This window comes from Ancylomarina sp. YFZ004 (assembly GCF_054254355.1).
This window is the reverse complement of record NZ_JBTCHQ010000005.1, coordinates 171,217-286,559: the sequence shown is the minus strand read 5'-3', so window position 1 is coordinate 286,559 and position 115,343 is coordinate 171,217. Positions and strand designations below refer to the sequence as shown.

The following is a 115,343-nucleotide window of genomic DNA, read 5'->3' as shown; positions in this document are numbered from 1 at the left end:
ACACGTCCCAATTCCTATTTTTTCGAATTTAGAACGAATACAGGGAAGCTTTCTTAAATTATTAACTACGGCTAAAAATTCTTTGTAGAATTCAGCGTTTTAAATCCAATCAGGCGATCGTAGTTTTTCTCAATATCATGATAATAGACATATATAAAGTAGTTATTCTCAGTTTGCCAATGACTACCTTCTATGTAATTTATATTTGGAGAATCTTTCCCATTTTCTAACAAGCCATACACATAGTTATAATACCCTTGTTTTAAATAAATGCTTTTCTGATATACACCTAAATCGTAGTCGTAAACCATTCGATTATTCTCATTGCATTCCCAATTATTAAAAGCACCATAAACATACATTTGACCATGTTTCAACTCATTATCAAAAGGGAGTGTAAAAACAACATGAGCATAGTCAGCTTCAGTCGTTGGTTCTTTCCTCTCGTCAACAGAAACAACGGAGATTCCATTATTATCTCTTCTGAATATATAAGGATCAAATTGTCGGATTTTACCTGGACTTAAAGTCACTACAGTTTCTTCTTCTACATTTTCAATGGAATGAATATAAATGGACTGATAGCGAAAACTCTTCAAATCAAAATAATGAAACTCATTATTACCAGGAAACACATATTCCTGATTGTTATCGAAAACTAACTCATCTTTACGAATAAACACAGGCTTCACTTTCATCTGACTACCATCAGATCGATCATTTTGACGTAAAATAACGGTGAGATCAGAATGTGGGTTATCAATTAAAAAACTAGGATGAAAGATACTAAACATGACTTCCTGATGGGTTTTTCTTCTCTCCATATCGATAGGATGCTTCACTTTTCCTTTAAGCTCAACTTTCGAATCCAAAACCATAAACCGTTGACTTAGCACAATATTTTCGACATCAAAATCCTGATATACCTCAAGAATATAATTACCTGAGAGCTTCAACTTTACATCCTCATTAGGTAATAAGAGTGAATAATGCACATAGTCGACATTTGTATTGAAAGAGAATTCATAATCTTGAATCTGGTTCTCCGAAAAACCATCTAAATAATCGAACTCACTTAATTCAGACGATTCCCAATCAGCATCACAGTGAATGAGTCGGTATGAATAATCCTGTATCTCTTTCCCCAATTCGTCAAATGAGAATTGAAGTTGGTTTTGACTATTCAATTCGACAATGGGTGGGGACAACTCCCATCCTCTGGGATGACACTGAACAGTATGAATGCTAACTTTGGTGATTTCATTTTTATAAACATCTGTCTCTTCTGAGCCAAAAGCGCTTAGACAATAAGAGATACAGAAGTATGAAATAAATAAAAGGGTACGATGGAACCTATACATTTGGATATCTATATATGAAGTTTATAAATTGCAAAATTTTCTACAAATATATAAAATTGCTTTATATCTTTGTTTTCGATTTTCCAAGACAATCTATATGGTTTCTTAAAGTTCTAAAACGACATTAAGATACCATTATCAAAATAGAAACGTGCTTGGACTTAGTTAATTTTGAAACAAATTAATCATATCAAATAGTTTAACATGTCTGAAGTTAAAAAGATCAAAAAAGGCTTAGATATTAAGCTGATAGGAAAGGCTGACAAAGTACTTGAAAAGGCTGATCGTTCTGAGACATTTGCAATTAAACCTACCGATTTCCCTGGACTTACACCAAAATTAAAAGTAAAGGTTGATGCTGAAGTAAAAGCAGGTTCTGCTTTGTTCTTCGACAAGTATCATCCTGAAATTAATTTTACGTCTCCAGTTAGTGGTAAGGTTGTTGCCGTGAATCGTGGCGAAAGAAGAAAAATTCTTGAAGTCATTATTCAGGCTGACAATGAATTGCAATACAAGGAATTCAAAAAAGCTAATCCTACTGACTTATCTCGCGAGGAAGTTAAAGAGGAATTATTAAAATCAGGTTTATGGGCTTTCCTTCGTCAGCGTCCTTACGACGTTATCGCAAATCCTGCTGATGCGCCAAAAGCAATTCACATTTCTGCTTTCGATTCTGCGCCTCTAGCTGCCGATTTCGATTATTTAGTTGAAGGTGAAGCTGAGGCTTTTCAAATGGGCCTTGATGCTTTAACTAAGCTTACCGATGGTAAAGTTCACTTAAACATCGATGCAAAGAACACTCAGTCTAAGGTTTTCACTGAAGCAAAAAATGTTGTTATTAACAAATTTGCAGGTGTTCACCCAGCGGGTAATGTTGGTGTTCAAATCCACAAACTTGATCCTATTAATAAGGGTGATGTTGTTTGGGTTGTTCGTCCACAAGAAATACTTTTCATCGGTAGACTATTCCAAAAAGGAATTTACGACGTTAGCCGTAAAGTTGCTCTTACAGGATCGGAAGTGAAAAATCCAGCTTATTACACGACAACTCTAGGTGCTTCAGTTCGGAATATTCTTAAAGCACAGCTTAAAGATGACGATAAGATTCGAATCATTTCGGGTAATGTTCTAACAGGAACTCAAATTCCTGAAGATGGTTACCTTTCTTTCTATGATTCACAAATCACTGTTATTCCAGAAGGTGACGAGTATGAGTTCTTGGGTTGGGCACTACCTGGCTTAAAGAAGTTCTCTATGTCGAAAACATTCTTCTCTTGGTTAACGCCAAACAAAGAATACCGCTTAGATGCAAACCTTCATGGTGAGCACCGTGCTTTCGTAATGACTGGTGAATACGATAAGGTTTTACCAATGGACGTACTTCCGTTGCAACTAATTAAGTCTATTATGGTTGAAGATATCGATCAGATGGAACAGTTAGGTATTTACGAAGTAGCTCCTGAGGATCTTGCTTTGTGCGAATTTGTTTGTACTTCAAAAATTAATGTACAGGACTTAGTTCGTCAGGGAATTGATCTGATGATTAAAGAAATGAGCTAAAAAAAACGGAAAACTATTTATAATGAAAGCATTAAGAAAATTTCTTGATAAAAAGAAACCCTTATTTCAAAAGGGTGGGAAGCTTGCAAAGTTGCAGTCCTCATTTGAGGCTTTTGAAGCTTTCCTATACGTCCCTAATATAACTTCACACAGTGGTACCCACATAAAAGATGCTATCGATTTGAAGCGTACTATGTCGGTTGTTGTATTAGCTTTGATTCCAGCTTTAATGTTCGGAATATATAACACAGGTTACCAGCATTTCCTTTCACTTGGGCAACTTGCAAATACTGAATTTTTAGATATTTGCATTTATGGTTTAATCGAAATCCTACCTATTATCGTTGTTTCATACGTGGTTGGTTTGGGAATTGAATTTGCTGTTGCTCAAATGCGCGGTCACCAAGTAAACGAAGGCTTCCTGGTTTCAGGTATGCTTATTCCTCTAATTATGCCTGTTGGAGCACCTCTTTGGATGGTTGCTGTATCAACTGCTTTTGCTGTAATTATTGGTAAAGAGGTATTTGGTGGAACAGGTATGAATATTTGGAATCCAGCTCTTATAGCTCGTGCGTTCTTCTTCTTCGCCTACCCTTCAAAAATGTCTGGTGATATCGTTTGGATTGCTGATAAAGCTGATAGTTTCTCTGGAGCTACACCTTTAGCACACGCTGCAACTCTTGTTGATGCAACTGGTGAGGCTGCGACTTCAATCTACACACTACACCTATCAAATGCATGGGATATGTTTGTTGGATTAATCCCAGGATCAATTGGTGAAACTTCAGTTATTGCTATTCTTATTGGAGCTGTTATTCTAATCGCTTCAGGAATTGGAAGCTGGAAAATCATGGCATCCGTATTTGTTGGTGGTTACACTATGGGAGCAATCTTTAACCTTGTAGGAGGTAATGCTTATATGGAATTGGTTCCAGCATGGCAACACCTTATTATGGGTGGTTTTGCTTTTGGTGCTGTTTTTATGGCTACCGATCCTGTTTCTGCAGCTCAAACTGCTCGCGGTAAAATCATCTACGGTTTCCTTATCGGTTTCCTAGCTGTATTAATCCGTGTGATGAACGCAGGTTTCCCAGAAGCTATGATGTTAGCAATTCTATTGATGAATACTTTTGCTCCACTAATCGATCATTACGTGATTCAAGGTAACATCAAGAAAAGATTGAAACGTGTTAAGGTAAATGCTTAATCAAAAAACCGTTTAAAAAATGAATACTCAAAGCAATACATATACATTTCTTTATGCTGCCATTATGGTAGTGATTGTTGCGGCAGTACTTTCTTTTACTTCATTGTCATTGAAAGACCGCCAAAATGCAAATAAAGAAATTGAGAAAAAGCAAAACATTCTTAGGGCTGTGAATGTTGCTTCGACTCCTGCTGATGCGGTTGAGCTGTACGATAAATTTATCGTAGAAGCGATTATCGTAAATTCAGAAGGCGAAGTGAAATCAAATGATAAAACTGAGACTTTTAAAGTTGATTTGAAAAGAGAAAATAAGAAGGATCTTACAGAAAGACGACTTCCCGTTTTTGTTTTCAAAAAAGAAGGTATCGGAGAGAAATTAATTATTCCAGTTCGTGGTAAAGGAATGTGGGGGCCAATTTGGGGATTTATCTCAATGGAATCAGATCGTAAAACCATTTATGGTGCTATTTTCGATCATCAAGGTGAGACTCCTGGTCTAGGTGCTGAAATCTCAAATGCTGATTTCCTTGCTCCTTTTACAGGAAAGCAGATTTTTAATCAAGCTGGTAAGTTTACTTCTCTAAAATTAGTGAAGGGAACAGCTTCGAATAATCCGCATGCATTTGATGCAGTGTCAGGTGGTACTGTTACATCAAAAGGTTTAGAGGCTATGCTTCAGGATAACCTTAGCAGTTATGAAAAGTTTTTTAAATCTTCAAAAAAGTAAGAGATGAGCGATAAAGAACCATTATTCTCAGCTAAAAATCGGAAATTGCTTACCAATCCGTTGGGAATCGATAATCCGATAACCATTCAGGTACTTGGTATCTGTTCGGCTTTAGCAGTTACTGCAAAATTGGAACCAGCTATTGTACTTTCTATTTCAGTTATGGCTGTATTGGCACTTGCAAATGTTATAGTTTCATTACTACGAAATACTATCCCTTCACGAATTCGTATCATTGTTCAACTTGTAATTGTTGCAGCATTGGTAATTCTTGTTGACCAGATTCTAAAAGCTTTTGCTTACGATGTAAGTAAACAACTTTCAGTATTTGTAGGTCTAATTATCACCAACTGTATTATCATGGGTCGACTTGAAGCGTTTGCTCTTGGTAACAAACCTTGGCCAGCATTTCTTGATGGTATTGGTAATGCAGCTGGATACGGTATTATACTTGTAATCGTAGCTTTCTTTCGTGAATTGTTAGGATCTGGAACCCTATATGGTTTCAGAGTAATTCCTCAGGAATTTTACGATATGGGATACCAGAACAACGGACTAATGATATTACCTCCTATGGCACTTATTACTGTAGGTATCATTATTTGGGTACAGAGATCTCGTAACAAATCTCTTATTGAGTCGTAATTTTAAAGAAAAATCGAAACATGGAAAATCTGATTAATATATTTATCAAGTCGATTTTTATCGACAACATGGTGTTCGCATTCTTCTTTGGAATGTGTTCATACCTTGCAGTTTCTAAAACTGTAAAAACTTCTATGGGACTAGGTTTAGCTGTAATTTTCGTATTAGGAATTACGGTTCCTATGAACTACTTGCTAAACAAATATATTTTGGCTGAAGGTGCTCTAGTATGGCTTGATTCTTCGATGGCTGATGTTGACTTAAGTTTCTTAAGTTTCATCATGTTTATTGCAGTTATTGCTTCTATGGTACAATTGGTTGAAATGGTTGTTGAGAAATTTGCTCCGGCACTTTACTCATCTCTAGGTATTTTCTTACCACTTATTGCAGTAAACTGTGCAATTTTGGGTGGCTCTCTTTTCATGCAAGAGAGAGATTATTCAACATTAGCAGAAGCAACTTCATTTGGTCTTGGATCAGGTATTGGTTGGTTACTAGCAATTGTAGGTATCGCAGCTATTCGCGAAAAAATCCGTTACTCAAACATTCCTGCTCCTCTTAGAGGTCTTGGAATTACATTTATTGTAACAGGATTAATGGGAATTGCTTTTATGAGCTTCATGGGTATCAAACTCTAAGCTCAAGTTAATCGAGAATTATAATTCTAAATTAGAATAGAGATGATATTATTAACAACAATGGGAACCGTTATTTCCATAAGTATAGCTGTCTTTTTACTTGTGACCCTGATTCTAGTTTCTATACTTTTATTTGCAAAGCAGAAACTAACTCCATCAGGAGAAGTAACGATTGATATCAATGATGGTAATCAAAAGTTAGTTGTAGAGCCAGGTAATACCCTATTAGGTACTTTAGGTGCAGCAAAAATCTTCTTACCATCAGCTTGTGGTGGTGGTGGAACATGTGCAATGTGTAAATGTCAAGTACTTGACGGAGCAGGTAGCATTCTTCCAACTGAAGTTGATTACTTTACTCGTAAAGAGGCGCAGACTAATTGGCGTTTAGCTTGTCAGGTAAAAGTAAAAGAAGACATGAGCATGTCGATACCTCAAGAAATTTTGGGTATCCAGAAATGGGATTGTGAAGTGGTTTCGAACGGTAACGTTGCAACATTTATTAAAGAATTTGTTGTAAAACTACCAGATAATGAAATCTTAGATTTCAAATCAGGTGGGTATATTCAAATTGATGTTCCTAAAATCGAAGTTGATTTTAAGGATATGGATATTGAAGAAGAGTATCGTGGAGATTGGGATCAAATGAAACTGTGGGATCTTAAGATGAAAAATCCAGAGCCTACTTACCGTGCTTACTCAATGGCTAACCACCCAGCTGAAGGAAACATTGTAATGCTTAACATTCGTATTGCAACGCCTCCATTCGATCGTGTAAAAGGTGGCTGGATGAATGTAAACCCAGGTATCTGTTCTTCATTTATCTTCTCGCGTAAGGCTGGTGATAAGGTGACTATATCAGGTCCTTATGGTGAGTTCTTCATTAAAGAGACCAATAACGAGATGATGTTTATTGGTGGTGGTGCTGGTATGGCTCCAATGCGTTCTCATATCTTCGACTTGTTCCATACGGTGAAAACTGGTCGTAAGGCTACTTTCTGGTATGGTGCTCGTTCATTAAAAGAAGTATTTTACGCTGATCAGTTTGATGCTATTGCAGCTGATTTCCCTAACTTCGAATGGCATTTAGCTCTTTCTGAGCCACAGCCAGAAGATAACTGGGAAGGACCAACTGGATTTATACATAAAGTGATCTACGATAACTATTTAGCTAATCACGATGAGCCAGAAGATATCGAATTCTACATCTGTGGACCCCCAATGATGAATTCAGCTGTTACAACAATGCTGTATGACTTAGGTGTACCAGACGAAATGGTTGATTTTGACGATTTTGGATGATAAATATTTTAAAGCCTCGGATTTTCCGAGGCTTTTTTTATGCCTTGTCGCAGACATTACTTTTTTTTAACTTTACAATCCAATTGTAAAAATATATTTTGAACATCAGTCATCATGATTAAAAGAATTCAACTACTTGTTTTAGCCTCGCTCCTTTTATTTGCCTGTCAACCTGCAAAAAAAGAGTATCAATTTAATGAGGGTTATATCTGGGGAACCATTTATCACATCATATATGATAACCCAGAGGCTAAAGATTTACATGAAGAGATTAAAGCTAAGATGAATGAATTTGATCACTCTCTGTCAACATACAAACCCAACTCAATCATTTCTCGAGTTAATAACAACGACGCAACAGTTGTTCTCGATCAATATTTTGAAACAGTTTTTAATCGAAGTCTAGAAATTTCAGAAATCACAGGTGGAGCCTTTGACATGACCATAGCTCCCTTAGCTAATGCTTGGGGATTTGGCTTTAAAAACAAATTGGATCCAGAAGATATTCCTGTCGATAGCCTATTGCAAATCGTAGGTTATCAGAAAGTGAAGCTGATTAATCACAAAATTGTGAAAGAAGATCCCAGAATCATGTTCGATCCTAGTGCCATTGCTAAAGGTTACGGCGTAGATGTTGTTGCCGAATTTTTAGAAAGCAAAGGCATTTCGAATTATATGGTTGAAATTGGTGGCGAGATTAGAGTTAAGGGTGTCAGTAATAAAAAGCGCTCATGGCGAGTTGGTATCGATAGACCAATTGATGACCCGGAAGTTAAAAACAGAGAAATTCAAGATATTTTAAGCTTACCAAACGGCGCAATGGCTACTTCAGGTAATTACCGTCAGTTCTATATTAAAGATGGTAAGAAGTATGCCCATACAATCGATCCAAAATTAGGTTACCCGGTACAGCACAGTCTGCTTTCAGCCTCAGTAGTTGCACCAGACTGCATGACTGCTGATGCCTTTGCTACAGCCTTTATGGTTTTGGGTTTAGAAAGAAGCAAAACCATTGTAGAGAATGATCCTAATTTGGAAGCCTACTTCATCTACTCCGATGCAGATGGCAAATATCAAACTTATTCTAGCCCCAAAATTAAAGAGATGATTATCAAATAAAAATTGATCTGAATAGAACTTATTGGTTTGACAAAAAAAATCCCCACTCAAAAATGAATGGGGATTTTGTATTTTATATCCTAAGCCAAAACAGAAATGTTTGTCATAAAATAAGCTAAGTAATTATTTTTTTTTAATAAAAACCTCAAATAATTATCTATAGTTTACTGATTTCCTTCTCCAATATTGTCTCTTTACTATACTGACCTTTCTTATAAGCTTTAGCTTGTTCAAGCTTATCTTGTGAGGTGGCACAAGTCACTCCTTGTTTCTTTAAAAATTCTGTTTTCCCAATATGCGTCTCTGGGAACTGCCCATTTTTCTTGAGAAGAATCGTAATAGCAAAACCAATAAACCCTATTCCTAAAATAACAACACTAACTAAAATGAGCTTTAAAACCATGTCCCTAGATATTTATATTTGTTACAAAAATACCATTTCCCAAACACAATGCAAATCATTTAAGACAAGGGAGTCCTAAATAGTATCATATTTCTTTCTTATTTAGAATAAATCTTCCTAAATTTGTATGGCTTAACAAAATGGATGATAAAGGACTAGTTTAAACGCAAACGTTTACATCTTTAATTGTTATTAATCATTATTAATTGTGAGTATGTCAGAAATATATAAGGAGAATACTAAAAAGGAAATTTCATTCGAAGATTTCAAGAATGAAGTCCTTGAAGATTACCGAATTGCAAATATAAGTCGTCAACTAAGTCTATTAGGGAGAAAAGAGGTTCTAACTGGTAAGGCTAAATTTGGAATTTTTGGAGATGGAAAAGAGCTTGCTCAAATTGCCATGGCCAAAAACTTTAAAAATGGTGATTGGCGATCTGGTTATTACCGTGACCAAACCTTTATGCTAGCTGCTGGCATGCTAACTCCTGAAGAATTCTTCGCACAACTATATGGTGAGACTCAACTTGATAAGAATCCAGGAAATGGTGGCCGTTTAATGAATAACCACTATGCTTCAAGAAGTTTGAATGCTGATGGAAGCTGGAAAGTATTAACTGAACAAAAAAATTCATCAGCTGACATCTCCCCTACTGCAGGACAAATGCCTCGCCTTTTGGGTCTAGCGTATGCTTCTAAAATTTTCAGACAAAATAAAGAATTACATGGTTTCTCTGAATTCTCGGACAAAGGAAACGAAGTCGCTTTTGGAACCATTGGTGACTCAAGTACATCTGAAGGTCATTTTTGGGAAACAATAAATGCTGCCGGTGTTTTAAAAGTTCCTATGGCAATGAGTGTCTGGGATGACGGTTGGGGTATTTCAGTTCCAAACAAATACCAAACGACCAAATCAAATATATCTGAAGTTCTTAAAGGCTTTGAAATTGATGAGAATGGTGATGGTTATCATATTTATAAAGCTAAAGGATGGGACTATCCGGAGCTTTGTAAAATGTATGCCGAAGGTGTACCGAAATGTCGAGAAGGGCATATTCCAACATTATTCCATGTTGTGGAAATGACTCAACCACAAGGTCATTCTACCTCTGGATCCCACGAGCGTTACAAAACTGAAGAACGCCTTAAATGGGAACTGGAATATGATCCTATCAAAAAAATGCGTGAGTGGGTGCTTGATATGGAACTCGCAACAGAAGAGCAATTAGTACCTATTGAAGAAGAAAGTATCAACATCGTAAAAGAAGCTAAAAAGCAAGCTTGGAAAACCTTTATTACGCCAGTTAAGAAAGAACGTGATGAATTAGTCGAATTGGTAAAAGCTTCAGCTTGTAATTGCAAAAAAACGGAGCGTATCGATGCAATTATTAATGATTTGAAAAAGGTCATTCATCCAATTAGAAAAGATAATGTCAGTTCTGCAAAAAAGATTTTACGTCATATTTGCAGTTCGTGTGCAACCTTTAAACCATTGAAATCTCAACTTCAACAGTGGTTGAAGGACACCCTTGAAGAAAATCACGAACGCTACAGTTCACATTTATATAGCGAAACAGACAAGCAGATATCTAATATCCCTGCGGTTAAACCGATTTATTCCGATAGCTCTAAAATTGTAACTGGTCGAGAAATCCTTCGTGACAATTTTGATCAGCTTTTCAGTAAATACCCCTTGTTATTAACTTTTGGTGAAGACACTGGTTTTATTGGTGGTGTCAACCAGAGTATGGAAGGCATGCAAGAAAAGTATGGCGAATTAAGAGTTTCTGACACAGGTATTCGTGAGGCTACAATTCTTGGACAAGGGATTGGTTTAGCTATGCGTGGTCTACGTCCAATCGCTGAGATTCAATATTTCGATTACCTTTTGTATGCGATACAAACAATGAGTGACGATTTGGCAACCTTACAATACAGAACTAAGGGTGGACAAAAGGCTCCAGTAATAATTCGTACACGAGGACACCGTCTAGAAGGAATCTGGCATTCAGGTTCTCCTTTGAGTATGGTCATCAATTCAATTCGAGGAATACATGTTTGTGTCCCACGTAATATGACTAAGGCTGCAGGCTTATATAACACCCTTATGGAAGCAGATGAGCCAGCTTTGGTAATTGAACCACTAAATGGCTACCGATTAAAGGAGAAGATGCCTGATAACCTTGCTGAGTTCAAAACTCCACTTGGAATACCCGAGGTTTTAGAAGAAGGTACAGATATTACCCTGGTGACTTACGGCTCTTGTGTGAAGATTGCTGAAGATGCAGTAAAACAACTTAAAGAATTTAATATTTCAGTTGAACTTATTGATGTGCAAACTCTTTTACCTTTCGATGTTAATCATATGATCGTTAAATCGGTGAAGAAAACCAATCGAGTGATTTTCTTCGACGAAGATGTTCCGGGTGGAGCAACTGCTTTTATGATGCAAAAAGTTCTTGAAGAACAAAAAGCTTATTTTCATCTAGATGCTGAGCCACGCACTATAACTGCAAAGGATCATCGTCCTGCGTATGGTACAGATGGTGATTATTTCTCAAACCCTAATGCAGAAGATGTTTTTGAAATTATTTACGACATAATGAGGGAAAGTGAGCCAGATAAATTCACTCCGATTTATAAAGTATAAGAGATTTAAATAATTCACACAAAAGGACGCTGATTGTAAGAATCAACGTCCTTTTGTGTTATTAATCCCTCAATCTATTCTTTTTGACTTACAAAATTAGGAACAAGCTCTTAACAAAAAGATATTTTCACTAATTTTAGCCAATAGAACTAAAATATTAAAATGGATAAATCGAAAATTAAATCGCTTCTAATTAAGGCTATCAGTAACAAATTCTCCATTAGTCTACTGGTCTTCTTCTTTTGGTTGTTCTTTTTCGATCAACACTCCATATGGGAACGCAAAGAATATAAAAGTAAGATTGAAGCTTTAAGCGAAGAAAAAAAGCACTTTTTAACAAAGATCAAAAAAGATAAAGAAAGTATACATGAGCTGAAAACCAATCGAGAAAACTTAGAGAAATTTGCTCGAGAAAAATATCTCATGAAAAAGAAAAATGAAGATATTTTTATAATAATTGAAAAGGAATAGTGAAAACTATTCCTTTTTTTTGTACTTTACAGTATATACCAATACGTCTATTTTCATCTGAAACTAAAAAAATACCATACCGTATAATTAAGTAGACGCATTTTATAAACTGATAACACCCTAACCTCTGAATTACGATTTATTTGAGATTATTATATAAACTTAAGAGATCCTAGCCATGTTACCTAAAAAACGAGAGAATGCAGACCTAGAAAAGAAAAAGAGTTTATTCTTTGAGGTTGGACTAGCGATAGCCCTTTTGCTAGTACTAATTGCGTTTAAGTGGCGAGTTCAAATTAAAGATACTGACGTTATCATCAATGCTCAAGAACTTACCGAATTAGAAGAAATTGTTCCCATAACCAGGCAAGAACCCGAAAGACCAAAGGTAAAACCCCCCGTTAAAATCAGACTACAAGATGTGATTACCATCGTTGAAAATGATTCGAAAGAAGACCTTAATCTAGAAATAGAAGAAGAAGATATTAATCAGGAAACAGAGTTTGATATTCGTCCAACTGAAGTGGCAGAGGAAAAGGAGCTTGTGGATGAGGAGCAGATTTTTGTTGTGGTTGAGGAGATGCCTATTTTCCGCCCTGACATTTGCAAGACTATGACAGAAGGCAATTTTGAACTAAATAAGCATATTCATAAAAGTATCAGGTATCCTGTTCTTGCTCAAGAGAATGGAATTTCAGGCCGTGTGTTTGTAAAATTTGTTGTTGGAAGCAATGGTCGGGTTAAAAATGTAGAAATTCTTAGAGGAATTGACCCATATCTTGATCGAGAAGCGATTAGAGTAATTAAAAACTTACCTGCTTTTTCTCCAGGTAAACAAAGAGGTGTTCCCGTACAAGTTACCTACACAACAGCCATTAATTTTGTTCTTCAATAAATTGAAAACTATAAAGCATGGATATTAATCCATGCTCTTCTTTTAGCCTAATGTGTCTTCTCGTAGTCTCTATATATTTCAAGTAATTCCTTTGCTGAATAGATACCTTTAGTACCTATACCCAAATCCTTAAGCAATAATTTAGCACTTACAATAACACTTTCTTCTTCCATAAATTGCTCATGAACATTGTTCAAATATTTTAGAACTTTAAAAGCATTAAATGCTCCAAAGAACTTCTTTCTAAAAGCATCAATTGAAGCACAGTTACGATTGATTTCATCAAGAGATTCAAAGAAATCATCTTCCTTAAGATAACTCCTAACTGGCCCAGGCAATTCAACTATCAACTTATTAATAAATGTATCATAGTCTACTCCAAAAAAATCATCTACTCTATCAAAGAATACTTTTAAATCCTTAAAAGCTGCATAATTGTAGTTTTTATAGTTGCTAATACCTTCGTTCACAAAAGTAGACATTGCTTTCCCTGTTCCAAAAGGAACCCGATCCGATGTACGAGGTGATGGAATAACTCGAGTATGCGTAATTTCATAGAACTTACCTAAAGCAATAATTTTTTGAAGGAAATAAAAATCTTCGCCAGCCTGACGACGATTCATCCCCCCTTGTTTAATATATGCTTCGGCAGAAACCGCAAAGCTAGAGCCGACGGTATGATAGGCATGTGGGTGCCCCGTAAATCGCATGGCAAGCATATAATAGCGCAGATACAATTCATACTGAGCTATGGAATTGTAGATTAATTCACTAAACTCCTCCCCTTCAAGTGGATGCTCATAAAATATATTTGCTCCGTTTGCCTTAGGATGTTTTTTAAATAATTTTTCGATCTCTGTAAAGTAATTGGCATCACATGATGAGTCGGCATCGTAACCGGTAATAATACCATTAGATTTACCAATTTTATTGAAACGACTCACAGCCTCATCCATAGCTATTTTGCGTGCTAATCCGACGCCAGCAGTTTTTTTCGGTAAATTAGGCTGATCAATCAAAAAGAATTTCAACTTTTCATCCTCATGTGCAGACATCCACTCTTGAGCATCAGCAATCGTTTTAGCATTCTGACTTAACACTTCACTTGAAACTTGTACACCCGAGTTAACGATAACAATAACTTCCACTTTAAAGCCAGGTCGATCACAGAGCCACAAAGCCTTTAAACTTGAAACTAAATCGGGTTCATCAAAGCAAGGAATTGTAACAATTAATCCTAGATTATCGGGCACTTCATTATTAAAGTAATCAGGGAATACTTGTTGCTTTTTTAGATATTTATCTGCGAAACTCATTAATCTGCTGTGTAAGTTTTAAATTGGTAATATTTTCTATGCTGACATAAATAGTCATCAACAGCCACAAAGATAAAAAAAGGGCAGAAAGCTATCAGCCTCTGCCCCTTTATTCAATAATTTTTAAGCTTATTTCTTATATCTGGCATTTAAACCATCAATGATATCCTTAGTAATATCTAAACCTTTAGCAGAGTGAAGAACTGTTCCCCCTTTAGTTGTGCTAATAATTAAGCTATACTTATGCTTCGCATTATATAATTCCATATAATTTGTAACACTATCAAATAATTGCTTAGAATTACCATTTTGCTCAGCCATCAACTCAGCACTTAACTTTCTGTCAAGCTGCTCTAAGTTTTGTTTCTTTTCCATTAAGTCTCTTTGTGCTTTTTCTGCACGCTCACGGTTTAAGAAACCTTTGTTTTGAAGTTTACGTTGAAAGTCAACCGCCTCTTTTTCTAATTTTTGAGCTTTAAAATTAAAATCAGTTCTAGAATCTTCTTGCTTCTTAAGAAACTGCTCATTCAAATCGACAGAAAAATTATAACTCGACAATAATGAATCAGTGTTTACATACACAACAGCACCTTCTCCAGCAATGGTTTTAACTTCAGTTTTACTATCCCCTGAGAAATGTAAAAAGAATAAAATTCCAACAGCTACAATTAAAACTGCATTAAGAACAATGGATAAATTTTTCATGTTTTTCTAGTTTGATTTTAAATTGCCAACCTGAAAAGACAAAGTCAAATCAGGAAAATTTGCCCTTAAAGTAATTTCTTTTGAAATTTTCTTCTTAAACGAATAGTAGCGTATATTAATTGATTTTAGGTACTTATTTAGACAATTCAAAATTGCTATAAACCTTGAATTTTACTGCGTTTTAAATTAAGCCTAGCAAATATAAGTTTTAAATGATAATGGAAAAACTTCTGAGATAGATTTTTCATTTGATAGTAAAAAATAACCCCTTATTCAAAATCAATCGAAATTGCTGATAAACGTCATTCTTTTTAGTTCTCATGATGTTTACATTTAGCCAACAATAAACCCAAGATTAACCCTTAAAACCACAAGAGATGTTTAATAAATTGATAGCAGCAACTCTGCCTTTTATGCCTAAAAAAATAGTTTGGCTTTTTTCTAAAAGATATATTGCTGGAGAAACAATTGATGATGCGGTAAAAGCCTCACTTGACTTAAATGCACAAGGTATAAAAGTCACTGTCGATCTTTTAGGTGAATTTATTGAAGATTTGAGCCAAGCGACAGAAAATAGAGATGCGTATCTGGATATTATCGAAGCTTTTGAAAAAAATAAGATTGATGGGAACTATTCTGTAAAGCCAACCTTTTTCGGTTTATTAATCGATCCTGAGGTTTGTTATGAGAACATTAGAACAGTTGTTGCCAAGGCTGCTGAATACAACAATTTCGTACGAATCGACATGGAAGATTCACCATGTGTGGATAATGAAATTGATATGTTCAGACGTTTAAGAAAAGAATTTCCTAAAAATGTAGGCTTAGTAGTACAATCATATCTTAAACGTACTTTTTCCGATTTGGAAAACATGTTGGATATGCAAAATGGAACAGCACTTAACTACCGCTTATGCAAGGGCATTTATGTAGAGCCAGCTGAGGTTGCTTTTACGAAATATGAAGAAATCAACGAGAACTACATCAAAGATCTTGATTTGATGCTTAAGAATGGTATCTATCCTGGTATAGCTACTCATGATAAGAATTTAATTCAGCCAGCATATAATTTGATAGAAAAGTACAATGTCCCTAAGGATAAATATGAATTTCAGATGCTATATGGTGTTACACCAGAACTGAGACAATCAATACTTGACAAAGGACACAAAATGAGAGTATATGTTCCATTTGGAAAAGATTGGTTTGGGTATTCAACTCGTAGGCTTAAAGAAAATCCGAAAATGGCCATGCTAATTATAAAAGCACTTTTTAGCAGAGGATAAGACAACAAAAAAGCGGTGATTTCTCACCGCTTTTTTTATTCCTTTTTTAAGCCATATTTATACATTTGCTGAAGAATTTTAATCTCAGAATCTGTAACAATTGATTCAGAGATTTTCATCTTCCTCTTTCGTTTCAATCTCTTTAACTCTGGTAAGGTTCGAGCCGTACTAAGTCCAACTGTCATTTCAGGAGCAATCATCCTTTTGTTTTCTATAGCTACGACATGATTCCTTATGAGTAAATCAGTATTTGCTTTAGCATCCATTGTGGTTGGTCGTGTTGTTAAAGCCTGATAAGTTGCAGAATTGACATTATTTTTTGCTCTCACATATTCAGGCGTATTTACCTTAGCATTCATAAATGCTTCTTTAAAATCACCAAATCGAGGTAAAATTAAAACCTCTTGTAGTGCAATCGTATCCTTAGCAAGAAATACCCCAAATAGATAATCATCCTGTTTCAAACTATCACTCACGATAACTTTTACATCATGATAACCAACAAATGAATATTGGATAGTATCACCAGAATTTACCCAGAAAGAAAATCTTCCATACTCATTAGTCGTACCTCCTCGTTCTTTGTTTACTCTAAAATGAGCATATGGCAATCCTTTCAAATCAACCTGATCCATTACAGCTCCTGTAAAAAATATAGAATCCAGATTGTATCTCTGAGCTTTGGTTTCTTTCGCGAAAATGAAAGTAAAAATTATAACACAACACAATATTAATTTTCTCATAAAGCAGGGTATTTCAGTCTAAAATTCATTTATAACAAGATCTTCGAGTTTCCGTTTGGGCACATGATGTACGCCTTTTTCGTCTCTCCAATACTTTATATCATCATTTTTCATTTCTTCAATAACGACTTCTTCTTTGGGCTTTCCCAGAGCGACAACCTGAATAATTGAATAGTCATTAGATACTTTTAATAATTCTCTAAGATTCTTTTCTTTAAAAGCTCTCAGAATACATCCTCCAAAGCCATCTTCAACAGCACCTAGCAACAAATTCTGTACCGCTATCCCATCATCACTAAAGTAATTTTTGCTCAATCGTTCATCATTCAACATGATAACATAGGCCACCGGTTGCTCTCCCTCTACAGGTCCGTTCCAATCACTCAAATAACCTGCCCATGCTAAATTATCAAAAATATGTTGACACAACTCTTGATCTGTCACAGTCACATATCTTAAACTTTGGGCATTTCTACCAGAGGCACCTAATCGAGCTAAATCGATCCACTGACGTAATTGAGCTTTCTCAATAAGTTCGTTTTGATAGAATCGTCGGTAACTTCTATTTTTTAATACTAATTCCTTTAACATTTGAATCTTGTCTTATTATACGGTTGAAAATATCGATTAGATACACTTTACTCAGAAAAAAAATCTCCTTTACTCTCTTTTTAAGATAGGGAATATATTACTTTTCATCAATAGTTAAATTCATTTTAAATGAAAATCCTTTGAAATAGGTAAGCCCTTGATTTAGCTAATCCTAAGATCTAACTAATTAACTAAAAATTATTATAAGTGAGTACAAATCTAAAATAAAAAAAGCTGCTACATATGTAACAGCTCAGTTTATAACATAAATTAAACGCATCATAAATTTTCAAAACGACTTTCTATCAACTCCCAATCAATCAACTCCCAAAAATTCTCAATATACTTGGGTCTGGCATTTTGAGTATCCAGATAATAAGCATGCTCCCATACATCAAGAGTCATTATTGGCATTAAATTATCGCAAAGCGGATTCTCTGCATTTGGAGTTCTCACTATACTAAGTTTATTATTCGTATCGGCAACTAGCCAAACCCAACCTGAACCAAAAAGAGTTGCTCCAGCTTTCGAAAATTCTTCTTTAAACTTTTCAAACGTCCCGAAGGTATAAACTATCGCATCGTACAATTTATTTCGAGGCTTTCCTCCTCCTCTAGGCTTAAGAGCCATAAAATAGAAGGTATGATTAAAAACTTGAGCTGCATTATTAAAAATTCCACCATCTGATTTCAGAATAATATCAACCAATTCGGCATTTTCGAACGATGTATCCTCAATCAAATTGTTTAAATTATTGACGTAGGCCTGATGATGTTTTCCGTAATGAAACTCAAGTGTCCGCTGTGAAATAAGGGGTTCTAATGCATCTAGTGCATAAGGTAATTTTGGAAGTTCATGTTTCATAATTTTGTTTATTTGATTTACTCTAATTTCATCAAAAATCTTGAATCAGGCAAAAAAAAGATCGACTCTCGAATAAATTCGAAAGTCGATCCAAAATCAAAAAAACAATAAACAAAACTAATCCTGAAAGCGCTTTAACGCTTCCTCCCAATTAACGACTTCAAAAAATTCTGAAATGTAATCGGGTCTTTTATTTTGAAACTTTAAATAGTAAGCATGTTCCCATACATCCAATCCTAAAATTGGTGTTCCTTTTACTTCTGCATCATCCATTAATGGATTATCTTGATTAGGTGTAGAGCATATTTTCAAACTACCATCTGATAATTTAACTAACCAAGCCCAACCTGAACCAAAACGTGTAGCAGCTGCTTTTGAAAATTTCTCCTTAAACTGCTCAAAACCACCAAAAGTATTGTTAATAGCTTTTTGCAATTCTCCAGTAGGTTCTCCGCCTCCATTAGGTGACATTAACTTCCAAAACAAATCATGATTATAATAACCACCACCATTATTTCTAATAGCAGCCGATTGTCTCGAAACACTGGCAAGAATCTCACCAATACATTTTCCGTCAAGATCAGTACCAGCAATTGCCGCATTTAAATTATTAGTATATCCAGCATGATGCTTTGAATGGTGAATCTCCATAGTTCTAGCATCAATATGTGGCTCTAGCGCATCATATGCATACGGTAATTTAGGTAATTCAAAACTCATATTCTAACAGTTTAAATCAGTAAAAGAAATTATCAAGCTTGACTATTTTTATTTAATCTCGTTCTCAATAACAAAACAAATCTATATTATAAATAAATCTCTTCCAAATATTTTAAGACTTATTTGTCTTTTATTTTTCATTATTTATTACAGCACATAATTTTCTTCCTTTTTTATTGCCTTAACTAAAGAAACTTAGGTCTATTTTCCCTTCCAAATAAGAAATACCTCAAGTCTATTCTGTAATTTCGCAGCGAATTAAATCTCAAAAAAAAGGAAGTGAATAAGAAAATATTAAATATCGCCTTACCCAATATCATTAGTAACATCACCATTCCTCTTCTAGGAATAGTTGACTTGGCACTAATGGGTCATTTAGGGGAAGTAGATTTTATTGGTGGGATTGCTTTAGGTGGCACCATTTTCAACTTTCTATATTGGGGTTTTGCATTTCTGCGAATGGGGACCAGTGGCATTACAGCACAGGCCTACGGAGCTAGAAACCTAAGCGAAAGTATCCTATCACTAGGAAGAGCATTGCTCGTCGCAGTTATTGGTAGCATTCTCATATTGTTACTTCAAAAGCCAATTGCTCTTTTAAGCTTTAACTATATCGATACAGAAGCTTCAGTTGAAAACATAGCACTCTCCTATTATAATATCCGAATATGGGCAGCACCCGCAACAATTTCATTATATGCCTTAACAGGATGGTTCATTGGCATGCAGAATTCTAAAATTCCAATGATGATAGCCATTATCTGTAATATCATCAACATCAGTTTGTCTGCCTTCTTTGTTTATGAGTTAAATCTCGATGCTAGAGGTGTAGCACTAGGTACGGTAATTGCTCAATATTGCGGACTGATACTGGCTTCCATTTTCATTTGGCGACATTATCGCAGATTGTTTAAATATTGGACAAACAAAGGCTTACTGAAAATTAAAGAGTTGAAACACTTTGTCTTGATTAATAAGGATATCTTTATTCGTACCCTCTGTATCATTTTTGTCTTTACATTTTTCACAACAGAATCAGCTAGCACTAACAAGACAATTCTCGCAGTCAATTCGCTCCTATTGCAATTTCTATTCATCTTTTCATATCTGATGGATGGATTTGCCTACGCAGCCGAAGCCTTAGTTGGACGATTCGTTGGGGCTCAGAACCGTAAAAACTTTCTCACTACAGTCCGATATTTGTTTATCTGGGGAACGGGAATTAGTCTTATTTTCACTCTATTTTATGCTTTGGGTGGCAGTTGGATTCTTTCATTGCTAACCAATAATTCAGAAACACTGAGTGCTGCTAATCCTTATCTAAAGTGGTTAATTCTACTTCCTATATTGAGTTTCGCATCCTTCCTTTACGATGGTATTTATATTGGAGCAACAGCCTCTGTTTATATGCGAAAGACAATGATGGCTGCAACCATTCTTATTTTTATACCAGTCTATTGGGCGCTAAAAGATATTCTTTTTAACCATGGACTTTGGATTGCCATGTTATCCTTTATGCTTGCGAGAGGTATATTCCAGGCTCTTTACTTCAAAAAGGCAGTCATGATAAAGTTCAAGTAGATTTAACTTTTCAATAATTGAAACTGGTATAGTTTAACAAGGAGTTCTTCAAGAACATCAGTAATATTATCAATTTCTAAATCATCAATATTCAAACTATCAGTAGCCCTTTCTAGTTTTCCTACCACATATGAAAGTTGAATAAGATCAATATTTGATTCTAAACAAGCATATAAAACGGTTGCTCCTTCTGAACTAATTACCTCAGGATAATTCTTAATGTAGATTTCTCCTATTTGAAATAGGTTGGCAGGAATGGTATTGCAAGTCATACCACTTACTTTTCTGAAGGACGTTAATATCTCGGAATAATCAGACGTATTTTCGAGAATACCATTTTTAAACGGTACTTCATTCTTAGGAATCAGATCGAAATCAAAAAATGATTGAAAGCCTGAATCAAAAGTAAAGCCCATATCACCAAAGTAATCGTCAATAACATTTACAAGGCTCCCAGGCTCAGATTTATCATTGAGCGCAAATGATCGTCCTATATGAATAACCAAGTCGTAGCTTTTTCGCTGAATGGCTTTATTTATCCAATGACTAGCAATACTACCCCCATAACCTGATATTAGAATATCAAATTCGTTTTCAGCCAATTGAAATCGAGCATAGTTTTTCCCATAATTATCAATCAATTGAAGTTGACTAATAAATTTTTGAAGGGAGATAAAAGTGGGACTAACAATTAAAATATCCATAGATGCAAGTACTTAGCAATAACAAAGCTTTCCTAAATTTGCTCAATCGACAAAAAATATACTTAAATTTGCAAGCTTAAGCTGACAAATTGATAGACCTATTAGAAAAGCATATCAATTGAATTTTATCGAACGATAGTATTTAAACACAAAATATAAGATGGAATTTTCAACTAACGAAACGGAAAATAAAGGTTTCACAAAAATAGAAAAATTCAACCAGGAAACGACTGAGCAACTCATGTTTCATTACAATAAAGTATTGGAACTTCTGGGCGAAGATGTGGAGCGAGAGGGACTTCAAAAAACTCCATTAAGAGTCGCTAAGGCTATGCAATTTCTAACTCAAGGTTACCATATAAAACCTGAAGAAATATTGAAGTCTGCAATGTTTAAGGAAGATTATCGCCAAATGGTGATTGTTAAAGATATTGAAGTTTACTCGATGTGTGAACATCACATGCTTCCTTTTGTAGGAAGAGCTCATGTTGCATATATCCCTGATGGAACTATAACCGGACTTAGTAAAATTGCTCGTGTAGTCGATGCTTTTGCTAGACGATTACAAGTACAAGAGAGGTTAACCACGCAGATTAAAGATTGTATTCAAGATACGCTTAAACCTCTTGGAGTAGCAGTTGTAATTGAAGCAACACACATGTGCATGTCTATGAGAGGTGTTCAAAAACAAAACGCAACAACAACAACTTCTGATTTTACTGGAGCATTCGAAAAAGTCGCTACACGCGAAGAATTTATTCGACTGATCTCTACAAGAACTAATAATTACTAATTAACGATTGATAAGTATCAATTACTAATCGAAAGCTATGAAAGCATATGTATTCCCTGGGCAAGGCGCCCAATTTGTTGGTATGGGTAAAGACCTATACGAAAACTCTGAACTAGGTAAAGAATTATTCGACAAGGCCAACGAAATTCTTGGTTTCAACATTACTGAGCTAATGTTTAACGGAACTGATGAAGATCTAAGACAAACTAAGGTAACTCAACCAGCTATCTTTCTTCACTCTGTTATTTTAGCAAAAACTTTAGGTGATGATTTCAAACCAGAAATGGTTGCTGGTCACTCATTAGGTGAATTTTCAGCTCTTGTTGCTAATGGTGCTCTTTCTTTCGAAGATGGATTAAAATTAGTTTCTCAGCGTGCTATTGCTATGCAGAAAGCTTGTGAAGTTGAGCCTTCAACTATGGCAGCTATTATTGGTCTTGATGACGATACTGTTGTGAAAATTTGTGCTGAGATTGAAGAAATTGTCGTTCCTGCTAACTTCAACTGCCCTGGACAGTTAGTAATTTCGGGTAGCATGAAAGGTATCGAAATTGCTTGTGAGAAATTAAAAGAAGCGGGTGCTAAACGTGCTTTACCTCTAAAAGTTGGTGGTGCATTCCACTCTCCATTAATGGAGCCTGCACGTGTAGAGCTTGAAGAAGCGATTAAAAACACAAACTTTTCTACGCCCACTTGTGCTGTTTACCAAAACGTAAATGCAAAACCTGTTACTGATCCAGAAGAAATCAAGAAAAATCTTGTTGCTCAGTTAACAGCTCCAGTTCGTTTTACTCAAACTATGATGAACATGATGGCTGACGGTGCTAGCTCATTTACTGAAGTTGGTCCTGGTAAAGTAATTCAAGGTTTAGTTAAGAAAGTAGATCGTAAAATGGAAACTGCTGGTGTAGATTCATACCAAGCATAAACCAAAATATTGATCTTAGGATCAAACAAAAAAAGAGATCTCAATTATTTGAGATCTCTTTTTTTATATAAATAAATCTGTTCTTAACTATTTAAAGCTAATAACTGAAATTTGTTTTTTACCATCCATCAATATTTCTAATGGCTCAGCAAAACGAACATGCTTAAAATAATGTAGATGCTCAACGAGTTCTTGCTTATTCAGAATATCTTCTTTCACAAAACTGGTTGGTAAATTTGATTTGACAGAGAAGTAGCCAACATTCATCGAAGTCACATTGTGGAAAAAGTGTGATCCTAGAGAAGCATCTAATGGGAAATCTTCAAGCCCCTGCTCAACGATAACTTTTGCATTAGAAATTTGAGACCAAAGAACTGGAATTCCAGTAAATCTATCTTTTGTTCCCCAGCGACCTGGGCCAATCAAAACATACTCTCTGTCTTGCTCTTTCATTTTCTGATTGAGAATAGCTATTTCTTGAGCCATTTCTTCGGTTTTGATTCGATCAAATTTACTCAAGTCCATAAAAATAACATCACGGACATGATCGATCTTACCATTCCCCATTCCTTTATCAGCCAATAAAACCAACTTGTCCTTATCCACCTTTTTCATATCAATTTCAACACTCATTTCCTGACGGATAAGAGGTTTAATCTGAAGTAAGTTGAATGTAGGCAAGCCATTTTTACCCTTTGAAAGATCAACTGCAAATTCAATTTCAATTGGTGCTCCCATAGCTTGCTTGAAGATATTCAGAAGAATACTTAAGGTTTCAGCTAATGGAATTTGGTTGTATTTTAAAATATTGGCAAAATCAACAACTCGTGGCCCTCTTAAACTCAAATCTGGCTCAATTCTGTCATTACGTCCATCATATACTGAGGCACAATGCAATAAATTACCATCCTTTTCAGCTACTGAAAGGTCATATTTAATAGTTGCTGCATCTTCTCCATCTTCAAGCAAATTTAACTTATCAGATTCCATATTGATCGCATAGAAATAATTCTGCGAATCTTTCACCTGATCTTGAATGGATGCCAACTGTAATTTTGGATGTTCAGGACAGAAACGGTGTGTTTTCTCACCACCAACAACATATTTACCCAAACCTATACCTAAAACGGCAAAACCATCTTCGGGTTTCATATATGAGAATGGATAGTAATTGTATGATTGTGCAACACCACTAATGTTTGGATAGAATTTACCATTGTGTTCCTGACCAACAACTTCTTGAAGAATCACAGCCATTTTTTCTTCTTCAATCTTATAATCAACTGCAGAAAAATAAGCCTTAGCTTCAGGTGTGAAAATTGAAGAATACACCATTTTGATAGCTGTTACCAAATGTTCAAAACGAACTTCAAAATCTGGATCATTATTTGGAAGAAGATAGGTTGCATATACACCAGCAAATGGTTGCATCAAGGAATCTTCGAACAATCCCGATGAGCGAACAGCCAATGGCTTATCAATTTTCTCAAGGTATTGACGCAACTTTTTACGAAGTTTCTCAGGTAATTGAGCCTCTATAAATTGCTTCCTAATGTCTTCGTAGTTCTTTTCATTATATATTTTCTCAACTAGATTATTTACTTCAAGAAAATTATCATATTCATCAACCCCAATAATTGCTGTTCTTGGAATGGTAATATTGATATCTTTAATCAGCTTCTGGAAACTGATATTTTCTGTAAAATTACTCAAGAAAGCCAATCCACGCCCCTTTCCACCAACTGATCCTCTCCCTAGACGAATGACATAGTGATTAGAGTTAGCCAAACTGGGTCTAAATTTTATGATTCGACCTCTCAATTGTTTCAATCGTGAAGCTTCAAAAACATCCAAACAAAACTGACGTAATTCACGAACCGTTTTAAAGTCTGAAATTTGATAACGTCGAAGTTTCTTTGCAATATTAATTTCTCCTCTAGCCATCAACCAAGTTGAAATTCCATTTCGCTTAGAGTGAAATAATAATGATTCATCTGGCACGTACTTTAACTTTTCCTCAAAATCTTCAAGTGATTTTGCCATTGCAACCTGAGTACCGCTCTGATTTCTAAATACGAAATCACCAAAACCCAGTTTTAAGTGAATAAAATTGAAAATATCTAAGGCTAATGTATCACTGTTTTTATTGATAAAATCAGCATTTACCTGGAAAGCACGCATCGCATTATCCGTATCATGAGATTGCATAACGCATGGGATTCGCATTTTTTTATCCTGCACATATGAAATCAAATCAACTCCTGCATCATCATTCAGCTTCCCATCACGAGCAAATCGCACATCAGAAATCACACAAAGTAAGTTTTCAAGATATTTATCTACAATGTCAACTGCATCCTCATAGCTACTAACCAAAATAACCTTTGGTCTTGCACGCATTTTAAGAATTTTATGCATCTCATCAATATCATCTTCATCAGAAATAACTTTCTGAGTTTGAGTCATAACTGATGTGTATAACAATGGTAGATATCGAGAATAATACTTGACTGAGTCTTCGACCAATAACATCACCCGGACATCACCAATTTTAGAGTCAGGCTCAAGGTTCATCTTGTCCTCAATGTATTTGGTCATGGCCATAAAGATCTTAGTAGAGCCATTCCAAACAAATACCCTCTCGATATTGTTTTTGATTTTATCAGCTGCCTTATCAAAATAAGCCAAGTCACTATTGTTATTAACCAAAACTAAAACGGGTAGTTCGGGCTGTTTCTTTTTAATATCCTGACTAAGCTTTATAGGAGATTCCTTATCGAGACCAGCCATTAGAATCACAATATCGAAATTGCGCTCGTCCATAGCCTGAAGAGCTTCTTCATTGGTGGTTACACTAGTGAATCGTGGTGCCGTATATAAATTAAGCTGAAGGTATTCTCCAACAATTTTATCAGAGAACTGACCTTCCCTAACAATCGTATATGAATCGTAATAAGTCGCAACAAGAAGAATTTCCTTGACCTTAAATGGCATCAATTCCTGGAAAATATCTCTGTCGTTCTTTTTTCGTTTATAAATTTTAGATATCGCAATCTCTTCCATGTTCGTTCTGTATTTGTATTTGACGGATGAAAGTAATAAACAATTGACAATTGTTTGTTAGAAATGCTTTATAAATAAGGTGTCAAACGAGAAATTGACAAAAAAAATCCTGTTTGGTATAGTACCAAACAGGATTATATTCAATGAATTTTAGAATTCTACTAGTCAACGGTCCAAGTGTCTCCACTATTAAGCAAGTCATCCATACATTTTAATGTAGCTTGTGCTTGAACATCTTTGATCTGCTGCACCATCTTCTCGTCGTAAGAAGTTGCGTCAACATCACGAATAACACCCAAAGCTACAGGGTATTCAGGAGCCATCATACTGGAAAGTAACCAGTGCATATGTGGATCTTCAGAGTGAGCATCGTGAACAAGAACATCTTCTTCATAAATACCATGCTCACCAATAATAACGACAACTAACTTACCATTAGATCCCATGATTAATCCCTTATTTTTCTCCTTACCGAAGATCATTGGTTTATCATGTTCCAATATCAACTGATATTCTTCTTTAGTTGCTTTATCCGTAATTATAGAGTGTGCACCATCATTATAAATCACACAGTTCTGAAGAACTTCAACAATAGATGTTCCCTTATGAGCCGAAGCGGCCTGAACAACTGCTGTTGTCAATTTAATGCTTGTATCGATAGAACGTGCATAAAACTTTGAACCAGCTCCTAGAGCCAACTGAGCAGGCCTAAAAGGTTCCTCAATTGATCCAAAGGGAGATGTTTTTGTCACCATACCTTGATTCGATGTTGGAGAATATTGACCTTTAGTCAAACCATAAATCTCATTATTGAAAAGAAGAATGGTCATGTCGATATTCCTACGTACAGCATGAATGAAATGATTTCCACCAATTGCTAAAGCATCACCATCTCCAGATATCTGTAGTACTTCAAGATTAGGATTGGCACATTTAACGCCTGAAGCAATTGCAGCAGCACGTCCGTGAATGGTATGAAAGCCATACGTGTTCATATAATATGGAAAACGGGAAGAACAACCAATACCGGAAATTACAGCGTAGTCTTCTTTCTTAAATTCCATGTTAGCCATGGCTTTCTGAACAGAATTTAATATACCATGGTCGCCACAACCCGGGCACCAGCGATTTTCCTGATCACTTTTAAAATCCTTAGCACTAAGCTTCTTAATATTAGTTTGGTTTAATACTGTATCAGCCATGACTTATATCTCCTCCAATAATTGGTTAAATCTTTCTTTTAATTCCACTACAGTGAATGGTAATCCCATCAATTTATTGTGTTGTTCAAACTTAATATCCTGGAATGAGCTTCTTAGATATTCAGCAAATTGACCATCGTTCAATTCACACACAATAACTTTCTTATAAGAACTGAAAACCTCAGCTGTATTTTTTGGAAGTGGGAAAATATAATTGAAATGAGCCAGACTAATGGATTTTTCTTCCTTTTGCAATTCACGAACTGCAGTTGTAAGGTGACCATATGTACCACCCCATCCTACTACAAGAACATCAGCTTCCTCATTTCCTTTCACCTTAAGTTCAGGAATATTATTAGCCACAAGCTCAACTCTTTTCTTGCGAATATCACTCATCACCTGGTGGTTTTCTGGCACATATGATACTGTTCCATCACCATCCATTTTTTCAAGACCGCCAATACGATGCTCTAGTCCCTTTGTACCTGGGATAGCCCATTTACGACTTAATCGTTTCTCTTCGCGAGCATAGGGCAGAAAATCATCTCCTTCTTTTGCTATAGGTGCAATTATTTCTGGAAGATCAGACATATTCGGTATTCTCCAAGGCTCAGCTCCGTTGGCAATAAAGCCATCAGTTAATAGAATAACAGGAGTCATGTGCTCAAGTGCAATTCTACCTGCTTCGAATGCATAGTGGAAACAGTCAGATGGTGTACTTGCTGCAATAACAGGCATAGGACACTCACCACTTCGACCATGAATAGCTTGAAGTAAATCGGATTGCTCCGTTTTTGTTGGAAGACCTGTAGATGGTCCACCACGCTGAACGTTTACAATTACAAGAGGTAATTCAGTCATAACTGCCAGACCAGCTGCTTCTGTTTTCAGTGCTAAACCAGGACCTGAAGTCGTGGTTACAGCAAAGTCACCAGCAAAACTAGCTCCAATTGCAGTACAAATACCTGCAATCTCATCTTCAGCCTGAAACGTTTTCACGCCTAAATCTTTACGCGCAGCTAATTCCTGAAGAATTTCAGTAGCGGGAGTAATAGGATACGAACCACAGAAAAGCTCTAGATTAGCTCTCTCAGCTGCTGCCATCAATCCCCAAGCTGTTGCTTTATTACCTGTAATGTTTCTATATGTTCCTTTACGGATTTTAGCAGGTGCTACACTGTAATTATAAGGCAGAGCCTCAATTGTTTTAGCAAAATTATATCCCGCACGAAGTACCTTTTTGTTTGCATCTACAACCGCAGGGTATTTCTTAAATTTCTTTTCAATAAATTCCTCAGTATGCTCAAATGGACGATCAAACATCCAATATACCATACCTAGTGTAAACATATTCTTACTTCGAAGAATAGATTTCTGATCAAGCTCTGAATCTATTAAACACTCACGCGTTAATGATGTAACCTTGGCCTTAATTAGATTATAGTCGGCAAGTTTATCATCCAATAAAGGATCTGAGTCGTAACCTGCTTTTTCAAGGTTCTTAGCCGTAAAACTATCCTCGTTTACAATGATAGTACCACTCGCTTTCACCCACTTTAAATTGGCTTTTAAAGCCGCAGGATTCATCGCAACTAATACATCTGCATAATCACCAGGCGTATAAATTTCTTGATGCCCAAAATGTAATTGGAAGCCAGATACACCACCAACTGTACCTTGTGGGGCGCGAATTTCTGCTGGATAATCAGGGAATGTTGCTACATCATTCCCAAATAATGCTGAAGTATCAGAAAACTGAGTTCCTGTTAATTGCATACCATCTCCGGAATCTCCCGAAAATCGAATAACAACCTCTTCTCTTTCAATAATCTTTGTCTTTTGACTCATGATTGTTTGATTTAACGTTGAGTTAAATTCTTAGTTTGTTAAGTTGTTTGGTTTTATTGATGTAAAGTCAAGAGTAGGATGAAAATTGGAGTCAAATTCTATATTTTGGGAATGATCATCTAGAAAGACTATCGATAATTCGACATTAATAATCTAAAATTATCAAACATCAAATTCCACTCAAGAGTATGGGGAATTGGATGAAAATCTTTCAAAAAAAACAGAACCTATCTAAAAATCATGAATCCTTACAAACTTTCAACCAAGCTTTTAACTCTACTTGCTGGGTTTCTGTTTTAGAACAGTTCTTAATACACATGTTCTACAACAGTGGGTAAAGGTAATGATTACCGCCACTTAGGCAAGAAAATGAAAAAGAATTTTAAAGAAAAATGCAAAGGTTTGCACATCAGGTTTAAAGCTTAGACTAAGCCAGTATAAACACAAAAGATTTTAAGCTTTTTTTTCTTTTTAATTAACTATGAAATTTAAACCGATTGGGTCTTTATCAGGATTAAACCTTCAATCCTAAATCACCAAATTTAATTTACCAATGATGCAACTAAACACATTGTTCTGAATTAGGATTGAACTTGAGTCTTAATAGTATAATATTTTATGCAATTTACTAGAATATAGATACAAAAAAAGGCTACCCGAGGGCAGCCTTTAAATATGATAAAGCAAATATTATTTATATGCTTCGTTCTGATCAGCATCAGTAAGAGCTTCATTAGCATCAATTTCTTTTTGAGGAATTGGCATACAGAATTTCTTAGAAACACTATTCTTGCGAATAACATCAGAAGTAGGTTCATTAATTGAAGTAAAATCAGACCAGTGATCTACAGTAGATGCAGTTCGATCTAAATCTAAGTCTAAACGTTTAAGATCAAAGAAACGGTGACCTTCAAAGAATAGTTCTTTACGACGTTCAAGATAAATTTTATCTAATAAAGCAGCACCAGTTTCAGTAACAGATACAACAGAAGCATCAGCGCGTTCCTGTACAGTTAATAAAGCAGTTTGAGCAACAGCAGTGTTTCCAAGGTTTGCTTCAGCTTCAGCTTCGATTAAATACATCTCAGTAGCTCTGATTCTTGGGAAATCACCTGTTCCTAATGCAGAAGGATTAGCACTGTTAAATTTAGTTGTTAAATAACCATCAGTTGTGTGAAACTGAGCATAAGCTATATCACCATCCTCATTAAGGATAACATCACCTTCAGGAGTGATACTACGTGGGAACATTTTCTTTCTTATATCAGAATCAGAAAATAAATTAATAAGACCACGTGTTACTCTCAAAGAATTATAACCATAAACAAATACATCACCTCTGGTTTTTGGGTTTAGATCTTTATAATCTACTACACCATCACCAAATTTATCATCAGCATCAGCTACAGCTAATCCTTTAGTATCTGTATAAGTGATATCACCACAAGTATATGTAAAAGAAGGAATACTCATGAAAGTATTTACATCAGAATCAACAAAACGTTGTTCCCAAATAACTTCAGTAGAAGTCGAATTGAATCCACTTAAGTAAGCTTCTTCATTCATTAAAGTAAATCCGGCATAGGCCTTCTTTGCATATTTTGAAGCATTAGTCCAATCACCCATTGTCAGGCACACACGAGCTTGAAGAGCAGCAATACCTTTAGCATCGATAAATCCTTTATAATCAGACTCAATCGCGTTAGCTTCTGCAGTTGCCAAATCAGTAACAATTTGTGTATAAACTTCACCAACAGTACTACGTGGAATATCGTAACCACCTAAACCATTAACAGTTGTATTAATTGGCACTCCACGTCCGGCAGGATCCTTAGTAAAAGCAGTTTCACCATACCAACGAACTAAATTGAAATATGAGAAAGCTCTCAAAGCCAATGCCTGAGATTTTAAATCATTTTTATTTGCAGCATCACCTTCAATACCGTCAATTTGAGTTAAAAACAAATTACAGTTAGCAATGGTGCGATAATTATAACGAAAGATGTCATAAGCACGACCATTAGTTACGGTAAAGTTATATCTATAAAAATCTTTAAAACGACCATAGTTATTACTAGAAATAAGAGTTGCATCCTCACCTAACATATCTGCAGCTACAAAAGCTACTGTACCTTCGGCACTAGAGGCATTCTGAAGAGCATAAATTCCATTCAAATGAACTTGTGCCCCTCCAATTGAATTGAAAAGAACCTCCTCTGATGGTCGATCAGAAGGTGTTTGCTCTAAAAATTCATCACTACAAGCCGATAAATTGACAAGTAGAGAAAGAGCGATAAAGCTTTTTAATATATTTTTCATTTTGATTATTTTTTATCTTAAAAACCTAATTTTACACCAAATACAATTGTACGAGGATTTGGAGTAACATATCCTGTTCTACCAGCTAAACCAACTTCAGGATCAAATCCTTTAAAGTCACTTTCTTTAGTCCAAGTCAATAAGTTATTCCCAGACACATAAACTGAAAATCTAGAAACACCCATTTTGTTGGTAATGTTTTTAGAGAAATTATGAGATAATGTTACTGCCTTTAACTTAGCATAAGTAGCATCATACAAATATCTATCAGATAGACTGTAGTTTGAGCTGTTGCTATTGTTAGGAACAAATACAGGAACATTTGTTTTTGTATTCGCTGGAGTCCAAGAATCTAATTGTTTTGTAGATAATTGATATCCAAGGTTATTACCGTCATTCAATAAGTCAGCTTCTACGTTATCAAGAATGTTACCTCCTACACTAAAGTAGATGTTAGCAGATAATGTCCAATTCTTATAAGTGAAAGCATTTTGAATTCCACCATAAGCAACTGGTTGAGAACTTCCTACATTGAATTTATCAGCACTGTTACGTGTACTAGTAGTTTCTAGTTCACCAGTCTCTTCGCCTTGAGCGTTTTTAACTTTCTTATACCAAAGAGGAGAACCATTTGTTTCATCAACACCAGCCCATTTCAATAAATAGAAGTCATGCATACTTCCGCCTTCTGTCCAAATTTTAGATCCATTGATCTGTTTTGGAACTGGAAGATATGTAATTTCATTTTTGTTGAAAGTCAAATTAACAGCAACATCCCATTTGAAATCATCAGAATCGATAGCACGGTAATCAGCAGACATTTCAACACCATAATTTTTCATCTCAGCTGAGTTCTTTGTTACACTTGGGAACCCTGAAACTAAAGAAATAGGTGTTTTATATAAAAGATCCTGAGTCTTACGAGAATAATACTCAAGACTACCAGACAATTTGCCTCCAAACACAGTATAATCAACACCAACTGTTAATGCAGCACTTTGCTCCCATCCTAAGGCAGGATTACCAGGTAAATAAAGTGCGTTACCAGCTTTTCCATCATAATTCCAACTAGAGAAGTTAGTTTTAAAACTATATAAACCAACCTGATCATTACCAGAAGTACCAAAACTACCTCTAACTTTCAAGTTATCTATCCAAGAGATATCAGCCATGAAATCTTCTTCTGAAGCACGCCATGAAGCACCAATTGAATAAAAATTACCCTTACGGTTATCAGCACCAAAACGACTTGATCCATCATTACGCCATGAAAGAGATACGTAGTATTTATTTAGCAAGTCGTAATTAACACGTGCTAAATATGACATCATAGACCATTTGTTTATAGATGAACCTGCAGCTTCGTAATTTGCAGCATTTGAAAGTTCTGGAAGAACAACATCTCCATAAATAGCATATTGAGTCGCCTGAGCTTCTACAACACGTGTTCTATTTTCAGAAGCCTCAAAACCAACTAAAGCATTGAAATGATGATCACCAATTGTTTTATCAAAGGTTAATTTGTTTGAAGTTGTCCAGTAAGAATTCCATGTAGCATAAGCATAACCACGACCGTTTACAGAAGGACCATTACCATGGAAAGGATTATAAAATTGACTATCATCAACAGTGTAAAAGTCAATTGATTCATCAGTTCTAAATTCTAAACCATCTACTACATCATCAAGATTTAGAACACCATAGATACCAGACAATACACGGTAAGTCTTAGTATTATAAACATCATTATCTACTGTGTAAAGTGGATTAAAATCTTGACTAACAGGGTTGTTAAAGTTGTAGATTTTATTTCCTTTATCATCAACAGCATCTTTTCCATTAGCACCTTGCTCATATACTGGAATTGCATTTCCATATAAAAGAGCATTACGTGTAGAAGAAGCTCCTGAAGTACTAGCTGAAGCTCTATTCTGATCAGTATAAGTTAAAGAGGTGTTAGTTCCTATCTTCATACGTTTTGAAAGTTCAGTTTCCAAGTTAATACGAGTACTAATTCTTTCGAAATCTGTTCCTCCAACAATACCTTCTTGATTAGAGTAACCTAAAGATATAAAGTAAGAAGTCTTATCTGAACCTCCTGAAGCACTTAAGTTATATTCCTGAGATTTACCCGTTCTGAAAACTTCATCAATCCAGTCAGTATCAGTAACTAGTTTAGCACCATCAACAGCAAGACCATTGCTACCTAGAGGGTTTTCAACATTATAAGGATTATTACCTGATAATGCAGAAATTGTTTTAGAATTTGAATCATTTACAGAAAGACCAGTAGCTCTATAAGCATCAAAATAATGCTTGAAATATTGCTCTGAGCTCATAAGATCGTATCCTTTGTTTGGCAAAGTTGAAATCCCCCATTTAGCATCAAAACTAATGTTAGCCTTACCAGACTTACCTTTTTTAGTTGTAATAAGAACAACACCATTAGCAGCACGAGCTCCATAAATAGATGTTGCAGAAGCATCCTTCAAAATGGTCATCGAAGCGATATCCGAAGGATTAATAGTAGACAATACATCAGTTGCAGCAACACTACTTGGATCACTTGAATCATGTAATTGAGATACATTACCACTATTAATGATAATACCATCAATTACATATAACGGTCCTGCATCAGCGTTTAATGAACCAATTCCACGAATACGAATAGTAGAACCAGACCCTGGATCTCCTGAAGCGCTATTCACCTGAATACCAGAAGAACTACCCTGCAATGCATCCGTAAAAGTTGGGACAGCAAGATTTTCTAACTCATCAGCTTTCACTTCTGAAGCAGCACCGGTAAATGTAGATTTTTTAACTGTTCCATAAGCAACAACCATAACCTCATCCATACCAATAGATTCAGACTCCATTACCAAATTAATGATATCAGTATTAGCTGCTAGTTCAGTAGCTTTCATCCCAACGAAAGAGAAAACAAGAGTTTGTCCTTCTTCAGTAGCAATTGTGTACTTACCATCAAAATCAGTAGTTGTTCCGATAGTGGTACCTTTAATAATTACAGAAACTCCAGGAATAGATAGTCCATCATCAGCTGATGTAACGATCCCTGAAATCTCTCGACTTTGAGCCAAAACGCTCTGTAATCCTATTAAACATAGGACTAACATCGAAAATAGATTTTTTTTCATGAATTTTTAGTTAGTGGTTAATTCAAATTTTAAGTTTACCCTAGCCTTTAGATAAAGTAAACCATTACTAATTCGCTCAAAATAAAATCTAAACTCCCCAAACCCCCTAAGTTCGGTCGGTCCAACATATAATAGATGTTAAATTCTATTTTTAGCGGAACCAAAAGTGTGAAAAAAACTTAAACTAACAAACTAAAATCATGGCATTAAAAACAGTAACATAGGTCTCAAAAAAAACACTCTACTTAATTAAAATATAAATAAAGCTCAAAGCATTCTGAATTATGAAATACAACACTCACATTGGATTCAAACATAAGAAATACCTAACAAATTAAACGAAGGGTACATGAATCATCAATTTCACATTTGTTAACAATAGAGTGATTATATGATATAGGATTTCATTATGTAACAATAGGAGTACTGAAATATCTGTAAAATAGGACCAAGTGTTTTATGACATATCCTTTAACTACAATAAAATTGTTTTTTTACCTAGAATAAGCTTACCAACAAAGCACTCTGACAATATATTTATTGTGCAACGCTATATTAGGACGCGACAATTGAATCAAAAAAAGAGGGAATCCATATGGATTCCCTCTTTAATATCTAATAATCTTAAGTACTTATTTAAGATTCGGATTTGCATTCAATTCTCTTTCAGGAACTGGCCACTGGAAACGAGCATCTCCAGCAGGAATTGTATTGTGTTCTGGTTGTGAACCATCACGCACTAAATCAATACCCCATCGCTTGATGTAACGTAAAGCATGACCTTCACCCCACATTTCTTTACGAGTTTCTAAACGAATCAAATCTACAAGTGCAGAACCAACAGCAGTTGATTTAACAGCTGTAGGAAGTGAACGAAATTCAATGTCAAACAATAGATCCTGAGCTTCTGTATTATTATCACCTAATTCGGCATCACATTCTGCAATTAAAAGAATCATTTCTGAACTCCTCATTGCATTATAATCACCTAATCCTACAGACCCTCTAGAACTATTCATCACTAAATCTTTACGAGGAAATTTACCTGAAGTGTAATATCCTTTACCGTTTGAAGCTTCAGCAGCGCCAAGCAAAGTTGAAAGAGGATAAGACTTCCCATTATAAACATTACCATCGTAATATTTATAATAATATGGTTCATAGATAAAGAAGGCTTTTCTTACGTCATTATCAGCAAAAAGTTCAACTAAAGAAGAATTCCCAAGGAAGTCATCACCCATACCATCATAAGAATCGTGAAATGATGTGAAAATACGATATTTATAATACTTATCCTTATCAGTGTAAAAACAAAGAATAGATTCATCATTATCAGTAGATAAGCCTAACTTATAGTCTTCAGTAGATAAAAGATTTGTACCAACGATAGCTAAACGAGCATAATCACGTGCTTTTCCAAACTCATGCATATCTGCATAAATACGAGCTAAAGCAACATAAGCAGCATTCTTATTCATATAGTTTACAGCACTTCCTTTTGCTTCTGGAAGATCAGGAATAGCTTCTGTTAGATCTTTAATCGCTTTTGCATAGATCGTTTTCATATCATCTCTAGCTGGTAGAGCATCATAATCAACATAGTCTACATAAGGAATAGCTAAAGAAGCTCCCTTATCCAAATGATACGCTTTACCGAAAAAACGTGCAACATCAACATGAACCATACCTCTCAGTGCTCGAGCTTCTGCTTTATATTGCTTTACAATACTCTCTTCGATACCAACGAATTCTTTGGCTATCATCGTATTCGCAATCTCCTGAAAATAATAACATTGTGACCAAACCTTACTCGTCTCGCCACTGGTTTTACCTACTTTGTAATTAAATGCATTATTTAAAGTTCCAAACCAAGTATTTCCGTAAACCATATCATTACCCATGATATCATACAATAAAGGTAATTGGGTTGTGTAAAGAGTTGCATCACCATAAGCGATATTACCATACATACCAATACGAAAAGCATTCACTGCTTCTACAGAGCTAAATACAGCACTTGCATCAATCTTTTTAGTTGGATTCACTTCCAACACATCTTCTTCACTACAAGAAGTGTTTATCAAACTTGCTGCACCAAGAATAAAATATATTATTTTTTTCATCTTAAAATCTTTTAAAATTTAATACTAGCTCCAACTCTCCAAGTCGTTGTATTTGGAAACTTATAATTTACCCCATTACCTGATAATCTCATTTCAGGATCACCTGATTTGAAATCAGAGATTGTAAGCAGGTTATCAACAGTACTAAAAACACGAGCACTCTTAAGACCGAAACGATTAATAATATGCTTAGGTAAAGTATAACCCAAAGAAAGGTTCTTAAGTTTTACAAAAGTTCCATCATATAAGAAACGAGTTGACATTGAGTTCGATTTATTTGAACTCTCATAAACATATAGAGGTACATCTGTTTTATCACCCTTTTTCTTCCAAGAATTCAATGCATCAGTAGATAACTGAGATACCTTGTCAGTACCGCCATGCATTAAAGATGCATAAGCTCCATCATAAACTTTTCCACCAATTGATGCATAAATCTGGAACGAGAAATCAAATCCTTTATAGGTAAAACTATTCGATATAAAAGTCGTTACATCTGGAACCGAACGTCCTACATTAAATTTGTCAGCATCATTATAATTATTAGTGGTTGAACCATCTTCTTTATACCATAATGCATCACCATTATTAGCATCTACACCAGCCCATTTTCTAATATAATAGTCATATAAAGATCCACCTACTCTGTATCTCTTCGAACCGCTAATGATTTCATCCTGAGGCAATGATTTAATGGTATTCTTATTGTAAGTTGCAGTAATACTTGTAGACCATGTAAAATTGTCATTCTGAATATTAACATTAGAAAGTTCAAATTCTAAACCTCTATTCTGCATCTCACCAATGTTCATGAAAATTTCATCGAAACCAGTTGTATATGCTTTTGGCACATCAAATAATAAATCTGAAGTTTTCTTATTATAAAACGCTAAACTACCTGATAGTGTATTAAATAAAGCAAAATCAACACCTGTTGACAATGAATTACTCTGCTCCCATCCTAAGTCAGGATTTGGTAGTGTGGAATGAACAATACCTGTCTGACGGTTGTAATTTGATCCAAGAGAATAGTAATCACCATACTTGTATGAACCAATCGCATCGGTACCTGTTACACCATATGAAATACGATATGTCAAATTATCAATCCATTCAACATCTTTCAAGAAAGATTCTTCCGAGACTCTCCAACTAGCGCCAATTGACCAGAAGTTACCCCAACGTTTATTTTCTCCAAACTTAGAAGAACCATCACGTCTAAAAGAACCGTCAACATAATAACGATCTAAATAATTATATTTTATTTGTGACAAAAATGATAGAACACCAGTTTCAGTAGTAGAAGAACTTGTATACTTAGGTTTTTGTCCAATTGATAATTCATCAGAAACGTCGCCTAATGGGTAACCTACTGTAGAAGCACTGAACCATTCGTAAGTATAATCTTCCATTTCAGCACCTGCTAAAATACTAAAGTGGTGATCCTCATTCAGGTCAAATTTATAGCTAAATGACGCATGAGTATTAAATTTACGTGAATGGAAAGACTCTTTTGTAGACATACCTCCATCACCTGCACTTGATCCGTGTAAAGCATTTCCTACTGATTTTTCTTTATCAGTATTTAATCTAGCCGCAACATTACCATAGAACGATAAACCTTCAGTTAAATTCACTCTAATCCAAGGGGCAACGAACATTCTAAATCCATATCCACTTGATGGGTCCACTTCCATTTGACCAATTGGATTGTAATCTTTATAGTTAGGGTTAGTCCAATCATACTGTCTTTTGCCATTAGCATCTAACGCATCTCTATAAGACCATGTCCCATTATCGTTCATCACCTTTTCTTGTTCGTACAAAGGTGCAACTGGAGTCAAAACACGAGTAACATAAATTAAATTACTCTCATTTGCTTTCTCAGTATAAGCTCCAACAAATGTCTTATACTTCAAATTTGAGTTAATTCCAACCTCTATATTTTCAGTAAGATCGCTTGAGAAATTAAAAAGTGTTGAAAATTGCTCGTCTTTGTCAATTTTTGCCAAACCTTCATAATCTTTATAGCCTAAAGACCAATAGTAAGAAGATTTATCACTACCACCTGTAACTGACAAGTCATACTGGTTATATGATCCGTCTTGCAAGCCTGCATCTTGCCAATCTGTACTGTATAATAATCTAGCATCATCTCTTAACATGCCGTTATCGTCCAGAGGAGTATCCATATTAAATGGATTATTTCCGTTGTATTTATTTACAATCTCATTTTGTGCTTCTGCAATTGCATCGGCACTACTTGCGCCTTTATTAAGTTCTTGATTTCTAATCCCGTTCCATGTCGTTTGAAAATGCTCTTGTGCATTCATTAGGTCATAGTCAGGATCGATAATTTTATGAACACCATGCTGGTACTTAAAATTAAACTGTGGTTTTTGATCTTTCTTGCCTCGCTTAGTTGTAATAATAATTACCCCATTAGCAGCTCTAGAACCATATAGTGCAGTTGAAGATGCATCCTTTAGAACTGTAAACGACTCAATATCTTCTGTATTTGGAGTTGGAGCACCAATAATTCCATCAACAACATAAAGAGGATCTCCTGAAGCTTTAAAAGAGCCATAACCTCTAATACGAATATCATCACCGATAACCTGTACTCCGGCAACTTTACCTTGAATTGCCTGAGCAACACCTCCAGATACCTTTACAATATCATCTTTTTTCACAACAGCTGCTGATCCAGTAAAACTCTCTTTCTTAGCTGTACCATAAGCAACGACCATTACCTCGTCCATACCAATAGACTCAGATTCCATTACTAAATTAATAACATCAGTATTAGCAAGTAATTCAGCCTTTTTCATTCCTACGAAAGAAAAAACAAGAGTTTGTCCTTCTTCTGTAGCGATAATGTACTTACCATCAAAATCAGTTGTTGTTCCGATAGTGGTACCTTTAATAATTACAGAAACTCCAGGAATAGATAGTCCATCATCAGCTGATGTAACAATCCCTGAAACTTCTCGACTTTGAGCCATAATGCTCTGTAATCCTATTAGACATAGGACTAACATCGAAAATAGATTTTTTTTCATGAATTTTTAGTTAGTGGTTAATTCAAATTATCAGTTTGCTCTAACTTTTAGATAGAGCAAATCATCCTTAATTTGCTCAAAACAAAATCAAAACTCCCCAAACCCCCTAAGTTCGGTTGGTCTAACATATAATAGATGTTAAATTTTATTTTTAGCGGAACCAAAAGTGTGAAAAAAACTTAAACTAACAAACAAAAAACTGCAAGGACAAAAGAAGACTCCTTGTTTTACAAAAAAAATTATAAGAGAAAAGCTATGTGCAAAATAAGAAAAATAGGTATTTATAACACATCCTAAACTATGAGTTACAAACACAGAACATAAGCTATCAAGCTTACGAACAGACAACTAAACAATTATTCTCAAAATAAAGACACTCGACCCAGTTACAATACAAAACCTAAGTATGGTATTGATTTACCCTCCTTCTTAATTGTGAAAAAAACACAAAATGTTATACGACATCCGATTATTAACAAAAGATTCATTATTAAGAGAAGTTTAAAACAAAAAACAAGAAATGACAAATAAATATATTTTATAATTAATTTAAATCGATATTTTAAGAATTGCGGCATTTTCCGCACATAAAAAAAAGGCTGCCCAATGGGCAGCCTTTTATAAAAGAATCAAAAAATTCTAGTGAGAGTCTTCTGAAAAACCTGTATAACGGTGACCAGAATACATATAAATTTCGTCCTGAGCATCTCCGTCATCATCTAGTTCATCATATACTGATGAATCAAAAATCCATTCGAATTCAGCAACATCAGGATTAGCTCTATAAGCCTCAGGTACTTCTTGAGACTTGAAAGTAACATCTCCATATAAGAATATCACCTTCATAAAAATACTGTCAGCAACATTACCACCAATTGTAGTTGCAGCCTTTGGTAAAATTTTACCTTCAACTAAAGCAGTTTTAGCACCCCAGATATTTTTCACAGAAGTTTCTCCTGCAGCAGTTGGCTTAGTTGATGGTACTTTAACCATAGAATGATTAATAGGTAGATCATCATAGCTAAGAGACTTAGATGCAAAAGCAGAAGCGTCTCCAGTTAAAAATAACTTTGATGTAATCTCAAGATATTTAGCATGATCTGTTATCCATAACTCATCTGCCTTATTTGCTTCAGTATTATAAAGGTCGATCTTTCTAGAATCACTATAATCGGCAATAACGGTACCATCTTCAAGCTGTACCTGGCTTACGTACGTTCCTGAATAATCAAGAGTTGCACTATCCCAAATTTCAATTTCTTCATCGCAAGACGTGAACGATAATCCTACTATCATCACAGTGGCAACGAGAAATAATTTATTAATTATATTTTTCATTTCTATTACTTTAACAGTTAAAATTATTGTTTCTCAAAAGTACGAGGGTTTGTTCCGTATCCAGATCCTTTAAGACTCCAGATATAACCCGCATTAAACGAAATTACGTCTGGCGCAGAACCCGACTTAGCTGAACTAGCAAAAATAGTTCCTCCCTTTGCATTAGCTTGAACTGGCATCACAATTTTATCAGCTGCTACTTGGTATACAACTAAATCGTACTCGTATGAACCTGAATCCACACCACCTACGTCGTTTACATTGTATACACCAGCTGCTCCAGTTGCTACCCATTCAGAGAAACCACCATTCTTAGGGCTACCATAAAAAGTTCTTTTATAAGAACCTGTAAGATCAGTTCCTGCAATTGAAGCAAGATCTTGTACAATAACTTGTCTTAAAACACTAGCACTAAATCCATCTTCATTATAAGCAGAATAGTGGATAGAATAAATCCCAGCTACTGAGGCATCAACAGTTCCATCAATAGTTACTTCAGCAGATTCACCGCCAACTAATGCCGAAACACCAGCATCTGTATATGCATCTCCCACATTTAGGACTACAATCTCCTCACCAGCCATTTCCAATAATGGGTAATAAGTTATTCTCGAAATATCTTCTGTTCCTTTATCATCGCATGAAGAAAACAAGGCGATGATAGACAACATTGATAAATATAATATTTTTTTCATTTTTCTAATTTTATTGTAAGAGAAGGACATTAAGATTGATAATGTCCTATCTCAATTTATTACAATTATTATTCTGCCTTAAGATTCCACCAAACCTTAGATAAAAGATCTGCTCTCTGTGCTGGTGCATTGATATTACGTGTCAAAACACTTGCAGGATAAATTGGTGCAGAAGGTAATTTAGCATTTGTTTTTGCTCTACCTGCAACAGAAATTGTTAAAGATCCAACTGGGAAATTCGTATAAGCATCAGCACGATCCTTACGAATATCTACAAGGTTTACTTCTGGATACTTTGTTCTATTACGCTCCAAGAATGATTCAATATGCTGGTAATTAGCATTTGCCACCCATTTCTGCATTGCAATTTGCTTAATTCCTTCTTCTACAGAACCACTAACCCAAGTAGCGTAACCTGTCGTAATAATATCATCGCTTACTAAAGTAGTAACTATGGCTGCTTTTTCATCAGCTTTCAAATACTGATTCACATCACTAGCATGTTGATTTGTTGAAGCTTGAACCCCAAGATCATAAAACTCCTTAGCTTTACCATTATTGCCATCACGAGCATAAGCCTCAGCAATGAAGAAATTAATTTCCCATGCTGACATGATAATTAGATCCATTTGTGCTTGAAAAACAGGCTGACTGTAATCTTCTGCATCATCCTTAACACCATCACCATCTGAATCTTCATTAGAATCAAAATCGCCTACAAAAGCACCAAGATGAGAGCTACCAGTTTTAGCAAATAGCATATCAAGACGTGGGTCGTTGTTTATTTCTAAATAATCAAGAAAGTTTTTAGACGCAATAACATTTGTTGATAGGTTTAATGCTTCACCTTGTTCGAATTCTCTCATTGGGTGACGTTTTCCTTCTACACCACCTTTATCATCATCAGACCATACAGAACCTGAAATCTTCGCACTAGAAGAAATGAAGTTTGAAGCTTCGATAAAACTTACAACAGCTGCATTGTCATAAGCAGGAGTTTCAGAAAGGCGCATCATCAACTTCAACTTAAGTGAATTTGCGAAAGTTTTCCATGCAGTTAAATCACCAGCATATATAAAATCATAATTCTCATCAAGAGTAGAACCAGAAAGATCCATAGCGATTAATGCCTCAACTCTAGTAAGTAGATCAGCATAAATTACACTGCCCTCATCAAATTCAGGTGATACGATTCCAGTATTTCCTTTTAGAGCATCAAAATAAGGAACATCGCCCCAAACATCAGTCATAATTTGCCAAGAGAAGATAGAAAGTGCTTCAGCTACAAAATAATTTCCCTTATTTTCTGAATCAGCTGATACCGTTTTCATTCTATCTAAGTCATTTAAAACGCCAGCTGTTAGTTCAGTGTAAGCATTAGAAAAACTTGTTTCCTGATATTCGCATAAGAATTTAAATTGAGAAGCAGAATAGGCTTGAGTCCAATATTGTCCCCAAAATCCACCACCAAATCCAAATTCCCATCCCATAAGCTGATTGGCTAATCCAATTTCAGCAGCTGGTAATACAACTTTTGCATCAGGAATCTCACTTAATACATTGGGATCCTCGTTTATATCTAGATAGCTATCACAGCCCGAACCAAAAAAGGTAAGGCATGCTAGTGATACTGTTAATAATTTATGTTTCATAGTTCTTTTTAATTTACAAAGTAAAAGTTAATCCAAAAGTGTAAAACTCGTTGCTAGGTCCGGCACCATACTCACCGAATTTAGCTCTAACATCATTACCAAAAGTTGTTGTTTCTGGGTCGATGTATGCATTTTCAGTTGGTGTCCACAATAGAATATTACTAGCACTTAATGATAAACTCAAAGCACTAACATGAATTCTCTCGCAAAAGTTTTTAGATAATGAATAAGAAAGGTTTACATTTCTTAATTTTAGGTAAGAACGATCAATAATGTTATCAGCATCACCGTCGAATCCACCACCATCGCCATAGAATTTATGCAAAGCAGTAGGATCAACTGGTGTTGTATTTTCAACATAACCACCTCTACCATCAGAAATCACTGAATTAGGAACTAGGAATGTTTTTCTATCATTCAATACTGATTCAGTAGAAGCACCTGTCCAATGTAAATAATCCTTAGTATAAGAATACATATGACCTCCGTAACGGAAATCTAGAGTTGCACCCAATGTAAATCCTTTATATGAAAAAGTATTGGTTAAACCCATTCTGTATTTTTCGTTGATGTCTTTACCAATAAATTCAGTCTCTGTTGTTGGTTGAGGATTACCACTACCATCAACAACTGTTTTCATTACACCATCGATTTCAACTTTCTTAACTGCAGCAATCTTGAATTGCCCCATAGATTTTCCTTCTACAGCATAGATTCCAGCTCCACCGAAACCACCTAGGTATACTTCATCAACATCAAGATTTTCCATCTTGTTTCTGTTCAAAGCAACATTGTAAGAAACATCCCAAGTAAAGTTTTCAGTCTTAACAGGTGTGAAGTTTAATACAAACTCAATACCTTGATTACGTACATCACCTAAGTTAGCCATCTGAGTTGTATAACCTGATGATGGATCTTTAGGTAGACTTGAAATCAAACCTTCAGTTAAACGGTTATAATACGAGAAGTCAAATCCAATACGGTTATTGAAGAAATTTGCTTCAACACCAAATTCGAATTCTTTAGTCAACTCATTAGTTAAATCTGGATTACCCAAACGGTTAGAAGCCATATATGAATTCACACCACCTAGAGGGAAAGAAAGATCATCAATTTTAGGGTAACCTGGATTTGAAGAGAAAGCAGAAACATAACGATCATAAACTGAATAAGGATCAGCATCGTTACCCGTCATACCATAAGCAGCTCTAACTTTAGCAAAACTTAAGATTCCAGTATCAACATCGTTATACTTTAAGAAATCGGTAATTAGGAAACTACCTGTAACACCTGGGTAGAAATAATCGTTTTCACCAGTAGGTAAAGTCGACGACCAGTCATTACGAGCTGTAAGAGTTAGGTAAGCGTAATTTCTGAAACTGAAATCGACATTGGCATAAAGCCCTATCAATCGACGCTTTTCGTTATACTGACCTGATACTGAAGGTGCAAAACTATTGTTAAGGTTATAGAAATTAGGAATATCAATTGAATTAATACTTCCTGATAACCAGTTGTATTTTCTTTCATTGACATTCAAACCAACAATCGCATTTAAAGTAAAATCTTCATTAAGATTCTGCTTTAAACTAGCCATCAAATCATGATTCACTTGAGTTCTTGATCTTCTTGTCTCAGAATAACTACCTGCATTTGCAGAACTAGAACCATCATTATGTGCCCCTGGAGTAAATCCAATTATCCCAGTATGCGTTTCTGATCTTGTTGTTTCGTAGTCACCACCAAAACGGTAACTCAATTTAATATCATCCGTAAATGCAAAATCTAATTGGAATTTACCGAAGATTTTTTTCTTATCCTGCTCAGCAGAATTCTCATTCAATACATAGTAAGGATTCACACCATAAGGAGTAAAATAGTTATCCAGGTTATTGAATTTATTGTTATAGTCTTTCATATCTACAATAGAAAGATCATTTGCAGATTCGTATAAAGATCTAAATACAGATGTCCCTTGACCAGAAGCAACCGCTTTTGTTTTCTCGGTACTGAAATTAACAGAAGAACTTACCGTTAATTTACCAGCTGTATGAGAACCTTTAGTCGAAATAGTAGATCGCTTATATGAGTCGTTATCTGTTGGTATAACACCATCAACAGAGTTTTGAGACAATGACATAAAGTAGTTTGTAGTCGCATTACCACCACTCAATGAAACAGAGTTTTTAACATTCTTACCTGTTTCATAGAAATCACGTACTCTATCTTCTAAAAATACATAAGGTTTAATTTGCTGACTGTTATCAACAACATTACCCCAAACACGATCTTTACCATCATATTCAGGACCCCAGTTACCATTCTCATCAAGAGCTCTGTCTCCAGACCATCCTTGACCAAATTGATTTTGAACATCAGGAAGACGACCAACTTTAGAAAGAGTAACAGAACCGCTATAAGACACTCTCATCTTACCGTCAGTATCTTTACCTGACTTAGTTGTAATCATGATTACACCATTGGCAGCACGAGAACCGTATAGAGCTGTTGCAGCAGCACCCTTCAATACAGTCATATCTGCAATATCATCAGGGTTAATTGCATTGATACCAGAACCAAAGTCAACTTGTGAATTCAATGCACTTCCTGAACTATTCTGCTCATTAGTGATAGGTACACCATCAACAATATAAAGAGGCTGGTTATTTCCAAAAGAGGATGCTCCACGAATCATTACATTCTGTGTTGATCCTGGGCCTGGAGCAGTTGAAATATCAACACCTGCAACTTTACCTTGAAGTGCACTCATTGGGTTAATTGCCTGAGATTTACTAATCTCGTCACCTCCTACAGAAGTTGCAGCATATCCAAGAGCTTTCTTTTCACGTGTAACACCCATAGCTGTTACAACAATTTCGTCCATACCAATTGATTCAGACTCCATCACTAAATCGATGACATTAGAATTAATTGGCATTTCAGTAGTTTTCATACCTACAAAAGAAAAAACAAGAACTTCTCCTAATTCTGGAACACTAATAGTGTATTTACCATCAAAATCAGTAGTGGTACCAATAGTGGTTCCTTTAATAACAACAGAAACTCCAGGGATTGAGAGCCCATCATCGGCTGCAGTTACGACCCCTGAAACCTCTCGACTTTGAGCCATTATGCTCTGTAATCCTATTAGGCATAGGACTAACATCGAAAATAAATTTTTCTTCATGAATTTTTAGTTAGTGGTTAATTATTTGTCTTTAGACTTACCTTAATTATTGTTAAAATAAATCGATCAAAACTCCAACACCCAACAACAATCAAAACGATTAAACATCTCAATATGCTGCAAATACGGGCTTTTCGAAAACTTTAGCAATCATTAAAAGCGAAGCCAAAAGTGTGAAAAAAACTTAAATCGGCAAGCGATAATTGGAATTTCAAAAACATCCCTAACATAAAAACGTTGTTAATTTTACTTAAAAAAGCATTAACAAATGAACAAACAATCAGCATTATGTACACATCTCAATCTCACAACATTACAAACGAAAACAAAACAAACAAAAAAGATAAAACACTGAACTAACAACAAATAAGAAAACATGATTAAACATTAACAAAAGTTAAAAGATCAATCCAATGCAGAACTCAATTCCAGAATTGGTTTGAATTATAGAAAGCACTATTTCAAGCATTATAAATAAACTAACGAAAATCGCAAACGAGACAAATTCAATGAATTTTAATCAGTAAAGCCATTCCCCCTTGTATTATTTGGCATAAAAAAAGTGTTATTCTCGTAAATTGAGAATAACACTTAAGTATTTTTTAAAGCTTGTATATTTCTAAAGAGAGTTATAGTAATTAAAAATCTTAACTAGATCTTTCTCCCTGCTGTACTTTAATTTATTTTTCTTTACAAAATCAACTACATTCTCTTTCTTATCAGAAAACAAGGCTAATATCGTTTTTTTCTTGGGCTTAAAGAATTCCGCAACATTATCATTAACTCCCACAAAATATTCTTTTTTAATAATATATTTATCTGATTCCTGAGTTTGATAACTACTAACTTCTTTAGCCTTAATAAACTTATTTGTATAGTGCTTATATAACTTTTTAGAACCAGCAGACAATAATTCAAGGTAATCTTGGATTACAGTAGAACCGAAAATCAATTCCGAATAAACAAATTTGTGTTCACCAATTATAATAGAATCTATTGAGGTTTGATTTATGATTTTCATGATTTTCCCATCATGATTAACATGCATTTCTTTTCCTTTAATAAAATATCTCAAAGACACATTGTTTACAACATGTTTATCATTAAAAAACACAGAGCCCTCAGTCCAGTCTTTATTGATAAAAAAATCACCGTCAACATTAGACAGATTTGAAAAATCCTCAAATAAATTTTTATTTATTTCCGAAAAATCAATAGCAATACTGCCATTGACTTGAGAAAAAACTGATGGGGTGTAGAAAAGAAAAATAAGAACAAATGTAGAAGCAATACGTGTAATCTTCATAGTATAAGGTATATAATTTATTTTTTGATAAATTAAATATAGACAAAAAAAAGGATTACTCAAAACTGAGTAATCCTTTAATTTAAGTATAAAATGTTATTAATTATCTGTTATCATTCACAGTATCATCAATAAGAACATTAGCATCAATCTCAGCTTGAGGAACTGTTAAGAAAAATCTCTTATCATTTGGCTCTAAAGTAATATCTACACGATGGTTACCATCACGAGTGATACCTCTAACCAAACGCTTCGCATCAAACCACTCAACACCAAGCTCAGCATAAAGCTCTTTTCTTCTTTCCAAAAGAATCTCTTCTAGTAAAGCAGCACCTGCATTTGCAGACTTAACAGCACTAGGATCACGATCTAATTGTAAAGCATAAAGTAAAGTGTGAGCATCAGCCACTTTACCATTACGATACTTAGCTTCAGCATCAATAAGAACCATTTCTGCTTTTCTCATTAAGTGCATATCTGAATCGAAAGCGAATACAAATTTATCAGTGATATATTGTCTGTAATCTGTAGCAGGAACTCCATAACCATTCCAAAATTCATTTCTTACATCAGTTGCAGAAAATTCATTTACAAATGTATTATTACAGAACATTCCAAAATAAGCATTTTGATTATGATCGGCAAAAGCATGAGGTGCAATGTAATAATAATTAGACTGGTCAGCTTGCTGATCCATACTCCAAAGAACTTCATCAGAACCCATATCATCAAAACCAGTAGCATATATAGAAGCACCGTCTAAAGCAGCAACAGCATCTCCACCATAGGCAGCGCTAGCAGCAGCTTCAACTTGATCCCAATCCTGATTTAAAGCCATTAAAATACGAGCTTTAAGTCCTTGAGCAACGCTTTTATTCATGTATGACTTATTAATTCTACTATCTGTTAATCCAGCTATAGCTTCATTAATATCTTGAATCATGAAAGCTTCATATTCTGCAGGATTAGACATAGGTCCAGCTTCTGTAACTTGCTCCTTATACAAAGGAGGTGTTTGCAAACCAGAATCCTTAGAATAGTACTCTAAATACAATTGAAAATATGCAAATGCACGTAAAGCTTTTGCTTCTGCAATGAAAGCAGGCTTATCAGCTTCAGCAATTGCTGAACTAGCTGTTACTTCCTTAACAATGGTATTAGCATGATTAATCAATTCATAAAAATACTGCCAAGTTATAGTTACTCTCATTTTTGATGGAGTACGATAAGTATGAGCATAGTCATATAAAAACCATGTTGGACCAGAAATTAGGTCATTAGCTTTAACAGATCTAGCATAATACATTGAGTAAACCCCACCGAAATGAGTGTTACCATCTGAATACTGACTCCTAAACATTCTATAAATCCCTGAGAAGTATGCTTGAACCCCTTCATTCGAACCATAGATATCTTGTGCTGTAAGCACATCTGTGGGCTTTGGATCATCAAGATAACCTGAACATCCAAATCCTCCTACCAAGATAGCAATACTTGCTAATAGTATATATATTTTTTTCATTTCTTAATTTTTAGTAGGTTAAAATTCTATGTTAACACCAACTGATACAGTCTTCATAATATTTGAACGACTATCAGTAGTTCCAGCTAAACTTTGCTCAGGATCGATACCCTTTATTGTTGAGAAAGTCAACAAATTATCAGCTTGGAAATAGAAACGACACTTACTCAATTTTGTCTTTTTCAAAAGAGATTCAGGAAGGTTATAACCAATAGTTAAAGCCTTCATTCTTAAGTAATCATTATCAAATAGGAAACGAGTAGAAGTTCCATTATAATCATTATCTTCAGTAGTCAACTTAGGTGTATTTGTAATATCACCTGGTTTCTGCCAACGATCCTTAATGTCAACATGTAGTTGACGACCTGGTCTGTCAAGACTTCCCATTAATCCTGCATAAGAATAATCATAAAGTTGTCCACCAACACTAAAGTTAAACTGAACGTTCAAATCAAAATTCTTATACTTGAAATAAGAACCAAAACCTCCAGTAAAATCAGGTAAAGAAGATCCTTGGTAATAACGATCAGCTTCATTATAATCATTTGTTGTTTCTTGGGTTACATTACCCTCTGCATCTTCAACATCCATTAACCAAAGAGCTTCACCAGTCTGTTCATCAACTCCAGCATAATCTCTAATAAAGAAATCATACATAGATTTTCCTACTTTCCACTTCTTAGTACCATTAATAATCTCTTCTTGTGGCAACTTAGTCAACTCATTTTTGTTAGTTGAAATATTAAAAGTTGAAGTCCAATAAACATCATCAGTATGTACATTTACAGTATTCACAATAAACTCAAAACCTGAGTTCTTAACCGTACCAATATTAGTTGTTACAGCTGTGTTTCCTGTAGAAGAAGGTAAAGGCATATCAAATAATAGATCAATAGCTTCCTTACTATAATACTCAACAGAACCTGTTACTCTATTATTGAAGAAACCATAGTCAATAGCAACGTTGAACAAAGCAGTTTTCTCCCACTTAATATTTTGATCAACAATACCACCTTGAAGAACTCCAGTGTTTTCACCATTATTCCATCCTGTATCATAAGCTGCATAGTATGGGAAATAACCAATACCTCTATTATTACCTAGCTCACCATAAGAACCTCTAATCTTTAACAAGTCAATTTTATCAGCGAAACTCTTCATGAAATTTTCATCAGACAAAATCCAGTTAGCACCAATTGAGTAGAAAGTACCCCAACGGTTATCTTCAGCAAATCTTGAAGATCCATCTCTTCTTGCACTAAAATCAAGAAAATAACGTTGCTTGTAGTTATAATCAACACGAGCCATATAAGACTCAAGTCTTTCAGAATTAACATATCCACCAACACTTTCAGGAAGAGTGCTACCAGACATTACTTTTACTCCAGGTAAAAAACCTGTTCCTTGTGCTGACATACGATCATAATTATAATCATACATCTCAGAAATAACATCAACTGCAATTGAATGATCTTCAAAATCTTTCTTATAATTCAACGAGTTAGTAATTGTTGTTGTCTCAGTAATTGTTCTCTGCTGAGAAACACGACCACCTACTGAAGAAGCAGATCCAAATTTATAATGATCATATTCATTAGAGTCATACACATATCTTTCGTAACCAAAATTAGTTCTAAAAGAAAGGTTCTTATGTAAGTCAATCTTAAGGAAAGTTGACGAAAATAGATTTGAACGCGTGTATAGAATCTCATTTATTAATGAAGAAGACACTGCATTTTCACCACCTAAAACAGGTCGAACAGCATTTACTGCTTGCCCACTTGCATTACCATAGTCATACATCTTAGATCCATTTTCGAATTTAAGATCACCATTAGCATCTCTTTGGTAAATAGGATAAATATTAGCTACAGAATTCGCCCATTGCATAATACTAGTATATGAGTTACCAGCTTGATTTGGGTAATTCTGGATAGATTTAGAGAAAGAAGTATTAGTACCCATTTCCATCCAGTCTCTTAATTTTGCTTTAAGGTTAATACGTCCTGAATATCTTTCGAATTCTGACTCAATAATAGCACCTTCTTGCTTAAGGTAGTTACCGTTAATAAAGTAAACAACATTGTCGCTACTTCCACTAACACTTAAATCGTACTCATTATAAAATGCATTATCGTTTGATAAAGCATCATACCAATCTGAATCATATTTAAGATTTGCTCCGGCAACAATTTGACCATCTGCTCCTACTGGATTTGCAGTATCATAAGGATTGTAACCTAGAGTTGTAATCAAATTATTAGTTGCAGTTTGCCCTGCAGTAGTATAATCAGCAGCAGTCGCATTATCTGGCAATTCACCATTTCTAATAGATTCCCAAGAATATTTCATATAATCCTCAGAACCTACATAGTCATACAAATCTACAGCTGCATTAGAAACACCAGCTCTTGCATTAATAGAGATAGTCGCATCTTTCTTAACATACTTTCCACTTTTAGTTGTTATCAAGATAACACCATTAGAAGCTCTTGATCCATACAAAGCAGATGCAGAAGCATCTTTTAAAACGTTAATAGTTTCAATTTGAGAAGAACTAATTGAATTTAAGTTACCCGAAAAAACAACACCATCAACAACGATTAGTGGATCAGCAGAAGCATTTACAGAACCAACACCTCTAATACGAATCGTTGGATTTTCACCAGGCTGTCCACCAGAAGTTAAGATGTTAACACCAGGAGCAGCACCTTGAATTGCACTAATAGGAGAAACTGCAATCTGATTTTCCAAAACATCAGCTCCAACACTAGTAATAGCACCAGTAATAGCTCTCTTGTTCTTAGTACCATAAGCTACTACAATTACTTCATCCATACCAACTGACTCGGATTCCATAACCATGTTGATAACATTTGAAGCAATAGCTACTTCAATTTTTTTCATTCCTACAGATGAAAAGATAAGAAATTTACCATCAGCAGGTACGCTAATAGTATACTTTCCATCAAAATCCGTAGAAGTACCAATAGTAGTACCTTTTACAATAATTGAAACTCCAGGTATAGACAAACCGTCTTCGGCTGATGTCACAACCCCTGAAACTTCTCGACTTTGAGCGAATACGCTCTGTAATCCAATTAGGCAAAGGATTAACATCGAAAATAGACTTTTTTTCATAAATTTTTAGTTAGTGGTTAATTAACATTTATTGACACTCAGAAAATATTAGTAATCATTTGCAACTATTCAGAAAACAATAGAATCATCGTGCTAACGCTCTTAAAATCTAGTCGTAAGTCTTTACTCATGGGGGTTACACCGCTTTTCAAGACTACAAAATTGATTTAAGCACTACCAAAAGTGTGAAATTTTCTTAAATAATCAAAGCATTCTGGACAACAATATGCGAGTATTATATTAAAATTATAAAGTAGATAATAAACATCATAATCGTTTTAATCAAAATTTCAATAAATCATAATGGCCCTACAACGCAGGCAGACAAGTTAATGTATGTTAAAATATGTTGTTTTTACTCAAATTTCAACATTAATAAATTCCCAATTTTAGTATCTAATTTTTATTTAAATTTGTATTTAAATTCAAACTAAATAAGAAAAATAAGACATGGCTTATATTATAGATCTAAAAGGAAAATCTCCAAAAATGGGAGAAAATTGTTTCTTGGCACCTAATGCTAGTATTATTGGAGATGTAGAAATGGGAGATGGATGTAGCATCTGGTTCGGAGCGGTACTTCGTGGTGACGTACATTACATTAAAATTGGAAACAATGTCAACATTCAAGATAATGCGACAATACATGCAACCTACCAAAAGTCACCAACAAATATTGGTAACAATGTATCTATCGCACACAATGCTGTTGTACATGGGTGTACTATAAAAGACAATGTTTTAATAGGTATGGGTGCTGTTGTATTAGATGATGCCATAATAGAGTCTAATGCAATTATTGCTGCAGGTGCTGTTGTAACAAAAGGAACTCATGTGGAATCAGGAAGTGTTTATGCTGGTTCCCCAGCCAAAAAGATTAAGGAATTAAGTCCTGAGCTACTCGAAGGAGAAATTAATCGAATCGCCAACTCATATGCAATGTATGCTAGTTGGTATGAGTAATAATGTTTTACTAGTCATGTACAATTAATCTACAGTTATTGTACATGACTAACTTAAAGTGATATGCTGGGCTTTTAAGTCTCGTTTTAAGAACACGCCTGCCTTTTCTTCAAAATCAGTAATAAATTCTGTCGTAAAAAATTGAAGAAGCCCCTCTTTAGAACAAACTTCATCTATCTCAGGGTGCCGTTGCAAATAATCCATTAAACTTCTAGCTACTATCTGTCCTTGAGATATTAATTGAATATGACTGGGCAAAAAAGATTCAATTACTTTATTCAAAATGGGATAATGTGTACATGCCAATATAATGGTATCTATATGTTGATCTTTCGACATTAGTGAATCAATATGCTTTTTAATAAAATATCGTCCCCCTTCATTATCGAACTCTCTATTCTCAACTAAAGGCACCCATGTTGGACAAGCTTCTTGAACAACTGTGAAATCAGGATACAATTTAGTCATTTCCATTAAGTATGATTCTGACCTTATGGTACCAAGTGTCCCCATCACTCCTACATGCTTTGTGTGACTTAAGACTCCTAATTGCTCAACACTTGGTCGAATAACGCCTAAAACTCTCCTATTGGGTGCTATACGAGGTAAATCTCTCTGTTGAATAGTTCTCAAGGCTTTAGCTGATGCTGTATTACAAGCCAGGATAACCAACTGACATCCCATAGAGAATAATTTTTCTACGGCTTGTAAGGTATACTGGTAGATAACATCAAAAGATCGTGTACCATAAGGAGCACGTGCATTATCTCCCAAATAAATAAAGTCATATTGAGGCATAAGCTTAATCAGTTCATCAAGAATGGTTAAACCGCCATAACCAGAGTCGAAAACCCCTATTGGTCGTTTTGTAGAAGAAAGATCGTTAAACGTGTTACTCATTAGATTAAAAATACTTGATATAAAACTCACCTAATGATACAAAAAAAAGGTAGAACTTATTGCTAAGCCTACCTTTAAATATTTTCATTTGCCAAAGCAAGTGTTCCTACTGGATACCTAATTTTGTTTTCACAAGTGGCATAATATCGATACTAGATGTTGAATTAAATAAAACAACACCAGTACTAAGGTCTAATACATATGTAAACCCATTCTCTTCACCAACTTCTTTAATCGCTTTTGAAGCTTTATCAAAAATAGGTTTCAATAACTCTTGTCTAGTTGTTTGGATTTTGTTTTGTGCAAATTGATCAAAAGTTTGCATACGGTTCTGCAAATCTTGAATTGCTTTTTCTCTATCACTACGAATAGCTTCAGACAAAGTCTCTCTTTCAGCTACATAAAGCTCAACAAGTCCCTGATATTCAGCCTGCATCGCTTTAATTTGCGTATCGAATTCTTTAGCTTTTGTTTCAATTTGCTTCTGTGCCATATCTTTCTCAGGCATTATAGCTAAAAGCTTAGAAGAGTCAATATGACCTAATTTAAGAGTCTGAGCAAAAGTATTAGCGCTAGTCAAAAGCACTACGGCTAACAAAGTAACTTTTAAAATTCTTTTCATTTGGTTTCTTTTTTAAATATGAAGTTGAATCAGCAATTAAATTGACCAAATCAAATTCATCGTTTTATTGTTTATTTACTCTTATTCCTAATTTATATAAAACCTTATCACTAAGGTCAAATTTATTATTACTATAAATGATCGTTGGTCCATTAGCTTTATCAATAATCATTCCATAATTACCAGCCTTAGCGATTTCTTTAATAGCATCATAAATATCATCTTGAATTGGACGAACCAAATCTTGTCTCTTTTTATATAGAGCACCATTCTGTCCAAAATACTGATTCTGCAATTTTTGAGCCAAAGCCTCTTTTTCAAGAATTTCTTTTTCTTTTTTTGATCTCAACTCAGGAGATAAGAAGACCTGATCTTTACGTAATTTAGCATGCAAATTCTTAATCTCGATATAAACACCTTCGATCTCAGATTGCCACTTAGCCGAAATTTCGTTCAATTGATCTTGTGCAGATTTATAATCTGGTACATGATCGAGTATATACGCTGTATCAACAAAACCATATCGTTGTTGTTGCGCACTTAAACTCAAAGTACCAAACAGAACGAAACTTAAAACACATACCAAATACTTCATCATAATATTTGTTTGATTAATTAGTCTTTTAATTGGAAATTAATGACATCTGTGATTATTTTTTTTGAAAGTATCGAATATACTAATTATAAATTTAATAGAAATAAAGACAACATCAATTTATAAATAATCAAAATATGTTAAAACTGCTGACCAATTACAAAATGGAATTGACTACCATTCTCACCTGCTCTATTGGCATCATCAAATCCATATGCCCAATCAATTCCTAACAATCCAAACATTGGTAAGAAAATTCTCATACCAACACCTGCTGAACGCTTAACGTTGAATGGTTGGAAATCTTCAAAATCGTACCATGCATTACCTGCCTCAGCAAAAGCTAGAGCATAAATAGTTGCAGATTGACTTAAAGATAATGGATAACGAACTTCAGCTGTAAATTTAGAATAAATATTACCACCCAAGCGCTGACCACTAGCAGCAACAGGAGTTAAAGTTCCATTACCATATCCACGTAGACCAATATTATCGCTACCATACATTGAATATCCTGACATACCATCACCCCCTACTTCGAAACCTTCGAAAGGAGAACGCTTGTCTTTATTATAGTGACCCAGGTAACCAAACTCGGCTCCTGTATATAGAACCAATTTGTCATTCTTATTCAATATCGGTGAAAACATTTTGCCTTTAAACACCCACTTATGATATTCAATCCATCTGTATTTCTCCTGTTGGTCTCTATCGCTATTTGTTAGTCGAGAATAATCGACATTATCAAACAAAGAATAAGGAGGTGTAATTTTCATACTTAAAGAAAATGAAGAACCTCTTCTTGTATATAAAGGATTATCAATAGAACTTCGGGATAAAGTTGTTGTAAAACTAAAGTTATTCGATGTTCCATCATGAATTAGATAATACTGCCAATCCTTTAATCGATAATTTTGATAACTTATCTCATTCTGTAAGGTAAAAAAGTCATCTGGCCATTTTAATCGTCTTGCCAAACCAACACTCATACCCAAAACTTCTTGTTGTTGATCTGAATTTGGCTGACTGTTATTATATTGACTATACGAACGACTATATCCTGACTGTTTTGAGTAATAGAAAGAGGTACTCAAGGATGTAGGCTTCTTACCTCCCAACCAAGGTTCTACAAATGAAATACTATATGAACTATAATATGAACCATTCGTTTGTGCTCGGATACTCAATGTCTGTCCATCACCAGTTGGAAGTGGACTCCACGCTTCTTTATTAAACATATTACGGATAGAAAAGTTTGAAAATTTCAAACCTACAGTACCAATAATCATACCAGCACCCCAACCTCCTGAAAGCTCAATCTGGTCATTAGCCTTTTCTTCTAACTCATAATTAATATCAACTTTTCCACTTTCTGGTTTAGGTTGAATATCAGGATTAATTGCCTCAGGATCGAAATGTCCTAATTGAGCTAATTCACGTACAGAACGAATAATATCTTTTTTACTGAACAATTCGCCAGGATACGTATGAAGCTCTCTTCGAGCTACATGCTCATGTGTTTTTGTATTACCAATAATATTTACTCTATCGATATAGGCTTGCTTCCCCTCGATAATACGCATTTCAATATTAATTGAATCCGTACCAACAACCGTCTCTACAGGATTTGCGTTAAAGAATAAATACCCATTATCTAAATAAAGATTACTAACAGCATCATCTTCAATTGTTAGTCTTTTATCCAATAGGGTTCTATTATAAGTATCTCCTTTTTTAAGGTTTAGAATTTGATCAAGAACGAAAGAATTATAAACGGTATTACCAACCCAAGTTACATTATTAAAATAATAACGATTCCCTTCTTTATATTTTAAGTAAATATCAACTCGATCATCCTCAACTTCAACAATACTATCAGAAATAATTAATGCGTCTCGAAAACCTTTCTCATTAAACTTCTCGATCAAAGTCATTTTGTCTTCTTCCCACTTTTCCTCGATATACTTAGAAGATTTCAAGAAGTTTTTCAATTTCTTCTCCTTTGTATTCTTTATGAATTTCTTAATCTTCTTTGATGTAAATTCATTATTTCCCTCAACAAAAATATTTCGAACTTTAATCTTATTACTTCTATCTACAAGAATATCCAATACAACACTATTCTCTTCATCTGTAGCATCTCGTTGCACAATGTTAACATCAGTATTGTAGTAACCTTTCTCTTTAAAATAATCTTTAACGACTATTTCTGCATTATTAATTAAGAAATCTGTTACCTGAATCCCCTTCATCAACTTCAACTTTTCTTTAAGTTTTGTTGTTTCACTTTTGGAAAGACCTCCAAAGTTTACACTAGATAAACGAGGTCGTTCTTGAAGATGAATATTTAAGTATATTTTCTTACCTATCAGTTTAGTTGCACTAATATTTATATCAGAAAATAAGCCTTGCTTATATAATTTCTGAATACCCTTAGTGATTTTTTCTCCTGGAACATCAAGTTGTTCACCAGCTTTAAAGCCTGCTATTCGTATCAAGACATCACTTTCGAGATGTTTAATACCAGAAACAGTGACACCACCAATTTCATATTTTTTTGGCGAAGCATAGTTCACCGTAGGATTGTAAATAGTATCGGCTTCTTGTGCTAAAGTGCTTAAACTTATAAGAAGAGAAAAGAGGAAAGTTAATCGTTTAATCATTATCTAATTGAATAGTTAATTCTTACTTATTATTTACTTGCTCACTAATTTTACCAAAACGTCTTTCTCTATTTTGATAGTCTAAAATCGCTTTACAAAGCTCATCCTTGTTAAAGTCAGGCCAAAACAATTTTGCAAAATAGAATTCAGAATAGGCAATTTGCCACAACAAAAAATTACTAATTCGGTACTCACCACTAGTGCGAATGACCAATTCGGGATCAGGAATCCCCTTTGTAGTCAGATGATTTTCAAACACAGAAGCATCAATATCTTCAACTGAAAGTTCTCCATCTTTTGTTTTAAGAGCTATTTGTTTTACGGCATCAATAATTTCCCATCGTGCACTATAGCTTAATGCTAATACCAAAGTCAATCCTGTATTAACTCCAGTTTTCTCAATTGTACCATCTAATTTCGATCTTACCTCATCAGGTAAAGTACTTAGATCTCCAATAGCTTTTAATCGAACATTATTCTTCATCAAAGTTGGAGTCTCATGTTCGATGGCATCAACAAGTAATGACATCAAGCTTAAAACCTCATCTTTAGGACGATTCCAATTTTCAGTAGAAAATGCATAAAGTGTCAGATAAGATATACCAAGCTCAGCAGCAGCTTCAACGGTTTGTCGAACAGCTTCCACACCATTCTGATGACCAACAATACGATGCTCGCCTCTCTCCTTTGCCCATCGACCATTACCATCCATGATAATAGCAATATGCTTGGGTAATCTTTCTTTTATGATCTTATCTGTAATCGACATATATTATTTTACTATTCTATCATATGCATGACATTGCAGATCGTTAAAGAGTTGCAATGTTAATGTTACACCTAAAAATGATATCCAATCATCATTGTGTAACTTATTGGCAATATTTAATTTATTCGGATCACTTAAACCATCCAAATCATCGGTAAAGGTCTTTTTAAACGACCACTCGACAGCAGCTGTCCAACGTTTACCAATTATATATTTACATCCTACTCCCATTGGAATAGCTATTGATGATGTCGTACTACTAGATGATATATACGACAAACCGCTTGTAATATAGGGTGAAAAACGTTTTGCCCTACTTGACAATGGCAATAAAAAAGGTTGAAAATTAAATTCCATCTGTAAGGAAAACTCAACCAATTCTGTTTCAAAAGAATGATTTCTGTCTTGTTGATACTTATTATCAAAATCGAGATCGTCACCTTTTAAATTTCCCAAACTCAAACTCGTTCTCAAAGCATATCTTGGCCCCATATTATAACGGTACATGAAACCTACTGTCGGTGAACTTGAGTAAAGTTGTTTACTAGGGTTAATATCTCCCAAATAATAGTTGGCTCCTACAATAATTCCGACATCAGATGAATTCTGAGCAAAAATTGAGTGACCAATAAAAAAGAATAATATTCCTAAAATAAATTTATACATGAAAAACTCGTTTATATAACTTAATTCTTCTTATTCGAACATAAGATGCGCTAAGTATCGAATATTATTCAATCATAAGCTACAAAAGTAGCATATAATCTGAAAAAACCTCGGGTCTTAACAAAAATTAACCGCGGTTTACAAATGTTTTCATTAGCCCTTAAAACCTAACTAATTACGCTTATCAACACCCCACATAAGCTTGTTTCGGAGGGTTGTATAAAAAGAATGAGTTTTTAATTTCAGCACCTTAATTTTAAAATCAGCTTTACTTATTTTTAATTCATTTGAGGCTTCAAAACTGGCCGATCTGGAATCCAATGATGCTAAATAGCTATCACTCCTTCCCTCAACTTTAAGGCTTATCTCCTGATGATTTGGTACTACAATTGGACGAACTGTCAAGTTATGTGGAGATATTGGAGAAATTACAAAATTTTGTGTATTCGGAATCAAAATAGGCCCCCCAACACTCAAAGAATAGGCTGTTGAACCAGTAGGTGTAGAAATTATTAATCCATCAGCCCAATATGAATTCAAGTATTCACCATCGATATAAGTATGAATGGTAATCATCGAAGCCGAATCTTTCTTATGAACTGTAAACTCATTTAAAGCATAATTAAAATCTTTAAATAACCCATTATCTTTTGTTTGAACCTTTAGTAAAGTTCTTTCTTCAATCGAATAATTACCATCAAAAATATCAGAAATCGCCGCTGGTATTTCTTCTCGCGCAATATGAGCCATAAAGCCTAATCGCCCACTATTAACACCCACAATAGGAATTCCAGAATCCTGAACCACGGTTACTGCGTCAAGAAAAGTACCATCCCCACCAATACTAATAAAGTAATCTACTTCTTTATCCAAATCGGCATGCTCAGAAAAGAAATCAGTCACATCTGGAGTAAAATCCAATTCATCTACGATAAAATCGTACAATGGACGATAAATGCAAAGTTCAATTTTATGAGAATTAAACTCATCTAAAATTAATTTAAAGCTATCTAGAAAATCTTCACTAAACTGCTTCCCAAACAGGGCTACCTTCATGTTGTTTTTAATATTGTAAGCGTTCAAGACAAATGACTAGAGCTGAAACTCCACATCAATTTACAATTACAATAACTTGTATTATAATTTATTCACAAATATAAGGGAATAGAGAAGCTAAACAAGATTATGGAGCTTTTGAATCACATTAATTAGGTGTTCAAAAATTTCATAAAAGAATTATAACGATCGAAAAGCAAATCTTGCATATCATCGTCTCTTAGGAAAGTCGATTTAATGATATAATCGTATCGATGGAAAGTCTGAATAATAGATGATAAATTTGTTTTATTAATCTTGATAGTTAGTTCAATTTTACGTGAAGTATCTGATGACTTAATGTAAAGACTCAAAATCTTAGCATTATTACTTTCTACAATCTGAGCAATTTCACTCAAAGAATAATCAATGGAGTTTAATTCTAAAACAATAACGCCTCCAGGTTCACTCACAGCAAAGATTTTATCGACATATTGCATCAAATCACTTAAAGTGATCAAACCAAGATATGTTTCATCTTCTAAAAGAACAGGAATCACCGTTAATTTAAGATGAGAAACTTTTTCAATTACGTCGTATATATGCTGATCTTGCGTAACAAAGGGACTAAACAAAGATAATTTCTGTTTCCCAATAGGTTCTTCAACCTGATTTAAATCGTAAATATCATTATCCGAAAGAAGCCCAATAAATTCATCGCCTCTCACAATAGGAAGGTGAGAAACCTTAAATATTTCCATCCAATTTAGAGCTTGAAGACCTGTGTCAGACTCTCTCAAAACCGGAACAACATCAGAAATTAAATCTTTTGCAATCATATTAGGTTTTTTTTCAAGGAAATACTTCTAATTTTGCCTTTAAGCAAAACAACTAAATAGTACAAATTTTGAGTTTTAATTTCAAGAACTCAATTATTCTTCATAAAATGACTAGACTTAGTGTAAATATAAACAAAATTGCAACATTAAGAAACGCCCGAGGTGGTAATACGCCCAATGTTTGCAAAATGGCTACTGACTGTGAAAGATTTGGAGCAGAAGGCATCACAGTTCACCCTCGTCCAGACGAACGCCACATTCGTTATCAAGACGTATTAGATCTTAAAAAGATTGTTACGACTGAATTTAATATTGAGGGATACCCAAATAAAGAATTTATTGATTTGGTATTAAGCGTAAAGCCTGAACAAGTAACTCTAGTTCCAGATCCACCAGAAGCTATAACTTCGAATGCAGGATGGGATACGGTTAACAACAAAGATTTCCTAATTGAAGTTATCTCAACTTTCAAAGCTGCTGGTATTCGCACATCTATTTTTGTGGATACAAACCTTAAAAATGTTGAAGGTGCTAAAGAAACAGGAACAGACAGAATAGAACTCTACACGGAGCCTTTCGCAACAGATTTCCCAGAAAATCCTAAAGAAGCTGTTCGCTTATTCGCTATTGCTGCTGAAAAAGCTCATGAACTTGGTCTTGGCATAAATGCTGGTCACGATTTGAGTCTTGAGAACCTTAAGTTCTTCAACGAAAATATACCCAATCTTGCTGAAGTTTCAATCGGACACGCCTTAGTTGCTGATGCCTTATATTTTGGAATGGAAAATACCGTTCAAATGTACAAGCGTCAATTAAAATAAACCAGATTAGTTTGATGTGAAGGATTATATCTTCACATCAAACCATTTACTCACCAACAGACAACCGTGAAACTCAATTACAAGAAACTTGGCGAGGGGCCAGCCCTAATAATCGTTCATGGCTTATATGGAAGCCTGGACAATTGGCTAACTGTAGCAAAGGAATTAGCTCAGAATTTCGAAGTTTTCTTAATTGATCAGCGAAACCATGGAAATTCGCCACATTCTGATTCGCACACATATTCAGACCTAAAAGACGATCTTCTAGAATTTATGGACGATCAACAAATAGACAAAGCTGTTCTTCTGGGTCATTCTATGGGTGGTAAAACGGTCATGTTTTTTGCTATAGATCATCCAGAGAGAGTTAGTAGTTTGCTTGTTGTTGATATTGCACCTAAGAACTACAGCAAAATCTCTGACTATACTCCTCAAACCATCAATCACGAACATCTCGTGTCAGTTATTCTAAATATTGATTTAAGCCCATTTAAATCACGAACTGAAATAAATATAGAACTTACTAAGCAAATTAAAAGTGAAAAGGTAAGACAATTCCTTCTGAAGAATCTTAAAAGGAACGAGGACAAAAGCTTTGGGTGGAAATTGAATATTAAAACAATCAGCGACTACTTAGCACAAATAATGGATGGCATTGATGAAGGTTCTTTTATGAAAGGTAAAGGCATTACTGGCTTCCCTGTTTTATTCATAAAAGGCGAGGAATCGAATTACATCTGCGATAACGACCATAAGCTTATTCGAACCATTTTCCCATATGCTGAAATCACCAGCATTCCTAAAGCTGGGCATTGGGTGCATGCTGAACAGCCAAACTTGCTAGTAAAGACCGTTAACTACTTTATTTTGGAATAATTTCTCTTTGTGAAAACGAACACAAAAATAGCCGAATTGGATAATCTCCAATTCGGCTATTTTTTAAAAAAGTTTTCGAAAACTAAGACCAAATTATCACATAAGAAAAAACAGTCTTTGCTTGAACATTATAATCCTCATACTTTGACGTTGAAGGGTTTATTTCGTCTTCGTATTTCACCCCTGTAATTCGAACTTTGCATTGTTCACTTACATTTAGCTCATCAAGAGATTCAAAAACAGAATCAACAGATCTATTAATTTCTATCTCCATTTCCTGATTAGCTACTGCAGGTAGAGAACCACTTCGAAATACAATTTTACCTTCAGAATCTAATATTTCTACATAATAGTAAATGTCATTCTCATCTACAGCATTCCATTTTACAAGATGAGTCCCTTGATTATAGTCAATCTCATTCTTTAGAGATGCTATTGATTTATTGTCATTAATATCAGACAACTTTACCTCAATATTTTTATCTAAATTTAAATAAAACTTAGCATCATCATTTTCAGGAAAAGTCTCTGATTTAATTTCATTAATGCCATCTTCACCCAGTACAAATACAGATTCAGTTCCCTCAATTACTTTTGTCAATACTAATTTCGGTCCTGACTCTAACAACAACTTAGCATCCTTTATATCTCTACCAGTAACTCGACATTGCATATATCTAGATACATCACCTGCCAAATTAATTTCACTTACAACAAAAGCATCAGCTGTAACATCGTTAAGTCCAGAGAAACTTGTAGAACAGTTTAACTTACGTCTATTATCGGCACTTAGCACTAGATTATTTGAATCAGTCCCCTTTTGTAAAAACCAATCAATAGACTCCCCATTACCAAATGTTTCATCTTTTATAACCAATTTTTTCTCATCAAGACTCCAAGTCCCAACTTCTCTTTCTTCTCGTCCGCCATATTCTTGTTTAATAAGATCTCCATTTCTTTCAAAGAAATAAACAATAACGTCATCGTCTTGACTAAAATCATCAGAAATAAAATCATTCGCAAACCAGTATTTATTTACTAAATCATCTTTATCAAATTTAATCTCAGTATCTCCTCCTCCACTACTGCCTCCACATGAAGTAATAGCAATTGCGAACATTGAAATTGCAAAAACACCTATACTTTTAAGTCCTATTTTTTTCATCCTTTTTTATATATTTAAGCTTTAAAACTAATTTTCGTTTCAACACTAATATTTTAAACACGAAAATAAGCAAAATATTGCACAGATTATGATACTAAATTGATACCCTCTCGAAATTTACTTCAGGTATCAGACCTTCACCTTTGTATCGTAAAAATAACTGAGCGGTTGCCAAAATATCCTTTTCGCAATAGATAGCAATGCGCTCCAAATCATCTTCCTCCCAATAAACCTGACCGACCATTGATCCATCAATATCATCTTTTGGCGTTGGAATATTAAAAATCTCACATAACAAAGCCAAAGAGGTATAATGCTTGTAGTCGCCAAACTTCCATAGCTCCATGGTATCAATAAACTTGATTTCCCAGGGTTTCTTCCCAGCTATATTTAGAGCTTTGGGTAATTTCAATCCATTAATCAACATTCTGCGTGCGATATAAGGGAAATCAAATTCTTTACCATTGTGAGCGCAAAGATTCTTTGTTGGCTTTGAGCAAAAACGATCAAGCATCTCTCCAAAATCAGCCAACAATTGTTTTTCATCATGACTGTAATAAGATTTAACCTTAAAATGCTTTTCTCCTGCCTGCCTAACAATTACACCTGTTGAGATACACACAACTTTCCCAAATTCAGAATAAATTCCAGCTCTGCCATAAACATCTGAAGCCGTTTGCTCTTCATCTCTAAAATAGTTAGACTTTTTCTCCCATAAGTCTTGCAACTTGGGACTTATTTTATCAAAGTCAGCTTCACCTGAAACCGTTTCAATATCGATAAAAAGTAAATCTTCTATTTTAATATCATCAAGCATAATCAATAATTTATCATAAATGAAAATTAAATCTATAAAAAAAGGAGATCATAACAAAATCTCCTCTTTAAACGATATATGTCTTTGAGTGATTAATTAAACACTCACTTTTAAGTTCTTTTGAATAAATTGAGTTAAAATATCAATAGCTACATGATTATTGCCACCCTGTGGAACAATGATATCGGCATAGCGTTTGGTTGGCTCAATAAACTGCAAATGCATCGGTTTCAGAACATCCTCATAGCGAGCTAAAACTTTATCTACGGAACGGCCACGTTCAACAATATCACGCTTGATGACTCGGTTCAATCTATCATCTGCATCACAATCAACAAATACTTTAATATCCATTAAATCACGCAATTCAGGCTGAGTTAAAGCCAAGATACCTTCAATGATAACCACTTCAGTTGGTTGCACAGGAATTGTTTCTTCCGAACGGGTACAAGTTAAATATGAATAAATAGGTTGATCAATGACAAGACCTGCTTTCAATTGCTTTAAATGTTCTTGCAAAAGCTCGAATTCAATTGAATTAGGATGATCAAAATTGATCTCCTGACGCTTTTCCAATGGCAAATGACTACTATCTCGGTAATAGGAATCTTGAGGTAATACGGCAACCTCTCCCTTAGGTAAACGCTCAATTATCTTTCTCACAACGGTTGTTTTACCCGAACCTGTACCTCCTGCTATTCCAATTATTAACATGTGAAATGGTATTTAAATCAAATATTATAAATTTGCACTAATTTTGCGTCGCAAAGATACAAATTTTATGCTGAGTTTTATAGTTCAATAAATTGTTCTAAGTCTTTACATTTAGGTCAAAAAATCAAATTCATTTGAAAATTGAACCTGATTAAAAATGTCTCAGCAATATAGTTATTTCATATTATTAGATAAACATATATTATCTAAGCCACATATTCCAAATTAGTCTTTATGAACTTATATCCTTTAAAATTCACATCAATACCCAAAGAAAAAATTTGGGGAGGAAACCGTTTAAACACAATTCTTAACAAAGAATTTAATCCTGCTAATAAAGTCGGTGAAAGTTGGGAAATATCAGGTTTAGAAGGTGATCTTTCCCTTGTAAAGAATGGTTTTCTTGAAGGAAACGATTTAGAAGAACTAATTGAAGTTTATATGGGTGATTTGGTTGGAGACAAAATTTACGATCAATTTGGTCTCGAATTCCCCTTACTAATCAAATTTATAGATGCTAATGAAAATTTATCCATTCAGGTTCATCCAGATAATGAATTTGCTCTTGAGAAGCATAAGGCATATGGGAAAACTGAAATGTGGTATATTATTGACGCTGAAAAAAACTCAGAGCTTCTTTTAGGTTTCAACCAGCCCGTGAATAAAAATATATTTCTTGATTCGATTCAAAATGGAAATCTGTCTGAGCTTATTAATAAAGAGAAAGCAGAAGCAAATAGTTGTTATTTGATTCCTGCTGGTAGAATTCACGCCACTGGGAAAGGTGTTCTTTTTGCCGAGATTCAACAAACATCAGACATTACTTATCGTATATACGATTGGGACAGACATGATACAACAGGACAGACACGTGAACTTCATCTTGATCTGGCGAAGGAAGCATTGGATTACACTTTCGAGAAAAAATACAGAACTGATTTTGAATCTAAAATCAATGAAAGTTCTGAGATCGTAAAATGTCCTTTTTTCACAACTAACATTTTGGAGTTCGATAAAACAATTGAAAAGGATTATTTCCAACTCGATTCATTTGTAATCTATATCTGCCTTGAAGGAAGTTGCGAAATTCAAGTTGAAGATGAAGAATCAGTTTCATTGACAAAGGGAGAAACCGTGTTAATTCCTGCTAGTTTAAAGAATTTAAAACTGAAGCCAAATACGAACACAAAGCTTCTCGAAGTTTTTATTCAGTAAGAAAAGCTTGCTATATATAATAGAAAACATGAGTCTCTTCATCAAATTTAGAGAGTCAATCAATAATATAACTATCAATATTTAGATTAAGCTAGATTCTGATTAACTTTGCCGAGCAAAAAAATATAGAATATGAAGGTCAATACAGCCGAATTTATTATTTCGAACAGCGACGTAACAAGATGCCCTAAAGCAAATATGCCAGAGTATGCTTTTATTGGACGTTCGAATGTTGGGAAATCATCCCTGATTAATATGCTAACCAATCACAAAAATTTAGCTAAAATTTCAGGAAAACCGGGAAAAACCCAACTCGTGAACCATTTCAAAATTAATAAGGAATGGTATTTGGTCGATCTTCCAGGATACGGTTATGCTAAAGTTTCGAAACACCTAAAAAGTGGTTTCAGCAAAATTATTTACAGCTATATCGAAAGCCGTGAAAATCTAGTCAACCTTTTCGTTTTGGTCGATGCTCGTCACGACGCGCAACAAATCGACCTCAACTTTATGGAGTGGTTAAATGGTAAGGAGATTGCCTTCTCTATTATTTTCACAAAGGCTGATAAACTTACCAAGAGAAAACTAGCCGATAGTATTGAGTCTTATAAACAACAGATGTTAGTAAGATGGGAAGAAATGCCCCCTTATGTCATCAGTTCCGCCTCATCCGGAATGGGACAAGAAGAAATTTTAAAATTTATAGAAGAAACAAATAAGATTGTCAGCTTCAAATAAGAATAAGACCTAAGAAGATTTCCCTGCGAAATCTTCTTTTTTCATTATAAACGACGATCAATTAAGTCGTTCAATTACAAGAGAACAAATACAACATTTGCGTTCTTATTTTTATAAAAAACGAGTTTATATTCTTAAATTTGCACCATCGTTTTCTTAGTGCAGATTATAGAACTTCAAACAATTCAATAATTATAGCACTAATGTCACTTACAACATCAGTAAAAAACAACCAAATTATGAATGCCCCAATTAAAATTTTCGCAGGTTCAAAGAGTGAAAAATTAGCAGCCCAAATTGCTAAAGCAGCCGGACTAGAGATCGGTGATTCAAGCATCATTAACTTTAGTGATGGTGAATTTGAAGTTGCTTATGAAGAGACAGTTCGTGGAGCTCACGTGTTTATCGTTCAATCTACTGTTCCTCCTGCTGACAACTTAATGGAACTTTTAATGATGATTGATGCTGCCAAAAGAGCATCAGCTTATAAAGTATGTGCTGTAATGCCATATTTCGGATTTGCTCGTCAGGACAGAAAAGATCGTCCTAGAGTAGCTATCGGGGCAAAACTAGTTGCTAACTTATTAGTAGCTGCTGGTGTAGACCGTGTTATGACTATGGACTTACATGCAGATCAAATTCAAGGTTTCTTTGATATTCCTGTTGATCACCTGTATGGATCATCTGTATTATTACCATACATCAAGGAATTAAATCTTGAGAATTTAGTAATTGCTTCTCCAGACATGGGTGGAAGTAAAAGAGCAAATGCATATTCTAAGTACCTAAATGCAGGTCTTGCTATTTGTCACAAAAAAAGAGTAAAAGCAAATGTAGTGGGCGAAATGACTGCTATTGGTGATGTTGAAGGCAAGAATGTTGTTATTGTTGACGACATGATTGACACTGCAGGTACTATTGCAAAAGCTGCCAACATGCTAAAAGAAAAAGGTGCATTAAGTGTTAGAGCCATTGCATCTCATGCTGTTCTTTCAGGGCCAGCACACGAAAGAATCGAAGAATCAGCACTTGAAGAAGTTCTTTTCACCGATTCAATCCAATTGAATGGAGGAAGTGAAAAAATTAAAACATTAACGATTGCTAACATTTTTGCAGAAACAATCCTTAATGTTTATAATAACGAGTCAATTAGCTCAAACTTTATTATTTAATTAATATATTTGCGGCGAATTTTGGTATTACTATTTATAATCGTGTGATGGGATATGAATTGAGCCTGCTTACCAAGGGTGATGATTTTTATATTGAGTAGCATAACAAAAAAAGTACAATGAAAACTTTAGAATTAAAAGGTTCATTAAGAACAGATCTAGGAAAAAAAGCAACTAAAGCTTTACGTAAAGAAGAATTAGTTCCTTGTGAGCTTTACGGTGGTGCAGAAAACATTCACTTTGCTGTATGCGAAAAAGCACTTAACAAATTACTTTTCACTCCAGAAACTTTCATCGTTAAGTTTGATATTGAAGGTAAAGTAGTTACTGCAGTAATGAGAGACGTTCAGTTTCACGCTGTATCTGATAAGGCTCTTCACGTTGACTTCTTCCAGGTAACTGAAGATAAAGCATTCGAAGTTGAAGTTCCTGTTAAAGTTGAAGGTTTCGCAGTTGGTGTACAATCAGGTGGTAAACTTGCTGTAAACCTAAGAAAACTTAAAGTGAAAGCTATGATGAAGGATCTTCCTGAGTCTCTTTCAATTGATGTAACAGATCTAGGATTAAGTAAGAGTATCCAAGTTGGAGCTTTATCTTTTGAGAACCTTGAGCTATTGAACTCTAAGAGTGCTGTAGTTGTTCAAGTTAAACTTACAAGAGCTGCTCGTGCTGCTGCAATGGCTGGAGGGGAATAATATTTCCAAAAAGCTTGCTAATACAAGTATTAGCGAAAAATACAAGCTCCCAAGCCTTATGCTTGGGAGTTTTATTTTTAAAACCAATTTACCCTTTTGTTCATTCTAAGAATGAACTACTTGATCAAGTATAAAAGATCAAAAACTATTGATTAAATTGGCCTTCATTCTTCTCTCAAATGACTAGCAATATGTTTAAGTTTATCACAGATTTATTCAAAAGAGAAAAAGCCAATAATTCAGAAAAAAACGCTGATATGAAGTATTTAATTGTTGGGCTTGGAAATATTGGACCTGAATATTATCACACCCGCCATAATGTTGGTTTTAGAATCTTAGATGCCTTGGCCGAAACAGCTAAAATCGAATTTAAAGATGGTCGTTACGGAGCCATTGCAGAATACAAATTCAAAGGCCGACAGTTTATTCTTGTAAAACCGAGCACTTATATGAACCTCAGCGGTAAGGCTGTAAACTATTGGCTGCAAAAAGAAAACATCCCTCTTGAAAATATGATGATTTTGGTTGACGACTTGGCTCTGCCATTCGGAACACTTCGTCTACGTCCCAAAGGCAGTGATGCCGGACATAATGGATTAAAACACATCAACGAAACATTAGGGCATCAAAACTATACCCGATTACGCTTTGGCATTGGAGCTGATTTTAGTAAAGGAAAACAGATTGACTATGTACTAGGAAAATGGTCAGAAGAAGAGCTCGAAAAACTACCTGAATTATACAAAATCAGTATCAATATGATTAAAGGTATAAGTACGATAGGTGTGCAACGCACAATGACAGCTTACAACACAAAAAAAGAGCCTAAAAAAGCTAAGGATGAAGCTGCTGAATAAGACTTAATAATATTCCTAATTACCTCATAATAGAAACTCACTATGAACGATAAGGTAAGAATTGACAAATGGCTTTGGGCTGTTCGTATTTTCAAAACGCGAAGTATGGCATCCGAAGCTTGCAAGAAAGGAAAAGTTACGATTAATGGTGTTACTATTAAACCATCACGTGAAGTCAGACTAAACGAGATTATAAGTTTAAGAGTTCCTCCTATTACGCGATCATATAAAGTTCTTGATATTTCTGGAAAAAGAATGTCTGCTAAACTCGCAGTCGATTTTGTGAAAGATGTTACAGCTCAAGATCAACTCAATTTACTTGATGCAACCAAAAACTTTGGCTTTGAAAAAAGAGATAGAAGTATTGGTAGACCTACCAAGCACGATAGGCGAATGATTGACAAGCTTAAAGACATCGATTAAATAGATAATCGAAACGAATTAATAAATATTTATATCCCAAAGATGATTATAGCACAAGAGAAAAGAAAGACCAATTTAGCAGAATATATCCTGTACATGTGGCAAATCGAAGATCTTATCAGAGCTTACAAATTCGATATCACTGCTATTACAGAAGCCGTTCTTCAACATTTCCAACAACCAGAAGAGAAGCAAATAGAAATTAAGGAATGGTATGAAAACCTAATAGAGATGATGAAGGTTGAGAAGGTCGAAGAAAAAGGTCACCTACAAATCATCAAAAACAATATTGACGAACTATTCGATTATCACTTGCACCTTCTTAATAACAACAAGGATGTGGCTTATATCGCTTTATTTCAAAAATCAGCTGGTCATATTGCCGAGTTTAGAACCAAATCGCAAGCCACTGATAATAACAATGATATCGAACTATGCCTAACTGCACTTTATGGCATACTAATGCTTCGCCTACAAAAGAAAGAAGTTTCAAAGGATACTTTAGCTGCTGTAAGTTCATTTAGCGAGATGATTGCATCGCTTACTGCAAAATATAAAGCTTTCGAAGAAGACAAAGACTAGATAATACATTGATCCAGTGTCCTAAGCGGAGTCGAAGGGTGAGGATGTGAGGATGTGAGGATGTGAGGATGTGAGGATGTGAGGATGTGAGGATGTGAGGATGTGAGGATGTGAGGATGTGAGGATGTGAGGATGTGAGGATGTGAGGATGTGAGGATGTGAGGATGAAAATTAAAAAATTCTAATTTAAGACGACGTATCTTAATTCAATAATTTAGATGGTAATGCAAGCAAAATACAAAAACTGGATATTCTTACTATTAGTTTCTTTCATTTGGGGCAGCCCCTATATTTTAAGAGAAATTGCACTTAAGAGTTTTACACATAGTCAGGTTGCAGCATTTCAGGTTTTCCTATCATTTATCTTATTCCTTCCTCTTATATTTAAAAACTTCAAGAAGCTAAACAAAGACAATATTGGGCCTTTATTACTTTCTGGCATAGCTGGAAACATAGGCCCTTCATTCTTCTTTGCCAAAGCTCAAACCCTTATAAATTCTTCTTTGGCTGGCATGCTAAATGCAATGCTTCCTAGCATCACACTAGTTCTTGCCATCCTATTTTTTAAAGGCAAATCAAATCGAAACACCCTTATTGGAATAGGTTTGGGTCTTGTCGGCTCTTGTATGATTGTCCTTATGGGAGATTCCTTTGGTAGCACTCAATACATGGGCGTCTTTTATGTGTTTATGGCAATTCTTTCAGTAGCCATAAGTATCAATATTGTCAGTTTTACTCTACCCAAACTCAATGGAATTGAAATTGCATCCTTAGCATTCTTATTCGTTGGCCCTATGGCTGGAATCTTTCTATTAACTACCGACCTGAGTGTCGTTATAGATTCTCCAAACTTCACAAAAAGCGCTGGCATGTTAGCTCTCTTGGCAGTTTTAACCTTTTTTGGTGTGATTTTTTACAATCAGCTTATAAAACAATCATCTCATATTTTTGCAGCATCAATTGCATATCTCATACCTATTGTTGCATTATTCTGGGGCATTACTATTGGAGGCGATCAAATTACAATCAGTCAAATTTTAGCAATTTGCTTAATACTTGTGGGCGTAAACCTTACGCATAAAAAATAGGACTTAATTATAAACTCGACATAACTCTTTTTTCACAAGAGTTACAACTTATAAAAAACGTCAGGTTATTATTTATTTCATTCAAAATTATTTCATCAGCTACATCATAAAGCCCAACATCAAATATCCAATTACTGAGAGAAATCCACTAATCAGAGCATAGGGCATTTGTGTTCTGACATGTTCCATCACAGGAATTTCAGCAATCATCGAAGACAGTATCGTAGAATCGGAAATGGGTGAACAATGGTCACCAAAAACTGCACTCGAAATAATGGCACCCAGAATCAAGGAGATATTGGCATCCAATCCGGCTGCAAGCGGCAGGGTAATGGGAATCAGAATAGCAACTGTTCCTCCGCTGGTTCCTGTGGCAAAGGAAATTAAAATCCCCACCAAAAACACAATAAGAGGCAGCCATGCCACATTCACATTTCCGCATAAGCTGGCGATATATGTACCCGTATCCAAACTCTTAATCACATTACTCATGGTAAATGCCAAAGCCAAAATGATAACTATTTCTAGAAAATCAGACATCCCATGAAAACACCATTTCAAATATTTTCGAAAATCGGCGAGTCCTTGCCTATGATAAAACAGTCCTGTAAGAATCAGTGTCAAAACGCCACTTAAAGCCAATGCACTTGCGCCATCTCCTTTTATCAGACTTCCCTCACCGCTAATGAAAAGTATCCCAAAATTAAGGATCAGAAGAAGCAATAATGGCAAGAGCATGTTCCTTGACCTGGCTATGGTTCCTTGCGGAAGATCTGTTTTAAAAATAAGAGTATCATTATCTTGAACATCTCTAAAGGAAACCTGTCGTTTCATGACAGCCAGCTCCTTACCAGAGAAGATACCGAGCCCCACAAGCAAAATGGAAAAAATACCATAGAGCTGAAAAGGCAGTGCCGATAGAATAAAACCAAAAGCTTCTCCATCGATCACACCTGCAGAAATCTGACTGCCAATCATAACCATGAGAAAAGCCCCCGCACCATTTACCGGAAACAACCAGGCAACAGGAGATGCTGTAGAATCAATTATATAAGCGAGTTTGTGCCTTGAAACATTTAACTTATCAAATAGGGGTCTACTCGCTACTCCGGCAACGACAATTGAACTAACTCCATCAATGAACAGAAGCAAACCAATCAGGTAAGCCAATAATTGAGCGGACCAAGCCGAAGTAACCAATTGCTTCTTCACGGTCAGATCGTGAACCAAACCTTCTACCCCACCCGAAGCCTCAATAATAAAAACAAAGGCTCCAATCAAAAAACAGAAAAGAAGCGATTTCACAGACCAACCATTGAATAAGACATCGGTAAAACACTTAATTCCATAGCTGAAACTTTCTTCTTTATAAATTAGTATCGCAACACCAAGCAATATCCCTCCCAACAATGCAGGCAGGACTTTTCGAGTAATGAAAGCTATAAATAAAACGAGAATAACTGGTAGTAATGACAGATAAGCAAAATCCATTCTTTAATTTAATCAGAGAATTCTAAAATATGATATACGAAAAAAGGGGCTGGTTCGGTTTTACCGACTGGCCCCTTGACTATTACAATCAAATAATATTAAAACTTACCATTCTTGTTCTGCCACTCAGACTCAGGTCGGATCGTTTCCATTACATCCCAATGCTCGGCAATTTTACCATTTTCGACTCTAAAAAGATCGTAGTAAGATGTGTGGGCATCCCCAAATTGACCTTCGCTCACAACCAATACAAAGTTGCCTTCGCCCAATACCATATGAACATTATTATAAATCATCGAAATCCCCATCTTGCCAAGTTCTTCCAATGCTTTTCCCAATCCGGATAAACCATCAGCAATACCAGAATTGTGTTGGATATAATTGTCACCATCAAAGAAGTTGCCCAACTGATCCATTTTTCCTTGAACCAAAATGGTATTAACAAACTGCTCTACCAATTTTTTATTGGCTGCCGTTTTATCTTTATCCTTAATTTCAATAGTCCCGTCAAACTGGGTTCTGCCACTTGAGTTAGGCTCAGTTATCACACTTAGGTTATCCCAGTGCTCAACAATTTGTCCTTCCTCAAATCGGAAAATATCAAAACCTGCTTTGGGTCCAAAAAAGTTATATTCGGTATGGGTAAAAGTATAATCACCATCTTCAAAAGCACGCACAATATTCACTTTCGCACTTCCTTCAGGCAATTGCTGCAATGCAGCTCCAAATCCGGCCAAACCATCAGCTATACCAAGATTATGTTGGGTATAATTATTCGGATTAATATAAGCGATTGCGGTCTGGTCGCCAGTTTCAATACTATTCAATACGGCTACAGCCTTCTCTTTATTACTTAAAACCGCATCCTTATCTTCATTTGAACTGCATGCAGTCAAACTCACAAATATTCCCAGGGTAATCAATACTGTCTTCATAATCATGTGCTTTAATTGTTATAATTTTATACTGCAAATGTATTATGAAGCGGCAGGTGCATAAAGGTGAATCAAAGTCTAAAAATGGTAAATCTGTGTTATTTGACTTTATTCACTCAATTGTTCCCTAAACATTTTGGGTGAAGTACCAATCTGCTTTTTAAAGTATTTCACAAAGTTAGTGGGCTCATCAAAACCAAGAAAATAGGAGATCTCTTTAATGGGAAGATCCACTTGAGAAAGTTTTCTTTTAGCCTCTAGAGTTACAAAATCATCGATAACAGTTTTAGCCGTTCTTTGGGTAAATTCTTTACAAACATCATTCAAATGCCTATAGCTGATATTAAGAGATATGGCATATTTTTTAGCATCACGGGTTTGGGTATATTCCTTAGACAACAATTTCTGAAAGGCTACGAACGTTTTGAATTCTGCGGTTTGAGGTTGTTTAATGCTATGACGTGCAATTCGTTCTGCTGATAGTAGTAGTATCTTTAATAAACTTCTTACAATATCTAGCTTGGCAAAATTATCTTCACGATTAAATTCCCTTTCCATGCCATGAATCACGGGCATCAAATTCATTAATTCCGAATTGTTGAAACTGATTATGGGAGGATATAGGCTCAGGGCAAAGAAACGGTAGAAGGCCAAATAATCACTCTGCGATAGATTTTTATTGAGAAATTCATCCGTAAAAAGGATAATATAGCCTTCTCGTTCTCCTTCCTCAGCAAAAGCATGTACCTGTCCCATGTTAACAAACAACAAATCACCAGCAGATAGTTTATAGTTTTCGAAATCCACCACATGGGAACCATTTCCTTTGCAGATGAGCATCAGTTGGTGAAAACGAATACTGTGCAATTGGTTTATGGGATGCACCAATGATTCCGCTCTATCCAAAAGGCTTTGAAGCGTCATAATTTCAAAGCCTATCTCATTGGCCTTATCTTCTCTGAATTTAATGTCAGGTATTTTTGCCATATATCTTATTGGTTAGCTTATTTATCTTCAATTATTCTTAGGCATATGCCTTATACCTCGAAAAAAACACTTAGGAAGAGAGCCCTAAGCTTAATCTTTAGTATGGGAACTGGATTGAAATTGAGTTTGAAATAATCTTGGGGTCATACCCATGTGCTTCCTAAAGAATTTAATAAAATACGAATCATCACTAAAACCCAGCTGATCTGATATTTCATTATTTCTTAGGCTTGTATAAGACAATAATCGTTTAGCTTCCAAAACAACTCTTTCCTCAATAAGTTTACCAGGAGATTTCCCGGCATACTTTTTACTCAGCCTGTGTAACTTCCGTTCCGAAATAGCCAATAGGGAACAATAATCCGAAATTTGTTTCTTAACAGCAAATAATTGATCAACATACTCCCTGAATTTAAAATACAGTTGATAATCATGCTGATTGGATAAATCCACAGGAAGCTGACTACGATTCAGATAGAGAAGCAAGGCATTTAATAAATACTCCTGAATCTGGATAGAATCTGATTCTGATTTTTTAAATTCCTTAAGAATTAAGTCAACTAGATTTTTAATAGCACTCTCACACTGATTATCTCCTAGTTCACAAATAAAATAAGGTAAATAAAAAGAGCTAAACTGATGTACAAAATCTTCTGAAAACATGATAATGGTTCCCTTAACATCCTTTATATTTTCCAACCAGTGAACCGGTTCCTGAGAAATATAGATAATCTTATTGGCAGCTATTTCATGACTATTGAAATCAATATTCATCATCCCCGATCCACTCTCAAAATAAAAAATTTCATAAAAATCACTTTTATGAGGTTTAAAGATCAGATCACCTGCCCTTTGAATCACTGTCTCGATAGAGACGACATCCAGATCTTTAAACTGTAAAAAACTATTCTCAAAGGAAACAGTAGGTAACTTCATACTTTCTTATTTATTCATCTTCAAGGTGGCAGAATAATACCATCTATATTCTTAAAACAACCATCTCAGCTATGCAAAGGTGCATAATTTTACCAAAAAAATAAAAACACATGATCGAGACATTAAAAATTGTATTAAGTGGCATGTTCATAATCGCTGGTGTACCCAAACTATTCAGGGTAAAACCCATACAGGATCAGTTCGATGAATTTGGCTTTGCCAATTATTTCATTCTTATTGTTGGAGCACTGGAAGTAATAGGAGCAATAGGTTTGCAAGTTTCTCTTATTGACATATGGGTTGATTTAGGTCTATCTATCTTAATGATTGGGGCAATTTATCAACACATTAAGGTAAAACATCGATTGGAAAAAAGTATCCCTGCTGTAATTATGCTTGTTCTCTTAATTTTTCAAAACTTATTGGCTGTAGGTATCATTTAAGAAATGATAATTTCAAGGAGGTATGTCAACAAAAAAGGCACACCTCCATTCTTATCAAAGGTATAGGTCAAGTCATATTATAAAATTCCATTAGTATACTTCATGCATAAAATCATAACAATTCGTTATCTTAGAAAAACAACATAATCATGGATATAAAAGACATATATAATTTCGCAGACAAAATTGGGGTATTGGTATTTTCAACCATATACAAGGATGAGGTACACTCAAGAGTCGCACATTTTAACGGATTCGATGATGAAGGAATCTATTTTAGGACTATGGCAAACAAGCCATTTGGCAGGCAGCTGGCTGAAACCGGCAAAATAACGGTTTGCGGTGTTTCCGACACGCGAATATTAGAACACCTTCCTGATGGTACACCGGTTTTTCCGACAGGATATAGTTTTCGAATCATAGGTGAAATAAAGAATGTACCTGCAGAAGTGATCAAGGAAAAGGCTAAACACAATAAAGCATTGATGGCAGCTGCAACCGACATCGACAAGTATCCAGCAATGGCAGAAGGAAACTACGTCATACATAAAGCCAAAGGTGAAATATTTGATTTTGATTTTGAATGCGTTAATCGGGACCACAAGATTCTAAGAACTCGTTTTGCATTTGGTGGTGCAAGCTTCAATCCTGCTGGTGTACGCATTACCGACGACTGTATAGAGTGCGGAACTTGCAAAGATGTTTGTTCGTTTAAAGCCATTGAAGAAGGCAGCCCATACAAAGTGAATCCCAATCGTTGTGATGACTGTGGCAGTTGCATGAAAGAATGCCCTGTCGGGGCAATTAAGGAATCACTGGTTATATAAACTAAGTTAATGTCGCTAGAAAAAGGATTTGTCCATGGAACAATCGTTCAAGACAAGTTCTTTTTCATTTGTCCTTTTAATACAACAAATAGAGAATACCTCTTGCTCCTTGCATTGAGAGTGATATTTTTTCTATTAAGCCTGAGAGGGAGTACTATATTTTCAACCCCATAATACAAATATCATCGACCTGTTCCTCATCACCTTTCCAGGCATCAAACTCATCATCAAGTAAAGATTTCTGCTCTCCCATTGATTTATCACTGATTGAAAGCAGGAAGTTCTTGAATGGTTTACTCTTGTACTTCTTCCCTTTGGGGCCTCCAAACTGATCGGAAAAGCCATCTGAAAAAAGGTAAATACAGTCGTCTTTTTCAAGCTCAATCTCATGTGTTTTGAATTTTTTTGTTTCTATGACTTTCCCTATTGGTTGTCGTGTTGAAGGGTATTCGTAAAGGATTCTATTTGTATCAGTAATAGCCTTCTTTGGTATTTTGCCTCCATTCTTCATCTGACTAACTCTATAAAGAGAGTTGTTGGCTCCCGAATACCAAAGTTTGTTTATCTCAAGATCGATACAACAAAGTGCGATATCCATTCCATCAGAAACCCCATCTTCACTTTGACTAAAAGCATCCACAACCTGATCCTTCACATAATCCAATATCTTTCCAGGTGCAATAATGCCGTATTCCTTAATAACACGATTTAAGGCATTGGCACAAACCACACTTACCATAGCCCCGGGGACACCATGCCCCGTGCAATCTGCTACAGCAAAATAAACCATCCTATCGAAAGAATGCTTCCAGTAAAAATCACCAGAAACAATATCTCGGGGTTTATAAAGAAGGAAACTTTGTGGAAACAAGTTTTTAATCATGGAACAGGAAGGAAGAATGGCTTCTTGTAAATGCTTTGCATAGCGAATACTGTCCTCAATTTCATGGTTCTTTTCTTCGAGCTCCTGTTTTTGAGTTGAAAGCAATTGATTGGCTTTTAGTTTGCTATGGTAAGCCTTTACCATAAAGATGGCCATTAGCGCAATGACAAAAATTATTAGCATCACAAACCAATTGAGATTTTGTATATCATCAGTCAGATCCTTTTCAGGTATCAACATACAAATTCGAAAGAGATTATCGCCCAAGATGAAGGGTTTCACTTTAAGAAAATATTTTTCTCCATTAAAATCAAAGCTATAGAGCTCCTTACTCTCCTGATGACTTCCAAATTCCTTTTTAGCTGCAGATATTTCAGGAATACCAAGGCTATTGGCATCTATTAAAAGATAGTTGAGATGATCTTTTTGCTCTTGAAAACGGTCATCTTTTGGCAAGCCAAGAAAGCGATCATCATCCGTAACAATAAAGGCTTTTCCATGTGGGGAGATTTCCATTTGGGAGGTAAATTTGGAAATATCGAAAATTGATACATCAAAGGATATAACATGTATCTCTCCATTTTTATCTTTCCATTTTTTTGAGATCGTGATTCCCAATATCTTACTGGGATTAAATTGATAGGGCTTGGTCCAAAAAACAGCTTCTTCTTCAGACTTAAGTGCTCCTTTGTACCAAGGGCGCAATCGCGGATCATATAAATCATTCAGTCTATTATTTCTAATCAGGTTTAGCTTTCCTTTATAATTAGACCACTCATATCTTTGTGGTTCAATTGTTGTAGAGCCTTCTTTAGTGATCATATTTACATAAATCTCCCCAGATTTTTCTAATAAGTAACAATTCCCATTCTCATCGGCAATATCTACTGAAGAAATTGCTTTATAGCCTTCGAGAACAGGTATAAATTGCTTATTAAGTTCCTTTATGTCCAGATTTTTATACGCTCCTGATTTCCCTCGCTTATAAGAAATCATAAAGGCTTTTTCTGCCGAAGAAAAGAAATCACTCATCTTTAGTTCTACCAAATCCATCTTTCCGCTTAAAAGATTCTTAGCCATTTTATTTTCCCCATTAAGAAGTGACAGATAGAGTATACACAGGATGATTCCAAAGCCTAATAGAAGGTAAAGTCCAGGTTGCTTAAAACTTAGATAGTTATTTTTTGAGATAAGCTTATTCATACAGTTACTTATATAAAGTGTGTCGGTATTTAAATGGAATTCTATCATTTAATAGAGAATGTCCTATTCAGGAAGATGGGTATATTTAATTGAGCAAATTCACCCTTACTAATCAATCTATTGTTAACTAGAGCGCAAAGTTAATGTTTAGGTACAAACAAAATAATCTCACACTTAATCATTTAGGACAATTAACATCTTTTAATAATCATTAGCTCAATATAAATTAGCAGAGATACAACAGCCTTTTCAATATCAAGACTTACAACAATATTAAGCTTCAAACAATAGATGTAATTCATAAAAATCACAATCAAATCATGTTTTGATCTGGTAAAAACATACTTTTAGCACTTAATTCAAGTCATATCTCAGATAAATATTGGAAAAAACATGAAATACAAAACAAGTCTACTGGCAATACTATCGGGACTCTTATTAGCCATGCCCTGGACTTTTTCTATTTTCTTTTTCACCATATTCTTTTCATACGTACCTCTCCTCATTCTAGAAGAGGAAAGCCATAAACAAGAAAACCCCTATTGGCTTTTCAACTACTCATTTTTAGTTTTTCTTGTATGGAATTCACTTTCCTATTGGTGGGTGTCCGAAGCTCAGCTTTTAGGATCTATACTAATCATCCTCATCAATTCTGCCATTCAAGCTACGGTTTTTTGGCTGATTTCAATTACGAGAAAACAACTTAAGATCTCTATCCTCTTTCCCTTCCTAATCATTGGATTGGGCTTTGAGTATTTTCACACGCAATGGGACCTAGCTTGGCCATGGCTCAATTTAGGAAATGCCTTTGCCGCTCACCCTAGAATGGTGCAATGGTACGAATACACAGGTGTAAGTGGTGGTAGCTTATGGCTTATTCTCACCAATATTGTGCTATTTAAACTGTTTCGAAAAAGAAATATCAGAAACTTAACAGGAGCTCTGCTTCTATTTATTATACCTATAAGCAGCTCTCTTTATCTATACAGTCAAGAAGAGATCCCTTATTCAAGCAAAAGCTTTTCTCTTATTCAGCCAAATCTCGATCCATACACCGAAAAATTCGATCCGGAAAATGAAGAAAAACATCTCAATACGTTTTTTGAGACAGCTGATTCAATTCTTCAGATAGAAGAGTGTGATTTATTTTTAGGACCCGAGACAATGATTCTTCAAGCAATAAATGAAGCAGCTCCTACAGAGTCAAAAGCTTTTAATAAACTACTCAAGTTACAAAAGGCTTATCCTAAAACTGACTTCTTACTTGGAGTACACAGTTACCTAAAACTTGCTGATAAAATCCCTGCTGGCAGCCGATACAATCCTGAAAAGGACTATTATTACGAGGCTTTTAACTCTGCATTATTCATTGATAAGAATAACAAACCCACCTTTTATCACAAAACGAAACTGGTTCCTCTTTTCGAACGCATGCCCTTTGTGCAGTACTTAAGTTTCCTTGGAAAATACTCATTGGAGCTTGGTGGCTACAATGGTACTTATAGCAATAGAAATACAATCGATACGTTTACAACAAGTGACTCAACAGAGCTTATTACTATCGTTTGTTTTGAATCAGTTTTTGGAGACTATTGTGCTCAAAGGGTAAATAACTTACCCGGATTCTTTTGCATGATAACCAATGATGGCTGGTGGAAAAACTCTTTGGGTTATAAATACCATTTCGATTTTTCAAGATTACGTGCCATAGAAAACAGAAGACAAATTGTAAGAGTTGCCAACAATGGGGTATCAGCAATTATCAATACGAAAGGAGAAGTCGAAAAACAAACTCAATGGTGGGAGAAATCAATTATGAACGGCGAGGTAAAACTCTTCTCTCGAAAAACCTTCTATTCCACACATGGGGATTACTTAGGCAGAACAGCTGCATTTTTTGCCATCCTTTTATTAATCTTTGTTAAAATCAGAAGGATAACTCGACCTAAACACTAATTTTTGGTTAAGCCTTCTTATTTTTGAAAATCAGCAGTCCAAAAATTTATTCGATGAATTATAAATATCGAGAAAGATCATCGGATAAATAAAGATGGCTTATAGTGGTAATTTGGTATACTAATTGTAAATTAAATATCAATTGAAAAACGAAATTATCAAGATATTAAAGGAGCCAAACATAGACTTAGATACCACACAGAAACATAATTATTTGGCGACTTCCTCCCTATAGATATCGGGATTGCATTAATTTAAAACATACTCACATGAAATTATTCTTAAAATTTACCCTACTCGCAATAATCAGCATCAGTTTAAGCGTACATGCCAAAGCTGAACTAAAGACAAAAAAGGTAGATAAAATATTTTCGGCTACATCAAATTTAAAAATTGACACCCGCTATTCTCGAGTTGAGTTTAAGGCATGGGATAAAAATGAAATCAAATTTGAGATTGAAATTTCAGCAGAAGGAAATAAGGCCGAGAAGGCTCAAACGATGCTCGACAATATTTCGATCGATATGACAGAAGGAGATGATTTAATTATTGCTAAAACCATTTTTGGCGATTTTTTCAGCTTCAAGAAATTGAGCAACTCCATTTTTAATAAAGGTAAAGTTAAAATCGACTATACGATTTACCTTCCTTCAGATACAAAGCTTGATTTAGTTTTAAAGGATTCACGATCATTTATTGCCAATCATTCTGGTGACATCAAGCTCGACTTCACCTATAGCGAACTTACTGCTGAAAATTTATCTGGGAAAAATAATTTTGAATTACGCTCAAGCAGCTTTTTGAAAATTGGCAAGATTAATGAAGTTGAACTCAATATAGGCGGATCTGAAATTAATATTGAAGAGGCTAATAAAATTTCAGGTGATAGTCGTGATTCAAAATATAAGCTTGGAAGCATAGATAATATGAACATCAAATCTTCTCGAGATAAATTTGATATCAAGGAAATTGAATCACTTTATGGATCGTCAAGCCTATCTAAGTTTGACATCAGCCAATTGGGAGGAGAAGTTGATTACGATATCAGTTTTGGCCACTTGTTCATTTTTAATGTTGATTACTTATTCTCCTTTGTAAAGCTTGACTCTAAATTTGGTAACTTAGGCTTAAGCTTCAGCAATAAAGCAAACTTTGACTATGAGATTAATCATCGTGCCGTTAAGTTTGATAAAACAAGCGCCTTCGATTTAGAATCGAATAAAACAATGGATGGAAATAAAGCCATTTCAAAAGGAAAATTCGGATCTAAAAAAGCCTCATCAAAAGTAAATATCAGAGCAAATAACTGTAAACTGAAATTAGAATAAAACTCAAAATTAGAATATAAAAAGAGCCTGTGTAAATCAATACACAGGCTCTTTTCTTTTATTTCGTTTTTACTAGTCTTTAATCTTTTTCAATAACTCACGGGCAATCACAACTCCATTAACTGAAGCTTGCATCAAACCTCGTGTTATACCTGGTCCATCACCTCCCATATATAGATTCTTCACCGAAAGTGATTGGAAATCATTACCAACTTTGGCAACATTACAGTAGAATTTCACCTCAACACCATAAAGTAAAGTTTCATCAGAAGCTAAACCTGGTGTTACCTTATCCAAAGCCATTATCATTTCACGGATATCCTTGAGTATACGATGTGGTAAAACCAAGCTTAAATCACCCGGAACAGCATCCTTAAGCGTCGGGATAATATTGTTTCTGTACAAACGATCCTTAGTTGTGCGACGTCCACGCATAAAGTCTCCAAATCGCTGAACCATAATCTGATTCTTGGTAAGCATATTAGCCAAACGAGCAATATGCTTTCCATATTCGATTGGCTCATTAAAAGGTTCTGTAAATTTTTGTGAAACCAATAAAGCAAAATTTGTATTATCACTCTTCAAATCTTTGAAGCTATGACCATTCACAACTGCTAAGTCATTTTCATAATATTCAGAAGATACAAACCCACCTGGATTAGAACAAAAAGTTCTCACCTTATCGTCAAATGTTTTGGTATAATGAATAAGTTTTGCCTCGTAGAAATTATCATTTATCTCCTGCATGATTTCATTTCTACACTCAACACGAACACCTATATCAACTGCTCCAACTTCTGTTGAAATATTCTCTTGTGTACATTTTTGCATCAGCCAGTCTGCACCTTCTCGTCCAACTGAAACCATGACTTGATCGGCAAAATAATCGCCCTTACCATTACGTACACCTTTAATCACTTCGTCTTCTATAATTAGGTCGTTTACAGCAGAGTTGAATTGCACTTCTACACCTTCACCAGTCAAATAATCGTAAAGCTTATGGTATAAAGCCTGAGCTTTTTCTGTTCCCAAATGACGAACCGGGCAATGCACCAATTTTAAATTAGCCTCAATTGCTCTTCTTCTGATATCTGTCATTTCAGGGCTGAATTCCTCACCATGAATATCACCATTAGCTCCAAACTCCAAATAAACCTCATCGGTATATTTAATCAACTCCATGGCTTTTTCCACGCCCAAATATTTAGGCAATGTACCCCCAACTTCGTGTGATAAGGAAAGTTTTCCGTCTGAAAAGGCTCCTGCTCCTGCCCAACCTGTTGTTATACTACAAGGCTTACAGTGAGTACAGATTCCACCATTAAAATGCTTGGGACATTTTCTATTAGCGATCCCCCTGCCTTTCTCAAGCATTAGAATATTAAGTTTCTTACCTGATTTAACCAGCTCGTAGGCACAGAAAATACCAGCTGGACCTGCTCCAACAATAATTACATCGTACTTTTTTGTCATCATTATTAATTAAAAAAATTAAACATAGATGAGATTTGGGATGAATGCATCGCTTGACTCTTCTTTTAAGCGGTTCGCTAAAAAGCAAACCCCTAAAGATAGAAAATAATAGCGCTCCAGATTCCAAAACATGCTTCTAAACTCTAATTGAACTAGCTCTAAATAAAGATCTGCTTAGAGCACAAAAAAGGCTGTCCCCTTTGAGGACAGCCTTGTATATAGAAGAATAGAATTAAACTATTCTACAGTTTTCAATAAATCTTCAATAGCACCTTCAAGCTGCTGATCGATACCTTTATCAATCTTACCAGGCATGTTTTTAATAATAACTTCAGGAACAGTTTGATTGTTCTCCATCCATTCGCCTTTTTTGTTTTTAGCACTTACAGGAACTGATCCCCAAAGTACCTTACCATTTTGCAACATTTCCCATCCTGCAAAACTACAAGTTCCAGGAACAGGCATACCAATCATTCTTCCGATACCTAAATCTTGGTAACCACAAGCAAAACAAGAACCATCGCTATATTGTGCTTCACCTACCAAAGCAACACTTGGCTTAGTCCAACGGTAACTAGGTTCGAAACCTAATACTCTATCTTCAACAGCATAATCGATAAAACGAACACCTGTTAAAAACATTGATAAGTCACCTACAAGGTCACCACCACCATTAAAACGCGTATCGACAATAAGTCCTTTCTTATCGAAATACTTACCCATTGCTTTTTCGTATGTATCGCGGTATTTGCCATCGTTCATTCCAGGTAGATGTACATAGCCTAACTGACCATTACTTAACTTCTCGACTTCAACTTCATTCTTTTTAACCCAACGCTCATACAATAAATTACCCTCTGCTCTCAAAGAAATAGGTTTCATTGTAACATCCTGATATTTTTTAGTTGCTGGATCGTAAACATGAAGCAAGGTAAATTGTCCCGCTTTTCTATTTAGATATTTAGCATAGTCAACATTCGTATCGATACTAACACCATCAATGTGCTGAATGATCATACCTGCTTTAATTTTGATATGATTCTTATCAAGAGGTCCATTCTTTATAACTTCAGTTATCTTGAGACCTTGACCTTTGTAAGTATAATCGAAGAACACACCTAATGAAGCTGTATTATCAGCTCCAGACATACCGCCATAATAACGAGCACCACAGTGAGAAACATTCAATTCACCTAACACCTCAGATAACATCTCAGAGAATTCAAAATCATTCCCAACTGATCCCAATTTAGCTTGATAATTCACTTTTAAAGCATCCCAATCAACACCATGGTAATCTGAAATATAAAACATTGTTTTTACTCTCTTCCAAACATGGTTAAACATGTTTTGGCGCTCAGCTGCAAGATCTAAAAGCATTTCGCTTCTAGTAGCAACAGATTTTTTAGATTTAGCTTTAATATCGATAGTCGAAATTTTCCCACTAGATAATAGGAACAGTTTCTTCATATCCTTATCCCACTGCAAACTCGCAGACTTAGCTCCAAGAGGCATTAACATCTTAGTTTCCTTGGTACGCAATTTAGTGGTCCAAAGGTTATAGCCTTTTTCGAATTTAGCTAAGTAGTATAAATCCTCTCCATCCTTAGAAAGTACAGCATCACCCAATTTAGATGAATGAATAGTCAATCTCTCTTTTCTATCCTGAAGGCCATCCCAGTCGAATTTAATAGCTTCTACCTCTTTCTTCTTATCCTCGTCTTTTTTCTTTTTATCTTTCTTATCAGAATCTTTCTTGTCCTTCTTTTCTTTTTCTTCTTTGTCTTTCTTCTCCTTATCGCTTATTTCCTTCCAAAGCTTATACTCGTCTTTGCTCATATGGTATTTATCCCAAGCATCCTTAGTCAAGAACAGAGAATAAACATCCATTTGCTTTGATCCAGAGTTGGCATGAGAACGCATCCCATTTCTATTACTAAACCATAGGATTTGTTTACCACCATTCACCCAAGTTGGTGAATAATCACCATAACCACTTTGAGTCAGGTTGATCATCTCTTTAGATCCATCAACAGCTAATAATACTGATTCGTCATTCGCCATAGTTGGTGCGTAAGAAACCAATAACCACTTGCTATCAGGACTCCACTGGTAATACTGATCGCCATCACCCATATAATACAACTCGTTTGGAGTCATTAGAGTGCGGCTTTTCTTTTTATCAAGGTTATATATTCTTAGCGTCTTTTTATTCTCGATGAAAGCAATTTCTTTTCCATCAGGAGAATATTCAGCTTGATAATTATCATTATCATTAACGATTACATTTTCTTCTTTTAATACAGTTGAAGCAAAGAAATAAGGTTCTTTTTCATTAACACGCTTTGTTTGATAAATCCCCCACTTCGCATCACGCTCCGATGAATACATAATCGCTTTTCCATCAGGAGAAAAACTTACAAATTGTTCCTGAGCTGGCGTGTTTGTAATACGCTTCGTCATTTTAGATTCTACAGAAGAAACAAATACTTCGCCTCTTACGATATAAGCGACTTCCTTTCCATTAGGAGAGATAGCCATTTCCTTAATATTACCTGACACTGGCAATACTTTCATATTATTGTGTCTAGCGATAGAACGAACATCAACCTTAACAAGTTTAGCTTCCTGATTCTCAGCTTTCGTATATAAATCACCATTATGAGTATAACAAAGCGTTCCGTTGTTAGCCATACTCAAGTAACGTACAGGGTGCATCTTAAAATCAGTAACCTGCTCTTTAATAGATGGCTTCTCGATATTCATTTTATGAACGTTGAAACATCCACTTTCTTCACTTAAATAGTAAAGACTCTTTTCATCAGTAGTATAAATTGGGTTACGATCTTCACCTTCGAAACTTGTAATTTTAGAGTGAGTATCAGTAACAACATCATATTTCCAAATATCACGAGTGATTGTAGATATATGGTGCTTACGGAAATAATTTTCTCCACCTTTTTTGTCGATATAAACCATCTCACGACCATCTCTACGAACTTGAACCTCTTCTGCAGGAATCGTAAAGATTTGTTCTACACGTCCACCCTTTACGGCTACTTGATATAGTTCTGGTTGTGAACCTGTATTATACTGACGATGTTCTTTAGTATCTAAACGCTGTCCTCCAAAAATCACCTTCTTATCATCAGCACTAAAGGAAAAAGGTAATTCTTTTTTTGAATGATAAGTTAAGCGAGTTGTCTGACCACCATCAATATCGATAACAAATACATCCATATTACCATATCGCTCAGATGCAAAACTGATTTGAGTTCCGGCATGATTCCAAACTGGCATATAATCGTGAGCATCATGGAAAGTTAAATTTCTAGCTTCGCCACCTTCAGAAGGCATCAAGTAGATATCTCCTTTATAAGAGAAAGCGATTTGCTCGCCATCAGGAGAAATAGCAGCGTAACGTATCCACTGATTACTTTCTTTCGCAAATAACATTGTTCCCGACAGGATGCACAATATTAAGACCAAGATCTTTTTCATTTTATATTCTATTATTTGTTAGTAGGCATGTGTAGTTTGAGCATATAGTTCTTATACACATTTTTGTCATTTATGATTAAGATCCCAAAATTAAAGAAACTTAAGCTGAAATAATATTATTAAAAGGTAATTTAGTTTTTTCTAACAATTCAACGGTTAAACTCAAGTATGTAGAAGATATCACGTAGTATTCCATCTAAAAAGAAGCCCTTAAGTTAAAAACTTAAGGGCCTCTCTATAATATCATTATTTGATTCTAATTTTTGCCTCTTTGCATACGTCTACCACCTTCGCCTTTTATTCGACGTAGCAACATGCCTTGAAATTGTTTCTCAGTCAAATGTAAATCTAAAATTTGTTTAGCAGAAAGCACTTTCTTAAACTTATAGTGATACTCTCTTTCCATCTCAGCCTTCTCAACTTTTAGGTCTGCCATTCGATCACTGATCTTGATTAATTCATCATCTGATAAATTTTCAGAATTTCCTTTTAAACTTCTGATCAGTTGTCTGAATTCAAGATGAAAAGCATCTTTCTTTTTACGCATTTCATTATAAAAAGGCCAAAACTGTTGAGCTTCTTCAGGGCTTAATTCCAACTGTTGTGTTATATAAGAAATTTTTTGAGCTTCTATTTTTGCTCTCATCTCAGGTGATTTTTCACCTCTATGTCCTTGTGAGAACACTAGAGAACTATAAAGCATTATAAGGGTTAGAAAACTTATGATTTTGTACATGATAGTTTCTTATTATTAAGACTTATAAATTAGCAAGTAAGATGTCGGTATCAATATCTGAATCCGAAAGGTAATCAATAATGTCATCAGATGTCGCATCCGGCAATTCATCGAAAAATTGAGCATCGATTTCATTTGTTGCAGCTTCAACAGAATCGATATGAGCTTTTGCTTGTAATTCTTCACTACCGAATGAAGCTATTTTATATTCTGGCGAAATAGTACTCGATAAAATTATTCGAGCAGCAAATACCAAAACAAAAACACTGGCTGCCATCCACATATAGGGCTTAAGTTGAACAATTAGAGATCTCTTCTCTTCTTCTTGCTCAAATTTATTCTCCTCTTGCTTGATTTTCTCTTGTATCTGCGCTCCCAAATTATCAAAGTAATTTTCTGGAACTTTATATGGATTATCTTTTTGCATATGACAATGATTTATTCTGAATTCATTAAAACCTCATCGCTTATTGGACTGGTTTTAAAACCAATGGTTTAATTAGACCTCTCTAGAAATTAAAAAACGCTCAATTTTCTTTACCGCATGATGATAAGAAGCCTTCAAAGCTCCAACTGAAGTCTGAAGTATACGTGAAATCTCTTCGTATTTCATTTCGTCGAAATATTTCATATTAAAAACCAAGCGTTGTTTTTCTGGTAACAGCACAATGGCTTTTTGTAATTCTAATTGAGCTGTATCTCCATCAAAGTAGGGATCGCTTTCCAAACTTGCCAAAAGCAGTTCTTCTAATTCTCCATTGCCTGAGCCAAAATATTTGCGTTGTTTGTCCTTTAAAAAACTCAATGATTCATTTGTTGCAATACGATACATCCATGTAAATAGCTGTGATTGCGAATGAAAATTCCCAAGTCCCTTCCATATCTTTACGCAGGTATTCTGTAACACATCATCCGTATCGTCATGTGAAATAACGATTTTTCGAATCTGCCAATACAAGCGTTCCTGATATTTCTTCAGTAAGAGACCAAAAGCTTCTTCTTTGGTAGCCTCATCGCGAAACATCTCTAAAATATCATCGTCTGATTTGTTTATCATCAATTACAACTTTTTAATATCTCCTAAAAGTAAGTATTCCAATAAAGGTGAATAGATCTTTGACGGAAAAAAATCGGTTTGGTTTAATCCGAATTCCAATCTTGACAAAATTAATTAATTAAGTAAGAATAAAGCACAAAAAAATCCGAAGCCTTTCGACTTCGGATTTTAAATATTTAGTAATTGTTACAACTAAGCAAGTAGCGCTTCAATTTCTTTTACAATATTTTCAGCAGTAAAACCAAATTTCTCATCAAGCACATTTGCTGGTGCTGAATAACCAAAATGATCTAAACCAACTGATTTACCATTTGCTCCAACTAATCCTTGAAGCGTTACAGGTAATCCTGCAGTTAATCCTAAAGTAGGAATTCCAGCAGGAAGAACTTCAGCTTGGTACTCTGCTGATTGCTGACGGAATAAACCTTCAGAAATAACAGAAACAACCTGAATATTCAAGTTGCCTTTAGCACGTAAAAGTTCAGCTCCAGCTATAAGAGTTGCAACCTCAGAACCACTAGCTAAAAGAACCACATCAGGAGTTGTAGCAGGCTTCTCAACAATATAACCGCCTTTTTCAGCTTGTAGAGCCTCTTGGTAACGGTTTCCTTTAGAAGGAAGATCCTTAATATTCTGGCGAGACAAAATTAGAGCTGTTGGAGTTTTGGTATTTTCCATAGCCATTTTCCAAGCTACAGAAGCTTCCAAAGCATCAGCAGGACGAAGAGCCAAAAGACTCATCTCACCAGAATGATTTTTAATTTGTTCCATCAAACGAATTTGAGCTTCTTGCTCAATTGGCTGATGAGTTGGTCCATCCTCTCCTACACGGAAAGCATCGTGTGACCAGATATATTTTACAGGAACTTGCATTAAAGCAGACAGACGAACTGCTGGCTTCATATAATCAGAGAATACAAAGAAGGTTGCACAAGCAGCCCAAACACCACCGTGTAATGCAATACCATTACAGATAGATGCCATCGTTAATTCAGCAACACCTGCCTGAAGGAATGCTCCAGAGAAATCGCCTTTTTTAAGAGCCTTTGTATTATTCAAGAAACCATCTGTTTTATCAGAGTTACTTAAGTCAGCTGAAGAAACGATCATATTGTCAACATTCTTAGCCAATTCAGCTAATACAGTTGCAGAGGCAACACGAGTAGCTACACCTGATTTTTGAGCGATTGCTTCGTAATCAATTTCAGGAGCTTCCATTTTGAAGAAACCTTCTAACTTAGCAGCCAATTCTGGATTAGCTTTAGTCCACTCAGCTTGCTCAGCTTTCTTAAGAGCAGCAGCAGCAGTTTTCTTTGCTAAAACTTCTTTATAATAAGCTTCAACTTCAGGGAAAATCTGGAATGGATTTTCAGCGTTTCCACCAAGATTTTCAATTGTTTTAGCTAATGATGCACCAGCAGCTCCCAATGGCTGACCATGAGTCGAAACCATATTCTCAAAACTACATCCATCAATATCAACAGCACCTTTACCCATTAGAGTTTGGCCAATGATAAGTGTTGGACGCTTAGTTTCTTCGTTTGCAGCCTTAAGAGCAGCACGAATAGCACTTGCATCATTACCTTTAATAGTAATAACATGCCATCCCCATGCTTCGTATTTCTTAGCTGTATCTTCGCAAGTTACTTCTTCAACCTTAGTTGATAATTGAATATTATTTGAATCATAGAACATGATCAAATTATTCAATCCCAATGTACCAGCAATACGACCAGCACCTTGAGCAATCTCTTCCTGGATACCACCATCAGAGATAAAAGTATAAGTTTTGTGAGCCATCCACTCGCCGAAACGAGCAACAAGAAAACGTTCAGTAATAGCAGCACCAACTGCCATTGTATGTCCTTGTCCTAATGGGCCTGATGTATTCTCAACACCTCTTGTTTGATCAACCTCAGGGTGACCTGGTGTTACACTACCCCATTGTCTGAAATTTTTCAAATCATCCATGCTGTAATTGCCTGTCAGACTTAAAATAGAATACAACATTGGTGACATATGACCTGGGTCAAGAAAGAAACGATCGCGATTCGCCCATTTCATGTCGGTTGGGTCGAAATTTAAGAATTCCGAGAAGAGTACATTTACAAAATCAGCTCCACCCATAGCACCACCGGGGTGTCCAGATTTTGCTTGTTCAACCATAGCAGCTGATAAGATTCGAATATTATCCGATGCCATATCAGTTACCGATAATTCCACTTGTTTGTCCATTTCTTTTGGCTCCATTCTAGTCAAGAGTTTTTAGATGATTAAAAAATCTGGTTCAGATTTTATTTAATGCTCGCAAATATACGAAAATTATCAAGGGAAGGGGTAAATTATTAATTGCTCATTGGAATTAAGAACGAACTTTCAAAAATTCATAATAGAATAGATAGCTAGATTGTTAGCACACAAAATGCGTGGATGTGAAATAGGTAAACAATAGATAATTAAATTAAAGAAGTATTCGAGCATAGATTTACAATCGAACAGCCATAGAACTTCCTGAAGTTATTATAAACGAACGTTTTTTAGTGTAATGTGACATTCGCACTGTTTTGCTTCTAAAAACTAAGTGATAATTACCTGGTTGCAGCGTTAGAGTTTTTCGGAGTTCTCTACTATCAAGAGCACACACCCACTCCATTTTACCGTCAATTTTAATGAATAAATCACAAGGTCCGTAAGTTGGTTTAAAAATAGTCACCAAACCAGGCCGTGGAACTTCAATCACAGTTGTTTCAGAAGCTTTGATTTGTACATCATCAATTTTGATACGTGGCAAAGTTAATAGCTCCAAATCATAATTTCCAATCAAGTATTTCTGAGAATAATCAATCGCCTGTACATTTATAGTTTCAACATCTTTCTTAACTATACAACTTAGATTTTTCAATAGGCTAGTACGTTGTGAGGTAATCCTCAATTTCCCCTGCACAGCTCTAAAACCAACTACAGAATGTTTCCCATGTTCAATTCGAACACTATCCGCATGTAATTTTGGAAGAGTATGAATCGTAATATCATAAGGAATTAGTGGATCAAGAAAAAGCGTATCTGGTAAACCCATCGAATTCATAGTATGCATATACTGATAACGCAATTTCCCTGTCGTATGATTATAGAAAGTCATTGGCACATTACTCTCTGTAGGCTTATCATTCTCATCCAATAAATTAACTTGCATTGACGTTTTATCAAGAACCTGAGATATCACATAATTCAAAGTTCCTCCAAAATTCCTCTCTTTATTAACTTCTAGAAATTCGCCTACACATTCAAAATTCTTCTGGAACCTCCTATCCAAGCCAATTCCTATAATAAAGGGCTCAAGAATAATGCCTTTTCTCTGCAGATCTTCAGAAACGGCACAGGGATCACCATCACATGCTTCAACACCATCAGTAATTAAAATAACAATATTCCGTACCAATTCCTTCGATTCTGGAAAATCTGTTGCAGCCTTAGAAAGGGCATAAGCTATAGGCGTAGTTCCTCTTGCATTCAAATACCTAAGAGTTTGACGAATTACACCAGCATTATCATGGGAAAAAGGAACCTCTAACTTTGTATCTTCACAATCTTGAGGAGGGAATGAACTCTGATGCCCATACACTCTAAGGGCCATTTCAACATTACTTTCAAGCTCCAAGCTATCAATCATCTCAATTAGAAAATCTCGAGCTACATTCATTTTTGTCGATTTCTCCCATCTCCCATTCATACTCTGAGAAGCATCGAAAATGAACAATATTCGCGTCTTCTCTTTTACTGTTTCTATCTTTTGAGGAAAAGCTTGAACAGTAATAATACTTAGAAGTAAAAAGAAACAATATTTTAGTAATCTTTTCAAATTGCAGTGTATTGATAAAAAGTCATACTACTTATAAAAATAAGAGTTATCTGATAATTTTAAAAGCCAAGCTTATTTTCTCTCTCAATATAATGAAAATTATATAGATGTTACAATTGTAAGCTTGTTCAATAAAAAACAGCACATAATAAGAGCTTATATGCAAGAAATATCTGTAGATTTATTGATCCTTTTTAAATACGTTATTATTAAATAGATTAATGATCAAAAAAACCCTTTATATCTCTGCGGCACTCATACTGCTTTTATTAGCAATTAAGTACGCGACCAATGATAAATCTTGGGTTATTAAGTTCTATGTTGGTAATGGTGAAATTCAAAGTAGAACCTTGATTTATATAAAAGGAGATAATATGAAAATTGTCACAAATAATAGAACTTACCTTTACAACTACGACTCCAAAACGATCAATTTCGTTAATCAAAAAGAAAGTTCTTTCTGGTCAGGGAAAGTGAGCAATTTTAGAAAAGCGGTGACAGAGTTCAAAATGCAGAATGACAATGATTTTCTAATCAATGATGTTTCTTTTTTAAGGAATCTAAATTCAATTGATAAAAACCATTTTGAAGAAATGACAAGCCGTAGAATTGGAAAGAATCCTCTAATTCCTGATTATAGTATATACAATAATTTCAATATCAAAAGCACTCCAAACTTTACTTCAATAGATGATTATGCGGTCCGTAAATACGAAGTCATAAATGAAGGAAAAGTAATGGAGGAAATATGGATTGCTGAGAACATCCTTTCCCATATGGGGTGGAATACAAATCACTTCAAAGACTTCTTAGAGGCTTTCATTTTTCATTCTGGAATTGCGCCTTATTTTAATTTGAACTCTTATATGAAAGTTCGAAAAAATGGTCTTCCTATGAAAGTTGTTATTTTCCATAATGATGGGGAAACAGTAATAACGATGGATCATGCATCAAGAACAAAACTTACCAAAGAAGCGTTCTCTATTCCTGATAATTTCAAACTGACACCTATCAATCAAATGTTAAAGTATAATTAAAAAAGACGGCTTAAAGCTTAGTTCCTGAAGACTTTTCATTTTGCCTTTGAGTTGTTTGAATCCAATTCTCAATTACAGTTAAACTATCAAATGCCCGCAAGTACATAAGTTGCGCTGCAATATCCTGAGTTCCTCGAAATAATAGCATAGCCATTCTAATCTTTTCCCTGGCCTCCAACAGTTCCTTAAGATCCTTTTTACTGGAGAATTCCTGACTTTTTAAAATCACTCGTGCGTATCTATAATACTCAATTGCTCGATTAAATTTATTTGAAGAATTTGTTTTATAAATTTCATCAGCCCGTTTTAAATTTCGCTCCTTAACACTTAATTTACTGTAAGTTTTAAGACTATCTTCATAACTATAATATGTCTTTTGCTTGATTAGATAATCGTTAATCATATCATCTCCCATATTAAAGACATAAATAGGGACTGGTGTCTCTAAAAATTGCCACATAGGAACTAATGGCAGATGAGACAAAATAAATTCTTGTGGTTTAACCATGTAAAACTCGTTTGTACTACTCTTTATACCCGTATGTTCAAAACTCGCATAGGCCCAAGTTAAATCAAAAAAACGCCACTCATTATTTACCTTCACAGCATTCCATGAATGTGTCGCTCTATCTTGAAAAGCTCCTTTTTTAGATATATAGCCACCAATAGTATAAGCTTCAATTCCCGATTGCTGACAAAAAAATTGAAAAAGCTTTGAAAATCCTTCACATACGGCTTTGCTTTTCTTTAAAACAGATACTGGAGATACAGAATTATTAGACCCCATATAAAATAACAAATTCTTATCAAAAAGGAGTTCTACTTGATTTTCATATTTGATATTGGTGATAATCCACATATAAAAAGCTCTTATTCTTTCTTCATCATCAACTCCAATAGAATCTAGATAGTGATGCAGATGAATAATATTATTGGATAGACTGTCTGGCATTCTTTTAACCTGACGATCAACAACTCCATATCTCCCAAAAGTTGGTTTCTGAGCTTTTGTAGGTATTAAAGTTCCTAGTAGGAAGATGATAAAGACAATAAACTTTATATAATTATGAGTTGCCATATTCTAAAGCTAATAAATTATACAGATTAAGTCATATATATCAATCGTCTCTGCAAGTATCTAACAATTATTAATTAGAATAATCTCAAAATTGGCACATCGGAATTTTAAATGTACTTTTGCACAGATTTTTTGAAACTCAGCTAATTAATAAATAAAATATAACATGGCATTACAGTGTGGAATCGTAGGATTACCTAATGTTGGTAAATCCACTTTATTTAATTGTTTGTCGAATGCAAAAGCACAGTCGGCTAATTTCCCTTTTTGTACTATTGAGCCTAATATAGGTGTGATTACGATACCTGATGACCGTTTGATCAGATTAACAGAATTGGTACAGCCACAAAAGATTCAGCCTTCAGTCATGGAGATTGTTGATATTGCTGGTTTGGTTAAAGGTGCTAGTAAAGGTGAAGGTTTAGGGAATAAATTCTTGACAAATATTCGTGAAACAAACGCAATTATTCACGTATTACGTTGTTTCGAAGATGGTAATATTGTACACGTTGATGGTTCTGTTGATCCGATTCGCGACAAAGAGACCATTGATATGGAATTGCAACTTAAGGATCTTGAAACTGTAGAAGCTAGACTTCAGAAAGCTGCTAAAATTGCCAAAGTTGGTAAAAATCCAGAAGCAAAACGCCTTGCTGAAGTATTAGAACGTTATAGAGAAGTATTGAACCAAGGGAAATCTGCGCGTGTTGTGGAACTAACCGAAGCTGAAGAACTTGTAACCAGTGATCTTCACTTATTAACTACAAAACCTGTATTATACGTTTGTAATGTTGATGAAGCATCAGTTACAAATGGTAATGCTTATGTTGAAGCGGTTAAAGAAGCTGTAAAGGACGAAAATGCAGAAGTTCTAATCGTTGGTGCTGGTATTGAAGCTGATATTGCTGAACTGGAGTCATACGAAGAAAAACAAATGTTTCTTGAAGACCTTGGTCTTGAAGAGCCAGGTGTTAATAAATTGATTAAGGCTGCATTTACTCTTCTTGAACTAGAAACTTATTTCACAGCAGGGGTTAAAGAAGTTAGATCATGGACTTACCCTAAAGGTTCTAAAGCGCCTCAAGCTGCAGGTGTTATTCACACTGATTTCGAAAAAGGATTTATTCGTGCTGAAGTTATCAAATACGCGGATTTCTCAAACTTAGGATCAGAAGCTGCTTGTAAAGAAGCTGGTAAAATGAATGTAGAAGGTAAAGAATATGTGGTACAGGATGGTGATATCATGCACTTCCGTTTCAATGTATAATTGATCACATTCAAAAATATTTCAAGGCTGTCCCACAAGACAGCCTTTTATTATGACTTCAATTCTGATCTAAAATTCTAATTAATTTCAGCTTAACTTGTTAATATTTCTATCTTTGTTCAAGTATCTATATAATCACAGATTATGCTTCGAACACTTTTACTTATTGGATTAGGCGGTTTCTTAGGCAGTATTTCTAGATTTTTAATTGCATTAGGCTTGAATCGTATTTTCCAATCAGTTTTACCAATTGGAACTCTCGCAGTCAATATTTTAGGCTGCTTATTTATTGGAATCATCTATTCTCTTGCAGAACACAAAAACATTCTAAGTCCAGAGCTTAGAATATTTCTTGGAGTAGGTTTCTGCGGTGGATTTACAACCTATTCTTCCTTTGCTTTTGACAAGCTTAGTTTGATAAAAACAGGTGATTTTCTCATGTTATCTGTTTATGTAGGTGCTAGTGTCTTTTTAGGATTAATTGCCGTTTATTTAGGTAGTCAAATCCATAAACTATTTTAATTTTTTTTCATCCATTCTCCATAGAGCATTCTAAAGTATGAATATCAAATATACCTTCTTAGGATTTCTTCTTATCATCAGTAGCTTTTTAAAAGTAAGTGCCCAAGCTGATTCCTCAAACTCACCTTCCAATCAGCCAAAGCTTATTGTTGGTATAGTTATCGATCATTTACGAAGCGATTATTTCAATAAATATTCACATCTGTTTTCTAACGGTGGGTTCAATAAAATAATGAAAAATGGAGCCTTTAGCTCCAACACCCAATACAACTACCAATATTCACAAACTGGAGTTGATCATGCCACTATATATACAGGAACACCACCTACTTATCATGGTATAATTTCTCACGCTTGGTTCGATAGAATTTCTGAGAGTTCTGAAGCATCAACCTATGATAAAAAATATAGAAAACTAGGTATCACTGATACGATTGCATCTAAATCGCCACATAAACTTCTTGCCCCTACTCTAGGTGATATCATGAAGTTAAACAATCCCAACTCGAGAGTCATTGGCGTTTCTCTGAACAATGAATCTGCTATTTTTTCTGCAGGTCATTCGGCAGATGCAGCCTACTGGTTAGATGGCGTTCAAGGCAAATTCATCAGCTCTTCGTATTATCAGGATACCCTATTTAATTGGGTAAATAATTTCAATGCAACCGACTTACCTAATAAATACCTTGATAAACCTTGGGTGCCTAAGACTTTAGAAGATAATGGAAGTTCTACGGATATTATCAAAGCAAAACTGAAATTGACGGATCACTTTTATTACGACCTAAAGAAGGAGAAAAAGAAGATCGGGTATCATGCTTTAAAGAATTATCCAGCAGGTAACCTATTAATTAAAGACTTTGCGGCAACAACTATCATTAACGAAAACTTGGGTAAGGATGACGATTGTGATTTAATTACCATCAATTTTTCTTGCTTGGGAAACAATCACCGTAAATATTCACCTTACTCCCCTGAGATGCTCGACTGTATTACAAGGCTCGATCAAAACATTGCGGACTTAATTACTTTTTTGGATGAGCAAGTTGGAATGGAAAATGTATTACTATTTGTAACTGGTGATCAAGCAGCTGGTTTCTTACCTTCTGATCTCGAAAAACAACATATACCACATGGTTACTTCAGCTCTTATAACGCTGTTGCCTTATTAAAATCATACTTTAACGTGACTTATGGTGCTGGACAGTGGATATCAGGATACGATTCTCAACAAATATTTCTAAATCGTAAGCTCATTGAAGATAAGAAACTAGTTATAGAAGATGTGCAGATAAAAGCAGCAAAATTTCTAGTCCAATTTTCAGGCGTATCAAAAGCAATTCCTGCTCACAATTTTATTGAAACCAACTACAGTCATGGGGTTATGAATAAAATCCAACGTTCTTTCAATCATAAAAGATCAGGTGATATTATCATTACCTTGGAACCAGGATGGGTCAATCAGATAAAAGATGAAAGAGACCTTGTTGCCCAGTATAGTCAATCGAGAAGAGTGCCCTTGTTTTTATATGGATGGAAAATTAAGAATCAAGAGTTGAAACAACAACTCGACATTGAGGATATTGTTCCGACTTTATCCACATTCTTGAAAATTTCACCCCCTTCTGGCTGTATGGGAAATCCAATTAGAGGATTAGTTGATTAGTTTCTTGTTTGGCAACACCAAACCATTAAGTAAGAATCAAACGCTTGATATTGAAAATTGAACTTCTTAGAAAAATCAGTACGAATCACTTCTCCTGAAAAGGTAGATTGATTCGGCTGGAAAGGATGTATTTTTAATTCATCAATCAAAAGCACATCCTTTTTTCCATATAGTTTTATCAAACACTCTTTAGCGCACCAATGCTGGTAAATATGAAGTTGCTTTTCATTTTCTGAAATAGATGACATTTCACTTTCACTCATAAACCTCTTAGTAATTCGATACACTCTATCTGATAGATATTCTATATCTAGAGCCAAGTCGTGATTTTTTCCAAGCATCACACCGACATACTCCTTACTGTGAGAGATACTGATATCAAAATCAGAATTTATAAGCAAAGGTTTACCATGTTCATTGTTTTCTATTAAAACATCATCTCCAAGAAGCTTTTGCAACAAAATACGAGTCGTTATAAATTCCTTTTTACGGGACAGACTCCCAAAGCCTTCAATGCGTGCCTGCTCTGCTTTACTCAAACAAACTTGTTCGAGCAAGTCTTCAAGTTCTTCGGTAATCTTCCAAAGAACTAACTGACAAGTTTCATTTAATTGAATGTGTTTTACTAAAGGCATATGATTTTTCCTAAAAGAATGATATTACAGGATTTATTTCCACTTTAAACTTTCCATCAAGTGTACGATATCTTTATCGATATATTGAATGACTGGAGCCAATGAATCTGGATTGGGATGATTATTGAAATAAAGCGATCCTCTTAGGAAGTGTTTCAAACTATCTGTAGCAATAAATTGGATAGAAGATGCAGCATTTCCTTGTATACGATAAACCAGACCATATATATTTCTCTGCTCATCGATATAGTTAGTTCCATCAATAGCATCAGCCTTTATAGCATGCTTATAAACTAACCTATGAGAATCTTCAAGGTATTGCTCAAGATTTTCACTTACTTCCTTATAACTTAAATGCAGAGTTGCATTATAAATTGGATACTCAACGTTCAGCCAATATTTCTCTGCAAGTCGACTCTTGTCTTTTACAACTTGTGCACCCTTTAAATACTCAAAGCTAAAAGGGTAATCCTGATTCCAATCTTGATATTTTTTTTCAGGAAAGTCAATTCGAAAATAGCCGCGAGGTTTTGGCATCGCTTTTTCTCTACACGACATTGGTAGACATGCAAAAACAACGAAAAGCATCAAAATTATAATCCGGGAATGCCTAAGCATATGAAATCAGGTTTAAATTAATAGAGCTGCAATGTGCATAAATTTCAATGAAACTAGCACATGCAGACAGCACAATTCAGGGAAACAGCCTTAGATTTAGGCATTATCACTTCTTTTGAGGCAGCTTAAAACGAATTTTCTTGATTCTTCTATTATCAACAGCCTCAATAACAAACTCAAAACCATGATATTTAAACACTTCTTTTTTATGAGGGATCTCCCCCTTCATCTCAAGAATCAATCCTGCTAAAGTATCAGCATCTCCCTTTACTTCATCGAAGACATCATCGTCAATATCAATCAATTTAAAAAAGTCATTCAATAAGGTTTTTCCTTCAAACAGATATGAACCATCGTCTTCAATGGAATAGAAATCTTGCTGATCATCATGCTCATCTGTAATATCACCAACTATTTCTTCGAGTATATCTTCTAAACTAATTAAACCAGAAGTCCCCCCATATTCATCGACCACAATAGCCATATGGTTCTTCTTGGTTTGAAACTCTTCCAGTAGATCGCTTATCTTTTTAGTCTCGGGAACAAAATAGGGTGGGCGAATTATAGATTGCCATCTAAATGTATTGGGCTTATGGTGATGAGGTAATAAATCTTTCACATATAGAATCCCACGTACATTATCAAAAGCACCTTCGTAAACTGGGATTCGTGAAAAACCAGATTCAATAATGACTGATTTAAGCTTACTAAAGCTAGTCTGAATATCAACGGCAATAATATCAACACGAGCCTTCATGATTTCGTCGACATTGATGTTTCCAAATTTGACGATTCCTTCCAGAATTTCCATCTCTTCTGTAATTTCGTTAGCAGTTAATTCAAGTGCCTGCGAAAGATCATCCATTGAGATGTTCTGTTTTTTAGAAATCCGCTTATTAACTACAGATGTAGACATTATTAAGATTGTTCCTAATGGACGAAAGACTTTTTCTAAAAATATAAGTGGCAAGGCCATATATCTTGAAAAACGAAGTGCAAACTGAGCCGCATACACTTTAGGTATAATCTCACCAAACAAGAGTAGCAAGAAGGTAACGACAACAACCTGAACAATAAATCCTATTGCTGGAGCTTGACTAAAATCTAACAAGGAAGACGTGATGTAAGTCGAAAGAATTACAATTGCAATATTCACAAAATTATTAGCAATTAGAATTGTAGCCAATAACTTCTCTGGCATTCTTAAAAGCTTAAGTAGCTTTTTATTTTTACTTGTTTGTGCATCTTCAATCTCTCTAAAATTTTGGGGAGAAAGAGAAAACACGGCCACCTCTGAACCAGAGATCAAAGCGGAAAAAAATAACAAAAGTACCATTGCGCATATTTCAGCAATGATACTTAAGCTTATAGGTTTAAAAACAATATCAAAATTGTTTAATATCAGTAACAAATCGTTGGTTTCCAACATTTAAAATTCTAGTTCAACAATGTTTTAGAAAGGTAAATCGTCCGTTTCTTCTTCAGCTGTATTGGTAACAGCAGACTGAGGTTTAGCGGTTTCTTCAACTGAAGCTCCGTCACCTTCAGAACGACGACCTAACATTTGAAAATTATCCGCAAAAATTTCAGTCGTATAACGCTTCTTTCCATCTTGATCTTCCCAAGTACGGGTTCTTATACGACCTTCAACGTAAAGTTGAGCACCCTTTTTCACGTATTTCTCAGCAATTTCCGCCAATTTACGCCACATTACAATACTGTGCCACTCAGTTTGAGTCACCTTTTCCTCATTACGAGTATAAGATTCACTAGTCGCTAAACGAATATTACAAACAGCTACACCATTATCAAGGTATTTAACTTCTGGGTCTGCTCCTACATTCCCAACCAAAATTACTTTATTTACTGACATATCTTCTTATTTTTTAGTTAACAACAATAAAGTTATAAACTTTTTAGCTAGATAAAAATATTTTTATTCACATAAATATTATTCCCTTGCTAAATGCATCTCGATCGGCTTAGGCATCGGATAATCCCTAGCAACTTCTTTATCAACTGCTATGAAAGATGAAAACGTCTCAAAGGCGTCATCATCAACTTGAATGTGAACAAACTCGATGTGCAAATTCTGATGACTCAACTTATGCACTTTAGTGACCAATTGATTCGTCACATTTACCCTTACATCCTTTAATAAGGAATGCCATGATTCTGACTTGATCAAATCTACTAAATCTATTTTATTATCAAGTTCAATTAAAGGAAATTCAAAAAGTTTTCTCCAAATATCATATTCACCTCTCTGCTGCAATAAAAAGCGTTCATTATTATATATATACAAGTAGTAGAAATATCGATCTGTCACTTTCACCTTTTTCTTCTTCACGGGAAAGGCATCCTGCTGCTTATTTATATAGGCAAAACATTGAACATTTAATGGACAGACTTCACAATCTGGATTTTTAGCTACACATTGTAATGCACCAAACTCAATAATTGCCTGATTATAGATATGTGGTGGAGCCTCTGCCATAAGTTCATCAGCTAGAGCCTGGAATACTTTCTTACCTTTGGGTGAGTTTGTTGATTCTGATACACCAAATAAACGAGACAAAACTCGATATACATTCCCATCGACAGCAGCGTGTGGTAAATGGAATGCAAATGCTGCAATGGCCGAAGCTGTATAAACGCCAATTCCTTTTAATTTAATAATCTCATCAAACGAATCTGGGAACACCCCATTATAATGCTCTACAACAGACTGTGCAGCTTGATGCAAATTTCGAGCACGGGAATAATAACCAAGACCTTGCCAATGGTTCAAGACCTCCTGTTCATCTGCTAATGCTAAAGCATTAATTGTAGGAAAACTAGATATAAAACGATGATAATAGTCTACAACTGTAACGACTTGAGTTTGTTGTAACATGATTTCAGAAATCCAAATTCTGTACGGATCTGAAGTATTTCGCCACGGTAAATCACGCTTATTGAACTCATACCAGTTTATAATTTTGCTATTCGGCATAGACATAGATTGTTACGCATTTTTTTTTTTTTATATTTTCACACAAAAATAGTGCTTTCGATTTCTTTAATAAAGAGAAATCATATATATTTGCAGTCTGATTTTGAGAAAAAACTGTTGTATATAATTGATAATTAAAGAATTTTTAAGAGATGACTAAAGCAGATATTGTTAACGAGATTTCTAAGAACACGGGAATTGAGAAAATTACAGTACAAAAAACTGTTGAGGCCTTCATGGATACTATCAAAGGTTCACTTGTTAAAGGTAAAAACGTGTATTTGAGAGGTTTCGGAAGTTTTATCGTTAAGAAAAGAGCAGAGAAAACTGCAAGAAACATTTCTAAAAACACAACTATTATTATTCCTGAGCACTTTATCCCGTCATTTAAACCGGCGAAGACTTTCGTAAGTAAAGTAAAAACAAACGTAAAGTAGTCTCAGACTTTAAAAACAAATTTTAATATATTTAAGTTATGCCAAGCGGAAAAAAGAGAAAAAGACATAAGATGGCTACGCACAAGCGTAAAAAGAGATTAAGAAAAAATCGTCATAAGAAAAAATAATTCTTATCACGCTTATTAGTAAGAGTATAATGTATAAACCTAAAGAACTTTTTAGTACTTTAGGTTTATCTATTTGTAAGAGTTAATTATTTTTTGAATTAATATAGGAGCTTCCAAGTGAGTAATGAACTTGTAATTGATGTACAACCAAACGAAATTGTGATTGCTTTGCTTGACAACAAGCAATTGGTAGAAGTTTCCAAGGAAAAGAGCAATGTGCAATTTGCAGTAGGCGATATTTATCTAGGTAAAGTGAAAAAAATCATGCCTGGTTTAAATGCTGCTTTTGTTGATGTAGGGTATGAAAAGGATGCTTTCCTTCATTATCTTGACTTAGGGCATCAATTCCTTACATTAAATAAATTCTTGCAACAAGCCATTGCCCGTAAAGGTAAAGGCATGTCCATTTCGAAAATGAAATTGGAGCCAGATATCGATAAGAATGGAAAAATTACCGATGTCTTAAAATCTGGACAATACATTCTTGTTCAGGTTGCAAAAGAACCTATTTCAACCAAAGGCCCTCGTTTATGTTCCGAAATTTCACTTGCCGGACGTAATATCGTGTTAATGCCTTTTTCTGATAAAGTTTCCATTTCTCAGAAATTAAAGTCTACCGAAGAAAAAAGTCGTCTGAAACAGTTATTACAAAGCATTAAGCCTAAGAACTATGGGATTATTGTACGTACTGTTGCTGAAGGGAAACGTGTTGCTGAACTCGACAAAGAGCTTCGTGGATTGATTGAACGTTGGGAAGAATCATTCCTAAACATTCGCGACATCACCCCTCCTAGTTTGGTATTAGGAGAGATGAATCGTACCACTGCTATTCTTCGTGATATTCTAAATTCATCATTCGAGAATATTTATGTGAACGATGCTAGTGCTGCTGCTGATATCAAACAATATATCGCTAGTATTGCACCTGAGAAAGAAAAAATTGTAAAGTTTGTTCAAGGTGAACTTCCAATTTTTGATCAATTAGGCATCGACAAACAAATCAAATCTTCTTTCGGGAAAACAGTATCATTTAAGAGTGGTGCTTATCTTATAATAGAACACACCGAAGCATTCCATGTTATCGATGTGAACTCAGGGAATCGTTCTAAAGCTGGAAACGATCAGGAAACCAATGCGCTTGAAGTCAATATAGCAGCAGCTGAAGAGTGTGCTCGACAATTACGTCTTCGCGACATGGGTGGTATTATCGTTGTCGATTTTATCGATATGCACTCAGCAGAAAACCGTCATAAGCTTTTCGAGAAGATGAAAGAAATGATGAGTAAAGATCGTACCAAGCATAACATTCTTCCTTTAAGTAAGTTTGGCTTGATGCAAATCACTCGTCAGCGTGTTCGTCCAGAAATGAATGTAGCTGTTCAAGAGAAATGCCCTACTTGCCAAGGTACTGGCGAAATTTCACCTACTGTATTACTTACTGATCAAATCGAAGATCAATTAGCAAGCCTAATTGAAAAAACGACTGAGAAGAAAATAACACTTAAGGTCCATCCTTTTGTTGCAGCTTACATTAATCAAGGTTTTATTAAAACATTGCGACGCAAATGGCAATCAACTTATAAAATCAAATTGATTATAAAGGCAATTCCATCATACGATTTAATGATGTATCGTTTTAGCGATCAAGATAATCGTAGAATAAAATAATATTCCATTTAAAGGAATTAAAAAATATACAAAAAAGGTCAATGAATTTATTCATTGACCTTTTTTTGGTAATGAAAACTGATCTCTAAGATCCTAATGCTTATTGTGGCCATTGGTGGACCTTTGGTTTTGAGTTATACCTTTTTTGTATACAAAACCTTTAGAGGTAAAGTTAAAATTGATGAGACTAGTTATTAGAAGGTCTGAAAGTCAAAAAGATAAAGGGGGAAAGAATAAATGGGTTTTTCATTTACTTTACTTTCGCCTTTATACTTGATTTAAACTTTAGAAACCTGTATCCTGGAATATAAAAAGAGCTGTAATCCATTAGGGTTACAGCTCTTTTCATTATATAACAAACTATTAGTTAATGCTTATCTCTTCAGTTTTCTGAACCGATGAGATAATGAAGAACCCTAAAGCATCATCATCTAGAGTGCTTCCTCCTATGCGCTTAATATTGCTTCTTAATGGAGCTGGAGGAGGAGAAAATTGTGTTCCTTCATTATCACGCTGTTCTTCTGCCAAACGAAGGAAATCATAAACCCCTTTTGCAATAACATGCTGCTTTATAAAATATTTTTCACCCAGAAAGGCTGCTTGATCAAACTGCGTTTCTGATTCTTCTACAGAAGTGTAAACATTACTTCCAAAAAGTAAATCTGAATAAGAGTATGAATAATTCATCTCTATTGGATTATTAGGATCACTCCAATCTGTATATGCATCAACTTTAAACAGCTGCCAGCAAAAATAATAATTCCCCTCTTCAGAATATTTAGGCTCAAAATTGATATAATAACCTTCATCCTCATCATTGAAGTCATCAGCTTCCTTGTATTCAACAAAGATTTGAGGAGCGTATGGGTAATCTATAACCATTTGAGAAGTTGACTCGTATTCTTTTCCATCCACTGTTTTAACATACAAGGTATAGGAGGTATTCGCTTCTAAATTTTTTCGTATTTCGTAGCGACCCTTTTTCTCATCAGCTACTTCTTTTCCCAAATTTGGGTCGTAAACCAATGGTACTACATAAGTCATAGAGAAATTATTTCCCTTATTATCCTTCAAAATAACCTCAGCATCTTTTACAACAGGATAATCCTGCGTCTCGAAATAAGCGATGGATTGGGTTAGACGTACCGTATGAAGTCGTTCAGAATTACCTTCTCCAGGTTCACTGTTCAACCAGCCATCTACTACAAGTTTTGAACCAACCGAAGGGAGATCCAATTCAATTTGTTTTTCACATCCCATCAAGATGATAAAAGCAAGCAAGATTATATATTTAAATTTAGTATGCATTTTTTCAATCTTCATTAGTTATGACTAAAAGCTAAAATTATAAGTGATGGTTGGAACAGGTTTACCAATAACAGCAAATTGCCAGGCTTCAGTCCCATTACCTTTTTGACTACCAGCCCAATTGTTTTCACTCTCTTTAAAATAAACCGAATAGGCATTCTGTCTGCTATAAAGATTGGTGATTCCAAAATTCCAACTGCCCTGCCATTTCTGGTTTGGCTTCTTCTGTTTACACATATAGGTAAATGATAAATCCAGTCGATGGTAAGCCGATATACGCGCGCCATTGCGATTGATGTAATGCGCATAAGTGTTATTCTGAAATTCATATTTCCCGTAAGGGTAAGTAGCTGGTCGTCCACTCATCAAAATGAAGTTAGTAGCAACAGACCATCTTTTATTCAAATCATAATTAGCAACGATTTTAAGGTCATGTGTTTTATCGTAATCAGCAGGAAAATAATCGCCATTATTAATCAATGTTGTTGGATAAATCTCTCCCGTCGCATTATTCATTAAACCATCCACTTTCTTCTCAGTTCTCGACAGCGTATAAGCAATCCATCCCGTCAAACGTCCTTCCTTTTTTCTAACACTAAACTCAAGCCCATAAGCTCTACCCTGCGCATTGAGCAATTCGGTTTCAATGGTATTATTCAGCATCAGATGAGCACCATATTTATACTCAACCAAATCATGAAATTTCTTGTAATAAGCTTCAATTGAAGTTTCAAACATATTGTTTCCAAGATTGTGAAAATAGCCCAGAGCGATCTGATCGACCTTGGCAGGTTTAATGTGTTTTCCAGTTGGAACCCATATATCAAGAGGTGTAGGAGCCGTCGTATTTGAAATGCGGTGCAGATACTGACAGGTTCTGTTATAACTGGCTTTTACCGAATTGACATCGCTAAAGGCATACTTTATCGCCAAACGAGGTTCAAGGTTGAAATAGTTCTTTACAATCTCATTTTTGCCATACTTCTTCGAATCCGTTATACTTGCTTTATCTTTTGGGATTCCACTTTTATATGTATTCACCGTTTGTTCACCCAGACTTGTAAAATTTGAAAGTCTTAAGCCATACTGCAAAGTCAGACGACTACCAATATTCTGTTCCAAGCCAGCATAAGCTGCTGATTCAAGACCATAGCCCTTCTCCAATTTATTAGACTCAATTATGGATCCCTTTACAGGCTTTAATTCTCCTGGATTAAAGATGTAATAAGTACTACCAAAACCAAATTTGAATTTCAAATCGGGATTAGGGAAATATGAAAAATCAGCCTTAAGATTCATATTTTTGATACTGGAAATCCACTCGAAACCTAAACTCCCCTCAGGTACACTTATGGAGTAATCGAAATTACTATAGATTGCTGTGAAATTTGAAAAAAGTTTTTTATTGAAAAGATGATTCCAACGGATGGTTCCAGTTGTATTTCCCCAATGAGAATCAAATTGCTTACCAAATTTAAACACATCGTTACCGAAATAACCCGAGATAAAAAGGCGGTTATTATCGTTGAATTTATGATTGATCTTCGCATTTAAATCATAGAAATAAACAGTGTTATCCTTCATCTTAGGATTCATACGGAGTAATACATCGGCATATGAACGTCTACCCGCAACCATAAAGGATGTTCTATCTTTCTTTATGGGACCCTCAAGAGTCAATCGACTACTAACAATACCAATCCCACCACTTCCTGAAAAACGTTTACTATTACCCTCTTTCTGACGTACATCCAATACTGAAGACAAGCGTCCCCCATATTGAGCGGGAATACCTCCTTTATACAATTGGAAATCCTTAACGGCATCACCATTAAAAACTGAGAAAAAACCAAACAAGTGAGATGAGTTAAAAACAGGAGCTTCATCCAGGAGAATCAAATTCTGATCGGTTCCACCACCTCGAACATTAAAACCAGTACTACCTTCACCAACCGATGTCACACCTGGTAACATCTGCAAAGTTTTTATAATATCAACTTCACCCAGAAAATGAGGCAGCTTTTTTACGATACTTACCGGTAAACGTTCAACACTCATCTGTACTGAAGATACATTCTGATCCTTTTTGGCAGCCGTAACAGTCACATCATTCAGTTCAATGCCATCAACATGCAACTCAAGATTCACTGTGACGTTTTTACTCAAGTCTATTTCCTTAGGAACAGGCGTGTAACCAATAAAGCTAAACAGAACCTTATATTTACCCGGTGCTAGAGATAGAGAGAAAAATCCATATTCGTTAGTTGCTGTCCCCACCATAAGATCGGGTATACTTACCGTAGCTCCAATAAGAGCTTCACCATTAGATCCGTCTTTGATGTATCCACTTAGTGTTTGTTTTTCCTGTGCCCATAATTCACCACCAACAAATCCTGAGAATAGGAAAAGTAGTAGTGTTAAGCAAATAGTCTTCTTCATAAATTGATTATCGATAATATTTTGGGATTCTAAATGTAATGACATCTCAGAAATAGATAACACGTACCCTAAGAATTAAAAAATATCAAGATTTTTTTCGATTGTGTGATACAAGCATTGTGTTTTGCGTTTCTTAAATACACCATTTTAAAATCAATATCAAGTTTGCGCAGATAGGGATTACTTCAAATACAAATCGATATTACTTGATACTCGTCCCTGGTTACAAAAAAGGCCGTCCACAAGGACGGCCTTTAATTATATAGTAGAATAAGAAGTTGGCTTAGTTTAAACCACCTTCGAATTTTCCAGCTGCAAGAAATGCAATTGCTGCTTCGATATCCTTATACATCACTCTATCCTTATCATTGAAAGAAACAGCAGTTCTGAATTCCTCAAGGAAAGACTCCAAGAATGGAGATGATTTTCCTGGACGACGTAAATCAACTGCCTGAGCTGCATTCATCAACTCAATAGCGAAAATACGTTCAATATTATCAGCAACCAATAAAGTCTTAGTAGCTGCGTTTCCACCCATACTCACGTGATCTTCCTGCTCGTTTGACGAAGGAATAGAATCAACTGAACATGGAGTACACAATTGCTTATTTTGACTTACGATAGAAGCTGCTGCGTACTGAGGGATCATAAATCCTGAATTCAATCCTGAATCAGAAATCAAGAACTCAGGAAGATCTCTATCACCAGAAATCAAACGGTAAGTTCTACGTTCAGAAATACTACCTAGTTCAGCTAAAGCAATACAAAGGAAATCAAGTACCAAAGCTAATGGCTGTCCGTGGAAGTTACCACCAGACAAGATCATATCTTCGTCGATAAAGATTGTTGGGTTATCAGTTACTGAATTGATTTCAGTTTCAACAACACTTGCTACATAGTTAATGGCATCTTTCGAAGCACCATGAACCTGAGGCATACAACGGAATGAGTATGGATCCTGAATATTCTTCTTCTCCTTTTCAATAAACTCACTACCTTCTAAAAGGCTGCGAATGTTACGAGCTGTTTCAATTTGACCGTTATGTGGACGAGCATCGTGAATTGGAGCCAAGAAAGGATCGATTCTTCCATCGTAACCTTCCAATGAAATAGCACCAATGATATCAGAATACTTCACCAATTTGAATGACTTAAGCAAGGCATAAACAGCATGAGCACTCATAAACTGAGTTCCATTCAATAAAGCCAAACCTTCTTTAGCGCCTAATTTGATAGGCTCCCAACCAAACATCTTTAAAACCTCGTCTGCTGGACGGATTTCATCTTCGTAAATCACTTCACCTTCACCAAATAACGGTAAGAATAGGTTAGCTAGAGGAGCCAAATCACCCGATGCACCAAGAGACCCTAAGTGACGAACAACAGGTAATACATCGCTGTTATACATATCGATGATACGCTGAACAGTTTCAATTTGAACACCTGATTTACCCAATGATAAAGCGTGAGCCTTAAGTAAAAGCATCAAACGGATTACATCCTCAGGAATAACGTTACCCAAGCTACAAGCATGAGACATTACAAGGTTAGATTGAAGTTGACTTAGATCTTCTTCAGGAATAGAAATCTTACAAAGAGATCCGAAACCAGTAGTGATACCATAGATAGGCTTATCTGCTTTCGCAATAGTTGCATCAAGATAGGCTTTACAGTCAAGAATCAATTTCTTTGATTCTTCAGAAAGCTCAAGTTTATATCCTTTTTCAAGGATTTCTTCAAGTTTAGAGAACGTTAATTTCTCTGGGCTAATAAAATGTGTATTAGACATGTCGTGTGTTTATTTAGTATTTTTTGTGTTAAATGTATTTTAATAGCAATGAATCAATACGCTGTATCAATCCACCAGATTACAATAATGAGACGCATCTCATTATCGAATCTCAAAAGCACAAGAATTCAAGGGCAACGAATGTCGCCACCAAAACTTTCAGCTGCTCTATTTTGTAATAATTTTAATGTCATTTAATTCTAAATATTTTTATCATACCCATAAGGATATACGACTTTAATCTAATTGAATTTGGATGCGCAAGCTAAGCTAATTTTTCGATTAGAGCTTCAGGAGTGAGCTTTATCTGGTCACCAGTTTCCATATCTTTTAGGCTCAATAAGCCTTCTTCCATTTCCGTTTCACCAACCATAATCACAAAAGGAATATGCTTATCATTAGCATAATTCATTTGCTTCTTCATTTTTTGATTATCAGGGAAGATCTCAGCTTTAACCCCGTTGGCTCTTAATTTTGCTAAAATTGGCAAGCAATATTTTTCTTCTTTCTCACCAAAGTTCACAAACATCACCTTAGTCGTATTCACTGTATCAGCAGGGAATTTGTTCATTTCTTCAAGCACATCGTAAATACGATCGGCACCAAATGAAATACCAACACCCGAAACATCTTTCAAACCGAAAATACCAGTTAAGTCGTCGTAACGACCACCACCTGTAATACTTCCGAATTCCATATCTTTCGACTTCACTTCGAATATAGCACCCGTATAATAATTTAAACCACGAGCAAGCGTTAAGTCCAACTCAACTTCAGTAGTAACATCCAAATCGGCTAAGTAATTGAAAACAATTTCCAATTCTTCTATCCCTTTCATTCCAACCTCAGATGCAGAAAGAACTTCTTTCAACTGAGCGAGTTTCTCAGGATTTGTACCCGATAAAAGAATAATAGGCTGTAGTGTATCAATTGATTCTTGAGGAATACCTTTCTCAAACATTTCCTTATTCACATTCTCCAAGCCTATTTTATCTAGCTTATCAATGGCGACAGTGATATCGATAATTCTATCTGCCTCACCAATAATCTCAGCAATACCAGCTAGAACCTTACGATTGTTTAATTTCACAAGTACATTTAGCTTTAAACGCTTATATACTTCGTCAACAATCTGAATCAATTCAACCTCATTCAAAAGAGAATTGCTACCAACCACATCAACATCGCACTGATAGAATTCGCGGTAACGTCCCTTTTGTGGACGATCGGCTCTCCAAACGGGCTGAATTTGGTAACGCTTAAATGGGAAAGTTATATCGTTGCGGTGCTGTACAACGTAACGTGCAAATGGCACAGTTAAATCATAACGCAAGCCTTTTTCACTAATTTTAGTGGTTAATTTTGCCGAGTTACGAGCATCAAGCACTTCTGGTCTAACTTTAGAAATAAAATCTCCTGAGTTTAGAACCTTAAATAACAACTTGTCTCCTTCTTCGCCATACTTACCCATTAGGGTCGACAAATTTTCCATCGATGGTGTTTCGATGGGCATAAAACCATACAGTTGAAACACCTCTTTAATGGTATCGAATATATAATTTCGCTTCACCATTTCAACAGGTGAGAAATCTCTCGTTCCCTTAGGGATTGATGGTTTTTGAGCCATTTCTTTTCTTTTAATTGGTTAATTAGTTCATTTCTTTGAATTGAGATCTCAGCTTTCCACTCCTTTTCAACTTCACAATACCCGTAAAAGCCTTATATATTGATGAGTTCACTCATTTGATCATCTCTTCAAATTGTGATACAAAAATATCAAATATTTTCAGAGTTCCCACCCTTTATATAAAAGCTATATCACGAGAGTTTGAAGCAAAAAAAAGTATCAGAAAACTGATACTCTATTATATTGAATTAAGAACGATTCACTCGCCTAAATATATTGGCAAAAAAGTCGAGCAACATACCTAATATTAAGGGATAAAACCATGCTTTCGATTCAAGCCCCATCAGTAGTATAACCGAACAGATAAACAAAACATTAACTGTTGTTTTGGTGTACTCGAACAAACCCCAGTTACGGATGTCTTGCTTTATAAGTAAATACAACTGAATACATGCATAAGTTAGTAAGCCGACTGAAATAATAATATTGCCGTATGAAAATTGATTGTATAAGCGATAACCGCCAATAAGAATTAAAGCCAATCCGATAAAATAGATCAGCTTGTAAATTGAAAAAGATGACATAAATAGTGATGTGTTGATATGTTAATGTGACGCTTACTGAGCGTAAACGAGTATGATGTGAAAATTAATAACATCAGCGCTAATCTCCGTTATCTGTGGGAATTATCAATAGCCAAAGTAAACTTACAGAGCTGCCGAAGCATTATTGAATAAACTTAATCGTCATGGGATATTCAAATTCTTCATCGTTTAACGTTTTAACGACAGCTAAAATGACAAAAATTAATTGTAAAAGACCCAGTATTACAAGAAACAAAATACCAACAAGCACAAATATTAGAAAACCAGCAATTAGCATATACAGCGTAAAAGAAATCTGGAAATTCAAAGCCTTTTTTCCTTCACGATCAACCAAAGCAGAACTATCCTTTCTCATGCTCCATAAAATAAGAGGCACGATGATATTTCCCAATGGGATAAAATAGGCCAAGCCACCTAGATGGCAAAACATCGCCCAATTTCTTTCTTCGTGTGGCGTTCTAAAGTACGTCATGCTTTTTTGTTTTAAATTACTTATGTCAAAATTACAAAAACAAAGGGAAGAAAACCAATCTGGCTTCTTCCCTCAATCTTTTAAGCAAGCTATAACTAATCAGCCAGTAGCTTCTTATATCGAATACGCTTAGGTCCTTCATCACCCAAACGCTTTTTCTTATTAATCTCGTAATCACTATAACCACCTTCGAAGAATTGAACATGAGAATCACCTTCAAAAGCAAGAATATGAGTCGCAATTCTATCCAGGAACCAACGGTCGTGAGAAATAACAACAGCACAACCTGCAAAACTCTCTAAACCTTCTTCAAGAGCACGAAGCGTGTTAACATCAATATCATTGGTTGGCTCATCAAGTAGAAGAACATTAGCTTCTTCCTTAAGTGTTAAAGCTAAAT

General features: G+C 35.1%; 94 protein-coding genes (1 of these 94 running past the window's edge). 35 read left to right on the top strand and 59 right to left on the bottom strand.

All coding sequences use genetic code 11. From position 1 onward, the window contains the following. Positions 1-71 precede the first annotated feature (71 nt). Positions 72-1,361 (bottom strand): type IX secretion system plug protein, encoded by a 1,290-nt coding sequence (locus tag ACXR6G_RS10835; protein WP_458361447.1) that lies wholly within the window; start codon positions 1,359-1,361, stop codon positions 72-74. 204 nt (positions 1,362-1,565) lie between these two features. Here ACXR6G_RS10835 and ACXR6G_RS10830 point away from each other — a divergent pair, with 204 nt between their 5' ends. The 7 genes from ACXR6G_RS10830 to ACXR6G_RS10800 all read left to right on the top strand — a co-directional run bounded on the left by ACXR6G_RS10830 (position 1,566) and on the right by ACXR6G_RS10800 (position 8,556). Continuing rightward, positions 1,566-2,921: a Na(+)-translocating NADH-quinone reductase subunit A gene (locus ACXR6G_RS10830; protein WP_458361446.1), complete on the top strand. Its 1,356-nt coding sequence runs from the start codon at positions 1,566-1,568 to the stop codon at positions 2,919-2,921. Positions 2,922-2,943: 22 nt separating this feature from the next. Further along, positions 2,944-4,128, top strand: coding sequence for an NADH:ubiquinone reductase (Na(+)-transporting) subunit B (locus ACXR6G_RS10825; RefSeq protein ID WP_458361445.1), 1,185 nt, complete (start codon positions 2,944-2,946; stop codon positions 4,126-4,128). A gap of 19 nt (positions 4,129-4,147) precedes the next feature. Further along, on the top strand, positions 4,148-4,855 hold the full coding sequence (gene nqrC / locus ACXR6G_RS10820; protein WP_458361444.1) for an NADH:ubiquinone reductase (Na(+)-transporting) subunit C: 708 nt from the start codon (positions 4,148-4,150) through the stop codon (positions 4,853-4,855). 3 nt (positions 4,856-4,858) lie between these two features. Continuing rightward, on the top strand, positions 4,859-5,500 hold the full coding sequence (locus tag ACXR6G_RS10815) for an NADH:ubiquinone reductase (Na(+)-transporting) subunit D (protein WP_458361443.1): 642 nt from the start codon (positions 4,859-4,861) through the stop codon (positions 5,498-5,500). Positions 5,501-5,520: 20 nt separating this feature from the next. Beyond that, positions 5,521-6,138, top strand: coding sequence for an NADH:ubiquinone reductase (Na(+)-transporting) subunit E (gene nqrE / locus ACXR6G_RS10810; protein WP_458361442.1), 618 nt, complete (start codon positions 5,521-5,523; stop codon positions 6,136-6,138). 42 nt (positions 6,139-6,180) lie between these two features. Next, on the top strand, positions 6,181-7,437 hold the full coding sequence (nqrF, locus tag ACXR6G_RS10805; protein WP_458361441.1) for an NADH:ubiquinone reductase (Na(+)-transporting) subunit F: 1,257 nt from the start codon (positions 6,181-6,183) through the stop codon (positions 7,435-7,437). Positions 7,438-7,551: 114 nt separating this feature from the next. Continuing rightward, positions 7,552-8,556, top strand: a complete 1,005-nt coding sequence (locus ACXR6G_RS10800; RefSeq protein ID WP_458361440.1) for an FAD:protein FMN transferase — start codon at positions 7,552-7,554, stop codon at positions 8,554-8,556. 157 nt (positions 8,557-8,713) lie between these two features. Here the strand turns inward: ACXR6G_RS10800 and ACXR6G_RS10795 are convergent, their stop codons facing one another. Beyond that, positions 8,714-8,959: a hypothetical protein gene (locus tag ACXR6G_RS10795; protein ID WP_458361439.1), complete on the bottom strand. Its 246-nt coding sequence runs from the start codon at positions 8,957-8,959 to the stop codon at positions 8,714-8,716. Positions 8,960-9,173: 214 nt separating this feature from the next. On the opposite strand from ACXR6G_RS10795, the gene ACXR6G_RS10790 reads away from it, so the two are divergent. The 3 genes from ACXR6G_RS10790 (at position 9,174) to ACXR6G_RS10780 (ending at position 12,975) form a co-directional block, all read left to right on the top strand. Next, positions 9,174-11,609 (top strand): alpha-ketoacid dehydrogenase subunit alpha/beta, encoded by a 2,436-nt coding sequence (locus ACXR6G_RS10790; RefSeq protein ID WP_458361438.1) that lies wholly within the window; start codon positions 9,174-9,176, stop codon positions 11,607-11,609. 162 nt (positions 11,610-11,771) lie between these two features. Further along, complete coding sequence (locus tag ACXR6G_RS10785; protein WP_458361437.1) at positions 11,772-12,080, top strand: FtsB family cell division protein; 309 nt, start codon at positions 11,772-11,774, stop codon at positions 12,078-12,080. Between the two features lie 178 nt (positions 12,081-12,258). Further along, the gene (locus ACXR6G_RS10780; protein ID WP_458361436.1) at positions 12,259-12,975 is read left to right on the top strand and encodes an energy transducer TonB; all 717 of its coding nucleotides are present in this window, start codon (positions 12,259-12,261) and stop codon (positions 12,973-12,975) included. A gap of 47 nt (positions 12,976-13,022) precedes the next feature. Here the strand turns inward: ACXR6G_RS10780 and ACXR6G_RS10775 are convergent, their stop codons facing one another. Beyond that, positions 13,023-14,291, bottom strand: coding sequence for a glycosyltransferase (locus ACXR6G_RS10775; protein ID WP_458361435.1), 1,269 nt, complete (start codon positions 14,289-14,291; stop codon positions 13,023-13,025). A gap of 129 nt (positions 14,292-14,420) precedes the next feature. Then, positions 14,421-14,996 carry an OmpH family outer membrane protein gene (locus ACXR6G_RS10770; RefSeq protein ID WP_458361434.1) on the bottom strand — a complete coding sequence of 192 codons (576 nt, stop codon included), beginning with the start codon at positions 14,994-14,996 and terminating at the stop codon, positions 14,421-14,423. Positions 14,997-15,373: 377 nt separating this feature from the next. On the opposite strand from ACXR6G_RS10770, the gene ACXR6G_RS10765 reads away from it, so the two are divergent. Further along, entirely contained in the window at positions 15,374-16,282 is a 909-nt protein-coding gene (locus ACXR6G_RS10765) for a proline dehydrogenase family protein (RefSeq protein WP_458361433.1), read from the top strand. A gap of 35 nt (positions 16,283-16,317) precedes the next feature. Here ACXR6G_RS10765 and ACXR6G_RS10760 read toward each other — a convergent pair whose 3' ends face one another. The 4 genes from ACXR6G_RS10760 to ACXR6G_RS10745 all read right to left on the bottom strand — a co-directional run bounded on the left by ACXR6G_RS10760 (position 16,318) and on the right by ACXR6G_RS10745 (position 19,200). Continuing rightward, entirely contained in the window at positions 16,318-17,025 is a 708-nt protein-coding gene (locus ACXR6G_RS10760; protein WP_458361432.1) for a carboxypeptidase-like regulatory domain-containing protein, read from the bottom strand. Between the two features lie 18 nt (positions 17,026-17,043). Beyond that, positions 17,044-17,616, bottom strand: coding sequence for a nitroreductase family protein (locus tag ACXR6G_RS10755; RefSeq protein WP_458361431.1), 573 nt, complete (start codon positions 17,614-17,616; stop codon positions 17,044-17,046). 279 nt (positions 17,617-17,895) lie between these two features. Next, a complete protein-coding gene (locus tag ACXR6G_RS10750; protein WP_458361430.1) occupies positions 17,896-18,480 on the bottom strand; it encodes a superoxide dismutase in 585 nt (194 codons plus the stop codon). Positions 18,481-18,597: 117 nt separating this feature from the next. Continuing rightward, positions 18,598-19,200 carry a superoxide dismutase gene (locus tag ACXR6G_RS10745; protein ID WP_458361429.1) on the bottom strand — a complete coding sequence of 201 codons (603 nt, stop codon included), beginning with the start codon at positions 19,198-19,200 and terminating at the stop codon, positions 18,598-18,600. Between the two features lie 279 nt (positions 19,201-19,479). Here ACXR6G_RS10745 and ACXR6G_RS10740 point away from each other — a divergent pair, with 279 nt between their 5' ends. Next, positions 19,480-20,781: an MATE family efflux transporter gene (locus ACXR6G_RS10740; protein ID WP_458361428.1), complete on the top strand. Its 1,302-nt coding sequence runs from the start codon at positions 19,480-19,482 to the stop codon at positions 20,779-20,781. 2 nt (positions 20,782-20,783) lie between these two features. Here the strand turns inward: ACXR6G_RS10740 and ACXR6G_RS10735 are convergent, their stop codons facing one another. After that, the gene (locus ACXR6G_RS10735) at positions 20,784-21,485 is read right to left on the bottom strand and encodes a hypothetical protein (RefSeq protein WP_458361427.1); all 702 of its coding nucleotides are present in this window, start codon (positions 21,483-21,485) and stop codon (positions 20,784-20,786) included. Positions 21,486-21,645: 160 nt separating this feature from the next. Between ACXR6G_RS10735 and folE the strand changes: the two genes are divergently transcribed. Continuing rightward, complete coding sequence (folE, locus tag ACXR6G_RS10730) at positions 21,646-22,278, top strand: GTP cyclohydrolase I FolE (RefSeq protein ID WP_458361426.1); 633 nt, start codon at positions 21,646-21,648, stop codon at positions 22,276-22,278. Between the two features lie 37 nt (positions 22,279-22,315). After that, a complete protein-coding gene (fabD, locus tag ACXR6G_RS10725; protein ID WP_458361425.1) occupies positions 22,316-23,206 on the top strand; it encodes an ACP S-malonyltransferase in 891 nt (296 codons plus the stop codon). Positions 23,207-23,293: 87 nt separating this feature from the next. On the opposite strand, the gene ACXR6G_RS10720 is transcribed toward fabD, so the two are convergent. From ACXR6G_RS10720 to ACXR6G_RS10655, 14 genes are all read right to left on the bottom strand, one after another. Further along, positions 23,294-26,269: a PEP/pyruvate-binding domain-containing protein gene (locus tag ACXR6G_RS10720; protein ID WP_458361424.1), complete on the bottom strand. Its 2,976-nt coding sequence runs from the start codon at positions 26,267-26,269 to the stop codon at positions 23,294-23,296. A 161-nt stretch (positions 26,270-26,430) separates the two neighbouring features. Continuing rightward, positions 26,431-27,471 (bottom strand): 2-oxoacid:ferredoxin oxidoreductase subunit beta, encoded by a 1,041-nt coding sequence (locus ACXR6G_RS10715; RefSeq protein WP_458361423.1) that lies wholly within the window; start codon positions 27,469-27,471, stop codon positions 26,431-26,433. 3 nt (positions 27,472-27,474) lie between these two features. After that, positions 27,475-29,319: a 2-oxoacid:acceptor oxidoreductase subunit alpha gene (locus tag ACXR6G_RS10710; protein ID WP_458361422.1), complete on the bottom strand. Its 1,845-nt coding sequence runs from the start codon at positions 29,317-29,319 to the stop codon at positions 27,475-27,477. Positions 29,320-30,009: 690 nt separating this feature from the next. After that, positions 30,010-31,638, bottom strand: a complete 1,629-nt coding sequence (locus ACXR6G_RS10705; RefSeq protein WP_458361421.1) for a RagB/SusD family nutrient uptake outer membrane protein — start codon at positions 31,636-31,638, stop codon at positions 30,010-30,012. Positions 31,639-31,655: 17 nt separating this feature from the next. Next, complete coding sequence (locus tag ACXR6G_RS10700) at positions 31,656-34,796, bottom strand: SusC/RagA family TonB-linked outer membrane protein (RefSeq protein ID WP_458361420.1); 3,141 nt, start codon at positions 34,794-34,796, stop codon at positions 31,656-31,658. A gap of 632 nt (positions 34,797-35,428) precedes the next feature. Further along, positions 35,429-36,919 carry a RagB/SusD family nutrient uptake outer membrane protein gene (locus ACXR6G_RS10695; RefSeq protein ID WP_458361419.1) on the bottom strand — a complete coding sequence of 497 codons (1,491 nt, stop codon included), beginning with the start codon at positions 36,917-36,919 and terminating at the stop codon, positions 35,429-35,431. An 11-nt stretch (positions 36,920-36,930) separates the two neighbouring features. Then, positions 36,931-39,981 carry a SusC/RagA family TonB-linked outer membrane protein gene (locus ACXR6G_RS10690; RefSeq protein ID WP_458361418.1) on the bottom strand — a complete coding sequence of 1,017 codons (3,051 nt, stop codon included), beginning with the start codon at positions 39,979-39,981 and terminating at the stop codon, positions 36,931-36,933. Between the two features lie 639 nt (positions 39,982-40,620). Then, the gene (locus ACXR6G_RS10685; protein WP_458361417.1) at positions 40,621-41,319 is read right to left on the bottom strand and encodes a lipid-binding protein; all 699 of its coding nucleotides are present in this window, start codon (positions 41,317-41,319) and stop codon (positions 40,621-40,623) included. Positions 41,320-41,342: 23 nt separating this feature from the next. Continuing rightward, complete coding sequence (locus ACXR6G_RS10680; protein ID WP_458361416.1) at positions 41,343-42,014, bottom strand: DUF5011 domain-containing protein; 672 nt, start codon at positions 42,012-42,014, stop codon at positions 41,343-41,345. A 68-nt stretch (positions 42,015-42,082) separates the two neighbouring features. After that, a complete protein-coding gene (locus tag ACXR6G_RS10675; protein WP_458361415.1) occupies positions 42,083-43,666 on the bottom strand; it encodes a SusD/RagB family nutrient-binding outer membrane lipoprotein in 1,584 nt (527 codons plus the stop codon). Between the two features lie 13 nt (positions 43,667-43,679). Further along, complete coding sequence (locus ACXR6G_RS10670; protein ID WP_458361414.1) at positions 43,680-46,853, bottom strand: SusC/RagA family TonB-linked outer membrane protein; 3,174 nt, start codon at positions 46,851-46,853, stop codon at positions 43,680-43,682. A 619-nt stretch (positions 46,854-47,472) separates the two neighbouring features. Then, on the bottom strand, positions 47,473-48,222 hold the full coding sequence (locus ACXR6G_RS10665; RefSeq protein WP_458361413.1) for a hypothetical protein: 750 nt from the start codon (positions 48,220-48,222) through the stop codon (positions 47,473-47,475). Positions 48,223-48,262: 40 nt separating this feature from the next. Continuing rightward, positions 48,263-49,681, bottom strand: a complete 1,419-nt coding sequence (locus ACXR6G_RS10660) for a RagB/SusD family nutrient uptake outer membrane protein (RefSeq protein WP_458361412.1) — start codon at positions 49,679-49,681, stop codon at positions 48,263-48,265. Positions 49,682-49,699: 18 nt separating this feature from the next. Next, entirely contained in the window at positions 49,700-52,822 is a 3,123-nt protein-coding gene (locus ACXR6G_RS10655) for a SusC/RagA family TonB-linked outer membrane protein (protein ID WP_458361411.1), read from the bottom strand. Between the two features lie 450 nt (positions 52,823-53,272). On the opposite strand from ACXR6G_RS10655, the gene ACXR6G_RS10650 reads away from it, so the two are divergent. After that, the gene (locus tag ACXR6G_RS10650) at positions 53,273-53,785 is read left to right on the top strand and encodes a gamma carbonic anhydrase family protein (protein WP_458361410.1); all 513 of its coding nucleotides are present in this window, start codon (positions 53,273-53,275) and stop codon (positions 53,783-53,785) included. 48 nt (positions 53,786-53,833) lie between these two features. On the opposite strand, the gene murI is transcribed toward ACXR6G_RS10650, so the two are convergent. The 8 genes from murI to ACXR6G_RS10610 all read right to left on the bottom strand — a co-directional run bounded on the left by murI (position 53,834) and on the right by ACXR6G_RS10610 (position 61,874). After that, positions 53,834-54,685: a glutamate racemase gene (murI, locus tag ACXR6G_RS10645; protein WP_458361409.1), complete on the bottom strand. Its 852-nt coding sequence runs from the start codon at positions 54,683-54,685 to the stop codon at positions 53,834-53,836. 106 nt (positions 54,686-54,791) lie between these two features. After that, entirely contained in the window at positions 54,792-55,307 is a 516-nt protein-coding gene (locus ACXR6G_RS10640) for an OmpH family outer membrane protein (RefSeq protein ID WP_458361408.1), read from the bottom strand. A gap of 64 nt (positions 55,308-55,371) precedes the next feature. Then, a complete protein-coding gene (locus ACXR6G_RS10635; protein WP_458361407.1) occupies positions 55,372-55,905 on the bottom strand; it encodes an OmpH family outer membrane protein in 534 nt (177 codons plus the stop codon). Positions 55,906-56,042: 137 nt separating this feature from the next. Then, complete coding sequence (gene bamA, locus ACXR6G_RS10630; protein WP_458361406.1) at positions 56,043-58,565, bottom strand: outer membrane protein assembly factor BamA; 2,523 nt, start codon at positions 58,563-58,565, stop codon at positions 56,043-56,045. A 22-nt stretch (positions 58,566-58,587) separates the two neighbouring features. After that, complete coding sequence (locus tag ACXR6G_RS10625) at positions 58,588-59,334, bottom strand: isoprenyl transferase (protein ID WP_458361405.1); 747 nt, start codon at positions 59,332-59,334, stop codon at positions 58,588-58,590. 3 nt (positions 59,335-59,337) lie between these two features. After that, entirely contained in the window at positions 59,338-60,000 is a 663-nt protein-coding gene (gene porG / locus ACXR6G_RS10620) for a type IX secretion system protein PorG (protein ID WP_458361404.1), read from the bottom strand. Positions 60,001-60,171: 171 nt separating this feature from the next. Then, a complete protein-coding gene (locus ACXR6G_RS10615) occupies positions 60,172-61,056 on the bottom strand; it encodes an NAD kinase (RefSeq protein ID WP_458361403.1) in 885 nt (294 codons plus the stop codon). Between the two features lie 152 nt (positions 61,057-61,208). Beyond that, positions 61,209-61,874: a CBS domain-containing protein gene (locus tag ACXR6G_RS10610; protein ID WP_458361402.1), complete on the bottom strand. Its 666-nt coding sequence runs from the start codon at positions 61,872-61,874 to the stop codon at positions 61,209-61,211. A gap of 107 nt (positions 61,875-61,981) precedes the next feature. Here ACXR6G_RS10610 and ACXR6G_RS10605 point away from each other — a divergent pair, with 107 nt between their 5' ends. Together ACXR6G_RS10605 and ACXR6G_RS10600 are read left to right on the top strand one after the other, a co-directional pair. After that, complete coding sequence (locus tag ACXR6G_RS10605) at positions 61,982-62,695, top strand: pyridoxine 5'-phosphate synthase (protein ID WP_458361401.1); 714 nt, start codon at positions 61,982-61,984, stop codon at positions 62,693-62,695. 66 nt (positions 62,696-62,761) lie between these two features. Continuing rightward, the gene (locus ACXR6G_RS10600; protein WP_458361400.1) at positions 62,762-63,571 is read left to right on the top strand and encodes an alpha/beta fold hydrolase; all 810 of its coding nucleotides are present in this window, start codon (positions 62,762-62,764) and stop codon (positions 63,569-63,571) included. Between the two features lie 82 nt (positions 63,572-63,653). Here the strand turns inward: ACXR6G_RS10600 and ACXR6G_RS10595 are convergent, their stop codons facing one another. From ACXR6G_RS10595 to udk, 3 genes are all read right to left on the bottom strand, one after another. Then, a complete protein-coding gene (locus ACXR6G_RS10595; RefSeq protein ID WP_458361399.1) occupies positions 63,654-64,736 on the bottom strand; it encodes a hypothetical protein in 1,083 nt (360 codons plus the stop codon). Between the two features lie 94 nt (positions 64,737-64,830). After that, positions 64,831-65,553, bottom strand: a complete 723-nt coding sequence (locus ACXR6G_RS10590; protein WP_458361398.1) for a 3'-5' exonuclease — start codon at positions 65,551-65,553, stop codon at positions 64,831-64,833. A 96-nt stretch (positions 65,554-65,649) separates the two neighbouring features. After that, on the bottom strand, positions 65,650-66,267 hold the full coding sequence (gene udk, locus ACXR6G_RS10585) for a uridine kinase (protein WP_458361397.1): 618 nt from the start codon (positions 66,265-66,267) through the stop codon (positions 65,650-65,652). A gap of 234 nt (positions 66,268-66,501) precedes the next feature. On the opposite strand from udk, the gene ACXR6G_RS10580 reads away from it, so the two are divergent. The 8 genes from ACXR6G_RS10580 to ACXR6G_RS10545 all read left to right on the top strand — a co-directional run bounded on the left by ACXR6G_RS10580 (position 66,502) and on the right by ACXR6G_RS10545 (position 73,037). Continuing rightward, positions 66,502-67,482: a type I phosphomannose isomerase catalytic subunit gene (locus ACXR6G_RS10580; protein WP_458361396.1), complete on the top strand. Its 981-nt coding sequence runs from the start codon at positions 66,502-66,504 to the stop codon at positions 67,480-67,482. A 132-nt stretch (positions 67,483-67,614) separates the two neighbouring features. Continuing rightward, positions 67,615-68,220 (top strand): ribosome biogenesis GTP-binding protein YihA/YsxC, encoded by a 606-nt coding sequence (gene yihA, locus ACXR6G_RS10575; RefSeq protein ID WP_458361395.1) that lies wholly within the window; start codon positions 67,615-67,617, stop codon positions 68,218-68,220. A 203-nt stretch (positions 68,221-68,423) separates the two neighbouring features. Continuing rightward, positions 68,424-69,392, top strand: coding sequence for a ribose-phosphate pyrophosphokinase (locus ACXR6G_RS10570; protein ID WP_458361394.1), 969 nt, complete (start codon positions 68,424-68,426; stop codon positions 69,390-69,392). A 119-nt stretch (positions 69,393-69,511) separates the two neighbouring features. After that, positions 69,512-70,087, top strand: a complete 576-nt coding sequence (locus tag ACXR6G_RS10565) for a 50S ribosomal protein L25/general stress protein Ctc (protein WP_458361393.1) — start codon at positions 69,512-69,514, stop codon at positions 70,085-70,087. 191 nt (positions 70,088-70,278) lie between these two features. Further along, on the top strand, positions 70,279-70,944 hold the full coding sequence (pth, locus tag ACXR6G_RS10560) for an aminoacyl-tRNA hydrolase (RefSeq protein WP_458361392.1): 666 nt from the start codon (positions 70,279-70,281) through the stop codon (positions 70,942-70,944). Positions 70,945-70,986: 42 nt separating this feature from the next. Continuing rightward, positions 70,987-71,367, top strand: a complete 381-nt coding sequence (locus ACXR6G_RS10555) for an RNA-binding S4 domain-containing protein (RefSeq protein ID WP_458361391.1) — start codon at positions 70,987-70,989, stop codon at positions 71,365-71,367. Between the two features lie 42 nt (positions 71,368-71,409). Next, positions 71,410-71,949 carry a DUF4924 family protein gene (locus tag ACXR6G_RS10550; RefSeq protein WP_458361390.1) on the top strand — a complete coding sequence of 180 codons (540 nt, stop codon included), beginning with the start codon at positions 71,410-71,412 and terminating at the stop codon, positions 71,947-71,949. 224 nt (positions 71,950-72,173) lie between these two features. Further along, on the top strand, positions 72,174-73,037 hold the full coding sequence (locus ACXR6G_RS10545) for a DMT family transporter (RefSeq protein WP_458361389.1): 864 nt from the start codon (positions 72,174-72,176) through the stop codon (positions 73,035-73,037). 99 nt (positions 73,038-73,136) lie between these two features. On the opposite strand, the gene ACXR6G_RS10540 is transcribed toward ACXR6G_RS10545, so the two are convergent. From ACXR6G_RS10540 to ACXR6G_RS10525, 4 genes are all read right to left on the bottom strand, one after another. Beyond that, a complete protein-coding gene (locus ACXR6G_RS10540; RefSeq protein ID WP_458361388.1) occupies positions 73,137-74,444 on the bottom strand; it encodes a Na+/H+ antiporter NhaC family protein in 1,308 nt (435 codons plus the stop codon). 182 nt (positions 74,445-74,626) lie between these two features. Then, on the bottom strand, positions 74,627-75,463 hold the full coding sequence (locus tag ACXR6G_RS10535; RefSeq protein ID WP_458361387.1) for a nuclear transport factor 2 family protein: 837 nt from the start codon (positions 75,461-75,463) through the stop codon (positions 74,627-74,629). 108 nt (positions 75,464-75,571) lie between these two features. Beyond that, on the bottom strand, positions 75,572-76,450 hold the full coding sequence (locus ACXR6G_RS10530; RefSeq protein WP_458361386.1) for an AraC family transcriptional regulator: 879 nt from the start codon (positions 76,448-76,450) through the stop codon (positions 75,572-75,574). Positions 76,451-76,540: 90 nt separating this feature from the next. After that, entirely contained in the window at positions 76,541-77,386 is an 846-nt protein-coding gene (locus ACXR6G_RS10525) for an AraC family transcriptional regulator (RefSeq protein ID WP_458361385.1), read from the bottom strand. 110 nt (positions 77,387-77,496) lie between these two features. On the opposite strand from ACXR6G_RS10525, the gene ACXR6G_RS10520 reads away from it, so the two are divergent. Then, entirely contained in the window at positions 77,497-77,829 is a 333-nt protein-coding gene (locus tag ACXR6G_RS10520; RefSeq protein WP_458361384.1) for a DoxX family protein, read from the top strand. A 149-nt stretch (positions 77,830-77,978) separates the two neighbouring features. Continuing rightward, positions 77,979-78,656 carry a 4Fe-4S binding protein gene (locus ACXR6G_RS10515; protein WP_458361383.1) on the top strand — a complete coding sequence of 226 codons (678 nt, stop codon included), beginning with the start codon at positions 77,979-77,981 and terminating at the stop codon, positions 78,654-78,656. Between the two features lie 154 nt (positions 78,657-78,810). Here the strand turns inward: ACXR6G_RS10515 and ACXR6G_RS10510 are convergent, their stop codons facing one another. Next, complete coding sequence (locus ACXR6G_RS10510; RefSeq protein WP_458361382.1) at positions 78,811-80,742, bottom strand: SpoIIE family protein phosphatase; 1,932 nt, start codon at positions 80,740-80,742, stop codon at positions 78,811-78,813. A gap of 393 nt (positions 80,743-81,135) precedes the next feature. Between ACXR6G_RS10510 and lnt the strand changes: the two genes are divergently transcribed. Together lnt and ACXR6G_RS10500 are read left to right on the top strand one after the other, a co-directional pair. Then, positions 81,136-82,698: an apolipoprotein N-acyltransferase gene (gene lnt, locus ACXR6G_RS10505; RefSeq protein WP_458361381.1), complete on the top strand. Its 1,563-nt coding sequence runs from the start codon at positions 81,136-81,138 to the stop codon at positions 82,696-82,698. 269 nt (positions 82,699-82,967) lie between these two features. Next, the gene (locus ACXR6G_RS10500) at positions 82,968-84,026 is read left to right on the top strand and encodes a hypothetical protein (RefSeq protein WP_458361380.1); all 1,059 of its coding nucleotides are present in this window, start codon (positions 82,968-82,970) and stop codon (positions 84,024-84,026) included. A 72-nt stretch (positions 84,027-84,098) separates the two neighbouring features. Here the strand turns inward: ACXR6G_RS10500 and ACXR6G_RS10495 are convergent, their stop codons facing one another. The 7 genes from ACXR6G_RS10495 to ACXR6G_RS10465 form a co-directional block, all read right to left on the bottom strand. After that, positions 84,099-85,502, bottom strand: coding sequence for an NAD(P)/FAD-dependent oxidoreductase (locus tag ACXR6G_RS10495; protein WP_458361379.1), 1,404 nt, complete (start codon positions 85,500-85,502; stop codon positions 84,099-84,101). Between the two features lie 234 nt (positions 85,503-85,736). Beyond that, positions 85,737-89,000 (bottom strand): S41 family peptidase, encoded by a 3,264-nt coding sequence (locus ACXR6G_RS10490; protein WP_458361378.1) that lies wholly within the window; start codon positions 88,998-89,000, stop codon positions 85,737-85,739. Between the two features lie 256 nt (positions 89,001-89,256). Further along, positions 89,257-89,736: a hypothetical protein gene (locus ACXR6G_RS10485; protein WP_458361377.1), complete on the bottom strand. Its 480-nt coding sequence runs from the start codon at positions 89,734-89,736 to the stop codon at positions 89,257-89,259. Positions 89,737-89,758: 22 nt separating this feature from the next. Next, positions 89,759-90,163 carry a hypothetical protein gene (locus ACXR6G_RS10480; protein WP_458361376.1) on the bottom strand — a complete coding sequence of 135 codons (405 nt, stop codon included), beginning with the start codon at positions 90,161-90,163 and terminating at the stop codon, positions 89,759-89,761. A gap of 72 nt (positions 90,164-90,235) precedes the next feature. Then, entirely contained in the window at positions 90,236-90,793 is a 558-nt protein-coding gene (locus ACXR6G_RS10475) for an RNA polymerase sigma factor (RefSeq protein WP_458361375.1), read from the bottom strand. A 192-nt stretch (positions 90,794-90,985) separates the two neighbouring features. After that, positions 90,986-93,043: a transketolase family protein gene (locus tag ACXR6G_RS10470; protein WP_458361374.1), complete on the bottom strand. Its 2,058-nt coding sequence runs from the start codon at positions 93,041-93,043 to the stop codon at positions 90,986-90,988. A gap of 235 nt (positions 93,044-93,278) precedes the next feature. Continuing rightward, positions 93,279-94,652 (bottom strand): vWA domain-containing protein, encoded by a 1,374-nt coding sequence (locus ACXR6G_RS10465; protein ID WP_458361373.1) that lies wholly within the window; start codon positions 94,650-94,652, stop codon positions 93,279-93,281. 221 nt (positions 94,653-94,873) lie between these two features. Between ACXR6G_RS10465 and ACXR6G_RS10460 the strand changes: the two genes are divergently transcribed. Further along, complete coding sequence (locus ACXR6G_RS10460) at positions 94,874-95,689, top strand: hypothetical protein (protein WP_458361372.1); 816 nt, start codon at positions 94,874-94,876, stop codon at positions 95,687-95,689. Positions 95,690-95,699: 10 nt separating this feature from the next. Here the strand turns inward: ACXR6G_RS10460 and ACXR6G_RS10455 are convergent, their stop codons facing one another. Then, positions 95,700-96,767, bottom strand: coding sequence for a transglutaminase domain-containing protein (locus ACXR6G_RS10455; RefSeq protein ID WP_458361371.1), 1,068 nt, complete (start codon positions 96,765-96,767; stop codon positions 95,700-95,702). 166 nt (positions 96,768-96,933) lie between these two features. On the opposite strand from ACXR6G_RS10455, the gene ychF reads away from it, so the two are divergent. The 3 genes from ychF (at position 96,934) to ACXR6G_RS10440 (ending at position 100,222) form a co-directional block, all read left to right on the top strand. Then, a complete protein-coding gene (gene ychF / locus ACXR6G_RS10450; RefSeq protein ID WP_458361370.1) occupies positions 96,934-98,034 on the top strand; it encodes a redox-regulated ATPase YchF in 1,101 nt (366 codons plus the stop codon). Between the two features lie 144 nt (positions 98,035-98,178). Next, positions 98,179-98,556: a fluoride efflux transporter CrcB gene (gene crcB / locus ACXR6G_RS10445; protein WP_458361369.1), complete on the top strand. Its 378-nt coding sequence runs from the start codon at positions 98,179-98,181 to the stop codon at positions 98,554-98,556. Positions 98,557-98,593: 37 nt separating this feature from the next. Further along, positions 98,594-100,222: an alkaline phosphatase family protein gene (locus ACXR6G_RS10440; protein ID WP_458361368.1), complete on the top strand. Its 1,629-nt coding sequence runs from the start codon at positions 98,594-98,596 to the stop codon at positions 100,220-100,222. Here the strand turns inward: ACXR6G_RS10440 and ACXR6G_RS10435 are convergent. The 5 genes from ACXR6G_RS10435 to mutY form a co-directional block, all read right to left on the bottom strand. After that, entirely contained in the window at positions 100,219-100,857 is a 639-nt protein-coding gene (locus ACXR6G_RS10435) for a 4'-phosphopantetheinyl transferase family protein (RefSeq protein ID WP_458361367.1), read from the bottom strand. The two genes, ACXR6G_RS10440 and ACXR6G_RS10435, sit on opposite strands and share 4 nt — an antisense overlap. A gap of 33 nt (positions 100,858-100,890) precedes the next feature. After that, positions 100,891-101,445 carry a gliding motility lipoprotein GldD gene (gldD, locus tag ACXR6G_RS10430; RefSeq protein WP_458361452.1) on the bottom strand — a complete coding sequence of 185 codons (555 nt, stop codon included), beginning with the start codon at positions 101,443-101,445 and terminating at the stop codon, positions 100,891-100,893. 136 nt (positions 101,446-101,581) lie between these two features. After that, entirely contained in the window at positions 101,582-102,904 is a 1,323-nt protein-coding gene (gene gldE / locus ACXR6G_RS10425) for a gliding motility-associated protein GldE (protein WP_458361366.1), read from the bottom strand. Between the two features lie 24 nt (positions 102,905-102,928). Then, positions 102,929-103,348, bottom strand: a complete 420-nt coding sequence (locus tag ACXR6G_RS10420; RefSeq protein WP_458361365.1) for a single-stranded DNA-binding protein — start codon at positions 103,346-103,348, stop codon at positions 102,929-102,931. A gap of 78 nt (positions 103,349-103,426) precedes the next feature. Then, the gene (gene mutY, locus ACXR6G_RS10415; protein ID WP_458361364.1) at positions 103,427-104,470 is read right to left on the bottom strand and encodes an A/G-specific adenine glycosylase; all 1,044 of its coding nucleotides are present in this window, start codon (positions 104,468-104,470) and stop codon (positions 103,427-103,429) included. A 152-nt stretch (positions 104,471-104,622) separates the two neighbouring features. Between mutY and ACXR6G_RS10410 the strand changes: the two genes are divergently transcribed. Continuing rightward, the gene (locus tag ACXR6G_RS10410; protein WP_125030273.1) at positions 104,623-104,907 is read left to right on the top strand and encodes an HU family DNA-binding protein; all 285 of its coding nucleotides are present in this window, start codon (positions 104,623-104,625) and stop codon (positions 104,905-104,907) included. A 245-nt stretch (positions 104,908-105,152) separates the two neighbouring features. Then, positions 105,153-106,703 carry an Rne/Rng family ribonuclease gene (locus tag ACXR6G_RS10405; protein WP_458361363.1) on the top strand — a complete coding sequence of 517 codons (1,551 nt, stop codon included), beginning with the start codon at positions 105,153-105,155 and terminating at the stop codon, positions 106,701-106,703. A 363-nt stretch (positions 106,704-107,066) separates the two neighbouring features. On the opposite strand, the gene ACXR6G_RS10400 is transcribed toward ACXR6G_RS10405, so the two are convergent. The 7 genes from ACXR6G_RS10400 to ettA all read right to left on the bottom strand — a co-directional run. Continuing rightward, entirely contained in the window at positions 107,067-108,026 is a 960-nt protein-coding gene (locus tag ACXR6G_RS10400) for a DUF4249 domain-containing protein (RefSeq protein ID WP_458361362.1), read from the bottom strand. 9 nt (positions 108,027-108,035) lie between these two features. After that, complete coding sequence (locus ACXR6G_RS10395) at positions 108,036-110,450, bottom strand: TonB-dependent receptor (RefSeq protein ID WP_458361361.1); 2,415 nt, start codon at positions 110,448-110,450, stop codon at positions 108,036-108,038. 283 nt (positions 110,451-110,733) lie between these two features. Continuing rightward, entirely contained in the window at positions 110,734-112,239 is a 1,506-nt protein-coding gene (hutH, locus tag ACXR6G_RS10390) for a histidine ammonia-lyase (RefSeq protein WP_458361360.1), read from the bottom strand. Positions 112,240-112,504: 265 nt separating this feature from the next. Next, complete coding sequence (hisS, locus tag ACXR6G_RS10385) at positions 112,505-113,866, bottom strand: histidine--tRNA ligase (protein WP_458361359.1); 1,362 nt, start codon at positions 113,864-113,866, stop codon at positions 112,505-112,507. Positions 113,867-114,114: 248 nt separating this feature from the next. Beyond that, the gene (locus ACXR6G_RS10380; protein WP_458361358.1) at positions 114,115-114,450 is read right to left on the bottom strand and encodes a hypothetical protein; all 336 of its coding nucleotides are present in this window, start codon (positions 114,448-114,450) and stop codon (positions 114,115-114,117) included. A 142-nt stretch (positions 114,451-114,592) separates the two neighbouring features. After that, positions 114,593-114,943 carry a DUF4870 domain-containing protein gene (locus ACXR6G_RS10375; RefSeq protein WP_458361357.1) on the bottom strand — a complete coding sequence of 117 codons (351 nt, stop codon included), beginning with the start codon at positions 114,941-114,943 and terminating at the stop codon, positions 114,593-114,595. A gap of 95 nt (positions 114,944-115,038) precedes the next feature. Beyond that, positions 115,039-115,343: the final stretch of an energy-dependent translational throttle protein EttA gene (ettA, locus tag ACXR6G_RS10370; RefSeq protein WP_458361356.1), read on the bottom strand. 1,384 nt of this gene lie beyond the right edge of the window; 305 of the gene's 1,689 nt are visible here — the last part of the coding sequence; its start codon lies off the right edge, out of view; the stop codon is at positions 115,039-115,041.

Bases quoted from the DNA above. Each gene is read 5' to 3' on its own strand.
- ychF (WP_458361370.1), top strand. From the start codon at position 96,934: ATGGCATTACAGTGTGGAATCGTAGGATTACCTAATGTTGGTAAATCC.
- ACXR6G_RS10745 (WP_458361429.1), bottom strand. From the start codon at position 19,200: ATGAGTTTTGAATTACCTAAATTACCGTATGCATATGATGCGCTAGAG.
- ACXR6G_RS10785 (WP_458361437.1), top strand. From the start codon at position 11,772: ATGGATAAATCGAAAATTAAATCGCTTCTAATTAAGGCTATCAGTAAC.
- bamA (WP_458361406.1), bottom strand. From the start codon at position 58,565: ATGATTAAACGATTAACTTTCCTCTTTTCTCTTCTTATAAGTTTAAGC.
- ACXR6G_RS10790 (WP_458361438.1), top strand. From the start codon at position 9,174: ATGTCAGAAATATATAAGGAGAATACTAAAAAGGAAATTTCATTCGAA.
- ACXR6G_RS10375 (WP_458361357.1), bottom strand. From the start codon at position 114,943: ATGACGTACTTTAGAACGCCACACGAAGAAAGAAATTGGGCGATGTTT.
- ACXR6G_RS10710 (WP_458361422.1), bottom strand. From the start codon at position 29,319: ATGAGTCAAAAGACAAAGATTATTGAAAGAGAAGAGGTTGTTATTCGA.
- ACXR6G_RS10625 (WP_458361405.1), bottom strand. From the start codon at position 59,334: ATGTCGATTACAGATAAGATCATAAAAGAAAGATTACCCAAGCATATT.
- hisS (WP_458361359.1), bottom strand. From the start codon at position 113,866: ATGGCTCAAAAACCATCAATCCCTAAGGGAACGAGAGATTTCTCACCT.
- murI (WP_458361409.1), bottom strand. From the start codon at position 54,685: ATGAGTAACACGTTTAACGATCTTTCTTCTACAAAACGACCAATAGGG.
- ACXR6G_RS10715 (WP_458361423.1), bottom strand. From the start codon at position 27,471: ATGGCTGATACAGTATTAAACCAAACTAATATTAAGAAGCTTAGTGCT.
- ACXR6G_RS10395 (WP_458361361.1), bottom strand. From the start codon at position 110,450: ATGAAGAAGACTATTTGCTTAACACTACTACTTTTCCTATTCTCAGGA.
- ACXR6G_RS10435 (WP_458361367.1), bottom strand. From the start codon at position 100,857: ATGCCTTTAGTAAAACACATTCAATTAAATGAAACTTGTCAGTTAGTT.
- ACXR6G_RS10705 (WP_458361421.1), bottom strand. From the start codon at position 31,638: ATGAAAAATATATTAAAAAGCTTTATCGCTCTTTCTCTACTTGTCAAT.
- ACXR6G_RS10815 (WP_458361443.1), top strand. From the start codon at position 4,859: ATGAGCGATAAAGAACCATTATTCTCAGCTAAAAATCGGAAATTGCTT.
- ACXR6G_RS10605 (WP_458361401.1), top strand. From the start codon at position 61,982: ATGACTAGACTTAGTGTAAATATAAACAAAATTGCAACATTAAGAAAC.
- ACXR6G_RS10515 (WP_458361383.1), top strand. From the start codon at position 77,979: ATGGATATAAAAGACATATATAATTTCGCAGACAAAATTGGGGTATTG.
- ACXR6G_RS10695 (WP_458361419.1), bottom strand. From the start codon at position 36,919: ATGAAAAAAATAATATATTTTATTCTTGGTGCAGCAAGTTTGATAAAC.
- ACXR6G_RS10480 (WP_458361376.1), bottom strand. From the start codon at position 90,163: ATGCAAAAAGATAATCCATATAAAGTTCCAGAAAATTACTTTGATAAT.
- ACXR6G_RS10750 (WP_458361430.1), bottom strand. From the start codon at position 18,480: ATGAAACATGAACTTCCAAAATTACCTTATGCACTAGATGCATTAGAA.
- ACXR6G_RS10720 (WP_458361424.1), bottom strand. From the start codon at position 26,269: ATGGAAGAGATTGCGATATCTAAAATTTATAAACGAAAAAAGAACGAC.
- ACXR6G_RS10535 (WP_458361387.1), bottom strand. From the start codon at position 75,463: ATGAAGACAGTATTGATTACCCTGGGAATATTTGTGAGTTTGACTGCA.
- hutH (WP_458361360.1), bottom strand. From the start codon at position 112,239: ATGTCTAATACACATTTTATTAGCCCAGAGAAATTAACGTTCTCTAAA.
- ACXR6G_RS10760 (WP_458361432.1), bottom strand. From the start codon at position 17,025: ATGAGAAAATTAATATTGTGTTGTGTTATAATTTTTACTTTCATTTTC.
- ACXR6G_RS10765 (WP_458361433.1), top strand. From the start codon at position 15,374: ATGTTTAATAAATTGATAGCAGCAACTCTGCCTTTTATGCCTAAAAAA.
- ACXR6G_RS10580 (WP_458361396.1), top strand. From the start codon at position 66,502: ATGAACTTATATCCTTTAAAATTCACATCAATACCCAAAGAAAAAATT.
- ACXR6G_RS10420 (WP_458361365.1), bottom strand. From the start codon at position 103,348: ATGTCAGTAAATAAAGTAATTTTGGTTGGGAATGTAGGAGCAGACCCA.
- pth (WP_458361392.1), top strand. From the start codon at position 70,279: ATGTTTAAGTTTATCACAGATTTATTCAAAAGAGAAAAAGCCAATAAT.
- ACXR6G_RS10635 (WP_458361407.1), bottom strand. From the start codon at position 55,905: ATGATGAAGTATTTGGTATGTGTTTTAAGTTTCGTTCTGTTTGGTACT.
- ACXR6G_RS10460 (WP_458361372.1), top strand. From the start codon at position 94,874: ATGATCAAAAAAACCCTTTATATCTCTGCGGCACTCATACTGCTTTTA.
- ACXR6G_RS10650 (WP_458361410.1), top strand. From the start codon at position 53,273: ATGGCTTATATTATAGATCTAAAAGGAAAATCTCCAAAAATGGGAGAA.
- mutY (WP_458361364.1), bottom strand. From the start codon at position 104,470: ATGCCGAATAGCAAAATTATAAACTGGTATGAGTTCAATAAGCGTGAT.
- ACXR6G_RS10455 (WP_458361371.1), bottom strand. From the start codon at position 96,767: ATGGCAACTCATAATTATATAAAGTTTATTGTCTTTATCATCTTCCTA.
- ACXR6G_RS10770 (WP_458361434.1), bottom strand. From the start codon at position 14,996: ATGAAAAATTTATCCATTGTTCTTAATGCAGTTTTAATTGTAGCTGTT.
- ACXR6G_RS10670 (WP_458361414.1), bottom strand. From the start codon at position 46,853: ATGAAGAAAAATTTATTTTCGATGTTAGTCCTATGCCTAATAGGATTA.
- ACXR6G_RS10780 (WP_458361436.1), top strand. From the start codon at position 12,259: ATGTTACCTAAAAAACGAGAGAATGCAGACCTAGAAAAGAAAAAGAGT.
- gldD (WP_458361452.1), bottom strand. From the start codon at position 101,445: ATGCTTTTCGTTGTTTTTGCATGTCTACCAATGTCGTGTAGAGAAAAA.
- gldE (WP_458361366.1), bottom strand. From the start codon at position 102,904: ATGTTGGAAACCAACGATTTGTTACTGATATTAAACAATTTTGATATT.
- yihA (WP_458361395.1), top strand. From the start codon at position 67,615: ATGAAGGTCAATACAGCCGAATTTATTATTTCGAACAGCGACGTAACA.
- ACXR6G_RS10680 (WP_458361416.1), bottom strand. From the start codon at position 42,014: ATGAAAAAAATATTATATTTATCAATGTTGTCTATCATCGCCTTGTTT.
- crcB (WP_458361369.1), top strand. From the start codon at position 98,179: ATGCTTCGAACACTTTTACTTATTGGATTAGGCGGTTTCTTAGGCAGT.
- nqrE (WP_458361442.1), top strand. From the start codon at position 5,521: ATGGAAAATCTGATTAATATATTTATCAAGTCGATTTTTATCGACAAC.
- ACXR6G_RS10755 (WP_458361431.1), bottom strand. From the start codon at position 17,616: ATGTTAAAGGAATTAGTATTAAAAAATAGAAGTTACCGACGATTCTAT.
- ACXR6G_RS10800 (WP_458361440.1), top strand. From the start codon at position 7,552: ATGATTAAAAGAATTCAACTACTTGTTTTAGCCTCGCTCCTTTTATTT.
- ACXR6G_RS10610 (WP_458361402.1), bottom strand. From the start codon at position 61,874: ATGATTGCAAAAGATTTAATTTCTGATGTTGTTCCGGTTTTGAGAGAG.
- ACXR6G_RS10530 (WP_458361386.1), bottom strand. From the start codon at position 76,450: ATGGCAAAAATACCTGACATTAAATTCAGAGAAGATAAGGCCAATGAG.
- ACXR6G_RS10565 (WP_458361393.1), top strand. From the start codon at position 69,512: ATGAAAACTTTAGAATTAAAAGGTTCATTAAGAACAGATCTAGGAAAA.
- ACXR6G_RS10675 (WP_458361415.1), bottom strand. From the start codon at position 43,666: ATGAAACATAAATTATTAACAGTATCACTAGCATGCCTTACCTTTTTT.
- porG (WP_458361404.1), bottom strand. From the start codon at position 60,000: ATGTATAAATTTATTTTAGGAATATTATTCTTTTTTATTGGTCACTCA.
- ACXR6G_RS10470 (WP_458361374.1), bottom strand. From the start codon at position 93,043: ATGGAGCCAAAAGAAATGGACAAACAAGTGGAATTATCGGTAACTGAT.
- udk (WP_458361397.1), bottom strand. From the start codon at position 66,267: ATGTTAATAATTGGAATAGCAGGAGGTACAGGTTCGGGTAAAACAACC.
- ACXR6G_RS10495 (WP_458361379.1), bottom strand. From the start codon at position 85,502: ATGATGACAAAAAAGTACGATGTAATTATTGTTGGAGCAGGTCCAGCT.
- ACXR6G_RS10690 (WP_458361418.1), bottom strand. From the start codon at position 39,981: ATGAAAAAAAATCTATTTTCGATGTTAGTCCTATGTCTAATAGGATTA.
- ACXR6G_RS10500 (WP_458361380.1), top strand. From the start codon at position 82,968: ATGAAATTATTCTTAAAATTTACCCTACTCGCAATAATCAGCATCAGT.
- ACXR6G_RS10590 (WP_458361398.1), bottom strand. From the start codon at position 65,553: ATGCTTGATGATATTAAAATAGAAGATTTACTTTTTATCGATATTGAA.
- nqrC (WP_458361444.1), top strand. From the start codon at position 4,148: ATGAATACTCAAAGCAATACATATACATTTCTTTATGCTGCCATTATG.
- ACXR6G_RS10795 (WP_458361439.1), bottom strand. From the start codon at position 8,959: ATGGTTTTAAAGCTCATTTTAGTTAGTGTTGTTATTTTAGGAATAGGG.
- ACXR6G_RS10615 (WP_458361403.1), bottom strand. From the start codon at position 61,056: ATGAAGGTAGCCCTGTTTGGGAAGCAGTTTAGTGAAGATTTTCTAGAT.
- ACXR6G_RS10685 (WP_458361417.1), bottom strand. From the start codon at position 41,319: ATGAAAAATATAATTAATAAATTATTTCTCGTTGCCACTGTGATGATA.
- ACXR6G_RS10550 (WP_458361390.1), top strand. From the start codon at position 71,410: ATGATTATAGCACAAGAGAAAAGAAAGACCAATTTAGCAGAATATATC.
- ACXR6G_RS10640 (WP_458361408.1), bottom strand. From the start codon at position 55,307: ATGAAAAGAATTTTAAAAGTTACTTTGTTAGCCGTAGTGCTTTTGACT.
- ACXR6G_RS10520 (WP_458361384.1), top strand. From the start codon at position 77,497: ATGATCGAGACATTAAAAATTGTATTAAGTGGCATGTTCATAATCGCT.
- ACXR6G_RS10595 (WP_458361399.1), bottom strand. From the start codon at position 64,736: ATGAAAAAAATAGGACTTAAAAGTATAGGTGTTTTTGCAATTTCAATG.
- ACXR6G_RS10825 (WP_458361445.1), top strand. From the start codon at position 2,944: ATGAAAGCATTAAGAAAATTTCTTGATAAAAAGAAACCCTTATTTCAA.
- ACXR6G_RS10475 (WP_458361375.1), bottom strand. From the start codon at position 90,793: ATGATAAACAAATCAGACGATGATATTTTAGAGATGTTTCGCGATGAG.
- ACXR6G_RS10570 (WP_458361394.1), top strand. From the start codon at position 68,424: ATGTCACTTACAACATCAGTAAAAAACAACCAAATTATGAATGCCCCA.
- fabD (WP_458361425.1), top strand. From the start codon at position 22,316: ATGAAAGCATATGTATTCCCTGGGCAAGGCGCCCAATTTGTTGGTATG.
- ACXR6G_RS10545 (WP_458361389.1), top strand. From the start codon at position 72,174: ATGCAAGCAAAATACAAAAACTGGATATTCTTACTATTAGTTTCTTTC.
- ACXR6G_RS10830 (WP_458361446.1), top strand. From the start codon at position 1,566: ATGTCTGAAGTTAAAAAGATCAAAAAAGGCTTAGATATTAAGCTGATA.
- ACXR6G_RS10735 (WP_458361427.1), bottom strand. From the start codon at position 21,485: ATGGATATTTTAATTGTTAGTCCCACTTTTATCTCCCTTCAAAAATTT.
- ACXR6G_RS10775 (WP_458361435.1), bottom strand. From the start codon at position 14,291: ATGAGTTTCGCAGATAAATATCTAAAAAAGCAACAAGTATTCCCTGAT.
- ACXR6G_RS10510 (WP_458361382.1), bottom strand. From the start codon at position 80,742: ATGAATAAGCTTATCTCAAAAAATAACTATCTAAGTTTTAAGCAACCT.
- ACXR6G_RS10410 (WP_125030273.1), top strand. From the start codon at position 104,623: ATGACTAAAGCAGATATTGTTAACGAGATTTCTAAGAACACGGGAATT.
- ACXR6G_RS10490 (WP_458361378.1), bottom strand. From the start codon at position 89,000: ATGAAAAAGATCTTGGTCTTAATATTGTGCATCCTGTCGGGAACAATG.
- nqrF (WP_458361441.1), top strand. From the start codon at position 6,181: ATGATATTATTAACAACAATGGGAACCGTTATTTCCATAAGTATAGCT.
- ACXR6G_RS10440 (WP_458361368.1), top strand. From the start codon at position 98,594: ATGAATATCAAATATACCTTCTTAGGATTTCTTCTTATCATCAGTAGC.
- ACXR6G_RS10700 (WP_458361420.1), bottom strand. From the start codon at position 34,796: ATGAAAAAAAATCTATTTTCGATGTTAGTCCTATGTTTAATAGGATTA.
- lnt (WP_458361381.1), top strand. From the start codon at position 81,136: ATGAAATACAAAACAAGTCTACTGGCAATACTATCGGGACTCTTATTA.
- folE (WP_458361426.1), top strand. From the start codon at position 21,646: ATGGAATTTTCAACTAACGAAACGGAAAATAAAGGTTTCACAAAAATA.
- ACXR6G_RS10485 (WP_458361377.1), bottom strand. From the start codon at position 89,736: ATGTACAAAATCATAAGTTTTCTAACCCTTATAATGCTTTATAGTTCT.
- ACXR6G_RS10525 (WP_458361385.1), bottom strand. From the start codon at position 77,386: ATGAAGTTACCTACTGTTTCCTTTGAGAATAGTTTTTTACAGTTTAAA.
- ACXR6G_RS10555 (WP_458361391.1), top strand. From the start codon at position 70,987: ATGAACGATAAGGTAAGAATTGACAAATGGCTTTGGGCTGTTCGTATT.
- ACXR6G_RS10660 (WP_458361412.1), bottom strand. From the start codon at position 49,681: ATGAAAAAAATATATATACTATTAGCAAGTATTGCTATCTTGGTAGGA.
- ACXR6G_RS10655 (WP_458361411.1), bottom strand. From the start codon at position 52,822: ATGAAAAAAAGTCTATTTTCGATGTTAATCCTTTGCCTAATTGGATTA.
- ACXR6G_RS10380 (WP_458361358.1), bottom strand. From the start codon at position 114,450: ATGTCATCTTTTTCAATTTACAAGCTGATCTATTTTATCGGATTGGCT.
- ACXR6G_RS10400 (WP_458361362.1), bottom strand. From the start codon at position 108,026: ATGAAGATTGAAAAAATGCATACTAAATTTAAATATATAATCTTGCTT.
- ACXR6G_RS10835 (WP_458361447.1), bottom strand. From the start codon at position 1,361: ATGTATAGGTTCCATCGTACCCTTTTATTTATTTCATACTTCTGTATC.